Source organism: uncultured Martelella sp., assembly GCF_963677965.2.
GTDB lineage: Bacteria > Pseudomonadota > Alphaproteobacteria > Rhizobiales > Rhizobiaceae > Martelella > Martelella mangrovi.
Genome location: NZ_CAXXFM010000001.1, coordinates 2,420,001 through 2,535,343, shown reverse-complemented (window position 1 = coordinate 2,535,343; position 115,343 = coordinate 2,420,001). Strand labels below are relative to the sequence as shown.

Below are 115,343 nucleotides of genomic sequence, written 5' to 3'. Positions count from 1 at the left end.
GAGCCATAGACCAGAAGATAGCAGAGACCGGCAACGATGGGCGAAATCGAAAACGGCAGTTCGATGATGGTGACCAGCGCCCGGCGGCCGGGAAAGCGGAACCGGGTGACGGCCCATGCCGCGCAGATGCCGAAAACAATATTGACCGGCAGCGCGATCAGCGCGGTGATCACCGTCAGCATGATCGCATGAACGGTTTCCGGCTCGGAAATGCTGGCGACATAGACCCCGAGCCCTTCGGAAAAGGCGCGGACGAAAATCGCAAGGCTCGGCAACCCCATCACCAACGCCGCAAACGCCACGGCAATGATGACCAGGACGAAACGCCGGGCACGGCGGCGGCGCATCAGGGCGCGAACCTGCGGATGCATGGTGTTCTCCGCCATGGCTCAGCCTCCCCTCTTCAGGTGCCGGCCGGCGCGTCCGGTGGCGATATTGGCGGCGACCAGCACGATGAGCGCCAGCAGAAGCAGCGTTCCGGCAATCGCGCTTGCGGCCGGAAAGTCATATTCATCGAGGCGGATCATGATCAGCAGCGAGGCAATCTCGGTCTTGTAGGGCATGTTGCCGGCAATGAAGATCACCGCGCCGAATTCCCCCAGCGAACGGGCAAAGGCCAGCGACGCGCCCATGATGAAGCTTGGCCAGATCTGCGGAAAGACGATGTGGCGAAACACCTGAATGTCACGCGCGCCCAGCGTCTGCGCGGCTTCCTCAAGATCGGTGCGCAAGCTTTCCATCACCGGCTGCACGGTCCTGACCCCGAAAGGCACGGAGGTAAAGGTCATGGCGATCGCGATGCCCCACCAGGTATAGGCAACCTTGATGTTCATCTCGGAAAGCAGCATGCCCATCCAGCCATTGCGGTCGTAAAGGGCGACAAGCGCGATACCGGCAACAGCTGTCGGCAGCGCGAACGGCAGGTCGATCAGCGCATCGAGCAGGCGCTTGCCGGGAAACTTGTAGCGCACGATGACCCAGGCCAGCAGCAGGCCGAAACAGGCATTGAACACCGTTGCCATCAGCGCGGCCGAAATCGTCACCCGGAAGGCTGCAAGCGTGCGGTCGGACGAGATGATCCGCCAGTAATCGGCAAACCCGAGCTGTCCGAGCTGGAAGAACAGGGCGCTGAGCGGCAGCAGGATGATCAGGCAGGTAAACAGCAGCGTCACGCCGAGTGTCAGGCCGAAACCGGGGATAACCCGGCGGGCGGCCCGTCGCGGACGGCTGGCTTGTGGAAGCGAAATCGACATGGTGGCCCTGCTTGATGTGAAGGCTCGATGCAACACATCGGCGGCGAAAAGGCAAGAGGCCCGCGTCAAAGCGCAGGCCCCGGATTGTCAGCAGATCAGGCTCAGTTGCCGGACTGGATCTGGTCCAGCACGCCGCCATCGCTGAAGTGGGTTTCGTTGGCCTGTTCCCAGCCGCCGAAGACGTCTTCGACCGTCACCAGCTTCACTTCCGGGAACTTGTCGGCATATTCGGCCTTCACTTCCGGGTTGTGAACGCGGTTGTTGAACGAGGCAACGATTTCCTGGCCTTCCTTGGTATAGAGGAATTCCAGATAGGCCTTGGAAACATCAAGCGTGCCACGCTGTTCGGCAACCTTCTCGACGACGGCGACCGGGAATTCGGCCAGAAGCGAGATCGAGGGAACCACGCGGGTATATTCATCCTCGCCATACTGGGCGCGGATATTTTCCACCTCTGCCTCGAAGGTGATCAACACATCGCCGATACCGCGTTCGACAAAGGTCGTGGTCGCGCCGCGGCCACCGGTATCGAAGACAGCAACATTGCCGAGAATATCGCCGACGAATTCACGCGCCTGGGCGTCATCGCCATCGAACTTTTCAAGCGCATAGGCATAGGCCGCCAGATAGGTGTAGCGGGCATTGCCGGAGGTCTTCGGGTTGGGGAAGACGAGCTGCACATCGTCGCGGGCGAGATCGTCCCAGTCCTTGATGTCCTTCGGATTGCCCTCGCGCACCAGGAAGGCGGGCAGCGAGTAATAGGGCGACGCATTGTTCGGCAGGGCCTGCTGCCAGTCCTCGGCGACAAAACCATTGTCGGCCAGCACCTGCACGTCGAGTACCTGGTTGAAGGTCACGAGGTCGGCCTTCAGCCCCTGCAGGATCGCACGGGCCTGCTTGGAAGAGCCGGCATGGGACTGCTTGATGGTGACATCCTGTCCGCTTTCGTTCTTCCAGTATTCGGCGAAAGCCGGGTTGATCGTCGCGTAGAGTTCGCGCGCGATATCATAGGACACGTTCAGGATTTCCACCTGATCGTCGGCCCTTGCCGGGGCGCCGGCGGTCAGAAGGAGAGCGGCGCCGAGCGCGGCGAAAAGTGTCTTTTTCATCGGGAAACCATTTTTTCGTGTTTCGAACTGTGGCGAAATTTAGAAAAGTTGATCGCTCAATCCAAGAAAACCGTTCGCCGTAACCGGCCACCGTTAGAAAATTAAATTCAATCTTTGTGGGTTTGACGCCGTTTGGTTCCGTTGCCGGAAGGACAGGCACTGATAGACCGGTGCGCAAGCGCTAGCGGCGACCGGTCTTTTCTTTCCAGTGCTTGCGGCAATAGGAGACGTAACGCTCATTGCCGCCGACTTCGATCTGGGGGCCGTCCAGCAGAACATTGCCCGCACCGTCGAGACGCACGACCATCGTCGCCTTGCGGCCGCAATGACATATGGTGCGCACTTCGCGAAGCTCGTCGGCCAGCACGAACAGTTCTCTGGACGCGGGAAACAGCTCGCCGCGAAAATCCGACCGCAAACCATAGGCCATGACCGGCAGGCCCAGTTCGTCCACGACCCGGGCCAGCTGCCACATATGTTCTGCGGTGGCGAAATGGGCTTCGTCGACAAACAGACAGTCCATGCTGCATTCGTCGTTCAGCCGGGCCGTCAGTTCGAACAGATCGGTTTCGGGGCCGAACGTCACCGCCTCCGCCTTCAACCCGATGCGCGATGACACGACGCCTTTGCCGGCCCGGTCATCAAGCTCGGCCAGCAGGATCACCGCATGCATGCCCCGCTCGCGGTAATTATAGGCGGCCTGCAGCAGCAGGGTCGATTTTCCCGCATTCATCGTTGCGTAATAGAAGTGAAGTTTTGCCATTGTCCCGATCCTTACGACCTCCTTTTGCCGTCAGGCGCAGGCGATAATAAAGTGCAAAAAGCGGCAAACCACAGGAAACACGCTGCATTCTCTTCGCCCGCGAGACAAAAGGGCATGACTTGCCGTACCGGCCGGTTTGTGAAAAACATCTCCCCGGTCAGGCATGCGCCCTTCCGGTTCACAAACACCCAATATCCGTGATCTGCTTCGAAAGTTCTTCCATGAACAAGGCTGTGGAGCTCCACAATATCGACATCGTTTTTGGCAGGCGCCCCCGCCGGGCCCTGCCGTTGATTGACGCCGGGCTTTCGCGCGACGATATACAGCGCAGGACCGGCAATATCGTCGGCGTCAGTGATGCGTCGCTCACCATCGGCGAAGGCGAGATCGTCGTGCTGATGGGCCTTTCCGGCTCCGGCAAATCGACCCTGCTGCGCGCTGTAAACGGTCTGGCGCCGGTCACCCGCGGTAACGTGATCGTGCACACCGACAGCGGGCCGGTCGCGCCATACAAGGACGGGAACCGCGCCCTGCAGGCGCTCAGAAGCCGTTCCGTATCGATGGTCTTCCAGCAATTCGCCCTGCTGCCCTGGCGCAGCGTGGCCGAAAATGTCGGCTTCGGGCTTGAGCTTGCCGGCATCAGCGGCAGACAAAGGCGCGAGCGGGTTGAAGAACAGCTGGCGCTCGTCGGCCTTTCCGACTGGGCCGACCAGCCGATCCATTCGCTTTCCGGCGGCATGCAGCAGCGCGTCGGGCTGGCGCGCGCGCTGGCGACCGGCGCTCCGGTTTTGCTCATGGATGAACCGTTTTCCGCACTCGATCCCCTGATCCGCGCCCATCTTCAGGACGGACTGCTTTCGCTGCAGCAACGGCTGAAGAAAACCATCCTGTTCGTCAGCCACGATCTCGACGAGGCAATCAAGCTCGGCAACCGGATTGCGATCATGCAGGCCGGCAAGATTGTTCAGACAGGAACGCCGCGTGACATCATCAGGGCGCCGGCAAACGATTATATTGCCCAGTTCGTTGCCCGCACCAACCAGTTTGCCGTCCTGACGGCGGAGGATATCATGCAGCCCGTGACCGACCGTTCCCGGCTTGAGACCCGGGTTTCGGCAACGGTCAAGCCGCAGACATCCATCGCTTTGCTGCTGCGCGCGTTTGCCGAACGGCCGGGCGTGATCGCGGTGATCGACCGCGGCCGGATTACCGGAACAATCACCGAGAGCGATGTGATGACCCATCTCGGCGGACACCGGCCGGGCCCGGACCCGAACGAGGTTTCCCGATGAACCAGAACGTCCTGCGCGAAACCGATGATGCGGCACGAACCCTTGCCCGGAAGCTCATTCGCGAAGCGCCTTTTGCCGCTTTGGCCGTGAACGAACCGGAGACCGGTTTTCCCCTGGCAAGCCGCGTGCTGCTGGCAACGGACATTGACGGCACACCGGTGATTCTCGTTTCCCGCCTTTCTGTCCACACGCAGGCGATGGAACGCGACCCGCGGGTATCGCTCCTGACGGGCGAGCCCGGCAAAGGCGATCCGCTCGCCCATCCCCGCCTGACCACGCGCTGCCATGTAAGCCCCGTCATACGGGAAAGCGACCACCATGAAAGGCTGCGTCAGCGTTTTCTCGACCTCCATAAGAAAGCAAAAAATTACATTGACTTCCCCGATTTCAACCTGCTCCGCCTGGAGCCGGTATCGGCCAATCTCAATGGCGGCTTCGGGAAGGCCTACTTTCTGGAGGGGACAGATATCGTCAGGCAGAATGCATTGGCGGCATATCAATGGTTTGACCTCACTTATGCAAAAAAGCATGCAGAAGTCATATTCGAAAAAGCCAAAAAGAAAGAATACACGCTCACAACCATCGATCCTGAGGGTATCTATATTAAAAAAGGAGGCGCAACAGAAAGATCAGAATTTGCTAAAACTGCCGAAAACCATGATGATGTTTTTACATTTGTCCGTGATATAGTCGAAAAAATACCCTAAATTTCGCATTACTTTTCAATACACACTTGTGTAAGTTTTTCAGCGGATACAGAAATTACTTGGCGCCGAAATCAACAAAGGAAACATCATCGTGACCGCAGATACACAAATGGACAAAACCGCCATTGCAGCAGGCCTGCTTTCGGCAATGGCCAATCCGAAACGGCTTCAGATTTTGTGCGTATTGATCGAGAACGAGATGCCCGTAGGTGCGCTTGCCAACCGTGTCGGCCTCAGCCAGTCGGCCTTGTCCCAGCACCTCTCAAAGTTGCGCTCGCAAAACCTCGTGGAAACCCGGCGGGAAGCGCAGACCATTTACTACAGCACCCATGCCGAACCTGTGCGCAAGCTGCTCGAGACCCTCGACGACATTTATGATGATCAACCGAACTGGCGCGACACCCTGACGGGATGAGACGACACCGAGCCGGAAGCGACTTTGAAAAAACGGGCCGCCACAAGGCCCCGTGCGCGCCGCCTTACTGCTTGACGGCGCTTCATCCGCTGATAACGTGCTCCGCGACAATTTAAAAAACAGCTGGCCCGGCAAAACGGGTCACTTTCTTTTGTGGAGCAGCTCATGTCGGATCGTAGCGCCGTCGTACCCAACAATCTTGAAGCCTTCTGGATGCCGTTTACCGCAAACCGGCAGTTCAAACAGGCGCCACGCATGTTCGCCTCGGCGAAGGACATGTATTACACCACCGTCGACGGCCGCACGGTGCTGGATGGCACGGCGGGCCTGTGGTGCGTCAATGCCGGGCATTGCCGGCCGAAGATCACCGAGGCGATCCGCCCCCAGGCCGGAGAGCTGGACTATGCCCCGGCCTTTCAGCTCGGCCACCCCAAGGCCTTCGAGCTGGCCAACCGGCTTGTCGAACTGGCGCCGGAAGGCATGGGCCATGTCTTCTATACCAATTCCGGTTCCGAATCCGTCGATACGGCCCTGAAGATGGCGCTTGCCTATCACCGGGTGAAGGGCCAGGGCGAGCGTTTCCGCCTGATCGGCCGCGAACGCGGTTACCACGGCATCAATTTCGGCGGCACGTCGGTCGGCGGCATTGTTTCGAACCGCAAGATGTTCGGCACGCTTTTGACCGGTGTCGATCACATCCCCCACACCCACCTGCCGGACGCCAATGCCTTCACCAAGGGCGAGCCCGAGCACGGCGCCGATCTCGCCGATGCGCTGGAGCGGATCGTTGCCCTGCATGACCCGTCCACGGTTGCTGCCGTCATCGTCGAGCCTGTGGCCGGCTCCACCGGCGTTCTCATTCCGCCGAAGGGCTATCTCCAGCGCCTGCGCAACATCTGCGACAAACACGGCATCCTGCTGATCTTCGATGAAGTGATCACCGGTTTCGGTCGTGTCGGCGCACCGTTTGCGGCCGAATATTTCGGCGTGACGCCGGACATCATGACCACCGCCAAGGGGCTCACCAACGGTGTTATCCCCATGGGGGCCGTGTTCGTCAGGGACGAAATTCACGACGCCTTCATGAACGGCCCCGAGCACATGATCGAGTTCATGCACGGCTATACCTATTCGGGCAATCCGATCGCATCGGCCGCGGGGCTTGCCACGCTGGAAACCTATCAGGAGGAAGGGCTGCTGACCCGCGCGCAGGAGCTTGCGCCTTACTGGGAAGAGCAGCTTCACAGCCTGAAGGACTGCCCGCATGTCATCGACATCCGCAATCTCGGCCTGATCGGCGCCATCGAACTGGAGCCGATTGCCGGCGAACCGACCAAGCGCGCCTTTTCCGCCTTCCTCAAGGCCTATGAGGACGGCCTCCTGATCCGCACCACGGGCGACATCATCGCGCTGTCGCCGCCGCTGATCATCTCGAAGGGCGAGATCGACGAACTGTTCGACAAGCTCCGCACCGTGCTGATGAACAATATCTGACCGCAATGCGGCGGGGCCTGCCAGGCATTCCGCCGCAATACTTCACCCCGCGACGCCCCCCACGGCACAAACGGCACAAAACGAGGTCCCCGTCATGACAGACGCCATCCGCATTGCAAACGACGCACTGACCGTCACCGTCTCGCCGCTTGGCGCCGAGACACAATCGATTGCGACCGCAGACGGGCGGCAATGGCTCTGGAACGGCGACCCGGAATTCTGGACCGGACGCGCGCCGATCCTGTTTCCGATTGTCGGCAAGGCGCCCGATGACCGGGTCGAAATCGGCGGCGAAAGCTTCGTCATGAAACAGCACGGCTTCGCGCGGCGCAGCATGTTTAAACTTGCCGAAAGCAGCGAAACACGCTGCCGTTTCGTCCTGACGGATTCAGCGGAAACACGAACCACCTATCCCTTCGCCTTCCGGCTTTCGGTCGAGCATGTCCTCGAGGGCAAGACGCTTACCGTCTCTGCAAGTGTTGAAAACACCGATGACAAGCCGATGCCCTTCGGTTTCGGCTTTCATCCGGCCTTCTGCTGGCCGATGCCGGGCATGACCAAGGGCCATGTCCATCACATCACGCTGGCAAACCGCGCCGAACCGGCAATGGTCCGTCTGCGCGGCGGGCTTATCGACCTGACGCCACTGCCCTCCCCCTTTTCAAAGGGCATCCTTGCCCTCGACCATGACTATTTCGAAGACGATGCGATGATCTTTCCGGACGGCGCCGGCGACCGCCTGACCTTCAGCGCGGAAGATGGCCCCGACCTGCAGTTCGCATTCGAAGGCCTGCCCAATCTGGCGCTGTGGACCAAGCCCGGCGCGCCTTACATCTGCGTCGAACCCTGGCATGGCATGGCCGCCGCCCATGGCAAGGGGGCGGCCCTCGAGGACCGCCCGTCGACCAAAATTCTGGCGCCCGGAGAAAGCGCGCGTTTTGCCTACAGCGTCACCATAGACGCCTGACGCCCCTCAAAGCTTCGCGCAAAAGCCGTCGAACGCCCCGAGGTCGACATGGGCCTCGTTCAGCACGCCGGTCATGCCCGGCAGGTCGAGGGTATCGACATGTTCAAGCGCGATCTGCAGCGGCACGGATTGCGGCGTGTCGGCGAAATTGTAGACGAACAGCAGCGTCTTTCCGTTCTTTTCGCGCGTAAACATCAGCACGTCTTCATTGTCGCTGTCGATGAAGGTGATATCGCCGTCGAACAGAACATCGTGCTCGGCCCTGAAGGACAGCACCGCGCGATAGTGATTGTAGACCGTATCCGGTTCCGGCGCCTGCTCGAACACCGAAAGCGGCAGATGCTCCGGCGGCACCGGCAGCCAGGGTTTGTCGGCGGTGGTGAAGCCGGCATGCGGGGCGACATTGCTCCACGGCATCGGCGTACGGCAGCCGTCACGTCCCTTGAAGGACGGCCAGAAGCGGATGCCGTAAGGGTCACGCAGATCTTCAAAGGCGATCTCGGCCTGCGGCAGCCCCAGCTCCTCGCCCTGATAGAGGCAGACGGAACCGCGCAGCGTGGCCAGTACGGAGATCGCCAGCCGCGCCACCGGCTCCCGTTCCGCTTCGGTTTTGGCAAAGCGCGAGACGTGGCGGTCGACATCGTGGTTGGAAAACGCCCAGCACACCCAGCCATCCTTCACCGTGGCAAAGTAATTCTCGACGCATTCGCGAATATGCGCGGGCGAGAAATTCGGTCCGAGAAAATCGAAGGTATAGCACATGTGCAGCTTGTCATTGCCGGAGGTATAGGCGGCAACGGTCTTCAGCGAACGCGCGCCGTCGCCCACCTCGCCCACCGATGTGCGCTGGTCATATTCATCCAGCAGCGCACGGAAGCGCTGGAGGAAGCCGATATTTTCCGGTCGCGTCTTGTCATAGATATGCTGCTGGAAACCATAGGGGTTCACATCCGGCGCATCGAGCCCGACCGGGCCGAGCTTGCCGTCGACCGCCGGATTGTCGCGCAGTTTTTCATCGCAGAAATAATAGTTCACCGTGTCCAGACGGAAGCCATCGACGCCCAGTTCCAGCCAGAAGCGCACGGTTTCCAGCAGCGCATCCTGCACGGCTTCGCAATGGAAGTTGAGGTCCGGCTGGCTGGCGAGGAAATTGTGCATGTAATACTGCTTGCGCGTGCCGTCCCATTCCCACGCCGGGCCGCCGAATATCGACAGCCAGTTGTTCGGCGCGGTTCCGTCCGGTTTGGCATCGGCCCAGACGAACCAGTCGGCCTTGTCATTGTCCTTGCTCCTGCGGCTTTCCTTGAACCAGTCATGCTGGTCGGAGGTGTGGGAGAGCACCTGATCGATGATGACCTTCAGCCCCAGCCGGTGGGCTTCCGCCACCAGCGCCCTGAAATCATCCAGCGTACCGAACATCGGATCGACATCGCGGTAATCGGAGACATCATAACCCATGTCGGCCATCGGCGACTTGAAGAAGGGCGACAGCCAGATGGCATCGACGCCCAGCTCGGCGACATAGCCGAGCCGCCGCGTGATACCGGGAAGATCGCCGATCCCGTCGCCGGTGGTATCCTGAAAGGAGCGCGGGTAGATCTGATAGATGACGCCGCCGCGCCACCAGTCGGCCGTTTCGTTTTTCTCGCCGGTCATGGAAAAGTCCCTGTTCGAAATTGCTGACCATCAGCCTATCGCCGGGATAGCGCGCGGTAAATGCGCAAAGGCGCATTATCCGCAAGAGGGCATTCTGCTACGATTGCAGTGTAATAAGGCTGTAACATCCCTTGGATAACAGGGCTGAACCGCTTTTGCGCAACCCTTGAGAATCGGACGGCGAACGTGGACGCACACACGACGAAACGATTGACCCTGATTTCCGATGCCTGGCATCCACAGGTCAACGGCGTCGTCCGCTCGATCGAAAATACCAATCGCGAACTGGAGAAGATGGGCGTTGCGGTCACCATGATCACGCCCGACCTGTTCCGCTCGATGCCGATGCCGACCTACCCCGAAATCCGGCTGGCGCTTGCCGCCTACGGCCAGGTCGCCCGCAAGATCACAGAAAGCGCCCCGGACTACGTCCATATCGCCACGGAAGGGCCGCTCGGCTTCAAGGCGCGGCGCTATTGCCTGAAACACGGCATCCGGTTTACGACCAGCTATCACACCCGCTTTCCCGAATATGTCGCAGCCCGCCTGCCGATTTCCAAAGACATGCTCTACGGCATCGTCCGCCGGTTCCACAATTCCGGCAATGGCTGCATGGTGGCGACCGACAGTCTCGCCCACGAACTGGAAGAACGCGGCATCCACAACCTGATGCGCTGGAGCCGCGGTATCGACAATGCGCTGTTTCATCCCCGGGCGAAATCGGAGGCGCCATTCGGCGGCCTCAAACGGCCGATCTTTCTGACGGTCGCCCGCGTTGCGGTGGAAAAGAACCTGCCCGCCCTGCTCGAACTCGACCTTCCCGGCAGCATTGTGGTGGTCGGCGACGGGCCGGCGCGCAAGGCGCTGGAGGAAAAGTTTCCCAACGTCCACTTCACCGGCGTCTTGCAGGGGGAGGCTCTGGCTGAAGCTTATGCCGAAGCCGATGTCTTCGTATTCACCTCGAAGACCGACACGTTCGGCAACACCATCATCGAGGCGCTGTCGAGCGGCGTGCCCGTGGCGGCTTATCCGGTAACCGGCCCGAGCGACATCCTCGAGGGCCATGAAGGCGCCGGCGCACTGGACGAGGATCTGAAGACAGCCTGCATGAAGGCGCTTGCCGGTTCACCGGAAAAGGCGCGGGAACTGGCGCTCACATACACCTGGGAAGCGGCCGCCGGACAATTCTACGACAATATGCGCACCGCCCATGATGGCTGATCAGCGCTTTTTCTTGCGCTTGTGCTCGAACGGATTGTCACCGGCGCGGAAATGGATGCGGATCGGCACGCCCGGCATCTCGAAATCGGCGCGCAGGCCATTCGTCAGATAGCGGATATAGCTTTCCGGCACCGCATCGGGCCTGGTGCAGGAAATCATGAAGCCCGGCGGGCGGGTCTTCACCTGCGTCATGTATTTCATCCTGAGGCGCCGGCCGGAAACGGCGGGCGGCGGATGGCTGACGGTCTGGCTGTCGAGCCAGCGGTTGAGCCGCGCCGTCGAAATGCGGCGGTTCCAAACGCGGTCGGTGTCGACGACGGCCTGCATCAGCTTGTCGAGGCCGGTGCCCCGCTCGCCCGAAATCGGCACGGCGCGAATGCCGCGCGCCTGCGGCAGGAGCCGCTCCGTCTTTTCGCGCAGATCCGCCAGAACCTGCTGGCGGTCTTCGATCATGTCCCACTTGTTGAAGGCGATCACGGCCGCCCGGCCCTCGCGGATGACGAGATCGACGATCTGCAGGTCCTGTTTTTCAAACGGGATCGTGGCGTCAAACACGATCACCACGCATTCGGCAAAGCGGATGGCGCGCAGCGCATCGGAAACGGAAAGCTTTTCGAGCTTTTCCACCACCTTTGCCTTGCGGCGCATGCCGGCCGTATCGAACAGCTTGATCGGGCGATCGCGCCATTCCCACTCCACCGAAATGGAATCGCGGGTAATCCCCGCTTCCGGGCCGGTCAGCAGCCGTTCCTCGCCGAGATAGCGGTTGATCAGCGTCGACTTGCCGGCATTGGGACGGCCGACAATGGCGACCCTCAGTGGCTTGCTGTCGTCGTAGGGCGCGGCCTCTTCCGGGTTTTCCGCTTCCTCGCGCGTCAGCATAACATCGGTTTCAGCCTCCGCACCGTCGTCTTCGTCACCAAAGGCGCGATCCTCGCCGATTGCCGCGATGATCGCCTCGCGCAGATCGGTCAGGCCCTGACCATGTTCGGCGGAAATCGGGCAGGGTTCGCCGAGGCCCAACGTAAAGGCATCATAAAAGCCGGCGTCCGAACCACGGGCTTCCGACTTGTTGGCAACCAGCACCACCGGCTTGCCCCGGCGGCGCAGCAGTTCGGCAAGCGTGTTGTCGGCGGGCGTCAGCCCGGCTTTCGCGTCCACGAGAAAGAGCGAGAGGTCGGCCTCGTCAATGGCCGCTTCGGTCTGCGCGCGCATGCGTCCCGGCAGGGTATCGGCCGCCGCCTCTTCAAGCCCGGCCGTATCGATGATGGTGAAGCGCAGGTCATAAAGCCGCGCCTCGCCCGGCCTGCGGTCGCGCGTCACCCCCGGCGTGTCATCGACAAGCGCCAGCTTCTGCCCGACCAGACGGTTGAACAGCGTGGATTTGCCGACATTCGGCCTTCCGACGATTGCGACCTTGAAACTCATTATGTCCTCGCGGGCCGGCCTAGCCGGCATCCTGGATTTCGCCGTCGGCAGCCATGACCTCAAGCAGGATCTGTGCACGGTTCAACGCATTGCGCGGCGCTTCCGGGTCATTGGCAATTTCCTCGAACCATTCCTGCGCACGATCGTAATCCTGATGCCCGTAGGCCGAAAGACCGAGAATTTCACGCGCGGAAAAGCGGAACGGGTTGCCGTCATTGGCAAGCGTCTCGACTTCGGCAGAAACCTGCGCATAGGTGCCGGTATCGACCAGAAGCCAGCCGGCGCGCAGCTTCGCGGCATCGCGGATTGCTTCAGGCACGCTGCGGTCCTTGCCGATGGAGGAGAAGGCCGAAACGGCCGCGGCCGTATCGCCGGCTTCGGAAAGCAGGGTCGCCGAACGCAATTCCGCCAGAACCGGATAGGAACCGTGTCCTTCGGCTTCAAGCTGGGCCAGCGTCTCTTCGGCAGCATCGAGATTACCGGCATCGATCTGGTTCAGCGCGGTCAGGAACACGTCACCGGACTGGGCTGCCTCGCGCGCCTGCCAGTATTCATAGCCGCGCCAGCCCGCGGTTCCGACGACGAGCAGGACGGCAAGCGCGATGAGATAGCGTCCGAAACGCCGCCATGCGTCCTTCATCCTGTCGGAGCGCAGTTCCTCGTTCACCTCGCGGATAAAACTGTCGTCCTGATTTGCCATTCCGTCACTCCGGCGCGATTTTCCTTGGTCCAGTGCCGGGCCTTCTAACCGTTTTTTCCGTCCGTTGTAAGAGCAAAAGCCGCCCCGGCATGGCGATATTGCGCCGGATTAGCGATTTTCACATGCCAAGCGAAACCGGAACGCCGATCAGCCAGACATGAAGCTTCCAGATGAACAGGCCCCAAAGCGCAATCCCGAGCACAAAGGCATAGGCATCATAGCGCGCCGAGACGAACGGTTTGCGGCTGTAGTTGCCTGCCCGCTCCCTGCGCGCCAGCGAAATACGCAGGATCACCGCCCAGATGAGCAGGCCTGCAAACAGGATGACGGAGGCCGCCTCGCCATTGGCCAGCAGATGGGCAAAAGCCCAGATCTTCACCGACAGCACCATCGGGTGCTTGGCCATGGACGCAATACGCCCCGGCGGAAAGAAGCTCGCGGAAAGACAGATCATGGCGACCAGCATCAGCAAGACGGTGACATGCGCCATCCAGAACGGCGGCGTATAAAGAACAATGCCCTGCCGGCGGGCATGACCGAAGGCGAAGATCATGAAAACGAGCGCGGCAAGCGCTGCGACAGAGAAGACACCCCTCCAGGCGTTTTCCCCGAGACGATCAATCATTGCCCGGCGACAGTCCGGTGCAAAGGTGTGAACGAGATGAATGCCTGTGAAAATCAGTACGGCAATGATGAGCATGATCATGGCGCTATCCCCCTGAAGGCGCAAAAACCATGGTCACAATAAGCCTGAAACGCTGCGGTTTGAAGTCGCTTCAACCGCAGCATTCCCTGACGGTCAGTCGGTTTGCGTATCGGCCACCGTACCGCCCGGTTCCTGATAATCCTCGCGGTCGATCTCAGGCAGGTCCATGCCGAAGATTGCGGCTTCAAAGGCCTTCAGACGTTTGTAGATCGAAATCAGCTCGATAATCGTCGTCCAGGACAAAACCAGATACTGGAACGAACTCGAAACCTGGCCAAAGGCCGTCAGGATCTGCTGAACGATGCCGTAGGTGATTTTCCCTGCGACCATGGTCGGCACGAGAATGAAATAGGCGAAGATGTTGTCGGCCTGAAGGTAGAGACTGCGGAACAGATTGAAATAGGTGTAGTGCAGATAGAGCCGGAAATAGTTGCGCCGCACATTGGTGAAAAGTTCGCGGAGCGTGATCGGATCGGCCCTGTCCTCATGATCCTCGCCATAGACCAGTTCCTTACGATAGGCGGCCTCAACGCGCTGGTTGCGGAATTCGAGCCCCGGCAACTTGATGCCGACGACCGCAAGCAGCACCGTGCCGAACAGCGACCAGAAGATCGCCGCATTGAAAAGCGGCGCGGGAATTTCGCCGATGATCGGCAGATGCGTCACATAGCCCGAGAGAGAGAACAGCACCGGCAGAAACGCAATCAGCGTCATCACCGAATCGATGATGGAAACGCCCAACCCCTCCATGATCGAGGCAAAGCGCATCGTATCTTCCTGCACACGCTGCGAGGCGCCCTCGATGTGGCGGACCCGATCCCACATGCCGGTGTAGTAGTCATTCATCGCTGTGCGCCAGCGGAAGATATAGTGGCTGATGAAGAAGCGCGACACGATGAAGATGATGATGCTGAGCGAGGTGATCTGGAAGAAGACCAGCATCAGGGAATAGAAATCGCCCTCGGTAATGCCCTGATTGCCCTCAAGCGCCGCCTGCAGCGTATCCCCGAAAGGCCGCCGCCAGTTGTTGATCGCGACCGAAATCTGCACCGAGAAATAGGTGACAAAGATGATCAGCGACGAGCCCCAGACCGACCAGGCCTGCCATTTGTGATTATCGCCGAAAAACCACCAGAAAATACCGAAGATGACCGTGAAAACCGCGTAGTAGATATAAAACCAGAGGAAATCCGGCGCGACGAAATGGGCAAGCCCGATCGGCTGTTCGCCTTGCGGATAGGGCGCAAAGCCCATACTGACCCCGACCTCCCGCATGACCGTGTACCAGAGCAGGATCCCCAGGAGAGACCATAAGACAGCAGAGGCAAAAAACAGTTTGGGCTTTGGAAAAAACGACTGAAACAAGGAGCTGGCCTTCCGAAAAAGCGCGCTAAAAAAGGGTTTCTACGCCCATCTATGGCAAAAACCGTTCAAAAGAGAAATTAAACATTGTTCAGGTGGGCGGAAGCATTGTGCATCGCAACCTGTAAAAGATCATCGTTCGCCGTCGGGAAGCGTCAGCACAACCGGTCCGTTACGCGTTGCAACCAGCGTGTGTTCGAATTGCACCGTGAGCGCCTGCGGGATGGAGTAGAGCACCCAGTCCTGATCTTCCTCTTCCTCGGCAAACTCGCCGCCAAGCGACAGGAACGGCTCCACGGTGAAGACGTGGCCTTCTGCAATGCGGCGGCGTTCGCCGGGATCGGGCCAGGTGGAAATCTCGCCGGGCTCCTCGTGAAGCGAGCGGCCGATGCCGTGGCTTGCAAGATTGCGGATCAGCGAATAGCGGTTTTTCCTGGCAAAGGCGCCGACGGCATTGCCGATATCGGCAAATTCGCCGCCGGGTTTGACCTGGTTGATCCCCGTCCACATCGCCCGCCTGCCATCGCGGCACAGACGTTTGACCTTGCTGGAAACCGGCGGCACCGCGAAGGATGCGCCGGTATCGGAGAAAAACCCGTTCTTCTCGGCCGAAACGTCGATATTGACGAGGTCGCCGGCGGCAATCACCCGGTCGCCCGGAATCCCGTGGGCAACTTCCTCGTTGACCGAAATGCAGGTGGCGCCGGGAAACTGATAGGTGACTTCGGGCGCCGACTGTGCGCCATTGTCGTCAAGAAATTTGCGGCCGATCTGGTCGAGTTCGAGCGTGGTGATGCCGGGCTCCAGCGCCTTCGACATCACCTCGATTGCCGTCGCGCAGATGCGGCCGATTTCCTTCAGGGCCTGAAGTTCTTCTTCTGTTTTGACGATCATCGAGGCCCTTCCGCAGCTCTTGTTTTCTAAACCGGTTCACCATCGGCCAGCATTTCGCGCACCATCGGCGCGACTTTTGTGCCGAACAGCTCGATGGCATGCAACACTTCGCGTTGCGGCACAAGCCCGACAGCGAACTGAATCATGAACCGGTCGAGACCGAAGATACGCTGGTGCGCAACGATCTTCTTCGCCAGGTCCTCCGGTCCGCCGACAAACAGCGCGCCTTCCGGCCCCATCGAGGCATCGAACTGCGCCCGGCTTTGCGGCGCCCAGCCGCGTTCGCGCCCGAGCCTGTCCATGACGGCCTTTTGTGGCTCGAAAAAGATATCGGCGGCCTCTTCGGCCGTATCGGCCAGAAAACCGTGGACGGAAATGCCGCGCTTCAGCTTTGCCGGATCATGACCGGCCTGCTCGCCGGCCTGACGGTAGATATCGAACAGCGGCGCAAACCGGCGCGGCTGACCGCCAAGAATGGCGATGATCAGCGGCAGGCCGAGAAAACCGGCGCGTGCCATCGACTGCGGTGTGCCGCCGGCGGCAATCCACACCGGCAGCGGGTCCTGCACCGGGCGCGGATAAACGGCGAGGTCGTTCAGCGGCGCGCGGGTCCGGCCCGACCATGTCACCTTCTCGTTTTCGCGGATCTTCAACAGCAGGTCGAGTTTTTCGGAAAACAGTTCGTCATAGGCTTCCAGCGGATAGCCGAACAGCGGAAAGCTCTCGATGAACGAACCGCGCCCCGCCATGATCTCCGCCCGGCCGGAAGACAGCAGGTCGACGGAGGAAAACTGCTGGAACACGCGCACCGGATCATCGGAAGAAAGGATCGAGACCGCGCTCGTCAGCCGGATATTTTCCGTCACCGTCGCAGCGCCTGCCAGAACCGTGGCCGGCGAGGAGACCAGATAGTCGACGCGGTGATGTTCGCCGACACCGAACACATCGATCCCGACCGCATCAGCAAGCCGGATTTCTTCCATCAGGTCCTTCATGCGGCGTTCGGCTTCGCGGCCGCGATCAACGCCGTTTGCGGGATCGACATCGGCAAATGTGAATACGCCCAGTTCCATCAGATCGTCCTTTCGCGCCGGGTACGGTTTGCCCTGATATGGCGCATCGGGACATCCAAGTCACGGGATCGTGCGTTGCCGCTTTTGAAACGCTGTGTTCACACCCGCCGACAAGCCGCAACACCATTCGCCGCAATCGGTGCATTTCTTTGGCCTGCCGCCGCATGCAGGCAATTGCATGGCTTCCGGTTTGCGCATACCCTTTCTCGAAAATCACAAACAACAACAAACGGGAATGGCAGGACAATCATGGCACGCACTGTAGTGGTGACCGGCTCGACAAGCGGCATCGGCCTCGGCATCGCCGAAGGCTTTGCCAAAGAGGGCGACAATCTCGTCATCAACGGTTTCGGAACGGAAGAAGCCATCAACCAGGCCGTCGAGCGCATCGGCAGCATCGGCGACGGCTCCGTGATCTATCACCCCGCCGACATGACCAAGCCGGACGAGATCGCAGACCTGATCGCCACCGCCGAACGCACTTTCGGCAGTCTCGACGTGCTGGTCAACAATGCCGGCGTCCAGCATGTCAGCGCAATCGAGGATTTTCCGCCGGAAAAGTGGGACCAGATTATCGCCATCAATCTGACAAGTTCCTACCACACAATCCATCATGCTGTTCCGCTGATGAAGAAGGCGGGCCATGGGCGGATCATCAATCTGGTTTCCGCTCACGGGCTGGTCGCCTCGCCGTTCAAATCCGCCTATGTGGCGGCGAAACACGGCATGATGGGGCTGACGAAAACGGTGGCGCTGGAGCTTGCCCGCGACAACATCACGGTCAACGCCATCTGTCCCGGCTATGTGCTCACCCCGCTGGTGGAAAAACAGATCCCGGATACCGCAAAGGCACGCGGCCTGACGGAAGAACAGGTGAAGACCGATGTTCTGCTCGCCGCCCAGCCGACCAAGCAATTCGTGACCGTCGAGCAGATTGCCGCCGCAGCGCTTTATCTTGCCAGCGATGCCGCCTGCCAGGTCACCGGCACCCATATTTCGATTGACGGCGGCTGGACCGCGCAATAACGCCGGCCTCCGGATATTTCTGAAGGAATCTCGATGACGATACGGTTCATCCTGAATGACAGGGAAGTGATGCGCGACAGGTTCTCGCCGTCGGAAACCCTGCTTGACTATCTGCGCCTGGAGCGACGCCTGACCGGCTCCAAGGAAGGCTGTGCGGAGGGCGATTGCGGCGCCTGCACGGTGCTTGTCGGCAGGCTGACGCGCGGCCGGCTGGTCTATGAGACGGTCAATTCCTGCATCCGCTTCACCGCCTCACTCAATGCCACCCATGTCGTCACGGTCGAGCATCTGGCGGCAAAGGACGGTGCACTGCACCCCGTCCAGCAGGCCATGGTGGACATGAACGGCTCACAATGCGGCTTCTGCACGCCGGGCATCGTGATGTCGCTTTATGCGCTGTGGATGGAAAACGACAAGCCCTCGCGGCGGGCGATTGAAAAAGCGCTACAGGGCAATCTCTGTCGCTGCACCGGTTACGAGCCGATCATCAAGGCGGCGGAGACGGCTTCCGCCACCCGCCCCGATGCCGCCTTCGATGCCATTGCGCGCGAACGCGACAGCGTCATGACTGAGCTTGCGGCGATGAAGAGCGATGAGACCATCACGGTCGGCGATGCGACATCGCGCGCCATCATTCCGGGCTCGGCCGCTGCCCTTGCCGATGTGCTTGCCGAATATCGCGATGCCACCATCGTTGCCGGCTCGACCGATGTCGGATTGTGGGTCACCAAGCAGATGCGCGCCCTCAACCCGATGGTGTTCATCAACCATCTGGAAGAACTGCAGACGATCACCGAAACGGAGAAAAGCATCATCATCGGCGCGGGCGTGACCTATACCGAGGCGTTTCCGGCCCTTGCAAAAGCAATCCCCGCCTTTGCCCGGCTGATCGACCGGATCGGCGGCGAGCAGGTGCGCAATATGGGCACCATCGGCGGCAATGTCGCCAACGGTTCGCCGATCGGCGACACCCCGCCCGCCCTGATCGCGCTCAACGCCACGCTGACGCTGCAATCTCAGAATGGCACGCGCTCGATCGCGCTTGAGGACTATTTCCTCGACTACGGCAAGCAGGACCGGCGGCCGGGCGAATTCGTGCTCAGCCTCACCGTTCCGAAGCCTGCCTTAGATGCGCATTACGCCGTCTACAAGGTCTCCAAGCGCCGCGAGGAGGATATTTCCGCGCTTTGCGGGGCGTTCTGTCTTCAGCTGACTGCCGACGGCACGGTTGAGAAAATCCGCATCGCCTATGGCGGCATGGCCGGCACGCCCAAGCGCGCGCCCCATGTGGAAGCAGCCCTTGCCGGCAAGCCATGGACTAGCGAAACCGTTGAAGCGGCGCGCCCCGCTTTTGAAAGCGATTACCAGCCGATGACGGATATGCGCGCGACCGCCGCCTACCGCATGCTGGCGGCGAAAAACCTGCTCTCCCGCCTGCTGCTGGAAACCGGCGGAAGCCCGCAGGAACTCATCCGTTTCGAGCGGGAGGAGGCGTAATATGGACAAGCAGACCAATGACGCGCTTTCGCCGAAGGCCGGGATTTCAGGCGGCATGCACGAGGCGCGCGTGCACGATTCCGCCCACAAGCATGTGGCCGGCACCGCTGAATATATCGATGACATTCCCGAACCCGCCGGCCTGCTGCATGTCGGCCTTGGCCTTTCCGATCGACCCCATGCGCGGATCACCGCCATGGACCTTTCCGCCGTGGAAAAAGCCCCCGGCGTGGTGACGGTGCTTTCGGCACGGGATGTGCCGGGCATCAACGACATTTCCTCGGGCGGTAATCACGACGAGCCGCTGTTTGCCAATGCGGAAGTCGAATATCACGGGCAGATCATGTTCGCGGTGATTGCCGAGACCCGGCATCAGGCGCGTGCGGCAGCAGGGCTTGCCGACATCACCTATGAGGACCTGCCCTATTGGACCAATGTGCGCGATGCGCTGGCCAATGATGCGCCCAATGTCATCACGCCGATGACGCTCAAGCGCGGCGATGCGCAGGGCGCGCTCAAATCCGCGCCCCGGCGGATCACAGGCGAAATGGAGATCGGCGGGCAGGAGCATTTTTATCTGGAAAGCCAGATCGCGCTCGCCATTCCCGGCGAGGACGACGAGGTTGCCGTCTGGTCCTCGACCCAGCATCCAAGCGAAATCCAGCATATTGTCGGCCATGTGCTCGATATCCCGTCCAATGCCGTCACCGTCTATCAGCGACGCATGGGCGGCGGCTTCGGCGGTAAGGAAACCCAGGGCAACGGCTTTGCCGCGATTGCGGCACTGGCCGCGAAAAAGCTGAACCGCGCGATCAAGGTGCGGCCCGACCGCGACGAAGACATGATGATCACCGGCAAGCGCCACGATTTCGTGGCGTTCTACGATGTCGGCTTCGACGATGACGGCGTTATCGAAGCCGTCGACGCGACCTTTGCGGCGCGCTGCGGCTTTTCCTCAGACCTTTCCGGCCCGGTGACCGATCGCACGCTGTTTCACGCCGACAGCTCGTATTATTTTCCCAACGTCCACATGGTCTCGCGCCCGCTGAAGACGCATACCTGTTCGAATACCGCCTATCGCGGTTTCGGCGGGCCGCAGGGCATGCTTGCGGGTGAGCGGATCGTCGAGGAAATCGCCTATGCGCTGGGCAAGGACCCACTCGATATCCGCAAGGCGAACTTTTATGGACCCAACGGCTCCGGCCGGGATGTGACGCCCTATCACCAGACAGTGGAGGACAATATCATCCTGCGCGTGGTCGAGGAGCTGGAGGCCTCGTCCGATTATCGCGCCCGCCGTCAGGCCATCATCGACTTCAACAAGACCAGCCCGGTGATCAAGAAGGGCATCGCCCTGACGCCGGTGAAATTCGGCATTTCCTTCACCATGACCGCCTTCAACCAGGCCGGCGCCCTCGTCCATGTCTATCAGGACGGCTCGGTGCAGCTCAATCACGGCGGCACGGAGATGGGCCAGGGGCTTTACATCAAGGTCGCGCAGGTCGTCGCCGACGTGTTCCAGATCGATCTCGAACGGGTGAAAATCACCGCGACGACGACCGGCAAGGTGCCGAACACGTCGGCCACCGCCGCCTCCTCAGGCTCCGACCTCAACGGCATGGCCGCTTACAATGGCGCGATGCAGATCCGCGACCGGCTGGTCGCCTTTGCGGCGGAGAACTGGAAGGTTGCGCCGGAGGAGATCGAATTCCTGCCGAACCGGGTGCGTATCGGAAAGGAAAAAATTCCTTTCCCGGACCTGATCAAGGCCGCCTATTTCGCCCGTATCCAGCTTTCAGCCGCCGGTTTCTACAAGACCCCGAAAATCCACTGGGACCGGGCAGCGGGCAAAGGCCGGCCGTTTTACTATTTCGCCTATGGCGCGGCCTGCACCGAGGTTTCCATCGACACGCTGACCGGCGAATATCTGTTCGACCGCACCGATATCCTCCACGATGCAGGCCGTTCACTGAACCCTGCCATCGACATCGGCCAGATCGAGGGCGGCTTCGTGCAGGGGCTTGGCTGGCTGACGACCGAGGAGTTGTGGTGGGACGACAAGGGGCGGCTGCGCACCCATGCGCCGTCGACCTACAAGATCCCGCTCGCCTCTGACCGGCCGAAAATCTTCAATGTGAAACTGACCGATTTTTCGGATAATATCGAACCGACCATCGGCCGCTCCAAGGCCGTTGGCGAACCGCCCTTCATGCTGGCGATTTCGGCACTCGAGGCAATCTCCATGGCCGTTGCCAGCATTGCCGACTACCGTGTGTGCCCGAGGCTCGACGCCCCGGCCACCCCCGAGCGCGTGCTGATGGCGGTGGAGCGGATGAAGAAGGCGTGAGTCCGATGAACGAGACCGCGACATTCCGGCGTTTTTTTCAAGAGCACCCAGCCTCCGTCATCGTCACGGTGGCTGAGGCCAAGGGCTCGACGCCGCGCGAGGAAGGCGCGGTGATGATCGTATCGAAGGACGCGATCTGCGGGACAATCGGCGGCGGCCAGCTTGAATATATCGCGATCGATCATGCCCGCCGCCTGCTGAGCGGACGTGATGCGCCGGACCGGCTGGATATTCCGCTCGGACCGGATATCGGCCAGTGCTGCGGCGGACGCACGGTTTTGTCCTTCGAGGCAGCCGATGCGCGAACCGTCGAAGCGCTGTTGTCTTCGCTCACCGCAAAGGCGCAATCGGCACCGTCGGTCTATGTCTTCGGCGGCGGCCATGTCGGCGTCGCACTCGCGCAGGCACTGGCCCCGCTGCCGTTCAATACCACAGTGATCGAGACGCGGCCCGACATGGCCGGGCCGTTGCCAGAGAGTGTGGCGTTGCGGCTTTCGCCAATGCCGGAAGCGGAGATTGCCCGCATGCCCGCCGGCAGCGCTGTCGTCATCCTCACCCACGATCACGCTCTTGATTTCCTGATCGCCACGGAAGCATTGAAACGCGATGATCTCGCCTATTGCGGCATGATCGGCTCGAAGACAAAGCGGGCAACGTTCATGCGTTACGCGCGCAAGGAGGGTCTGCGTGACGCTGCACTTTCCAGGCTGACCATGCCGATCGGCGTCGGTGTTGCCGACAAGCGCCCGGCGGTGATTGCCGCACTGGTTGCATCGGAACTTATCCACGACATTTGTGCCGCAAAAGCAGGCACGCTGCCCGCAGAACGGGCAAAGACCTGAAAAGGCTCGACGAATTTATCTTCTTTGCATTCCGGCACTTTTTTTTCGCACGGAAATTTCGCATCATTCCCGCATGTGATGATTGGGGGCACAATTTATGTTTGAACTGGCCATTTTCTGGGAATGGGCGCAATTTGCCGTGCGCTGGCTGCATGTCGTTACGGCGATTGCCTGGATCGGCTCGTCCTTCTACTTCATCGCGCTGGATCTGGGGCTGATCGCGCGTCCGGGCATGCCGGCAGGCGTAACCGGCGAGGAATGGCAGGTCCACGGCGGCGGTTTTTACAATATCCAGAAATATATGGTTGCGCCCGAGCGCATGCCGGAGCACCTGGTGTGGTTCAAGTGGGAATCCTACATGACCTGGGTTTCCGGCTTCCTGATGCTGGTGCTGGTCTATTACGGCGGCGCGGACCTGTTTCTGGTCAATCGCAGCGTCCTCGACGTCTCCGCGCCCGTCGCGATTCTGATCTCGCTCGCCTCGCTTTCGATCGGCTGGCTGTTCTACCACTATCTGTGCAAATCGCCGCTCGGCAAGCACACGGTCGGGCTGATGCTGCTGCTCTACGTGCTGCTGATCCTGATGGCCTGGGGCTATACCCATGTGTTTACCGGCCGCGCGGCCTTCCTGCATATGGGCGCATTCACCGCGACGATCATGACGGCGAACGTGTTCTTCGTGATCATTCCCAACCAGAAGATCGTGGTTGCCGACCTGAAGGCCGGACGCACGCCGGACCCGAAGCTCGGCAAGGAAGCCAAGCAGCGCTCGACGCATAACAACTACCTGACCCTGCCGGTCATCTTCTTCATGCTGTCGAACCACTATCCGCTGGCGTTTGCCACCACCTTCAACTGGGTGATTGCCGCGCTCGTCTTCCTGATGGGCGTCACGATCCGGCATTATTTCAACACCATGCATGCCAGAAAGGGCCAGCCCAACTGGACATGGCTGCTGACAGCGATCATCTTCATCCTGATGATGTGGCTTTCCACATCGCCGAAACTGTTCAAGGCCGAGGACCCGAACATGGCGGTCGCGCCCGCCTTCGAGAAATTCGCCGAGGATCCGCATTTCGCCTCGGTAAAACAGGTCGTTTCGACGCGCTGTTCCATGTGCCATGCGGCTGAACCCGTCTGGGAGGGTATCCATCGCCCGCCCTTCAATGTCCGTTTCGAGACGGATGCCGAGATTGCCGCCCGGGCCGGACAGATTTACCTGCAGGCCGGACGCAGCCATGCTATGCCGCCCGGTAACGTCACCAGCATGACGGATGAGGAGCGGCAAAAACTGGTCGCCTGGTATCAATCCAGCGTCAGCGGAAAGAAGGCTGAATGACACCACCACGCATATTGAGAGGCCGGCTTTTGAGCTTCAACCGCCGGCCTCTGTCCATCGCGGACACCGAGAGCTATGAGTACGAAGATGATGGCGGCCTGCTGATTTCAGAGGGCCGCATTTTAGCGTTCGGGCCATTTGAAACCGTCCTGCTGGATGCGCCGGACGGCACGGAGATCGTCGATCATCGCCCGAACCTGATCCTGCCGGGCCTGATCGACACCCATCTGCATTTCCCGCAGATGCAGGTGATCGGCTCCTATGCCGCCAATCTTCTGGAATGGCTGAACACCTACACCTTCGTCGAGGAACAGCGTTTCGCCGATCCTGCCCATGGCGCCGGTATTGCCGTCGCCTTCTTCGACGAGATGATCCGCCAGGGCACAACCACGGCCGTTGCCTATTGCTCCGTGCACAAGGCCTCCGCCGACGCCTATTTTACAGAGGCGACGCGGCGCAACATGCTGATGCTCGGCGGCAAGGTGCTGATGGACTGCAACGCACCGGAGGCGCTGACCGACACGCCGCAAACGGCCTATGACGACACAAAGGCCGTGATTGCCGACTGGCACGGCAAGGCGCGCAATCATGTGGTCATCTCGCCGCGCTTCGCGCTGACCTCTTCGCATGAACAGATGGACGTGACCGGGGCCTTGGCGCGGGAGTTTCCCGACCTCCATATCCAGACGCATCTTTCCGAAAACACCGCCGAGATCGCCCGCGCGCTGGAACTCTACCCGGAAGCGCAGGACTATACGGATATCTATGCGCGTTACGACCTCTTGGGCGCAAAGACCCTGCTTGGTCACGCCATCCATCTGTCCGAACGTGAACGCGACGTGCTGCACGAGACCGGCGCCGTGGCTGTGCATTGCCCGACCTCGAACCTGTTCCTCGGCTCCGGCCTCTTTCCCTTCAAGGAATATGAGCGGCGCGACAACCCCGTGCGCATTGCCGTTGCCACCGATATCGGCGGCGGTACCAGCTATTCGATGCTGAAGACCATGGACGAGGCCTACAAGATCCAGCAATTGCGCGGCGAACGCCTCAATCCGCTGGAGAGTTTCTTCTACATGACCCGGGGCAATGCCGAAGCGCTGTCGCTTTCAGACCGGATCGGCACGCTTGCGCCCGGCAGCGATGCCGATATCGTGGTGCTCAATGCCCGCGCCACACCGGCCATGGCGCTGAAAATGGACGTGGTCACCACCCTTGCGGAAGAGCTTTTCCTGTTGCAGACATTGGGAGACGACAGAGCCATTGCGGAGACCTATGTGGCTGGCTGCCCGCTGAAATCCGGATTATGACACCGGACACGAAAGCCGGTTGGCAGACACTTACCCATATGTAATAAAACAATTCATATTTGATGCGGGAGGAGCTCATGTTTTCAGATCCGTTGACCATTGCCGACCTGAAGAAGCGCGCGAAATGGCGCGTGCCGAAGATGTTTTTCGACTATGCCGACAGCGGCGCGTGGACGGAAAGCACCTATCGCGCCAACGAGGCGGATTTTTCAAAGATCAACCTGCGTCAGCGCGTGCTCGTCGACATGACCGACCGTTCGCTCGAAACCACGATGATCGGCCGCAAGGTTTCCATGCCGGTTGCCCTTGCCCCGACCGGGCTTTGCGGCATGCAGCACGCCGATGGGGAGATTCTCGCGGCACAGGCGGCGGAACAGGCGGGCGTTCCCTTCACGCTTTCGACCATGAGCGTCTGCTCGATCGAGGATGTCGCGGAAAACACCAAGGACCCCTTCTGGTTTCAGCTCTATGTGATGAAGGATCGCGGTTTTGTCGGCGATCTGATCGGCCGCGCAAAGGCCGCGAACTGCAGCGCATTGGTGCTCACGCTTGACCTGCAGATCCTCGGCCAGCGCCACAAGGATCTCGTCAACGGGCTGTCGACGCCGCCGAAATTCACGCCCAAACATGTCTGGCAGGTCGGCACCCGCCCCTTCTGGGCGCTGGAAATGCTGCAGACCAAGCGGCGCACCTTCCGCAACATCGTCGGCCACGCGCCGGCATCTTCCGATTTGTCCTCGCTTGCGACCTGGACGGCGGAGCAGTTCGACCCGAAGCTTTCCTGGTCCGATGTCGAATGGATCAAGGAGCGCTGGGGCGGGCCGTTGATCCTCAAGGGTGTTCTCGACGCAGAAGACGCGAAAATGGCGGCAAAGACCGGCGCCGACGCGATCATCGTTTCCAATCACGGCGGTCGCCAGCTTGACGGCGCGCGGTCCTCGATCTCGGTCCTGCCCGAAATCGTCGATGCCGTGCAGGGCGACATCGAAATCCATATGGATGGCGGCATCCGCTCGGGCCAGGACATTTTGAAGGCACGCGCGCTCGGCGCTCAGGGCACCTATATCGGCCGGCCCTATCTCTACGGCCTCGGCGCCATGGGCAAAAAAGGCGTCACCCGCGCCCTCGATATCCTCCGCAAGGAACTCGATGTGACGATGGCGCTCTGCGGCAAGCGCAATATCGAGGATATCGACCGGGATATCATTGCGAAGATCGGTTTCTGATCGCGTCCTTTCAAAATATCCCGGAACAATAACGCTCCGTCTCCGTTCCATTCAAAGATGTGTGCCTTGCCAACGGCGCATGCGTTGAACGGACCGGGGGACGGCGCGGACGCATCTGCTTGTGATTTACATTTTCAATTTCGTCCCCATCCCCCGGAAACAAGCTCCAGTTTCGGGAGATTTTCATCATGATCGTGCTGACAACACTGATCTTCGCAGCCATCGGCCTGTTTTTAGGCGGTGGCGGCATCTGGCTGATCGTGCTCGGCGGCAGCTGGTTTTATCTGATTGCGGGCGTTGCCTTTCTGGCGACCGCCTTTCTCATTTTCACGCGCAATCCCCTCGCCTACTGGGTTTACGGGGCAACCATTCTGGTGACGCTTGCATGGGCGCTGCTTGAGGTCGGTTTCGACTGGTGGCAGCTTGGCGCGCGCGGCGGGCTGGTCGTGCTTCTCGGCCTGTGGATGTTCCTGCCCTGGGTTCGCCGGCCGATCCTGCGTGACCAGTATGGTTTCCCCGAACAAAACCCCACCGCCCGCGGTGGTCCCTGGCCGCTTGCAGGCGCCGTGGCCCTGTCGATCATCGTTGCGGCCATTTCACTTTTCACCGATCCCCATGCGATCAACGGTTCGCTTCCCGGCATTCGCAACGCCGATGCGTCGGCAAGCGAGCGCGTGCCCGCCGATGAATGGCATGCCTATGGCCGCTCAGAAAAAGGCCAGCGCTATTCGCCGCTCGACCAGATCACGCCGGACAATATCGGTGACCTGGAACTGGCCTGGCAAATCCAGACCGGCGACATGAAAGGCCCGAATGACGTTGTCGAGACGACCTATGAAAACACGCCGCTGATGATCGGTGATACGCTTTATGTGTGCACGCCGCACAGCTGGGCGATGGCGTTTGATGCCAGGACCGGCGACCAGAAATGGAAGTTTGACCCGGAAGTCCCGGTCGATGGCAACCGCCAGCACCAGACCTGCCGCGGTGTCACCTATTATGACGACCCGGACTTGGCCGAGGGCGAGCGCTGCAAGACCCGTGTCTACCTGCCGACCTCGGATGCCCGCCTGATCGCGCTCAATGCCGAAGACGGCACGATCTGCGAGGATTTTGCCGATAACGGCACGCTGCATCTTGAAACCAATATGCCTTACAAGACGCAGGGCTATTATTATTCGACCTCCGCGCCTCTTGCCATTGCCGGCAAGATTATCGTCGGCGGCGCGGTCAACGACAATTATTCCACCCAGAGCCCGTCCGGCGTCATCCGCGCCTATGATATCGATACCGGCGAACTGATCTGGAATTTCGACACCGGCAATCCGGACCGGACCGCGCCGATCGGCCCGGACGAGACCTATACCAGGAATTCGCCGAACAGCTGGTCGGTGATGTCCGGCGACAGCGATCTGGGCCTCGTCTATGTGCCCTTCGGCAACCGCGTGCCGGACCAGATCGGCCTCAACCGTTCGCCCTCGGAGGAAAAATATTCTTCCTCCGTGACCGCGCTCGATGTCGAGACCGGGGAACCGGCATGGGTTTTCCAGGGCGTGCATCACGACCTCTGGGACATGGACGTGCCGGCCCAGCCGCCGCTTCTCGATCTGACGATCGACGGCGAGACCGTGCCGGCCCTGGTGATGCCGACCAAACAGGGCGAGGTGTTCGTCCTGAACCGTGAAACCGGCGAGCCGATCCTGCCGGTCACCGAGGAACCCGCACCGCAGGATGGCGGCCTTGAGGGTGAAAACCTTTCGCCGACACAGCCGGTCTCCGCGCTTTCCTTCAAACCGCCGAAACTGACCGGCAGGGACATGTGGGGCGCCTCGCTGCTCGATCAGCTCGCCTGCCGGATCAAGCTGAAGCAGTATAACTACGAAGGCCGCTACACGCCGCCGTCAACCAACGGCACGATTGTCTATCCCGGCAATTTCGGCACGCTGAACTGGGGTTCGGTGGCCGTAGATCCGGAGCGCCAGGTGATGTTCGCCATGCCGGTTTACATGGCTTACACCTCCACGCTGGTGCCCAAGAGCAAGCCGGGCGCGCCGACGCAGGGCATCAACTCCAACAATGGCTCGCCCTATGCGGTGGCCTTCACCACCTTGCTCGGCCCGCTCGGCGTGCCCTGCCAGGCGCCGCCATGGGGTTATGTTGCAGGTGCCGACCTGACAACCGGCGAAATCGTCTGGAAGCACAAGAACGGCACGATCCAGGACATGAACCCGCTGGGCCTCAAGATCAGGATGGGCGTGCCCGGTATCGGCGGGCCGATCATCACCAAGGGTGGCGTCGCCTTCCTCGGTGCGGCCATGGACAACTACATCCGCGGCTATGACCTGACGTCCGGCGAACAGCTGTGGGAAGCCCGCCTGCCCGCCGGCGGTCAGGCAACGCCGATGACCTACGAGACCAGCGACGGCACCCAATACGTGCTGATCGTGGCCGGCGGTCACGGCTCCGTCGGCACCGAGACGGGCGACTATATTCTCGCCTACAAACTGCCCGACGGCACCTGAAAAAACAGCCGCGGCAACGGAACAAACCATCCGCTGCCGCGTCTTGCGTAAAGAAAAACAATCGAGGCTTGATCCCGCGTGACATACGGCGGAAAATGTCGGCACACGCCAACGAAGCGAAGATTATTCCGATGCGCCGCGCGATAGTTTTGATAATTTTCAGGTTGTCCTGAAGGCGTGGCATCACTATCTATCGCACAGAAAGATTTCAGCCTCAGGCTACAAAAAAGGAGTATTGAAGATGGCTTTTGAACTTCCTGAACTGCCTTACGCTTACGACGCGCTCGCCCCCTACATGTCGGCGGAGACGCTCGAGTTTCACCATGACAAGCACCACAACACCTATGTGACCACCGGCAACAAGCTGGCGGAAGAAGCGGGCCTCGGCAACCTTTCGGTCGAGGACGTCATGGTCAAGGCCTACGGTTCCAACCAGCCGCTCTTCAACAACGCCGCTCAGCACTTCAACCACACCCATTTCTGGAAATGGATGAAGAAGGATGGCGGCGGCACCAAGCTGCCGGGCGCGCTCGAAAGCGCGATTTCCTCCGATCTCGGCGGTTACGACAAGTTCAAGGCCGATTTCATCGCTGCCGGCGTCGGCCAGTTCGGCTCGGGCTGGGCATGGCTCACCGTCAAGGACGGCAAGCTTGAAATCATGAAGACACCGAACGGCGAAAACCCGGTCGTGCATGGCGCCAAGCCGATCCTCGGCGTCGACGTGTGGGAACACTCCTACTACATCGACTACCGCAACGCGCGCCCGAAATATCTGGAAGCTTTCGTCGACAGCCTGATCAACTGGGACTATGTCCTGGAGCTCTACGAAGGCGCCACGAAGTAAGGCTGAAGCCTTTTTGCAGTTTTCGAAAGCCCGGCCATGCGCCGGGCTTTTTTATTCAGCGGCCTTTTTCCGCCAGTCCCGGCATTACACGCGCCACCGTGCGCTCGATCACGTCGACCAGCACCATGGTCTGGTGGTCCACTTCGATGTTCAGCCGGTCGCCCGCCTTGTAGCGGGGAAATGTCGTCTGGCGCAGGGTCTCGGGAATGAGGTTGATGGTGAACAGGTTTTCCTCCACCTCGGCCACCGTCAGGCTGCAGCCATTGACCGCCAGAAAGCCGCGCGGAAAGATATATTTCGCCCAGTCCTCCGGCACGCGAAAGCGGATATAGGCGCCGTCATCGGCCACGCGGATCTCTTCCAGCGCAGCCGTTGTCGCCACATGGCCGGCAATCGGGTGCCCGCCGTTTTCGTCCGTCATTTTGGCCGAGCGTTCGACATTGACATTCTGCCCCGCTTCCAGCGCGCCCAGATTGGTGCGCTCCAGCGTCGCGTTCATCGCATCGAAGGTGACGTGATCGCCGGCAATGCCGGTGACCGAAAGGCAGGTGCCCTCGATATTGACGCTGGCGCCAAGTTTCAGGTCGGCGAGAAGCTGATCCGTGAACGTGACGGTGAAGGTCTTGCCGCCGGGATAAACACTGACATCAGCGAGCGGACGGACGGCCTGAACGATGCCGGTATACATGGGGTCTGCACTCCTTCGAAAGATTGGCGTCAGCGATGGCGGCAATATGGTCGGCGGGAACGGTGAAGACAAGCCTGCGGGCCCGCACACACGCTGTCCACCTCTGCCGTTTCACGCCTTCGGCGGCAGCGAGAAGGCGTTTTCCAGCGCGATCGAAACCCATTCATCAAATATCGGATCGGCGCAGTCATCGGCATCAAGATAGTAAAAGCCGCTCATCCTGCGCCCGCCATGGATCATCGGTTCCGGCTTGCCAAGGCGGGCGGCCGCCTCGGCATTGTTCTTGCCGACGCGGAACAGAAAACGCCCTTCGCCGGCCTTGCTGCGGCTGGCAGCGGCGACCATGTGGCCGTTGACCATGAAGCAGAGGCCGCCGAACATCTTTTTCTCGCTGACGCCCTCCAGCCCCTCGAGCCGATGGCGCAGGCGGGCGGCAAGCGCCTCATCGATCGCCATGATTTCAGTCTTTCAGATCTTTAGGCGTTCCCGAGAGGAAGTCGAGGAAGGCATGGTAATAATCCGGATGCCAGCGTGACAGCGGCGGACGGTTTTCGACGATGTCGCCCATGGCCCAGATCATCCGTTTTTCGTCGGTTTCCCGGTCCACTTCGCCATCGGGGCAGAGAATATAGAAATCGCCTGCCTCAAGGCTTTTCAGCATGAAATCGACGGTCTGTTCCGGCGTCCAGGCGCCTTCCGGCTTTTCCGTGCGTCCGCCCGCCGTCAGCGGGGTGAACACGAAGCCGGGGATCAGCAGATGCGCCTCGACCTTGCAGTTTTCCCGGTTTCTCAGATCATGCTGCAATGCTTCGGTGAATGCCTTCACGCCGGCTTTGGAAACATTATAGGCCGGGTTGCCGGGCGGCGTGGTGATGCCTTGTTTCGATCCAGTATTGATGATCAGCGCCGGTTCGCCGTGCTTGATCATGCCGGGCGTAAAAATCCGCGTACCGTAGATAACGCCAAGCAGATTGACGTCGATGATCCGGTCCCATGCTATCTGCTTGCCCAGAATGCCGGTTTCGGGCTGGATGCCGGCATTGTTCATCAGCACATTGACCTTGCCGAAGGCCTGGGTTGCCGCACATTCCAGCTCTTCCAGCGCCGAAAGGTCGGAGACGTCGGCTGCATGCGCCAGTGCCTTCACGCCCTTCTTCTCGGCCAAGGCCGCCAGTTCGGCGCCCGCCACCTTCAGCTTCTCGCTTTTCATGTCGGCAATCATCACATTCATGCCGAGAGCGATGAAAGCTTTCGCCGCGGCAAACCCGATGCCCGAAGCGCCACCGGTGATAACGGCGGAATTTCCCGCTTGCAGCGCAGGATGCGGCGCGTTTTTCTGGCTCATGGTCTTCCTCCCATTGCATTTTTGCGGCAGTTTTCATGACAATACCGCCGAATTGCGGCCGCAAACCAGCCATTCGATCTCATCTTCTCACGCACGGCCGATCCCGTCCGAAGCATCCGTGCACCCAGACAAGACTGTTTTCGAGTTGGCAGGTCCTGTCAATCGGCAAAATTGCCCGGCAGAGAGACGAAAGTCGCGCAGAACACGGGTTTTCCTTGCGTGACGCGGTAAAGCCGCTAAAACGGCACGAAACATGCCAAACAGCAGATGGACTTGAACAACACATGGCAACGCACAAAGACGTCAAGAAGGTCGTGCTCGCCTATTCCGGCGGCCTCGACACCTCGATTATCCTGAAATGGCTCCAGACCGAATTCGGCGCTGAAGTCGTCACCTTCACCGCAGACCTCGGTCAGGGCGAAGAGCTTGAGCCTGCGCGCCTGAAGGCCGAACAGGCCGGCGTGAAGGAGATCTTCATCGAGGATGTGCGCGAGGAATTCGTCCGCGATTTCGTCTTCCCGATGTTCCGCGCCAATGCCGTCTATGAGGGCGTTTACCTGCTCGGCACCTCGATTGCCCGTCCGCTGATTTCCAAGCGCCTCATCGAGATTGCAAAGGAAACCGGCGCCGACGCGATCGCCCATGGTGCCACCGGCAAGGGTAACGACCAGGTGCGTTTCGAGCTTTCGGCCTATGCGCTGAACCCGGACATCAAGATCATCGCGCCGTGGCGTGACTGGACCTTCAAGAGCCGGACCCAGCTTCTGGAATTCGCCGAAAGCCACCAGATCCAGATCGCCAAGAACAAGCGCGGCGAAGCACCCTTCTCCGTTGACGCCAACCTGCTGCACTCCTCCTCGGAAGGCCGTGTGCTGGAAGACCCGGCCATCGAGGCGCCGGAATATGTGCATATGCGCACCGTCTCGCCGGAAGCCGCCCCCGACAAGCCCACGATCATCAAGATCGGCTTTGAAAAGGGCGATGCCGTTTCCATCAACGGCGAGCGCCTGAGCCCGGCAACGCTTCTGGCGAAGCTGAACGACCTTGGCCGCGACAACGGCATCGGCCGTCTCGATCTGGTCGAAAACCGGTTCGTCGGCATGAAGTCGCGCGGCGTCTATGAAACGCCTGGCGGCACCATTCTGCTGGCCGCTCACCGCGCTATCGAATCCATCACGCTCGACCGGGGTGCCGCGCACCTGAAGGATGAGCTGATGCCGAAATATGCCGAGCTGATCTATTACGGCTTCTGGTTCTCGCCGGAGCGCTACATGCTGCAGGCCGCCATCGACAAGAGCCAGGAACATGTCGAAGGCGAAGTCACGCTGAAGCTCTACAAGGGCAATGTCATCGTCACCGGCCGGGAAAGCGACAAGTCGCTTTACTCCGAAGCCCTCGTTACCTTCGAGGACGACCACGGCGCTTACGACCAGAAGGACGCCGCGGGCTTCATCAAGCTGAACGCCCTGCGTCTCAGAACGCTGGCCAAGCGCGACCAGGGCTGATCGGCCTTCACGGTTTAGACTGCAGACAAGGCGGGGCCTTCGGGCTCCGCCTTTTTCTGTTCCGGGCCTCATATGCCTGTCGGAACAGAGCAACCTTACCGTGTCAAAACATGTCAGGCAACCGGATCGGACGGCACGCTTGCCTCACCGACCTGTTCATGGCCCGTGTCAAGCTCGGGCTTTTCGACAGTGCGCAGCCAGAAATAGCAGCAGACCGCGATTGCGCCCATGGACGGCACGATGAACTGAAGCGCCAGCACGGGTGAACCGATGGCCGCGGCGATGATGCCGGTGAGAAGGCCGGACCCCATCTGCATGAACCCCATCAACGCGGAGGCGGAACCGGCGATGGCGGGAAACGGCAACAGGGCCGCGTTCATCGTGTAGGGCATAACAAAGGCAATGCCGAAGGCGAAACTGCCGACCGGCAGCATCACGGAAAGATAGCTGATCGGCAGGAACTCGACGGAGACAGCGGTCGCCGCCGCACCCAGCGCGATGAACAGCAGACCGATGCGGACCAGCGAACGCGACGAGAACCGCCCGAGAGCAAAGCGGAAGACCACGGAGCCGGAAAAATAGAGCCCCGTCTGCATCAGCATGCCCACGCCGTATTGCGAAGGGGTGAGGCCTGCAACCTTGATCAGAACAAAGGGCAGGATGGAGGCCAGCGCATAAAGCGTCCCCACCGAAGAGGCAATCAACAGCGAGGCGGCCATGAAGCGCGCGCTCGTAACCAGTTGCCAATAGGCGGTCAGAAGCGGCAAGGGGCTGGCCTTGCGCCGGTCTGGCACAATGGTTTCGGCCATCATGGTGACGAGGATCACCGCAATGGTCGCGCCGAAGCCTGCCATCGTCAGAAAGATCGCCTTCCAGTCGAAAACAGCAAGAATGACGCCGCCAACCGTCGGCGCCACCGCCGGCCCGACAGCCAGAACAATGCCGATCATGTTCATGATCCGCGCCGCCGGCTCCCCGGTAAACTGATCGCGCACAATGGCGCGCCCGACGGTCAGCCCGGCCGAGGCCCCGATGCCCTGAACCAGCCGGCCCAGCAGAAGCGCGTTCACATCCCCGGCGAACACCGCCAGCAGGCTTCCCGCCATATAGATGCCGAGAAAGCCGATCGCGGTCTTGCGGCGGCCGAAGGCATCGGCCAGCGGACCGGCCACCAGCATGGCAAAGGCAAAACCGCCGAAAAACACCGAAAGCGAGAGTTTTATCGCGGCGTCGGTCGTATTGAAGGCAATCGCAAGCGCCGGCATGGCCGGTGTGTAGATCGAAAGCGAAAACGGCCCGAGCATGGTCATCATCGCACCGATAAGACTGGTGCGGCTTTCGCTCATCGGCGTTGTCGACAATGCGGTATTCCCGGACATGCTCATTCCTGCGAAAGTCTGATAAAATTGCCGCGCATGGTCTTCAGCGCACCGCGCAGCGTTTCCTTTTCCCGGCCGGAAAGCCCCTCTTCGACCTGCGCGACCAGTTCATCGGAGTGTTGCAGGATCGTCGCAAGAACAGCATCGGCCCGCCCGGTGGTGTGAATGCACTTTGCCCGGCCGTCGCGCGGGTCGGCTCGCCGCTCGATCAGTCCCGCCTTTTCCAGCCGGTCGAGATAGCGCGACAGCGTCATCGGCTCTATGCCGAGTTCCTCGGCAATTTCGCCTTGTCTTGCGCCGTTGCGGGCAGCTGTGCGCGCCAGCGTGCGCGCCTCTCCCGGCGTGACGCCGAGACCGGCCTGCCCGATCCGGCGCTCAAAGGCGGCGCGGAACAGCCGCGTCACATCGGTCAGCAGAAAGCCCAGCCGGTCGGTACTGATCTCGTTTTTCATTCAGAACCCGGACAATTGATATTTAATAAGCATTGCTTACTATCTTGGCTGGCGCTCATCAAGCCCCCCTTGCCATCAAGCCCCTTGCCATGCGTGTTTTGATGCCGCACACATCGAATGGCCGCAGTTTGCGGCCAAGAAGGCATGACAAGACAGGACTGACGGCAATGGCAGACACAAAAGACATCAATCCGGCACTGACGACATGGGACGGGGCACTGGGTCTGCCGCGGTTCGACAGTATTGCGGAGGATGATTTCGCACCGGCCTTCGAATGGGCCATGGCCGATCATCTTCGCGAAATCGACGCGATTGCCGGAAATGCCGCAAAGCCCGATTTTGCCAACACAATCGAGGCGCTGGAAGTCTCCGGCGATGCGCTGTCGCGGGTGGCCGCGGTTTTCTTCACCCGCGCCGGGGCTGATACCAACCCCGCCATTCAGGCGCTGGAGCGTGAAATCGCGCCGAAACTGTCGGCCCATTATTCCACGATTGGCGCCAACGCGGCGCTGTTCCGGCGGATCGATGCCCTCTGGCAGGAACGGCAATCTCTCGCACTGACCGAGGAACAGACGATCGTGCTTGAGCGGCACTGGAAAGGTCTTGTCCGCAGCGGTGCGCAGCTTGCCGCGGACAAGCAGGTCCGGCTTGCCGAAATCAACGGACGCCTGGCCGAACTCGGCACGAATTTCGGGCAGAATGTTCTCGCCGACGAGAGCGAATGGGCCATGTTCCTGACCGCCGAAGACGAGTTGCAGGGCCTTCCCGATTTCCTCATCGACGCGATGGCGGCAGCGGCCGCCGAACGCGGCCGGCCCGAGGCCTATGCCGTCACGCTTTCCCGCTCGATCGTGGAGCCGTTTCTCACGCTTTCGGCACGGCGCGACCTGCGCGAAAAGGCCTTTCGGGCATGGACAGCCCGCGGTCTTTCCGGCGGCGAACACGATAACCGGCCGGTGATGAAGGAAACGCTGCGCCTGCGTGCGGAAAAGGCGAACCTGCTGGGTTACGAAAACTTCGCGGCGATGAAGCTCGACAACACCATGGCGAAGACGGCCGATGCGGTGGACACGCTGCTGATGGATGTCTGGGAAAAGGCCGTGAAGGCCGCCGGAAACGACGAGAAGGAATTGCAGTCTCTGGTCGCCGAAGACGGCGCCAACCACGACATTGAAGCCTGGGACTGGCGCTATTACGCCGAAAAGCTCCGCGCCCGCAAATTCTCGTTTTCCGAAAGCGAAGTGAAACCCTACCTTCAGCTCGAGCGGATTCTGGAAGCCTGCTTTGCCGTTGCAGGCCGGCTGTTCGGCATTCAGGCCGTCGCGCGGCCCGATATCGTCGCCTATCATCCCGATGTCCGCGTCTATGAAATCCGCGACGAAAACGGCGAGGCCTTCGCCATCTTTCTGGGCGACTATTTCAACCGGGCGACAAAACGCTCCGGCGCATGGATGAATGCGCTGCAAAGCCAGCACAGGCTTCCCCTGCCGAACGGGCAGCAGGGCGAATTGCCGATCGTGATCAATGTCTGCAATTTCGCCAAACCGGCAGAAGGCAAGCCGGCCCTGCTTTCCCTTGACGATGCGCACACGCTGTTTCACGAATTCGGGCATGCCTTGCACGGCATGCTTTCCGACGTCACCTACCCTTCAGTTTCGGGAACCGGCGTCGACCGGGATTTCGTCGAGCTGCCGTCACAGCTTTACGAACACTGGCTGACGATTCCCGATATCCTGCGCAATTACGCCCTGCACTATAGCACCGGCGCGGCAATGCCCGACGCACTGATGGACAAGGTGCTCGAAGCGGCAAACTTCAACCAGGCTTTCTCGACCGTTGAATATACCGCCTCCGCCATCGTCGACATGCACCTGCATACGGCAACAACCCCGCCGGCCGATCCGGTTGCCTTCCAGGATGGCGTGCTGAACGCGATCGGCATGCCGAAGGCGATTGCCATGCGCCACGCAATACCGCATTTCCTGCATATATTCGCAGGCGACGGCTATGCCGCCGGCTATTATTCCTACATGTGGGCGGAGGTGCTTGATGCCGACGCGTTCGAGGCGTTCGAGGAAACCGGAAACGCCTTCGATCCTGAAACCGCCCGGCAACTGCTCGACAACATCCTGTCGAAGGGCGGATCGGTTCGTGCGGAAGCGGCCTACCGCGCATTCAGGGGCAAGATGCCCACGCCGGATGCAATGCTGCGCGGACGCGGGTTGCTGGATTAAAAAAATCGGGCGCGCAGTCAGCGTCGCCCGATTTTCCGAATTTGGTATTTGTTGGCGTGTCGAAGCGGACAGAAAAACCTCTGTCCGCTCCGGCCTTTTGCTCGATTACGGCTGTTTGCCGATATAGGCGAGGATGCCGCCATCGACATAAAGCACGTGGCCGTTGACGAAATCGGAGGCTGACGATGCGAGGAAGACGGCCGGGCCCTTCAGGTCCTCGGTCGTGCCCCAGCGGTTTGCCGGGGTCTTGGCGAGGATGAAGGAATTGAAGGGGTGGCCGGGTTCGCGCAGCGGTGCGGTCTGGGGCGTTTCGATATAGCCCGGGCCGATGCCGTTGCACTGGATGTTGTAGGAACCGTATTCCGACGCGATATTGCGCGTCAGCATCTTCAGGCCGCCCTTGGCGGAGGCATAGGCCGAAACCGTTTCGCGGCCGAGCTCGCTCATCATCGAGCAGATGTTGATGATCTTGCCGGAATTGCGTTCCATCATCGACGGCAGCACGGCCTTGGCCATGATGAACGGTGCGGTCAGGTCGATATCGATGACCTTGCGGAAATCCGCAGCTTCCATCTCGTGCATCGGCGTGCGGGCAATGATGCCCGCATTGTTGACGAGAATGTCGATCGGGCCGACGTCCTCGGTGATCTGCGCCACCATCTTCTGAACCGAAGGCTCATCGGTCACATCGCAGATATAGCCCTTGGCATCGATACCGGCTTCCTTGTAGGCGGCAACGCCCTTGGCCAGAAAATCTTCGTTGATGTCGTTGAAGACGATCGTCGCACCGGCCTCGGCCAGCGCCGAAGCGATGGAAAAGCCGATACCATAGGACGCGCCGGTGACCAGAGCGACCTTGCCGTCAAGTGAGAAATTGTCTGCAAAACTCATGGGTCGGATCTTTCTGTTTTTGAGAGACTGTCGGTTTAGGCGGACGTGGACCTGATCAGCGCAGTTCGTTGATCGGGATCACGTCCATGTCGTTGAAGGTCTGGTTCTCACCGCCCATCGCCCAGATGAAGGTGTAGTTGGTGGTGCCGCAGCCGGCGTGGATGCTCCAGGACGGGCTGATGACGGCCTGCTCGTTCTGTACCAGGATGTGACGCGTCTGCTTGCCTTCACCCATCATGTGGAAGACGGACTGATCTTCCGGCAGGTTGAAATAGGTGTAGATTTCCATGCGGCGCTCGTGGGTGTGGGCCGGCATGGTGTTCCAGACACTGCCCGGCTCCAGCTGGGTCAGGCCCATAGAAAGCTGGCAGGTTTCCAGAACGTCGGGATGGATGAACTGGTTGATGACGCGCTTGTTCGACGTGGCGGCATCGCCAAGCGGAACCTTCTTGGCATCGTCCATCTTCAGGAAGGTCGTCTTGCAGGCTTTGTGCGCCGGGGCCGAAACCATATAGAACTTGGCCGGCCTGGAAGCGTCATTGCTCTTGAAGGCGACGGACTTTGTGCCGCGGCTGATATAGAGGCAATCCTGGAAATCGAGATTGAAGGTCTCGCCGTCAGCCTCGATAGACCCGGCGCCACCGAGGTTGAAAACACCGATTTCACGGCGTTCGAGAACGTAGTTCGTTCCAAACGTGCCCATGCAATCGATGCCCTTGTCGAGCGGCACGGTTTCGGAAACCGGCATGCAGCCAAGCGTCACCATCCGGTCGATATGGGTGTAGACGGCCACGACCGTATCGGCGACATAAAGGTTTTCAATCAGAAACTCGTCGCGCACTTCCTCGGTGGTGTAGCGCTGGAAATCCCTCTGATTGACGGAATAGCGAATATCCATGGTTTTTCTCCTTCACTGGATCGAAGCGGCCGGATGCAGGCGGTTCCTGCATGCGTTCCAGCACGTCTCCATATTCAAATCCGAGCGTCTCGCTCGTCTGAGACCCGCGCGCAAAGCCTTTCTCAGACAATGCCCCGCGCGGTTTTCACATTCTGATTTTGACAACGACCTTGCGAACGGCCTCGCCCGTTTCGCCAACGGCACATCCGGGCCGGTGAACGTCCCAGGGGTAAAACACCGCGTAACTTCCGGCCGACAGGACGAGAGAGCTCTCGTCGCCCACCTGATCGTAGAACAGCAGGTCACGCTCCCCGGAAAGGTCTTCGGCCGCCGGCGGGGTCGTTGACAGAGGGGCGACGCCGATCATTTCCCTGCCGGAAACGATGTACTGGATATCCAGATAGCGGATGTGGGACTCCGGTCGCTTTTCCTCTTGCGGGCCGGTCGTGTAATCCTGAACCGATGCGAAAATCCGGTCCCCATCGATATCGATGCGTCCCTCAGATGCATTCGCCAGATCGGTTTCGTTCAGAAACTGCAGACCTTCCAGCACGGCGTCCGGCAGGGTCGCTTTCTCAAGGTCGACGTTATCAAGTCGTCCGAAAATCACGGTATGTACTCCTTGGTGGCCGGTCTTCGCGTCCGGCCGTGGTGCGTGGGGCAGCGCTTGTCGATGCTGTTCGTCACGCGCATTTCAATTGCTTCACCGGTTACCGCGCTTCGTTTCAAGGCCCGTCCGGCGATCCGGCTGCCCCGCCAGGGGCAACCAGCTGTCATGCGGCCTTCGCTACTGGATCAGTCCGGCTGCGCGCGGCAGCGCCAGCGAGAGTTCCGGTATGAAGGTCACGGCCATCAAGAGCGCCACGAGGATGACAAAGAAGCCCAGCAGCGGTTTGACGACATCTTCGATCTTCAGCTCCGCGATACGGCACCCGACGAACATGATCGGGCCGACCGGCGGGGTGATCGTTCCGATGCACAGATTGAAGACCATCAGGACGCCGAAATGGATCGGGTCGACACCGAGAGAGGTCGCAATCGGCAGGAAGATCGGTGCAAAGATAAGGATTGCCGGCGTCGGGTCCATGACAAAGCCCAAGAGCAGGATCACGATATTCATGATGATCATGATCAGGATCGGGTTGTCGGTGATCGACAGCAGCGACGAGGCGATGATGTTCGGGATCTGGGCATAGGCCATGATCCAGCCCATGATCGAGGAAACGCCGATCATGAAGATGATCATTGCCGTCGTCTTGACCGTTCCAAGCAGCAGCGTCGGGATCATCCGCAGTGACAGGGTTCTGTAGGCAAACGACAGGAGCGTCACGTAAACCACCGCAATGGCACTGGCTTCCGTCGGCGTGAAGATGCCCGAGATGATGCCGCCAACCACGATCACGATCATCAGCAGCGCCGGAATGGCTTCGATCGTCGTCCTCAGATTGGTCCGGAAATTGGCCAAACGCTCGGCCTTGTAACCGGCCTTGCGGGCGAAGAAGATCACCGGGATCATGCAGGCGATGCCCCAGAGAATGCCGGGCACATAGCCAGCCATGAACAGCGCTGCGACGGATGATCCACCGCTTGCCAGCGAGTAGATGATGAAGGTGTTGCTTGGAGGGATCAGCATGCCCGCTGGCGCCGATGCGATGTTTGCGGCAGCGGCGAATTTCGGGTCATAGCCTTCCGCCTTCTGCTGCGGCCCCATGGCCCCGCCGATGGCGGCGGCAGCAGCCACGCCGGAACCGGAGATGGCGCCAAACAGCATGTTGGCAACGATATTCGTCTGCACCAGCGCACCCGGCACGAAGCAGATCAGCGCCTTGGCAAAGTTGATCAGTCGTCGCGCGATCCCTCCTGACGTCATGATGTTACCGGCAAGGATGAAGAAAGGAATTGCCAGCAGAGAGAAGGAGTTGATGCCCGCAAAGATGCGCTGGGCAGAGGTGATCGCCATGCGATCAAACGTGAAGATGGTGGCCATTGCCAGCACGGACCCGATGCCCATGCTGACGCTGATCGGAACGCCGATCATCAGAAGGATCGGAATCGAGATGAGCAGGATCAGGCCGATATCGGCTGCATTTCCCATTTATTTGACCTCCCCTGGCGTGCCTTCCGCGCTTGGCGGACGGATGAACTGCAGGATGTCGTTCCAGATGTTGTAAAGGCAGTAGAAGGCCGAAAAGGCGCCGCAGATCGGCAGGGCCATATAGATCTGCCCGGTGCGCAGGAACGGAATTGCGGCATTGGTCTGGCGCATCGTCCGGTCAACGGCATCGAGGCCGCCGATCAGCAGAATTCCAACGACAAACAACAGGATCAGAACATCCGTCGCGATCTGAAAGACCGCTTTCCGGCGCGGCGACGAGAATGCGTCAACGACGATCCCGATATTCATGTGGCCCTTTTCGCCGAACAGGAGCGCTGCGCCCAGAAGAACCAGCCAGACAAACATGATTTTCGCCAGTTCTTCCGTCAATGCGCCGGCGCCGCTGAACACATAACGGTTCACCACCTGCCAGGTGACGACAAACGTCAAAAGGCCACACAAGGCGATGCAGATCGTTGCCAGAAAACGATCGACCCAAAGCTTGATCGTATGCATAGCAGTTTCTTTCTCATCCGGGCTGGCCCCGGAAACCGGGACCAGTCGAGATCATTGATGATTGGAGATCATTCGCTGGCAGGGTGCATCTGCGAATAAATCTTCTTGGTGACGTCCGAGGTGAGCTTTTCTTCCGTCAGCGGACGAACGGCGTCACGGAAGGGCTGAAGGTCAACATCGTTGAACTGGGCGCCGGCTTCTTCCGCCAGTGCACGGGACTTGGCTGCATCTTCGGCAAAGACTTCGAACTCATAGTCGGCAGCCTTCTGAAGCTCTTCCAGGAAGATCTGCTTCACATCGTCGGGCATGTCTTCGAAGTAATCGACATTCATCACCAGATAGTCGGGGATCATCAGGTGCTGGGTGTAGGAGAAGTACGGTGCGATTTCCGAATGCTTGAGCGACCAGTAGGTCACCTCGTTGTTTTCGCCACCGTCCAGAACACCGGTCTGGATTGCGGTGTAGACTTCACCCTGTCCCATGGCGATGCCGTTGCCGCCCATCATGTTCATCATGTCGATATTGGTCTGCGACTGCATCACGCGGATCTTCTGACCGGCCAGGTCTTCCGGTGTGTTGACCGGATGGTCCTTGAGGTAGACGTTGCGCGAACCGGCGGTGAAGGCGGCGACGACGACGATGCCCTGATCTGCGACGGAGTTGTAGAGATCACCGACGATTTCGGGATTGTTCACGACGCTCTTCTGGTGCTCGATGCTGTCGAAGACATAAGGCAGGTTGAAGACGACGAAATCGGGGTTCCAGCTTTCCAGCAGGCTGGCGGCAGCCAGCGACATGGCGATGGTGCCGGTCTGGGCCATTTCGACCGTTTCCTTCTGGGCACCAAGCAGCTCGTTCGGGAAGATCTTGACCGTGTATTCGCCGTTGGTGCGTTCGGCAAGCGCTTCGCCGAAGCGTTCCATGGCCTTGTACTGCGGATGCGATTCCGGCTGGTTGAACGCGATTTCGAAGACAGTTTCAGCGAGAGCCGAGGACGGGCCGAAAACGGCGCTCAGCGCAACAATGCTGACGCCGGCCAGACGGATCGTGTTTTTTACGTTTTTCATGATAGCCTCCCATGAGGATATTGGAGTTTGATTATATCGGTCCTGTTCTCGCTTAAGCGGGCCGATCTTCTGCTTGAGAGGCGGTGTTTCCATCGCCCCACTTCTCGTAGACATCGTTGATGTCTCCGATGAAATAATCAGGGTTGAGGTCACGGATGGGACGCAGGTCCTCCGCGCTCAGACCTTCAAGGTGGTGCGTCATCGCGGCAACGGCGCGGTCCGCATCCCTGTCAGCAAGCGCGTCCACGATCTCACCATGCTCGACGAGCACCCGCTCCATGCGGTTGATCTGTGGCAGCGTCAGACGCCTGTAGCGGTCGACCTGCAGCTTGACCTGCTCGATGATTTTCCAGATGCCGGGATAGCCGCCGGCAACCGCAATTGCGCGGTGCAGCGCTTCGTCGGCGGCGTGAAACTGATCGCTGTCACCGGCCTCCGTGCGCTCGCGCTGATACATCAGCAATGCGCGCATATTGGCGATTTCGCTGCCCTGCACCCGGCTGGCCGCGGCACGGACATTGACCTGTTCAAGCGCCGTGCGCGCCACCTGCGCCTCCAGCAGCGAAGCCACCGGAATGCGCGAAACCCGGGTTCCGGACTTGGGAACGATATCGATCAGCTGTTCTTCAGCCAGACGCAACAGCGCCTCACGGACAGGCGTGCGCGAAAGCCCGCTTTCGGCCGCGATTTCCTTTTCGCTGACCACCTCACCGGGCAGTCGCTTGAGGGAAACGATTTCGGCGCGGAGACGACGATGAACGATCTGCGTGGCCGTACCGGCCCGGCTGCCATCGCCATTCCCCGAAAGGTCAATCATGCCATCAGATGCGTAACTCATCTGCGTCTCCATGGTCTGTTGTATATCTTATATATCATATATATCAGTTATACAAGACCTCCTTCATCAACGACGAAATAAAAATCGACGACTTTGGACGCAGGGCTGAAACCACCGGGAGGGCGCACTTCGCACCGGAGCTCTCATGGTCGCATCGCGCTTTTTCTGAAAGGGTTGAACCGGCCTTCCCGACATGGCTCTGGACGGGACGGTAGCCGTTGCCATTCATTCGGGGAATGTTGACGTGACAGGTGAAGCGATCGAGCGGTGCGTCGGTCAGGTCTCCCGCCCTCTGGGTTTCCATCCCTTCGGCAAAGAGTGGGTTACTGGAAATCGTGACGGCGCCCTGCCCCTTGGCGCGGAGAGATCAGCTCGAATTGAATAGCACCGCAAATTTCGACACCTCCCTACCCCCCAAAAAAACAGAAAGGCGGTCATGACCTTGAGAGTAGCTTTGGCCTTGAACCCGGCCGCATCACGTTTCCGTTTTATCATTGGACGACGCTTCCCCACCAACCGCCACAACCCGGCACCCGGATCGAAATCCCGTGACCATGCCTGACGGCACACGCCACCGGCATCGCTGTCACCGCTTGCTGAAGCGCACCGGAGCGGTGATTGTCTTTTTTGCGCCTGGCGGCGGGGCGGGAACCGGCGATGCGCGGCGCACGAGAGAGAGCACTTCGTTATCGAGCGCGGCATGGCCGGAGGAGCGGGCGATGGAGGCGGAAAGAACATTGCCGTTACCGTCAATGCTGAAACGGACGTAGACGATGCCGCGTTCGCCGCGCTGGCGCGCCTCTGCCGGATAACGCTTGCGTCGCTCCAGATGCGCCATCAGCCGGGATTGCCAGCGCGCCTGCCGGGCTTTGGAAACGCCGGACGACGCCTCGCGGGCCGCATTCCTGTCGCTTTTTTGCACCTGCGCCTGCGCCTTGCGGGTCGCCTGCGATGCGGCTTGTTGCTGCTGCGGTGGCGGCTTCTTCGCCTGTTTGCGGACCGGTTTTTTCTTCGGTTCCGCTTTTTTTACCACCTCACGTTCCAGCTCCTTCGGGCGCGGGGTCGGGATGGGAATTGCAACCGCATCGGAAAGGCGGACGATATCCTCCTCCACAGGCTCGGCCTCTTCCATGGGATCGGCCACCTCGGTTTCGACAGGGTCCGGCTGATCCTCGGTTTCCGCCGCCTCGGGCTCGACTGGCTCGGGTTCTTCAGGCACATCTTCGACCGGCGCGTCGGTCTCCTCGACAGGCTCCGCCACATCCTCGATAGGTGGCTCTACCGGAGACTCGACCTGTTGGGAGGGCGCGCTCGCATCGGCGTCCTCGGTATTTTCGGAGATTTCAAGTTCTTCCGTCTGAATGGCTTCCGGGGCCGCGGCGAGTTCGATCATGATGGCGGCGGGCGGAGCACCGTCGGCGACAACCACCGGCTTTTCCCGCAGCATCCACGCGGCAACGCCGGCATAGGCCGCCATGACGAAAGCGACGGCCCCCAGCCAGAGAGCCGCCTGTGCGATGCCCGCGCTCGCGCCGTTATGCCAGGCCGGCCTGTTCACTGCGCCACCTTGTCAGGCGCACCATCGGCTTTTTCGCCGTCGGGCGACCCTTGCGCCTGCTCCAGTCCGACCAGCGCGATCTTGAGATAACCCGCATCGCGCAGGATATTCATCACGCCCATGAACTCGCCGTATTCGACGCCCCGGTCGGCGCGCAGAAAGATGCGGGTTTCCCGGTCTCCTTGCGTCAGGGCGTTGATGGCCTCTCCCAGCCCCTCCCGCGCCACGGGGTCTTCGCCGACATGCAGCGTCAGATCCTCCTGCAAGGTCAGATAGAGCGGTTCGTCCGGCCGGTCCTGCGGTTTCGCCGTCGAGGCGGGCAGATCGACATCGACATCGACCGTGGCAAGGGGAGCCGCCACCATGAAGATGATCAGCAGCACCAGCATGATGTCGATGAAGGGCACGATGTTGATTTCGCTGTTTTCCTCGGGCAGCGCCCCCGCATCCCTGCGTATGCCTCCGGCCATGACGTCTACTCCGCCGCCGCCAGATCGGACAGATCCGCCTCGCCTTTTTCGGCGGTCCCCGGCCCGTCGGGCGGTATCCTGCCGAGGTCGAGTGCAAGGCTGACAAGCTGTTCCACGCCCGAGCCCGCATCCGCCAGCAACTGGCCGTAACCGGCAATCGCGCGGGCGAACACGTTATAGATGATGACGGCGGGAATGGCGGCGACCAGGCCCATGGCGGTCGCCAGAAGCGCCTCGGCAATGCCGGGCGCGACCACGGCGAGATTGGTCGTCTGCGCTTCCGAAATGCCGATGAAGGCGTTCATGATGCCCCATACCGTGCCGAACAGGCCGATGAACGGCGCGGTCGACCCGACCGTCGCCAGCAGCCCGGTTCCGCGCGACAACCGTCGCGTCGCCTGCGCCTCGATGCGGGCAAGCCGCGCGCCGAGACGCTCCTTCACGCCCTCATTGCCGGCGTATTCGGGGGCCTGCCCGGAACGGCGCAACTCGTCTTCGGCCGACCGCGCCATGAAGGCGGCCGGTCCGCCCCGGCCGGAAAGCGCCCGAACCGCCTCATCGAGCGTGGCCGCCGCGGAAATGGTCTTCGCCGCCCGCCCGGCCCGCGCCCTGGCGCAAGCCAGTTCGATGGATTTGGCCACCAGAACGGTCCAGACCGCGAAGGAGGCCAGCATCAGTCCGAGCATAACCGCCTTCACCACGCGGTCGGCAGCCATGAACATGCCCCATGGCGACAGATCGTGCGGCAGGTTCGGATCGCGCTCCGCGTTCAGCAATTGCGATAGCGCACCGGCCGGGTCTTCCATGAAAGAGGGTGCGGGTTCGCCGGCTTGCGGCGTTTCACCATTGGCAATCGCGGGCACGGTAGTCCTGGCATCGGCCGACGCGGCGGGTGGCTCGCCGCTTGTTTCCACGTTTGCCGGCGGGGGAACTGGCTCCGCGATATCATCGCCCGACTGTATCTCGTCGACCGTTGCCGGGGCATGCTGCTGAGCGACCTCCGGAGAAGCTGTATTTTCCTGCGCCAGCGCTGTTGTGGACATGGCGGGCACGGCGATGAGGAAAGCGGCAACCAGAACGGCCGAAAAGCCGGCTCTTGCCGGCTTCGACCGACCTGCCGGGGCCGGAAAAAAGGAAATCATGTTCTGCCTGTCTCTTTTCCCTGAGGGGCCGCCGGAAACGGCGGCCATTATCGAAAGAAGGTGTGCGGGCGGGTTCGCCGGCCCGGTCAAAACCGCGCAGTCAGGTTCGCCCTGATCGTCCGCCCGGGCGCGGGAACCCAGCCATCAATGGAATCGACATAGTAGCGGTCGAACAGGTTTTGCGCCTGAACGTTGAGCGAGAGGTTGTCGCTGATTTCATAGTCCACGAACGCATCCACCGTTGTGTAGGGCACCCACATCGGCGTGCGCTGGCGGTCCGACTGGGTGAGTTCCAGAAGCCGCTTGCCGCTGTGGTTGACGCGTCCGCCAATCGTCAGCTTTTCATCGAACAGACGAACACCTGCCGTCAGCGTGAGAGCGATTTCCGGCGGGACATGCGCAACAGCATAGTCCTGCGAGACGGGGGCATCGCTGCAAGCTGAAGTCTCGCAGAACTCGAACTCCGTATAGTAGTTGAGCGAGCCTTCGGTGAAGAAACCGCCGGCATCATAGGCACCGGAAAGCTCGATGCCCCTGCTTTTCACCTTGTTCAGGTTGGCGAAAGTGAACATCGGTTCTCCCGGTTTGGGAACTGCCGTAACGCGCGAGATATAGTCCTTATGGTCGTTGTGGAAATAGGCCAGCTTCAGCCGCCCGACATCGCCCCCGGTAAAGAGGTCGTAGCCGAGATAGTTGATCCCCGCCTCCCAGCTTTTGGTCGTTTCGGGAAGCAGATCGGGGTTCGGTGTGGCGTTGCCGTCGCTGAACATCGTCTCGCGCATCGTCGGCGGACGAATGCCCTCGGCATAGCGCGTGAACAGCTGAACGCCCTCGAAGGGAGAGACCGTCACGCCGATCGACGGGCTGAGACTTCCACCATCCCTGTTCCTGTCTTCGGGGGGCGTGTCCACCGTGTTGCGATCCTCAAGCCGCCACATATCGTAGCGCAGCCCGCCATCCAGCGTCAGCCAGTCGTTGATTTCCCATTCCGCCGTGGAAAAGACGCTGCCGACGGAACGATTGCCCACGCTCGGTTGCATCCAGACGCAGGGCGTCGTCGTCATCGGCCGGCTGCAATACTCGTCGCCATCCATGTCCTCGTAGGTATAGGCGCCGCCGTAATCCACCGAGATCGTGCCGGCATCGGTGTAGAATACGCTCGTATTGGTGATATCGCCGCCATATGTGTGGGTCTCGGCGTAACGCGGCTCGTCTGCCGGTATGATCCCCCAGTCCAAAAGGTCCGGGAAGGACGCAACAGCCCGCGTCGTGCCGGAAACATCGGCCGCCCAGATATTCGCCCTCAGATCGATGAGTTCATTGTCGTCCGGCGTCCAGCGATAGCGCGCGGTATAGGTATTCGTCTTGATGTCGGAAAGCTGAACCTGACGGAAACCGTCATCCTGCTGGAACAGCAGCGATCCCATCGATTCCCCGAACTCGCTCTGGAAATGCACGTAGCCGAGCTGAAGGCTCTGCCCGTTTCCCCAGCGGAAGGTCGCCTTGGCCAGTCCGGATGTGGTGTCTTCCGAGGTGTTGAACACCTCCTCGCCGGGCTTGGTGAAGGAAAGGGGATAGTCCCGATCATTATATTCATAGGTCGTGTCGCCGTTTTTTCCGGCGAAGTAGTTTCCGGTCTTGCGGCGCGAGAAGGCCGCGATGAAATCGAAATCTTCCCGCGCCCATGCCGCAGCGATGCTGCCGGACCCGTTGTTGAAGTCGAAAAGCGAGGGGGCATCGGTGCGCTGGTGATATTCCGGCGGCGTCGGCGGGGCGATCGCGTTGTCGCTGATACCGCCGCGCAGGCGTACGCCGAAAGTCTCGTCTCCCTCAAGAATATCCTGGACGCCGATGGTGCGGATTTCCACGACGCCGCCATTGGCGCCGGCTCCCTGGGCACCGCCCGACGGCCCCTTCGAAATATCGACGCCGCCGATCATATCCGGATCGATATAGACGCGTTCGTCAACGCCCTGATAGCCGCGCCACGTCGTCGTCGACTGTTGCGTGCCGTCAATGGCGACCTTGACGCGGCCCTGGCCCTGCATGCCGCGAATATTGACGTCCAGCTTGGCGCCGTTGTTCTTGCCGGCGGCGGTGACGCCCGGCGTGCCGACGAATATGTCGCCCGGCGCGTTGCCCCGCAGCCGCTGTATCCGCTCCGACGAGATGTAAGCGCCCGATCCCGGCGTCTGGTAGGGAATGTCGGCAGGCGCGCCGCCGACGACATTGACGTCGATCGTGTCCAGAAGGATGCTTTCGCCGAGCGTGTCCAGCGGTATTTCCTCACCCGTCGGGCGGAAAATCACGGCCGTCCGGTTGCCGGTGAAACGGTAGGCATAGCCCGATGACCGCAGAAGCGTTCTCAGGGCGGTGTCCGCCGTCAGATTGCCGCTGACGGCATCCGAGCGTCCGGTTATCGCCTCATCGCCCTGCCGGATGACCTGGATATCCGTCGCCGCGGTAAAATCGGCAAGCGCGGCCAGCATCGCCTGCGCCGGGATATTGAACTGATGGGTCTGCAAGGCCCCTTGCAACGCCCCTGGCACGGCCTGATCTGATGCTGCCGATTGCGCCGACGCCGTTTGTAGGCCGCCTGCGGCAAACACCGCCAAAGCCGCCGCGCCACACAATAGTCTTTTGTTTATTTTGAGCATTCTGTTTCCGGTCCTGCGAGGATTAAAAACCATCTTCTGACTGCAGGACGGGCCAGGAATTAAAACCCGTAAAAAATACTCAAGTTTTTTACGACGCCGAACCGATTGCCCGGATAACGGCATTTTCAGCCGTAGATGAGGGTGACGAAACCGGGCGTCGAAAGCACTTTCAGACCGAGACCGGTGCGCATGGCCTCCAGAACCGCGTCGGCATCGTCGACCTGGAAGACGCCGGACAAACGTAGTTGCCGCAGCGATTGATCGGCGATGACCACACGCCCGGCAGACATCCTTTCAAGTTCGTCAACGACGACGCCGAGCGGCGCCCTGTCCAGAATGATCAGTCCGCGCCGCCAGGAAAGCGCAAGCTCCGGATCGACGGTTTCCACCGCTCCCGGGCCGGTGACCGTCACCGCCACGGCCTGACCGGCGCGGAGCCTTCTTGAAGAGCCGCCCTCGGCAACGGAGACAAGCCCGCGTGCGACCGTAACCTCGACATTATCCTTGTTCTGCTCGACGGCAAAGGCGGTTCCGAGCACGCGAGTCTCAACCGTTCCCGAATGCACCAGGAAGGGCCGCGTTTCATCATGCGTCACATCGAAATAGGCCCGGCCGCGAAGAAGGCGGATATCGCGCGCCTGCCCGGTCATCGAGACATCCACGGCGCTGCCGCCATCAAGGAACAGGGTCGAGCCGTCGGCCAGCTCGATCTCGCGCGTCTGGCCGGGCGGGGTCGCATAATCAGCGAATGCACGGTCCGGCAGGCCGGGGTCGCGCCACAACATTGTCACCACGACAATGGCAAGCATTGCCGCTGCCATCGCCGCGAACCGGATTGCGGGCCAGCGATAGGCGTGTTGCCTTGTTGGCACGCGATACCAGCCGCCCGCGCCCAGCCGCTCCGCCGGCTCGCGCAGATCATCCCACAGCAACCGGACGCGTTCATAGGCCTGGCCGTTGCCGCTATCGGCCCGCAGCCATTCGTCAAAGGCCCGACAGTCCGAACGGCTCGGCTTTCGATCGTTCAGGCGAACAAACCAGGCCGTGGCCTCGCGCTCGGCTTGTTCGGCTGCGATCTTTTCATTGGCACGACCGGTCGTCCTCACAGATCGCCCTCCCGGAAAACGAATTGCGGCTCTATTCCCAACAAGACGTTTGAGCGCGAAAAATCCTCAATCATCATTGCGTTCCTCCCGCCAGCGCTGGCAAAATTCCAGCGCGCTGCGCAATTCCTTTTCCACCGTGCTGACCGATATGCCGAGTTGCCGGGCGATTTCCGCATGTCGCATGCCATCCAGCCGGTTCAACAGAAAGATCTGCTGCCTGCGGCGGGGAAGCTGCTGCAATGCGGTAAAGAGATCCTCCAGCTCCTGCCGTGCGGTCACGATCCGGTCTGGAGAGGGCGCGTCGTATTCCTCAACCGCCTGTGCGCGCTGCGCATGGGTCCGACGGATGTCAGCGGCGCGCAGCCGGTCGATCGCCAGATTGCGGATTGTTCTGACAAAAATGCCTGGACCATCCGGTTCGACATTACTTTTTTGCAGCTTCGCGAACGCCTCCTGCGTGACATCCTCGGCATCCTCCCAGTTGCCCAGAATTCTGTTGGCGAGGCGATTGAGACGCATGCGCTCGGCAAGATAGATATCGGTGAGGCGGCCAAACTTCTTCATAAGCGATATGTGTTCCGCAAATGCCACGCAGCCGCATGGCAGCACGATGCGCTGAAACGTTCCGTTTTTCGCCGTATCCTGTCCGTCATCAAACCAAAGCGAGATCAATTTTGATGAGAAGGTTGGCTCCTTAGCCACCCCATGTCGCAATGCCAAATCCATATGTCATGGGGCGTATATAAAATATGATAAATACAATCAACTTTATAGTTGCGAAATTCTAAGAGGCGCTACGGCGAAATCGACAAGGTAGCCGCAATCGTCGCCTTTCTGCTCTCGAATGGTGCCGGTAATATTGCCGGCCAGCATTTCACGTCCGCACACACATGCCCTCGCACGGAAGCGCGATGATCGCTTCCATGCCATGGTCCGTCATCACAAAAGTGATGTCGCCGCCATGCTGCTGGGCGATGGCGCGGGCGATTGATAGACCGAGGCCGATGCCGCCGGTCTGCCGGTTGCGCGAGGTTTCCAGCCGAAAATAGGGCGAGAAAACCTTGCTGTGCATGTCCTCGGGGATGCCCGGGCCGCGATCCGCGATCACGATATCGACGGTGGTTTCATTCATCCTCAGAAACACGTTCGCCTCGCCGCCATAGCGAACCGCGTTTTCGATGAGATTGCGGATGGCGCGGCGTAGCGAATCCGGTCGACAGCGATAGACCGTCTTCTCGCTCTCGAGATAGGTCACCGGATGGTCGATATCCGCGTGATCCTCGCAGATGCTGCCGACCAGGGCATCGAGATCGATCGCGCGCGTCTTTTCATCGACCGACTGGCCGCGCGCAAACTCAATCGCGGCCTCGGTCATGCCCTGCAACTCATCGATGGTCGCCAGCATTTTCCGGCGTGTCGCGGCATTCTCAACGAGTTCGGTGCGCAAACGGAGCGAGGTCAACGGCGTGCGCAGGTCATGGCCGATCGCCGCCAGCATCTTGGTCCGGTCTTCCACGAAACGCCTGAGGCGCGCCTGCATCCGGTTGAAGGCTTCGGCGGTTCGCCTGACTTCCTCGGGGCCGCTTTCGGCAAGCGGCGGCAGGTTTTCGCCGCGGCCAAGCGCCTCCGCCGAGCGCGCGAGATCGCGGAGCGGCCGGGAGATGCGATGCGAGATCAGAGCGCCAATCAGCGCCAGAAGCAGAGCCGCAAGCCCGACGGAGGTCAGCGACCTTGAATTCCACCAGCGGCCGCTATCTGCCTGATAGGAGGCGAAATTCAGCCATTGCCCGTCGCCTAGTTCGACCATGATGCCAAGGCCCTTGCGCCTGTCGAAATGGATAAACCTGGCAATTTGCGGCAGCGACCAGACGGCCGGTGGTGGCGAAACCCATCCTTCATCGGCGTTTTCCGAAGCGACCTCGCTGCGCTCCGGCAGCTTCGGCTTTGCCGGTGCGGCCCAGTGATACTGGTCCGACAGGTCGATGAAATTGTCGAGCGGACGGGAAAGCTGATCCAGCGCCTCAAGCCGCCAGGCGCGCGCCTCGCCGGGACCGCTGTCGGTCAGCCAGAACCGCGAATAGGTCGTCTCGCTGGCATGCAGCGCCTGTTCACGCGAGGCCGGCGGAATCGACTGCAGCAAGCCGGTCATGGAAACGGCGCGGCTGTAGAACTCGCTCTTGGCCGCGGCCCTGAGCGCGGAGGTGCGCTCGTCCCACGAGATCAGGAACGCAATCGTTTGCGAGACGATCAGCGCGGCAAGCATGAAGCCGATGAACTGCGCCGCGAGACTCTTTCTCCAAAGACGCCTCATCCTCGCCTCGCCCCGGCAAAAAGATTGTCAACACCACTCCGATACACTGCACATCCGGCCAATCTGTTCGGTTTCCTGGATTCCCTCTCAGAGGTACTCGCAGAAAAACCGAACAGAAAAAACAAAAAAATTGTATCAATATTTCACAAGATCTGCCGGCCTGCATTATTCTTCATTTATCGCTTTCGGACGCGCCGGAATAACATGTTTTTACTGTATTTTCCGCCTGCCTGCCGCAGCGATGGCTTACGGCCGTGTGCCGCCATAGTCGGCCTGCTTGTCGCGCCAGAGCGCGTGCGGGTGCGGTTGTTCGGTGCTGAAGGGAGGGTCCATATAGAACTCGATCCAGACCGAAGGACCGTCTATCCGGACATAGTCGCCGGTGGCCGAAAGCGACGGAGAGCCTGAAAAGCCGATATACGTCCGTTCGATTTCTCTGCGGTATTTTTCCATGAACGCGGCCGCCGAGACGTCATCGGCGTCGCCGACAAAGGTTTCCATCGCGGCAAACAGCAGGGCGCGTTGCTCTCGGTCAAGGCCAGCGACGGCAAGCCCTTGGGAGCGTTCGGGGAAATCCCAGTTGCGCCCTGCCATCATAAGGTTTCCGCGCCGGGAAAGACGGGCCTGTTCACGCTGCGTGTCGTCAAGCGACGCCAGCAGGGCGACGAAGGCTTGGTGTTCCTGAAGCTGGGGCGCGAAATTACCGCCATCGTATTCGACCGGGGTCAGCGGCTCCATGCCGCGAAAGGATGGCGTTGCACCGATCAGCAGGCCATCGCGATAGGTGTTGGCAACGGCCAGATGATGGCCGCCGAACTGCAGTTCCCAAAGACCGGTGGGCGACGGTTCGCCCAGAAAGGCGAGCTTGAATTCGCCTCGGCCATAATCGCTGCGGGCGCCGCCGCGACGAAGGTAATCGTCAATGCTCAAATGCTGGCGCACCTCGTCGGCGCCTTCATCCGGCGCGCTGCCCAGGGCCGCGTCAAGCAGAGCGTAAACGGCGCCCCACTGGTCTTCCGAGAGGCCCTCCAGCTGCAGTCCCAGCCGGTTTCGCCGGCTGCCGAGCGTCGCGTCGGGATAGGTGTGCCAGCGCGTGGCATTGGCGAAACTGTAATCGAGCGCAAGCGCGTCGCGCTGCGCGGGTGACAATGTTTCCATGAGGTCTTGCGCCGCCGTCAAAACGCGCTGGTAGGAGGCATGGGCGGCGTCCGTGGCGACAACGGGCCCGGCAAGCGTGGCGTCTGCCTGCTGTGCCGGAACCGGGGCGCATCCCATCACCAGAAGCCCGGCGCCCAGCGCGAAAGGCGCGGCGCGGCCCCGCAACGTCGAAAGCCGTGCCAAACCCCGTCCGGCAAGGGATGGTGTCGTGTTTCTCTGCGGTGCTTTGAACATGGCGTTATCCTTGTGTGGGGTGGTCTGAAGGTGGCGATTGGCGTTTCAGGACGCATGATCCTCAAAAAATATGATCGATAGATCGCATTTTCTAATCGCATTCGTCGTCGTGGATTGCCGGACATTCAAACGTCTGAAAAATATTCATTTTTCCGAATTTAGACACGTGTCTTCGATACAGGAAGACGCTTCCGCAACGACCTTGCTCAGGTTTTAAGGTTGTATTTTTGAACACCCTCAACTTTCAAGCCGAAGCTTGACGACATCGGCCCGAGAAGATAGGCAGAAGGTGCAGGCGCTTCGTTCGCACTGCCGTAGGCGTTACCGTTATCCAACGCATCCTTTGTCGAGGGGACCCCAGCAGGGAAATCTCGGCCGAAAGGTGCCACGGTATGCCATTTTGCCTCCCGACAGCAGTTCTGTACCCGTTCGGATTCCGTTTGTTCCGGCGATCCATACGGTTTTCATGCGCTGCTTTGCGTCAGGTCCGCAGCTTGCCGTGGCCTTCCCCCTGAAGGAGCAGCAAAGATATGAAAACGACAGGCAACACGATCTTCATCACCGGCGGCACCAGCGGCATCGGCCGCGCGCTGGCCGAAGCGTTTCACGACCGCGGCAACCGCGTCATCATCGCCGGACGGCGGCAGGACAGGCTCGACGCCATCACGCACACCCGGCCCGGAATGACCGGGCTGAAACTCGACGTCAACGATCCCGCATCGCTGGACGCTGTTGCGGCGCAAGTGCGCGCCGATTACCCCGACCTCAATGTGCTGATCGCCAATGCCGGCGTCTCGCGCCCTGAAGATCTCACCGCAGACGGCTGGGAGAGCGCGACGGCAGAGATGATCGTCGAGACCAATATTGTCGGCGTTGTCCGCACGGTGGCCGCATTCCTGCCGCTGCTGAAGGCACAGCCCAATGCCACGATTATGGCGACCAGTTCCGCCCTCGCCTTCGTGCCGCGCACTGCTTTTCCGGCCTATTGCGCCAGCAAGGCGTTTCTGCACTCCTGGCTGACATCGCTCCGGCATCAGCTTCGCAACATCCCGGTCGAGGTTCTGGAACTGTCGCCGCCCTATGTGCAGACCGAACTGACAGGCGCCGGGCAGGCAACCGACCCGAGAGCGATGCCGCTTGGCGCGTATATTGCCGACGTGATGCAAATGCTGGATGCGGAAAACCATCCGCGCGGCGAAGTGCTGCTGGAACGCGACTTCGCCAGACGATGGGCCGAACGCGACGGCAGATATGACGACATATTCGCGATGATGAATCCCGCCTGAGACATCAGTCCGAAGACGGATGCGGCCCGACCACCGGGCCGCATTCCGAGCGCCTTGCCGATGGCATGATTTCGCGAATATGATGGATCAGTCGCATTTCCGCCTGAAGGATGTCTCTTGTCCATGACCGATGCCCGCAAACCTGACATTTCCCTGCGCAAAAGCCCCAAACAGGCGCGCTCGGCCGATCTTGTCGCGACGATTCTCGATGCGGCCGTTCAGGTTCTGGAAAAGGAAGGCGTGCAGCGGTTCACCACGGCGCGGGTGGCAGAAAGAGCCGGCGTCAGCATCGGCTCGCTCTACCAGTATTTCCCCAACAAGGCGGCGATCCTGTTCCGGCTTCAAAGCGAGGAATGGCGCGAGACGACGGACCTTCTAGGCCGGATTATCGAGGACAGTTCCCGGCCGCCGCTGGAGCGGCTGAGGGCGCTGGTCCATGCCTTCATCCTTTCCGAATGCGAAGAGGCGGAGGTGCGCGGCGCGCTGGACGACGCCGCGCCGCTTTACCGCGACGCCCCGGAGGCGAAGGCGGAAAAGGCCAAGGGCGGCGAGACCTTTCAGCGTTTCATGAGCGAGGTGCTTTCGGGCACGCCGGCCCCTATGCGCGATCTGGCTGGAGAGCTGATCATGACGACGCTGACGACAGCGGGAAAAGACTTTTCCGAAACGCCGCATTCGGCCGCCGAGATCGAAGCCTTTGCCGGAGCGATGGCCGACATGTTCTCGGCCTATATCGCCAGCCTTCAGGCGCAACAGAGCCAGACAGAAGCGCCCTAAAGGGTCAGCACTTTCCCACCGATCTGCCCGAAGCGTTCAAAATAGGCGGCGGGGTCCAGCAACTGATAGGGAAAATAGAGGCCGGCGGCGAGAGCCGGACCGCCATCAAGGCCGGTCGCCCTCTCAAGGGCCATGGCAACGCCAAGCCCCGTCAACGGAAACTGCCCTTCAGGGTGCATGACGGCGTGGCGGGTGCCAAGCGGCCGGCCTTCATGATCCGCGCCGGCAAGGTCGATGATGATTTCGGTCGACATCGGCTCGCCCTTGCGGCGCGACGAGCTGACGCCCGTTGCAAGGTTGAATTCCACATTCGGCGCGTCCGTGGCCATGGCAAGCGCCACCACATCGTTCGGCGACAAGGCCGTTGCCGCCATCTCCGTTCCATCGATGGCGCGGATGACAGCTTCGGCGTCGTCGCCGGTGCGCCAGACGAACCGGCCGTCACGCCGGGCAAGGGCTGCCGGCGCCGTTCGCGTCACCCGTTCCAGATCGACCGTCTGCGCGGGACCGCCGGTATCCTCGTCATCCAGGAGCGCGGCAATCGAAATGCTGTCCAGCCGGCCAAATCTTTTGGCGAAAGCAAGCGCCGGAACGGTGGTGGCGCCGACCAGCCATTCCGTGCCGAGAATGACGGGAGCGGCTGCGGGGCTGTGAATATAGCTGCCGACCTCGGGGCCGATTTCCTGCAGAAGCGGCGATATGCTGATATGCGGCACGTCGCGCGCGCGGGCAAAACGCAGGCCGGCCAGCTGCTCGTCGGCAAACAGAACCGCAACCGCGCCGACCGGCCGATCTCCAAGGCCGAGATCGTCCGCGGAAAGATCGACCCTGGCGGCTTCCGCCTTTCCAAGCCCTTGCGCCACCGCCTCCGCTCTGTCGCGATCGCGCCCCGCGATCAGCAAGGGCGCGTCAGGGTGCGCATCGCGCAGATAGCGGGCAGCATGACGGCCGACTATGCCGGAGCCGCCGATGAGAAGAATGGGATGTGGTGACATTGCGGTGCTTTCCCTGTCCTGTTACGAAACCTACTAAAAGTAGGTTACCGGATATAAGTTACCAATAGTAGGTTACGCAAGAGGCGTAGCTTCAGGGAGTGCAATTTCAGAATGAAGAGTGATGCAGGGAACCCGCAGGCCCGCAGGCTTTCCAAGCCAGAGCGGCGGCGCCAGTTACTGGAAAAGGCGCTTGAAATTATTCGCAAGGAAGGCGCCGACAGGCTGACCCTCGGTCATCTCGCCGCATGTGCCGGCGTTTCAAAGCCGGTCGCCTATGACCATTTCGAAACGCGCTCGGGCCTGCTGATCGCACTTTACAGGATGATCGACGCGGAGCGGGTCGAGGCCTTCCGCGCTGCCATGGCCGACGGCGAACACGACACCGGCGAAACGGCCGATCTGCTGGCCGCCGCCTATATCCGCTGCGCCGGCAACATGACCGACGAATTTCACGCCGTCGGCACCGCGCTTGGGGGAAGCCCGGAAAAGGCGGCCGTGTTTCAGGAATTGCTGGACAATAATGTGGAGATGTTCGCTGCAGTGTTGAGACCGCACACCAGCCTGTCGCAGGACGAACTCACCCAACGCTGTGTCGGCATGGTTGGCGCGGGCGAGGCGCTTTCCGCGCATATGGTGCGCGGCCTTTGCAGCGAGGCCGAAGCCATTGCCGCGCTCGCCGCGCTGATCAGCGGCGGTCTGCAGCCGGCATCCCGAAAGGACGGGGACCAGAACCGGGATGCCGGCCGGACCTCTCATACTGACTAAACGCGAGAGGTCAGGCGTTTTCCGCACCTGTCGATGGCGCGGACTTCTCCCGCATCGCATCGATGCTGAGCGAACCGGGACCGGCGGCGCAGATATACAGAAATACGAAGCAATAGAGCATGGCGGCCTCACCGTGGTTCAGCACCGGGAAGAACCCTTCGGGCGCATGAACCATGAAATAGGCAACCGCCATGGAGCCGGACAGAAGAAACGCCACCGGGCGCGAAAACAGCCCGACAATCAGCAGCAGGCCGCCGAAGACTTCCAGCACGCCGGCGAGATAAAGCATCGCATTCACCGGAAACTCGAATGGCGCGGGCCATGAAAACAGCTTCATCGTGCCATGGGTGAAGAAAGACCCGGCCGCCATGATGCGCATGATACTGAGCAATTCCGATGCCCATCGCTGGATAAATTGCATTTGCACTTGTTGTCCCTCCGGTTGTGACGGTGCGTGCTGAACGGTGAAGTGGTTCGCCCGATCTCCAGAGACGAACACTGCGCCGCTCTACCGGATATTCATCCCGGGAATGTGCCGGAAGTTTTTGAAAGTGTGGGAAAGTATGCCAGCGGGGAAACGGCCGTATTTGCCCGCAGCCGCAGACCGGGCATGATCGGGACAAGCAAAAAGACTTGATAATTCAGGGCTGTGCAGAGAACCGAAGCATCGAAAGTCCGGACGGTTCAATGCTCATCTCCCGAGATGGATGAGCGGCGGAGGAGCCCGCCGTTCATATAATGTAACGCACCGGGACACCTTGCGACAATTCCGCCAAACCAGGGCATACGGTCGTGAAAACTCCACTCTAGTCTGCCGCCTGCAATCTTCCTGCACACAGGCCTCGAACCGCGGGGCACTTGCGCACTCAAAGAAGGAAAGGCGACAGCCGTGGATAAAGAAACCGACCCCGACTGCAATAACGACGCCGCATTTACCGTCAAAAGACGCACCGTGCTTGGCGTTGGCGCCAGCGCGACGGCCGCAGGCCTGCTTCCGGTGCGCCTGGAGGCCCAGGAACAGCCGGTCGCTGCCGCGCCGGAAAACGGAACGCCGACCCACATCTCCTTTCAGGTCAATGGCGAACAGATTGCCATGGATGTCGATGCCCGCGCTTCGCTTCTCGATCTCCTGCGCGAGCGGCTGGCGCTGACCGGCACCAAGAAGGGCTGCGACCACGGCCAGTGCGGCGCCTGCACCGTGCATCTGGATGGCCGCCCCGTATCGTCCTGTCTGACCCTGGCCGCCAAGGTTGACGGTCGCGAGGTCACCACCATCGAGGGGCTGGCCAGGGGCGGCGAACTGCATCCCATGCAGCAGGCCTTCATCGACAATGATGCGCTTCAGTGCGGCTATTGCACGCCGGGGCAGATCATGTCGGCCGTTGCCTGTGTCACGCAGGGGCACGCGACCGATCCCGATGCCATCCGAGAATTCATGAGCGGCAATATCTGTCGCTGCGGCGCTTATGTCGGCATTCTTGCCGCCGTCCTTCAGGCGGCCGAAACGATGGAGGGCTGACGATGCGGGACCTCAACTATACCGTTGCGGAAACAGCCGATGCGGCAATCGCCCAGTTTGCCGAGGCCGGCGGAACGGCCCGTTATATTGCCGGCGGCACCAATATCTATGACCTGATGAAACTCGGCATCGAACGCCCGGCCCGTCTGATCGACGTCAGCCGCATCGAAGGGTTGAACGCGATTGAAACGGAGGGCGATGTGCTGCGCTTCGGCGCCAACGCGCTGATGGCGGATGTGGCGGAAACGGATGTCGTGCGCGATCAATACCCGGTTCTCGCCGAAAGCCTGCTGAAGGCCGCCTCGCATCAGTTGCGCAACATGGCGACCGTCGGCGGCAACCTGCTGCAGCGAACCCGCTGCATGTATTTCCGCAACGGTGCGGGTTCGCTGTCCACGGTCGGCGTTTACCCCTGCAACAAGCGCGAGCCGGGATCGGGCTGTTCCGCCATCGGCGGGCTGGACCGCACGCAGGCGGTCCTTGGCACCAGCGATGCCTGCACGGCGGTCGCGCCGGGCGACTGGCCGGTGGCGCTGACGGCGCTTGATGCCGCAATCGAGATTGCCGGGCCCGACGGCACGCGCACCGTGCCGATTGCGGATTTCTACAGGCTGCCGGGTGACGCCCCGCACAGGGAATTCAACATCAACCCCGGCGAACTGGTCACGGCCATTATCGTGCGCAAGACCCCGGCCGGGCGGTTATCGACCTACCACAAGATCCGCGACCGGGAGAGCTATGCCTTCGCCCTGGCATCCGCCGCAGTCGCCCTTGACATGGAGGGAGACGCCGTGCGCGGCGCGCGCATCGCGCTCGGCGGCGTTGCCACCACGCCATGGCGCGCCGGGGCTGCCGAAAACATCGTCGCGGGTAGGCAGTTGACGCCTGAACTGGCGCTGGAAGCCGGTGAAGCCGCATTCACCGATGCCCGTCCCGGCGCACAGAACGCATTCAAGATCGAACTCGGCGCCAGGGTCATCGCGGATGCCCTGATGATCGCCGCACAAAGGAGAGCGTAATGCCTGCTGACGTATTTTCCGAAATCGCCCGCATCGACGCCGGAGGCAAGGTGCGCGGCCAGACCCGGTATGGCGCCGATACCCAATTGCCGGGCATGCTTTATGCGATGCTGGTTCCGGCCACGATTGCCAAGGGCAGGATCACCCATATCGACGTCGACCAGGCCCGCGGCACCGATGGCGTGGTCGATGTGCTCTCCATCGGCGATTTCCCGACGCTGACGCCGCAAATCGATTATCTCGGCTATCCCATCGCCATGGTCGTCGCCGAAACGCTCGAGGCTGCCATCGAAGGGGCCGAGGCGGTCACCGCAACCTATGAGACGACATCCTTCATTCCGCTGATGGACAGCCCAGGCGCCACGGTCGTTCCCTCCGAAGGGTTCGACACCGGCGATGTCGAGGCGGCGTTTCAAAATGCCGCCGAGGTGGTCGAAGGCATCTTCGAAACCCCGGTCCAGCACCACAATGCAATGGAACTGTTCGGCACCGTTGCCTATTGGGCCGACGGCCGGCTGACGGTCTACGAAGGCTGCCAGAATTCCGACCAGGCAAGAAACGCGCTTGCCGAAGCGCTGGGCATTTCCGCCGACACGATCACGATCCGGTCCGATTATGTCGGCGGCGGCTTCGGGCAGAAATCGCCGCCCAAGCTGCAGACCGCCCTTGTCGCCGAAGCCGCCCGGCTGACCCGGCGGCCGGTCAAGCTGGTCACCCCGCGCGGGCAGATCTTCCACATCGCCAACTATCGGCCGCGCAGCATCCACAATATGCGCATCGCCGCTGACAGCGAAGGTCGCCTTACCGCCATCGATTACGATGTCGTACAGGAAAACTGGCCGAATGGCCGGTTCCGTTCAAATGGCTATTATGGCGACATCGCCCGGCTTTATGCCATCGACAGGCTGAAGGCGACGGCGGGCGATGTCTATATCGACCGCAACATGCCACGCCACACGCGCGGCACCCATCCGTTTCCCGCCGGCTTTGCCTATGAAAGCGTGATCGACGAGATGGCCTACAGGCTGGGCAAGGACCCGGTGGAACTGCGCCTCGAACATGAGGCCACCACCGATATCGTCGTCGGGCAGCCGCTCTCGCCGCACTTCCTGAACGACTGTCTGAGGGAAGGCGCGCGCCGCTTCGACTGGAGCCGCCGGAGCCCGGAGCCCGGTTCGATGACGCTGGAGGACGGCACGCTGGTCGGCCTCGGCGTTGCCTGCGGCATTTTCGGCGCTTCGGGTTCGGCGGCGGAAACCACTCTCAGGGTGCGCGCCGACGGCACGACCCGGATCGTCAGTTCGGGCCATGAAATGGGTCAGGGCATCCGCACCGCCGTTGCCAGCGCCATCCTTCAAGGGCTCGACGTCAACCCGGACCGGATCGAGATCCTGATGGGCGACACCTCCGTGGGACCGCAGATGGCGACCGTCGGCGAACGCGGCACCGCGAGCATCATTCCGGCAACGGTCAAGGTCGTGGAAGCGCTGAAGGCCCGTTTCGCCGAACTTGCGGGCGCCAACCCGCCGGCAGGCAACCTGCATCAACAGCTCGCCCGCCTCAAACGCCCCTATATCGAGGTGACGGCATCGGAACTTGCCCCCGGACAGGACGCCGCCGCGCTGGAAGCCTTCAGGACCGGACAGCGCGCCGGTGCGGGATCGGAATATCCCGGCTTCACTTCGATGAGCTACATCGCGCAGTTCGTGGAAATCCATATCGAACCGCGCACGCGGCGCATCCGCATGCCGCGCGCCGTCAGCATCGCCGATATCGGGAGGGTGGTCAGCCCGCGCACCGCCGAAGGGCAGATGTATGGCGGCGTGGTCTGGGGTTTCAGCACCGCGCTTCGCGAACAGAGCGATGTCGATCCGCGCTTTGCCGGATATCTCAATGACGATCTCGCCGACTACGTCATGGCCGTCAACGCCGATATCGGCGCGGTGGAAGTCGGCCTGATCGACAAGCCGGACACGATGGTCAACTCCGCCGGCGTCAAGGGCATGGGCGAACTGGTGATGCTCGGAACGGCGCCCGCAATCGCCAACGCGATCTATCACGCCACCGGCAATCGCATCCGCAAACTCCCCATCCGCATTGAAGACGTTCTTTGACGGGCTGCCACCGGAAATACATAGAAAACAGAAGGTTCTGCCCCAGTGCCCTATTACACAGATGATACTTTCCGTCGGGCACTGGAGCAACCGCTGCCGCCGGTTTCCGGGCATCTTCCACCAACGTCGGAAACCGCCCCGTTTCGCTGGCTTTTGCGGGAATTTTCCGAGGGGCGGCGGGGCGCGTTGCTGACCGTCACCGAGGTCAATGGCGGCGCTCCGCGGCCGGTGGGCTCGCACATGGCCGTTGTCTCGGGGGAGCGGTTTCACGGATATCTGTCCGGCGGCTGCGTCGAGCCCGCCATCGCCCATGAGGTCGAGGCGGTGATCGCCGGGGGGCAGGATCGCGTGCTCCGCTTCGGCAGGGGATCGCCCTTTTTCGATATCCGCTTTCCCTGCGGCGGCGGCATTGATGTTCTGGTCCATACCGGACTGACCGCACCGCTGATCGAAGACGCGCTCGACCGATTTGCCCGTCGCAACCCCTTCAGCCTCGCATTCACGCCCGGGGAAAGCCGCTCCGCCATTGTCGAACCGTCGGTTCCGACCGGCTGGCACGGAGACGCCTTTCACCGGCGCTACCTGCCGGTCACGCGCCTGATCCTTGCGGGCAGAGGGCCGGAGCTTGAAACAACGGCCAGGCTCGGGGTTGCGGCCGGCTACGAGATCGTCGTGATGACGCCGGACGCGGAAACCGGCCACCGTCTTTCGGACCTTCGCATCGATCTCCGCATTCTCGCCAGCCCCCGCGATATTCCGCAATGGCCGGCCGATGCGTGGACGGCGACCGTGCTACTGTTTCACGAACGCGAATGGGAAGACCCGATCCTGTTAGCCGTCCTTTCCGGCCCTGGTTTTTATGTCGGCGCCCTGGGCAGCGAACGCACCCATGCCGCACGCCGCGACCGCCTTCTGGAGGCCGGTCACGATGCCGAAACAGTGGACCGGATCTCCGGCCCGATCGGCATCATACCGCATGCGCGCGAACCGCAGACGCTGGCGCTCTCCGTGCTGGGCGAAATCGTGATCCGCCGCCGGGAATTTGACGCAACAGCCCCTGCCCCATGAACAGACCGGGCCAATCGGACGGCGTCCCATCGCTTCGGATGTTCGACGTCATCGTGCTGGCCGCTGGCTCCTCCCGGCGTTTTCCGGCGGGAAACAAGCTGGTCACGCCCTATCGGGGCATACCGCTGATCCGGCATATTCTTCGCACCGTCGCCGGTCTCGATTTCCGCCAACGCATCATCGTCACCGGACCTCCGTATCGCGATGATATCCTTGCGGAACTCAAACACCACGCAGGTTGGCGCGAAGGCTTCAATGCCCGGGCGGGCGAAGGCATGGGCGGGTCCATTGCCGTCGGCGCGTCCATGCTGCGGCAAGGCTGCGAAGGCGTCTTCATCTGCCCGGCGGACATGCCCGGGATCACGGCTGCGGATTTCCATGCGGTGGCGGCATGCTTCGCCGGTCCGCAGAGCATATGCCGGCCGGTTTTCAACGGTCAGCCCGGCCATCCGGTGCTTTTCGGGCGGGCCTATCATGGCCGTCTCGGCACGCTGGCAGGCGACCGCGGAGCGGCCGGCCTCATTGCCGATCATATGTCCCGCGTCGCGGTTTATGCCTCCGACAACCCCGGCACCGTCTTCGACTGCGATACGCCGGATCGTTTTCTGTAACCGCATGCGCCACGCGACGGCCTGCAGAAGCGGCCGCGCAGGTTCATTCGAATTCGACCTCTGTGCAGAGACTGTAGCCGCCGCCCCAGTGGGTCTTGATGATCGACGGTTTCTTCGGGTTTTCCTCGATCTTCTTGCGCAGCCGACTCACCTGATTGTCGATGCTGCGGTCGAAAACATCGGCCGTCATGCCGACCGTCAGGTCGAGAAGCTGCTCCCGGCTGAGGATGATGCCGGGCTGTTCGATAAAGACCTTGAGCAGACGGAACTCCGCCGTGCTGAGCGCGATGCCGACGCCATCCTCTCCTAAAATTTCCTGCCGCCCTAGATCGACCTTCCAGGGGCCGATGCGGACGGTTCTGCGATCGAGAATCGACCGCGCCGAGGCGGGATTTGCGGCGCGCCGAAGCACGGCCCGGATGCGGGCAAGAAGCTCACGCGGATTGAACGGTTTGACGAGATAATCATCCGCGCCGAGTTCGAGGCCGACGATACGATCCGTATCCTCGGCCATCGCCGTCAGAAAGATAATCGGGATATCAGCCGAAGCCCGGACCTGCCGGCAAAGCGTGATGCCATCCTCACCCGGCATCATCACATCAAGAACGATCAGGTCAACCGTCTGCCGCTCGAGAATCCGCCGCAGGCTCGTCCCGCCATCGGCCGCACTGACCCTGTAGCCCTGATGTTCGAGATACTCTCGAACCGAATCCCGGACATCATCATGATCGTCGACGACGACAACATGCTTGGTTTCCTGCATTCCCTCAGCTCTCCCGGCGCTTCGGCCAGGGGTGAACTGCCCCCGGCCAAAGCAACGCTTTGATTTTGCGATATCATACCGTTTATGCCATGTGCCCTGAGCGGTTTCTGGCGCGGCAAGGGTCACAATCCCGTGTACCCCCGCTCCGAAATCGCTCGCGTGAAAACGGACGGCTGTCCGATAGCCGATCACCCCTTCGGGACACAGGCCCAGTCAGGCCGTTTTCCGCGCCTCCCGGTCGCGTTTGTTCAGGGTCGACACGGCTTCGGCAAACCTGTGTTCGGCCTCGGCATTTCTCTGGAACCGGGCGCGCTCGACAATGATTTCCGCCGGTGTCGGCTGCCCCTGAAACAGGGTCATCACCTCATCGATAAAATCGCCAAGCGGCTGCGGGCCTGTCCGCGTGGATTGTCCGGGCGTCAGTTCCGTCTGGACCAGCGGCGGAACCAGCTCGATGACCTCGACCTGCCCCTCAAGTGCGGCGCGCATTGCCACGGTGTAGCTATGAACCGCCGCCTTCGTCGCGCAATAGGTCGGCGCGGCCGTGATCGGCACGAAGGCCAGGCCCGAGCTGACATTCACAATCGCGGCGTCATCGCACACGGACAGGTGCTCGACCAACGCATTGGTCAGGCGAATGCAGCCGAGAAGGTTTGTGTCGACCATGGCCTCGGCATCCGCAAGCGCGCGGGAACGGTCGAGCGTTTCAAAGCGCATGATGCCGGCATTGTTCACGAGCACGTTGAGCTGCGGATGGGCTTCCAGCAGCCGCGCGGCAAAATCGGCAATGCTGTCCGGATTTTCGATATCGACGGTCATCGCATGCATGCGCGGGCGCTCGCCGATCGCCTCTTCCAGCGCCGGCATCCGGCGCCCGGCAATGATCACCGTGTTGCCGAGATCGTGAAAGCGGTGCGCCAGCGCCCGGCCGATGCCGGAGCCGCCGCCGGTGATCAGAATGGTGTTGCCTTCCATTTTCATGAATTTATTCCTTTCCGTCTTGCCTGAACGCAATTTACGAACCAAACTCCCCATAAGGAAGAAGGCACCTGAAAGACTTATACGCACCAAAAGGAGAGTGACTGATGCAGCGCGCCGCGGCCGATCCCGAGATCGAGGCAAAACGCCGGGACCCGATCCCCGAAGACGTCGATCCGGCAATCGAGGCACTGGTCGAGGAGATTATCGGCAAGGTCGCCGACAAATGGACGATGCTGATCATCGAGGCGCTGCACGAACACGGAACGCTGCGCTATACGCAGCTGCGGAAAATCGTCGGCGGGATCAGCCAGAAAATGCTGACGCAGACGGTCCGCCGCCTGGAGGAAGACGGGCTGGTGCTGCGGACCGTCCACCCCGTCATACCGCCGCATGTTGACTATACGCTGACGCCACTGGGCGACAGTCTCAGCAAGGCGTTCTGCGGTGTCTGGATCTGGGCGGAAAAGCATTATGACGAGGTTCAGGCCGCCCGTTCGGCCTTTGCGGCGCGCGAGCGGTAAACGCATCTTGCGGATTTCGCGCCGTGCCACACATCCGGGACAGACTGACATCACTGCGGCACACCCTTAAGACAAAGCTGCCGTAGTCGTATCCGCTCAACGCCAGAGTGGAGATACAACCATGAAACGCCGGATTTTTGCAGGATATGCCGCCCCGAACGCCCCGGAAGAAAGCCTGCGCACGACGCACCGGGCAGCCGGGCTCACGCGCGGGGTGACAACCACCATTGCCATCACCGCGATCAGTTCCCTCGCTGCTGTCTTTTCCTCCGCCGTCCATGCCCAGTCCCCCGCCCCGGCAACGGCGCTGATACCGGATGGCACGCCCGTCGAGATCGTCTCGGGACTGCGCATTCCGTGGTCGGCGGTCACCATCGGGCAGGATGGGCTTGTCAGCCAGCGCGGTTCCGCCGAAATCCTCCGCTTCCGGCCGGGAGACACACCGCAATCCGCCGGCACCGTGCCGGATGTCGTCGCCCGGGGCGATGGCGGGATGCTGGGGCTTGCCACGAGAACAGAGGGCGGAAACGTCTGGCTTTACGCCTATCACAGCACGAGCGCGGGCAATCGCATCGTGCGAATGCCTTATGCGGAGGGAACGCTCGGCGATGCCGAAATCATCCTCGACGGACTGCCCGGCGGGCGCGCCCACAACGGCGGCCGGATCGCCTTCGGCCCGGACGGCATGCTCTACGCCACGGTCGGCGAAACCCGCAATCCCGACCTGTCACAGGATCTGCAATCGCTTGCCGGCAAGATCCTGCGCATGACGCCGGAAGGCGATATTCCCGACGACAATCCTTTCGACGGTTCCTATGTCTATTCCTTCGGACACCGCAATCCGCAGGGGATCACATGGGATGAGACGGGACAGATGTGGGCAACCGAATTCGGTAATGATCGTTGGGACGAGTTCAACCGCATCGTGCCGGGCGGAAATTACGGCTGGCCCGTTGTCGAGGGACAGGGCGACAACCCGGACTATATCGATCCGGTCCTCCAATGGCCGACAGACCAGATGGGCCCGAGCGGACTGACCTATATCGACGGCACCTTCTTTATCGCCGGCCTGACCGGCCAACGGCTGTGGACGGTCAACATCGCCGCCGACGGCACGCCGGAGGCAACGGACTATTACCCCGGCGAATACGGACGCATCCGCGATGTGCTTCCCGGCAGCGACGGCAATCTGTGGTTCCTGACCAACACGCGTGGTGGCGGAGACAACGGCATCATGTCGGTTCCGCTCGCCCCATCGCCTACACCGTGAGGCCGTTCTGGCTGTGCCGCGTCTGCGATACATCGCAAACCATCGCTTTCTTTCCACGGTCCCGGAGTGCTAGAAAAAAGCCACTCCCCTGACGAAAGCGATCAACCGCCATGACTCAAACCAGGACTTTGCCTGCTTCCCGACCGATATATCCGCAGGCTGCGGACATGCCGGCATGACAGAGGCGGGCCGCGTAAACCCGGTTCGCAGCTCTGGAACCGGGCTGGAAAACTACCTTCCCGGCAGAAAGATCGTGCAGGGAAACGGCGAAGCCTGGAACGGTCTTGATGCCCAGATCTTTTCCCGTCCCGCACAGGAGGACGACATTCTGGTCCCCGCGGTCGCCGAACCGCTTGTGGTTTTCATCCTGTCTGGCGAGGCCTTCGTTGAGGAACGCGAGATGGATGGCGACTGGCGCGGCTCCCAAGTGCGGGAGAGCGCCTTTTATCTGACCCATGCCGATGAGCCCTATCATATGCGCTGGCACACGGCGGATGACCGGCCGTTTGAAGTGTTTCAGCTTTATCCGGGCCACGCGCTGATGGAGGCTGCCGCCGCCTCGCTCGGGCTGAAGTTTTCGGCAACGCGGCTGCGGGATATCTCGGCGGGAGACGATCCGCTTGTCGCCGCCATTCTTGCAGCGCTGGCCGACGAACTGCGCGGCAACCCGGACGGCAATGCCTGTTTCGTGCAAGGTCTGGCAAAGGGGCTTTGCGTCCATCTGCTGCGCCAATTTTCCGACCGGGAAACGGCACGGCCGCTGCCCGAGGCCAGGCTGCCCGCCTGGCTGTTGCGCCGTGTGCTGGCCTACATGGATGCGCATCTTGCGGAAACCTTCGACCTCGACACTCTGGCAGAGATCTGCGCAATGAGCCGGTTCCATTTCAGCCGTGCGTTTCGCAACACCACCGGCCAGCCCCCTTCGCGCTGGTTCATGGCGCGCCGGATGGAGCGGGCAAAAACGCTGCTTCGCGAAACGGAGCAGTCCATAATCGAGATATCCATGGCTGTCGGTTATGACAGCCCCGGCCATTTCGCCCAGGTCTTTCGCAGACATACCGGCCTGAGCCCGACGGCATATCGCGCCAGTTAAGATTTCCCGCAAAATCACGACAGTTGCCGCAAGGGCGCAAACGCGCGGCGTGGCCAAAATAGTTACTGCTTTTCTCGTCACTTACACCCCGCCAGGGGCAAAGACGGAGAAAAGAAATGGATATCAGAAACAAGGTCGCCCTCGTTACCGGCGCTTCCAGCGGCATCGGCGCGGCAACCGCACGCAAGCTGGCAGCAGAAGGCGTCATTGTCGGGCTCGCTGCACGCCGGCGCGACAGGCTCGATGCGCTCGCCACGAAAATCGAAGGAAACGGCGGCAGGGCCATCGCGCTTGAAACCGATGTGACAGACATGGCCTCGTGCAAAAAGGCAGCCGACACGCTGATCGCGGCCCATGGGCGGATCGACGTGCTGGTCAACAATGCCGGACTGATGCCCTTGTCGGACATCGACAGTTTCAAGACAAACGAATGGCAGCGCATGGTCGACGTGAACATCACCGGCGTGCTCAATGTCTCGGCGGCTGTGCTGCCGCAGATGATCGCGCAGAAATCGGGCCATGTGTTCAACCTGTCCTCGATTGCTGGGCGCAAGGTGTTTGCCGGCCTGTCTGTCTATTGCGCGACCAAGGCGGCGGTTGCGGCCCTGTCGGATGGCATGCGCATGGAGCTTGCGCCCAAGCACAACATCCGCGTCACCAGCATCCAGCCCGGTGCGGTCAAGTCCGAGCTTTACGAGCAGATCAGCGATCCAGGATACCGCAAACAGATGGACGATCTCGCCGCCAGCATGACCTATCTGGAAGGTGAAGACATCGCCAGTTCCATCCTGTTCGCGCTGAAAGCGCCCGAGCGCATGGACATGTCGGAAATGTTCATCATGCCCACCGAACAGGGCTGGTGAGCCCTTGCCGCCGCCGGCCCCGGCCAGCGGCGGCGTGTTTTAAAGGACATGCACAGCCATCGCGGGCACGCCAATTTCCGGCACAATTAGGTGAAGATCACCGACCAGGAGCGCCTGCGGGACGTTTTGCGGCTTCGAGATACGCCCGGCACATCAACGCCAGTTCATCACCGAGACGGTTTGCTATTGCCGGTGAAATCTCACGCGTAAACAGGCTTCGGACGGTTCCGAAAAGCATGTTAAGAAGCGAATGGTTTACCAGTACGAGATCGTCGAATTCCGCATCGGGAGCGCTGGCGAACATCGCGGCTGTCGCCGCTTCGATACGCTGGATGCAGCCCTCGGTCAGAGCGGCCGTATCCACCTCCATGGCGACGAGATAAAGCGCCCGCGTTGCATTGCGTTTCAGGGTTTTCGCATCCCAGTACGCCTTCACCAGAACATCGCTCATTTCAGTGAGCGGCGCACCATGACTGGCGCGGCAGGCTTTTTCGACAGCTTCGGCAATCGCATCCAGATAACGGCCGGTGACCGCATAAAGCAGCGCTTCCTTGTGCGGATAATATTGATACATCGTACCCACCGACACGCCCGCCCGCGCCGCAACGCGCGTGGTCGTCAGCCGCGTTGGCCCCTCGCTCAGCAAAACCTGAATCGTTGCCTCGAATATCGCCTCTACAGTCGCGAGCGCACGCGCCTGACGCGGTGATTTACGGGCGCTGAGGTGTTGTGGCGGCACGGTGGTCAAAAGCGAATTCCAAAGCTGAATTATCATTCATATATTGAATAACACCCTTAAAGCCAAGCCCAACAAGGATTTCTCATGACGAACAACCGTATCGCGCTCGTCACCGGCGCGAACAAAGGCATTGGATTTGAAATCGCTCGGCAACTTGCCGAAACCGGAGCGAAAGTGCTTCTCGGGGCGCGCGATCCCGGCCGCGGCCAAAACGCGGCATCGATACTAACGGTCGATGGCCTCGATGTTTCCTATCTGTCGCTCGACACATTGGACGAAAACAGCATCCATACCGCCGCCGCGCGGATCGAAGCGGAGTACGGCCGCCTCGATATCCTGGTCAACAATGTCGGCATCTGGGACTTCCGCGACGGCGTACCGGGCGGCGCATCACTGGACGCCGTTCGAACGACGATGGAAACGAATTTCATCGGCACGCTTGCTGTAACGCAGGCCCTGTTGCCGCTGCTGCACAAATCCGAAGCCGGCCGGATCGTGAACCTTTCCAGCACTCTGGGCTCGCTTGCCTGCAACGGCGACCCGTCATCACCCTACTATTCCGCGCAAAACATCGGTTACAACGCCTCCAAGGCCGCAGTGAACATGCTGACCGTCGAGCTTGCGGAAGAATTGCGCGACAGCAGCATTGTCGTGAATTCGGTCTGCCCCGGTTTTGTCAAAACAGATCTGAGCGGGCAGACAGGCACGACATTGCCCGCACAAGCAGCGAAAATGCCGGTACGCTGCGCATTGCTTGGCAGCCAGGACGCGTTTTCCGGCCGGTTCGTTGATGCCGCTGGCGAAATACCGTGGTGACAGCCCCGCCAGTCGCCTCATGACAAAAACAGCCAGCACCCGACCGGCTCGGACCGATCGGGGGAGCCGGGGCATGCACAGTGTCAAACGTCCTGCTCCCCGGTGCGGGCAGACAAGACCATCCACAGTCCGAGCGTCGCCGCAAGACCGCCGACAAGGAACACCGATGCGTAACCGGTGCGGTCGGCAAGCGCGCCGACTACGGGGGCGGTAGCGCCATAGGCAAGGTCCTGAAAGGCGGCAAATCCGCCGATGGCCGTGCCGCGCAGTTGCGGCGGCACCCGTTTCATGACCTCGGCTCCCATGGCGGGAAACACCATCGAGCAGCCGAAACCGGTCAACAGCGCGCCGGCCAGCGCCGCATAGGGCCCGGGCGCCAGCCAGAGCAGATATTGCCCGCAGGCTTCGACCACCAGCGAGATGGCGGCAACGCGCGTGCCGCCGATCCGGTCGGGCAGATGGCCGCAAAACAGCCGGACCACGACAAAGCCGACGCCGAAGCATGTCAGGCCGAGACCGGCATGCGGCCAGCCGCGGCTGAAGAAATAAAGCGAGAAAAACGCGCCCAGCGCGGCAAAGCCGACACCCTGCATGAAGACAGCCGTGCCCGGACGCCAGATGCGCCCGATAATCCGCCAGAAAGATTCCCGCGGACCGGGATGAGGCGCCACCGCCGGAAGCCAGTGGATCATGACCAGCCCGGCCAGCGGCAGCGCCGTGCAGGCAAGCATCAGCCCTGAAAAACCGAACCGCTCCATCAGCGAAAGGCCCAACGGCCCGCCCGCGGCGAAAGCGCCATACATGCCGATGCCGACAAGGGCGATCACGCGGCCGGAACGGGCGTGGCCCATCAGGCCGATTGCCCAGCCCAGCATGCCGACCATCGCCACGCTCTCCCCAAGCCCGAGCAGCAGTCGCCCTGCCAGAAGCACGCCATAACCGGCAGCCGCCGACAGGCCGGACCAGTTTGAAACCAGGCAGACCAGCCCCGCCGCCGCATAGATGAGCAGACCGCGCTGCATCGTCAGCTTGCCGCCGATCCGGTCCGACCAGGCGCCGGCGCGGCCGCGCGTCAGGATTGTCGACAGAAAGGCGATCCCGACCGCCAGTCCGCCATAGGCATTTCCCAGTCCCCGCGTCTGCACGACATAGACAGGAACGGCCGGCAGCGACATGGCGACCGTGAGATAGGATAAAAACAGCGCCGCCGTGAGAATAACGACGCGGCGGAAGGCCGGATCGGGCCGTTGAACATCGGACATGATAATGCTTTCCGGGTTTTCCGGATGTCGGGCACGCAAAGTGGCGCGGGCGCGGAAACTCCGCGCGCCTGACATGACTTCGGGAATGGAAGACTGATGATTGCAGAGCGGAAACACGTTTCCGCTCCATCTGCTTGTATTGTCGCGACGTCAGGACATTTCGCCTGTCTGTACGCCCTTACTCTGCGTAGTAGACCGCCTGGTCGATATCGGAAAGCAAATCCGGCCCCTCTGGCTCCCACCCGAGAACAGAACGGGTGCGCGCGCTGGACACCGACATATCGGCGCCCGCCATCATTGCAAACCAGCCGAAATGGTCGCGGTCCCGCGTTTCGACCGGCAGGCCGAGACGCCGGCCGATCACGGCGGCGATCTCCCGGAAGGGAACGACTTCGTCGGCAACAGCATGATAGACCGGTTCGGTTACACCCTGCTCAAGCGCAAGCCGGTAGACTTTCGCCGCGTCCAGCCGGTGGACGCCGGACCAGCAATTTTCGCCTTCGCCGATATAGGCGGACACGCCCGTTTCCCGCGCACGACGGATCACCAGCGGCACGAAACCATGGTCACCATTGCCATGCACCGATGGCGCAAGGCGCACCGTCGCGGCACGCACGCCGCGTTCCGCCAGAGTGCGAGCGGCAGTTTCCGATTTTCGCGGACCGGCATCATGCAGAACGTCGGCTTCGGTGGCGCCACGGGGCAGGCCCGCCAGACCGGCCGTGACCAGCATGGGCCGATCCGAACCTTCCAGTGCTGCACCAAGCGCCTCGATTGCGCGCCGGTCCTGTTCGGCATTTTCGGCGAATTTCGAAAAATCGTGATTGAACGCGGTGTGGATGACGGCATCGGCCTGCGATGCGGTAGCGCGCAGCACATCGAGATCGTCGAGCGTGCCTGAAACGGCATTTGCCCCTTTTGCCGCAAGTTCGGCGGCCTTGGCGTCCGTCCGCGCAAGCCCGGTGACCCGGTGACCGGCGTTCAGAAGTTCATCGGTAACGGCCGATCCGACCCAGCCGGTGGCCCCTGTTACGAAGACATGCATGGTTTTCTCCTGAGATATTCCAAGTGGAAGGTGAGCGCGATCGGGTTGAAGCATGATGACAATGACCGGCCATCGCCTTCAGCCCGCGCGCATGGAAAGCTCGATATCCTCCGCAAACGGCACGGACATGTATCCGCTGCCGGGTGCGCGAACATACGCCTGATAATCCGGGCAGAAATCGACATTGTCGGCGATAATCAGCGCGCCGGGCCGCAATCGATCCTCGACCATGCCCAGAATGTCGCGGTAGAGCGGTTTTGCACCGTCGAGCAGCAGCAGATCGATCCTGTCCGGCAGGTCGGAACGCAACGTCTCGAGCGCATCGCCCGCGCGAATTTCGACAAGGTCGGCGAGACCGCCTTCGGCCAGATGCGCGCGCGCCCGCGCTACCTTGGACGGCTCGAATTCACAGCTGACGAGCCGCCCGCCGCCATTGTCGCGAAGCGCTGCCGCAAGATGGAGAGTGGAAATCCCAAAGGACGTGCCGAACTCGACGATATCGCGGGCGCCAATGCTACGGGCCAGCATGTAGAGCAAGGCCCCCGTCTCCCGCGAGACCGGAAGCCACAGATCCTTCAGCAACCCGTAAAGATGGAGATATTCGGTTCTGCTGTGCATCAGCCGGTTCCGCTGCTCCCGGGAAAGAGCGGCCATGGCCGGACTGGTTGCCGCCTCCGCTTCGGCAAACAGGCGATCGAGCAAAGATGCGAGGGGTGAATTGGTGAGCGTGTTCATCGATGGATACCGTTGAAAAAAGTCAATTTGTCTGGCGTCCGAAAAATACGATCAATCCATCGCATTTTCTAATCGCATTCATGCCTTCGCCGCTAAACAGACACACAATAAACTGTTTTTATTATACAAAATACGTTTTCGGCCATTCCCCCTCCTTGCCGGTAACGACCTTTTCAAAGGCAGGCATTCAGGTTTTCACGGCAGTGATATCGGTGAATTTCGGTCTTCCCTCTCGGGTTTTCCGTTGCATGCCCGGTCGCCGGTTTCATGAGAAATCTACACCGCATTTGTCCCACAAGTGTGCCAGCCGGCTTCAGATTGTGTCAGCCGACCGTAAACACCGCCGGGCGGAATACACCTACGGCCGGCCCTTTTTTCCTTGCAGGGCAGCGCCGCATGCAGCACCTGAGCGCGGTCTCCTTGCAACGTTCCGGTGGCAACAAGGCCTTCCTGCTCCTCGGCCCCCAGCCCCCTGTCGGGACACTTTGCGACAAACAGTAAAATTCCCGGCATATCCGTGCAACACCTGCCCCCTACTCTCCTCCGGCGCAGCCCGCGCGACCGGCTCGACATTCCCCGCGAGCACGGCGCGCAAGGCCGAAGAGAAAGGCAATCATGATGCACCAGACGTACCGCAAGGGCAGAACGTCCGATAGCAATCCGCGCGAGATCTCCGGCACGGCTGTGGCGGTTTACGACCTCACGTCCTCTCGGCCCGGAATAAAGAAGCGGCTGCCCGCAAACCGGCATGGCGAGGTTTGAAAACGATGCGCAGTATCAAGGCAATGACCGGTATTATTCTGATCGCGGGAGCAGGTTTTGCGGGGTTTGAGCTGACCGGCACGATGCTTGCTCCACGGTCCGCTCCGGCGCAAACCGCGCCATCGGCGGAAACAGCGCTCGAAGTATCCACCGTCCCTGTCCGGCAGATGGCGTTTTCCGAAACGATCGCCGCCGTGGGCACCACCCGCGCCATCCGGGCCATAGAACTGCATCCCGAAGCGGCCGGACGCATTGTCGAACTGTCCATCTCACCCGGCTCGACGGTCTCCGAAGGCGATTTGCTTTTGCGCCTCGACGATACGGCGGCCCGCGCAAGTCTGGAATTCGCCAATGCCACCCTTGCCGAAGCGCGCGCGGCCATAGAGCGCCACGACCGGTTGCGCGAAAGCGGGACGATTTCCGAGGCCGCGTATGAGGCCGCCCAGGCAGCCCTCCTGCGTGCGGAAGCCGAACGCGATCTGGCACGCGAAGCGCTTGAGGACCGCAGCCTTTATGCGCCTTTCACAGGGGTCGTCGGTCTGAGCGACCTGACGGCCGGGGAACACGTTGATACGAACACCATCGTCGCTTCGCTCGACGACCTGTCGGTCATCGAGGTGGGCTTCCGGGTCCCGGAACAGGCTTATCCAAGGCTCGATACGGGCATTGATGTTGAATTGCACTCGGCGTCCTGGCCCGATCGCATCTTCCGCGGTGCGATCAGCGCCATAGACACACGGATCGACTCCGGCAGCCGTTCACTGGCGCTGCGCGCGCGGGTCGACAACGCCGATGGCGATCTGAAGGCCGGCATGTTCATGCAGGTCGCCATCGTGATCGAAAACCGGCAACAGCTTGCAGTCCCCGAACGGGCCCTGTCCGTCTCGGGCGCGCAAACAACCCTCTTTGTCGTCGATGCCGGTATCGCAAGACAGGTTGAAATCGAAACGGGGCAGAACCGCGATGGGCTGGTCGAGGTCCGCGCAGGTCTGGAAAACGGCGATGCGGTGATCGTCAACAATCTGCACCGCCTGTCGGACGGCATGGCGGTCACGCCGCGCCCGGCAACGGCAACCACTGCGGCTGCGGAGGCCTCCCTGCTGTGACACTTCCCGATTTTTCCCTTAGCCGCCCGGTCTTCGCCACGGTCATCAATCTGTTCATCATTCTGGTTGGCGCGGTTGCGCTCATGGCGCTTCCGGTGCGTGAGCTGCCGCAGGTGGATACCGCCGAGGTTACGATCAACACCGACTATTTCGGGGCCGCTCCCGATGTGGTGGACGCGCAGGTGACATCCATCATCGAAGGCGCCGTTGCCGGTATTTCCGGCCTGCAGAGCATGTATTCCGAATCCGAACGCGGCGGAATGCGCACGGTTTTGACGTTCGATCCGTCCCGCGACATCGATTCCGCCGCCAATGACGTGCGGGCTGCGGTCGATCGCGTTGCCGAAGACCTGCCTGAGGAAGCGGCACGGCCGGAGGTCGAGAAAAATGACGACGAGGGCGATCCGGTGGTCAGGCTCAGCCTCACCAGCCCGGCGATGACACCGCTTGAACTGTCGGATTATGCCGACCGCTATATCGTCGACAGGCTGGCCCGGCTTCCCGGCGTGGCCAATGCATCCATCTTCGGCGAGCGGGCACCGGCGATGCGGATCTGGCTGGAGCCGGAGCGAATGGCGGGCCTTGGCGTCACCACCGGCGACATCGTTGCAGCGCTCGAAGAGAACAATATCGAGCTGCCGGCCGGCGAGATCGAGACGGCAGCCAGACAGCTTCAGCTGACGGCAAACACCCGTTTCACATCGGCCGGCGAGTTCGAACAGATCGTCATCCGCGACGATGGCAGCCGCCCGCTGCGCCTCGGCGATGTCGCCCGGGTGGAAGTCGGCGCGGAGCGCACGGAAAGCTACTTCCGCTCTGACAGCCAGACCGCGCTCGGCATCGGCGTCCAGCCTCAGGCCCAGGCCAATTCGGTTTCCATTTCGCGACAGGTGCGCGCAGAGCTGGAACGATTGCGCCCGCAATTGCCGGAAGGCATGAATATTCAGGTCACGACGGACGAGGCCGTATTCATCGAAAGCTCGATCCGTCAGGTTCTGCGCGTCTTCACCGAAGCCGTGCTGCTGGTCACCGCCGTGATCTTCCTGTTTCTGGGGTCAGGACGGCTGTCCCTGATTCCGGTGGTAACGATCCCCGTTTCCGTGCTCGGTGCGATCATTGCCCTCTGGCTGCTCGGCTTCTCGATCAATATCCTGACGCTCTTTGCGCTCATTCTCGCCATCGGGCTGGTGGTCGACGATGCCATCGTCGTGCTGGAAAACACCCAGCGTCATCGCGCCATGGGCCTGACGCGGCTGGAAGCCGCGCGAAAGGGCGCAAACCAGGTGAATTTTGCCGTCGTGGCCTCCACCGCCGTGCTGATCGCCGTGTTCCTGCCCATTTCTTTCATGGAAGGAGAGATCGGTCAGCTTTTCGGCGAATTCGGCATTACTCTGGCCGTTGCGGTTGCCGTTTCGGGACTTGTGGCGCTGACGCTCTCACCGGTGCTTGCGGCCCGGTTGATGCCGCGCGAAGACAGGCCCGGCATGATGCTGCGCACTGTCAATGCGATCATCCGACGGATCGAAACCGGTTACCGCAAAAGCCTTGGCTGGGCCCTGTCGCGTCCCGCGCCCGTGCTGGCGATTGCCGCTTTCGCCATTGCGGCGGCCTGCGGGCTCTGGCGTGAACTGCCCCAGGAGCTGACGCCGGACGAAGACCGTGGCCAGTTCCGCATTTTCGTCGTGGCCCCGCAGGGCGCCAATCTTGATTATACCGATGCGGCGGTACGCGATATTGAAGCGTTGCTCGAACCGTTCCGCTCCGACGGAACCGTTTCAAACGTCACCTCGATCGTCGGCGTCTGGGGCGAATTGCGCCGGGCGATGATTTTCGTGAATCTGGCGCCATGGGAGGAACGCGACGTCACCCTTCAGGACGTTATTTCGACGCTGAGGCCGCAGCTCAATCAGAACGGGGATGTGGCGACAGGTATCCGTCCATCCGGGGGCCTGGGTATCGGCGGCGGGCGCGGCGGCATACAATTCATGCTCGGCGGCCCCGATATCGAACGGGCGGCGGAATGGTCGGAAACACTCACTGCTGGACTGGAAAATGATCCCGGTCTGGATGGAGTGCAGGCCGGCTACGCCGCCAACCAGCCCGGCGCCATGCTTTCAATCGACCGCGAACGGGCCCGCGATCTGGGCCTCGACGCCCGAATGATCGCCGAAACCCTTCAGACGCTTTATGCCTCCCGGTCCGTGGGCGAGTTCACCGCCGACGGGCGGCAATACCCGGTAATGCTGCAGGCCGCCGCCGAAGATCGCAACAACCTCGCCGACATCTTGAACCTGATGGTGCGCAACACAAGCGGCGACCTCGTGTCATTGTCCGGTTTCGCCTCGGTCGTGCCCACGGCCACCGCGCCGGCCATTGCCCGCTTCGACCGGGTTCACTCGGTGGAGATTGAAGCGGATCTTGTCGAAGGGACGGATCTGGCCGAAGCCATGGCGCGGATCGAGACCGCCGTCTCCAGCCTGCCGGCGGGGGCAACGCTCTCCTGGGACGGACAGGCAGCGGACTATCTGAGAGCATCCGGCGATGTGGCCATGGTCTTCGGCTTGGCGCTCGCCATCGTCTTTCTTGTCCTGGCCGCGCAGTTCGAAAGCTTCCGCACCCCTTTCGTGGTCATGCTGACCGTGCCGTTGGGGCTTGCCGGCGCCATACTGTCGCTCTGGCTCGGGGGGCAATCGGTCAATATCTACAGTCAGGTCGGCCTTGTGCTGCTGGTCGGCCTGATGGCCAAGAACGGTATCCTGATGGTCGAATTCACCAATCAGCTGCGCGAACGCGGCAGCACCCTGCGTGATGCGGTGATCGAGGGCGCAGTAACAAGGCTGCGCCCGATCATGATGACGACGATTGCGACCGTCTTCGGCGCGCTGCCGCTTGCCACCGCGACCGGCGCCGGTGCGGAAAGCCGCGTCGCCATCGGTCTTGTCATCGTCGGCGGCCTCAGCTTCACCTTCGTGCTGACGCTTTTCATAACGCCGCTCGCCTATTTTCTGATCGAGGGTTTCACAAGCCCACGGACAGATAAGGAAGCAGTCCCCGCCCCCGCCGAATGACCGTCGCAAATCCGCTGTTTTTGCCAAACACGATCTGCGGTCGGGGGGCGGTTCATCCCCTGTACATACCGGTTTGCCACGATACCGACGGGGTTGACTGAACGAAAATGACGGGCGTCGTAGGGACTGGTGAAGCTTCCTGTCTGCCTTTTCGATGGCGGCTGCGTTCAGTATTGCCGACATGGTAAACCATTACTCACATTCTCCTCCTTGCTTTTATGGCGCCGGATCGGGCAGTCTGGCCGTTCGCAGAGGGACGACCAATATCAGGGGAGATCGAATGCAGGCTGCACCGCCCGGCACACAGGCAAGTTATACCGGCGGCATTGTGCTGATGTGCGCCGGCGTTGCCTGCCTGAGTGCGAATGACGCCGTGGCCAAGGCACTGACCGCGCATTATTCTCCGCTTCAGATCCTGTTTATGCGCAACCTGATCGCCCTGCCCTTCACCGTGGCCATTGCTCTCGTCATGGGCGGACGGACGGCGCTGAAGACATACCGGCCTGCGGCACACCTGCTGCGCGGAGCGCTCTGGGTCGTCGCAGCAATGATGTTTTTCACGAGCTTTATCTATCTCGGCCTTGCGGAGGCCACCGCACTGATTTTCGTGGCGCCCTTCTTCATCACCGTTATTTCGGCGCTGTTTTTGGGAGAGAAAGTCCATATAAGGCGCTGGCTGGCCGTTCTTTTCGGCTTCATCGGCGTTCTCGTGGTCATCCGCCCGGGCGGCGCGACCTTTCAGGCCGCGTCACTGCTGCCCGTCGCCACGGCGCTTGTCTACGCATTGCTGATGCTGAGTGCCCGCTGGGTCGATGCGCGCGAAACCGTGTGGACGCTTCTGGTCTATCTGACGGGCACGGCAGCGCTGATCAGCGCCTTCATCGTGCCCTTCGTCTGGGTGCCGGTGCGTCTTGAAGACCTCTGGCTTTTTGCGGCCATCGCCCTGTTCGGAACGGCAGGCATGACGATGATGACGCAAGCCTTCCGTCTGACGCCTGCCGTTATCGTCGCGCCGCTGGATTATACCGGCATCATCTGGGCGACGCTGTTCGGATGGCTGTTCTGGCGGGAAAGTCCGGACACCATGACCTTCTTCGGCGCCGCAATCATTATTGCCAGCGGCGTGTTCACGATCTTCCGGCAAAAGGGAAAAGCCGCATGAGCGCGTCGAGATGTAGCGCCAAGACGGTGGAGGAGGGAAACGGGAAATGGATCCAGATCGACCGGCGCTCGGCATTCCCGCGCCGGCTTCACCGAGGTCGCCCGCCGGTCCGATACGCGGCCGATCATGAGAAATCAGTTGAACAACGATGGAGAGGATTGAGATGATCAAGGGCAGATGCGAATGCGGCGCGGTCGCTTTCGAGGCGGACGCGGTGCGCGATACCGTCACGGTCTGCCATTGCAGCCAGTGCAGACGAACGAGCGGTCATCTGTGGGCATCGACCCACGCACCATTCGACAAGCTGACCTTTGTAAATGATGCAGGACTAAGATGGTACGCATCGTCCGACCAGGCAAAACGTGGCTTCTGCGCGCATTGTGGATCCAGCCTGTTTTATCGCATGAATGGCGAGGCCGGCATCGGCATCGCCGCCGGTTGCCTGGAGGATACCTCCGCTTTGCGCATCGGCAAGCACATCTTCGTTGCCGACAAGGGCGACTATTATCCGGCGCCTGACGATGCCGAAGAAACACGGCAGTCCGATAATGGCCGGCTCATATGCTGATGAGCTCAGGATCGAAGATCAGCGAGCGATGGGCGGCGCTTCCGGCCATCACGCCGGCTGCCGCCGCAAGGGTCGCGTTCGGCATCGGGCTTGCGAGATCGCCAGCGGCGAAGACGCCGGGAACCGTTGTCGCCTGCATCTGGTCGACCACAATATAAGGCCCGGTCGGTCCGTCCTGCATTTCGCAGCCCAGTTGCGCCGCAATGTCGCTGAATGGCGCGGTCTGCGGTGCGAGGAACAGGCCCGCAAGCGCAATTATCCGCCCATCTTCAAGTCGCACTGCTTCAAGCGCCGGAGCGGTTCCGATCAGTTCCGCCACCGGCGTTTCCTCAATCTGAACCTCACGGGTTTTCAGCGATTGCATCTGCTCCGCCGTCGGGCGGAATGCCGTTCCGGTAAACAGCGTCGTCGGCCCCCAGTCGGGCAGCATCATGGCCTGATGAAAGGCCTTCTCGTCGCGCGCCAGCACGCCGAGCGGCTGCCGGTTGAGCTCATAGCCATGGCAATAGGGGCAATGCAGCACGCTTGCGCCCCAGCGCTCGGCAAGGCCGGGCAGATCCGGCAGGCTGTCGCGCACGCCATAGGCAAGGACGATCCGCCGTGCGGAGACGTCGCTGCCATCAGCAAGGGAAACGCGGAATCCGCTGCCCTCACGCCGGGCGGACAGGGCCGCGCCATCGTGAAAACGAACGGTCGGATAGGCGCTTAATTCTTCGCGCAGCCGCGCCTTGATATCAGCCGGGCTTTGCCCTTCCTGCCCCGGAAATCCGTGCGATGTCACCGCAAAGCGGTTTCTGGGCATGCCGGTATCCAGCACCAGCACCGCCTTTCGCGCCCGGGCCAACTGCATGGCGGCGGACATGCCGGCGAAGCTGCCGCCGATAATGAGAACATCGTGATCCATGGTCTGATCCTGTGTTTATGGTTTAATGTATTTTTATGAGTTACATGAAATCGCCAGGCGTGACAAGACAAGAAACTTTCATTGTTGCGTGATGCCTGCTAGATAGAAGTCAGCGAAAAACAAGGAGCCCATTTCATGCCGCGCGATCTTCGCCTGTCACGTATGCTGCATGTGCTGATCCATCTCGATCGGCACGTCGAGCGCGCGACCTCGGATCAGATCGCCCGGATGATTTCGACAAACCCGGTCGTGGTGCGGCGCATGATGGCGGGCCTCAGGGAAAAGAATATTCTAATCTCGGAGAAGGGCCATGGCGGCGGCTGGCAGCTGGCGCGGCCCCTGAGCGCAATATCGCTGCGGGATGTCTACGAGGCGATCGGCAGCCCGCCGCTGTTCAACATCGGCCCCGGCGCGGACCCCGCCGATTGTCTGGTGGAAAAGGCCGTCGACGCCCGGCTTGACCTTGCGATGCAGGAGGCCGAACGCCGGCTGCTGGAACAGTTCTCCGAGATATCAGTGGAAGATCTGGCGCAGGATTTCGAGCAGCGATTTGCCGCCCTTCAGGCCGACGCGAACGATAACCCGACAACGGCCTTTTCGCATATCAAAAGCTGACTTGAAGGCTATGCGCTGCTTGAAGCAATCGAGTCTTTCCACAGGTCGCCGGTCATGGTGCTGATGCAAGACGCTGCGTTCAAGCGGGGACGTTGAAACGATTTTCAGCAGCCGGAAGAAAAACGGTTGCCTTTGAAATCGTGCTTCTATAATCGTAACGTTATTACATCACGTAACCCCTTCCTGATTATGCGTGAGCATATTCTTCATGGCCGAGGCCAGCCGGTCCTTCAGTGATCGGCCGCATGGCAGAAAGTGGATCAGGACCAACCCCAGGAAAACGGCTGACATCAAAAACGGGCAAGGAAAAGCCGGCCTAAAAATGTAACGTTATACCATACAAGGAGAAGCAAATATGAAACAATGGATACTGGGTGTATCCGCACTCGCGGTTTCGATCGGCGCGCCGGCGGCCTTCGCCGAAGATCATGAGGACAGCGTCACTCTTTATCGCGTTTTCGTCGGCGACCACACTGACGCGAAAATCACGGCGTTCGACCTCGACCAACCGGACAACCGCTGGTCCTTCGAAACGACGGGCCAGAACAAACTCTTTGCCGTCAACGGGGGCGCGGCCATTGTCGCCGTCCAGTCGGACAGCGATGCGGTGCATTTCATCGACAGCGGCATTTCGCTGCATTCCCATGGCGGCCATTCCGATATCGATATCGACGACCCGGTTGCCATCGAGGGCGCGCTTACCGGCCCGCGCCCGTTCCACATCATCGATCATGACGGCAAGGTGGTCATCAATTTCGACAAGGGCGGCTATGCCGCAATCGTCGATGCGCATGCGCTTTCCCAGGGCGCGCTTGAAACCAGCCAGCTGAAGCAGGACCGCGCCCATCACGGCTTTGCAGCCCCCATCGGCGATTTCTGGGTCACGAGCGTTGCAACCGACACGCCGGTCGATGGCACCCGCATCGGCCTGCGCGCCGTTGAGGCCGATGGCACGCCGACCGGCGATGTTGCGACCTGCACCGGCATTCACGGCGAAGCCTTTTCCGGCGCCTACCTTGCAGCAGGTTGCCAGGAAGGCGTGCTGACCGTGACACCCGGCGAGGACGGCCCCGTCTTCGAAATGCTGGCCTACCCGGATGACCTGCCGGAGGGCCAGACCACGGGAACCCTGCTCGGCGTCAAAAGCATGCAGGCGTTTCTCGGCAATTACGGTGCCGATGGCCTTGTCGTCATCGACCCGGCCGATGAACCGCATTTCAGTTATATCGAACTGCCCTTCCGTCGCGTCGACTTCGCGCTTGATCCGGCCGATGCCCGCTTCGGCTATGTGCTGACCGAAGACGGCAGCCTGCACCAGGTCGACATTCTGGGCAGCAGCCTGACGACCAGCGCCAAAGTCACCGAGCCCTATTCGATGAACGGCCACTGGAATGACCCGCGACCGCGCATCGCCATGGCCGGTGACGAGATCGTCATGAGCGACCCGAAGGCCGGCCTCGTTCGCCGCATCGCCAAGGACGACCTCAGGCAGGTCGGCGCCATCGACGTCGGCGGCATGCCCTACAACATCGCCGTTGCCGGCGGCAGCGGCATGGTGCATGAAGGCGAACATGCTCACGCGCACAGCCACGGCGACGCGCAAATCGCCAAGGGCTATTTCGAAGACAGCCAGGTTGCCGAGCGCGCGCTTTCCGACTGGGCCGGCGACTGGCAGTCGGTCTATCCCTATCTTCAGGACGGAACGCTCGATCCAGTGATGGAACATAAGGCCGAAACCGGCAGCATGAACGCTGCTGAATACAAGGCCTATTACCAGACCGGCTACAAGACCGATGTCGAGCGGATCACCATTAACGGCAATACCGTTACCTTCTACGAGAACGGCCAGCCCGTTGCCGCCGAATATGCAAGCGACGGCTACGAAATCCTGACCTACCCCAAGGGCAACAGGGGCGTCCGGTTCATCTTTGAAAAGAGCGACGGCGACGAAGCCGCACCGCAGTTCATCCAATTCTCCGACCACATCATCGCACCGGCCAAGGCCTATCACTTCCATCTCTACTGGGGTGATGACCGCGCGGCGCTGCTGGAAGAACTCGAAAACTGGCCGACTTACTACCCGTCATCGCTCAACGCCGACGAAGTCGTCGACGAGATGCTGGCGCACTGAGCCGACGCAGCCATGCAGAAAACGAGCGCCCGGCTTTTGAGAGCCGGGCGTCATCGAGACGACCCGCAAGAGCAAGGGTTGAACGCCGCCCTCAATTCGCTTGCGTCAAATTGACAACTTGCAATAACGTGCGATTTCCATGCTTGTCTTGCCGAAATGGCGCGGGTTCGCGCTTTGGCGAAACAACGGAATGCAGGGGAGGTTCAAGGCTTGCGGGGACTGAAGGCGGCAATGCGGGAGCTGGCGGCGGCATTGGCCGTGATCGCCGTCCTTGCGCTGGCCTTTGTCTATCAGCCCTTCATGCCGGCTTTGACACACCATGATGCCGGTTCGCTTCTGGCATCATCGCAGAGCGTTCTCTGCGGCGGCGGCCCAGCCGATGACGCGACCGCAAGTCACGGTCCCTGCCATGCCTGCCGCCAGAACGCCGCCATTCTGCCGCCGCCGCCGGATGAGGCCGTGCCGGCCTATACCTGCCTTGTGGCGCATGATCTTGCGTTTGAGGACGAGACGCCGTCCCGCGCCTTCTACACCAAGCATTACAATCCGCGCGCACCGCCGTTTGCTGTCTGATTCCGCAACGCGGACCTGTCAGAGTCCGTGAAATCACGACAATTGCAAACGGAGTATTTTCCATGACCATGTTCATGAACCGTCTCGCCTGGGCCGGCGCAATCAGCCTTGCCAGCCTCTCCGCCGCCAATGCCCATGTGACGCTTGAAACCGCCGAAGCGGCGGCCGGCAGCAGCTACAAGGCCGTTATCCGCGTGCCCCATGGCTGCAACGGCGCGACAACCACCGAAATCCGGGTCAAGGTGCCGGAGGGTTTTTATAGCGCAAAGCCGATGCCGCATGCCGGCTGGCAGCTCGAAACCGTCACCGGCGCCTATGCCGATACCTATATGCACCACGGCACGCCGGTCAGCGACGGCGTGACCGCGGTGATCTGGAAAGGCGGCGAACTGCCGGACGCCCATTATGATGAATTCGTGATGCGCGGTTCGCTTTCCTCCGACATTGCCCCCGGAACGGAACTCTATTTCCCCGTTGAACAGCTCTGCGCCGATGGCAGCGCCAGTCACTGGACCGGCATGGGCGAAACCGGCGAAGGCGAGCCCGCGCCGAAACTGACCGTCACCGCCGCCGGGACAGCACACGGCCATCACCAGAACGCTCCCGAAGCCATGACGCCCGGGCCCGTCACGCTTGGCGATCTGGAAATTGATGGCGCCTTTGCCCGCGCCACCCTGCCCGGCGCGCCGGTTGGCGGCGGCTTTCTGTCGATCACCAATAATGGCGATACCGACGACCGCCTTGTTGCCGCATCCTCCGACGTTGCCGGCGAGCTGCAGCTTCACAACATGCGCATGGATGGCGACGTGATGAAGATGCACCAGATGCCCGACGGCATTCCCGTTCCCGCGCATGAAACCGTGACGCTGAAGCCCGGCGGCATGCACATCATGTTCATGGATCTTAACGGCCCGCTCGTCGAAGACACGGTCATCGATGTCGAACTGATATTCGAGGAGGCCGGCACGGTCGTAGTGCCCTTTCCGGTGGGAAGCATCGCCGCAAAGGACGCCAGCCACGACATGCCCGGAATGGACCATGGCGACATGAAGGCGCACTGAGCCTTCGCGCCTGTTTCTGCTGCATCAGAATGGATGCATGGCGCTCCAGGCTATTCCAAATGCCACCTCGCACCGGCGTCCTGTCCGGTGCGAGGTGGCGGTTTACAGAAGCCGCTTCGCGCCATGACAGACAGGAGTAAACGCAGGGGCGATGCGTTTCCAGCGAAAAATGTAAAGGTCGCTTGACACGCCGCCGATCTCTCCCCTATTTGTAAAGGAGACTTTACTTTACAGGGTAACCACCATGCGCCAACTGTTTTACATGATCGCCGGGCTGGCCGCTTATGCGGCGCTGCTGATCTTCTCCCAGCATCTCCTCGGCAATGGCTTGGAAGGCAACACGTTGCGCCTGTCGATCGCGCTCCTTCCAATGCTTCCCGCCCTGTTCATCTGCGTTGTCGTGGTCCGCTGCATTCGCCAGCTGGATGAGCTGCAGCGCAGGGTGCAGCTCGAAGCGCTCGCGGTCGCCTTTGCCGGAACCGCCCTGATTACCTTCAGCTATGGTTTCCTCGAAGGCATCGGCTTCCCCAGACTCTCGATGTTCATGGTGTGGCCGCTCATGGCGGCAATCTGGTTCGTCGGCGTCATCATCGGAAAGTTTCGCTTCAGATGAACAACCGGATCCAGGAACTGCGCCGGCAAAGGCAGTGGTCGCAGGCCGATCTTGCCACGCGCCTGAAGGTCTCGCGGCAAACGGTCAACGCACTTGAACGCGGACGCTATGACCCGAGCCTGCCGCTGGCCTTTACGATTGCACGGCTCTTCGAGCTGCCGATCGAACAGGTATTCCTGCCGGATTCCGACCAGCCGTAAACCGTCGGAAGCAGGCTCGAGGCAAACACGTTCCGAAAGGAACAGGCATCAATCGCCGTTGCCCCGGGCAGATTTGCATTTGCCTGTCACGCGGTCCGTTGCTGGCGCATCCGAAAACCGGCCGCAAGGATGAGGACCGCACCAAGCAGGGCCGCCGCGCAGGTGAAGACCAGCACGCCCACCGGCCCGTAAGCCGAAACGGCGATGCCGCCCAGCCCCGCCCCGAGTGCGATGGCGACCTGGAAGCTGGTCGCCTGAAGCGCGCCGACGGCTTCGGCATGATCGGACGCCGCCTCGGCATTCCAGGTCGCGATTGCCACCGAAAACACGCCGAAGGCAAAACCCCAGATCGCGGTTGCGGCGCTGGCGGCAACAGGCGTCGGGTCCACAAACATGAGAGAGCCTGCGGCAAGCATGAGCCCGACAGCCGAGCCACTGGCCGTCAGAGCAGCGCTGCGCGATGCCCAGATGCCGCCGATCATGCTGCCGATAACGCCGCCGGCACCGAACAGGAGCAGCGCAAACGAGATCGCGTTGATTTCGAGCGCCGCGACCTGTTCGAAGAAGGGGCGAATATAGGTGAAGCCGGCATAGTGGCCGGACAGGACGAGGAAAACCGTCGCCATTCCCGCCAGCACCGCGCCGCGGGTCAGCGTGATCCGGAACGATGCCAGCCCGGGCGCTGCTGCGGGCGGCAGCTTCGGCAGCGTGGCGAGGAGGCCCGCAACCGCGATCACGCCCAGCACGGCGGCAACGATGAACGTGCCGCGCCAGTTCCAGACCTCGCCGAGATAAGCGCCCACAGGCGGTGCAACAACGCTTGCGGCGGAAACGCCCGTGAGAATAATCGACATGGCGCGCGCGACCTTTTGCGGCGGCACCAGCCGCAGCGCCAGCGCCGTGACCATGGCCCAGGTGCCGCCAAGCGCAACGCCCAGCAAAAAGCGCGCCACAAGCAGCACCCAGAGGCTGCTCGCGACAGCCGAAAGCAGGCCCGAAACGGCAAGAACGACGGCAAGGCCGAGAACCAGCGGACGCCGGTCAAAACGGCCAACGCCGAGAACGAAGAGCGGGCTTGAAATAGCGGCGGTGATCGCCGTCAGCGTCACCGCCTGCCCTGCGGCCCCGACCGCAACATCAAGATCGGCGGCGACGGGCGAAAGCAGGCTGATGGGCAGAAGCTCCGCCGACACGAGTGCGAACATCGCAAAGGACACGGCAAACACCGCCGGCCAGTTTGCCTCGAACTTTTCGGAAGCGTCGGTTGCATCCATGGGGGATATCCTTCTCTGAAGACGCTGCCTGGCGCCGATCATTAATATTCCAAATCGATTCTTGGAATATTATTCAGAGATACGCATCGCAGCGCATGTGTCAAGCAACGGCTCCGATTTCGACCTGCTCGTCCCTCCTCCCCGGCGCGCGTTTTTTCCCGGAAACAGATCGCAAAGAAACTTGTCGGAAGCTTTCAGCGGTGGGTCAGAGCGTGGTGAAAACACCCCACAATCACACCGTTCCGGAAGGAACATTCAACCCAATACGCTCGGCGGTCCGGCCCTGGAACGTTGGCCGTAGGATAGCCCCACTGCACGCGCTTATATTGACAGGACGTTTGACGGAAACGCCGAAAATGGCACGGCCCTCCCGGAGTGTCGCGCGCACCGGATAGTCAGCAGATCCAGCTGAAGCGGTCGCGGACGGTCACCGGCACGATCGTCAACCGGTGCGCGCGCCCTTGAGCATGGCGCGGTAGCGGCCGAGACTGCCCTCGAGGTGGTCCTTCATTGCCTCTTCCGCAGCTTCGGGATCGCCGTCGATGATCGCATCGACGATACGTTCGTGCTCTTCCACCATTTTCGGGTTCGGCACATAGGTCCGTGGCGTGCCGTCATGGGCTTCAAGTTCGACACGCGGGACGATGCCGGGGCGGATCAGCGACAGGAATTCGGGAAAACGCTTGTTCTGCGAGGCCTGCGCGATCGCGTAGTGAAAGGCGAAGTCCGCCGCTCTGGTCGATTCCCCCGTGCTAAAACAGTTGGCGATGTCGTCATTCGCCTTCACGATTGCATCGATCTGCGCTGCAGAACGGCGACCGGCGGCAAGTGCGGCGGCGCGGATTTCAAACGCGCTGCGCAGTTCGAACAATTCGATCACACCGGAAAGCCGCTCGGTATCGAGATCGGAAAACGGATGCCGCCGCCGGGCGCTGACCGGGTCCAGGGCAAAAACCCCGGAGCCCTTGCGCGCTTCGGCCAGCCCCTCGGAGCGCAGCAGGCTGATGGCTTCGCGGACCACCGTGCGGCTGACGCCGTGCAGGCGGGTCAGTTCCGACTCGCTCGGCAGCCGGTCTCCGGGCTTGAAACGGCCGCTCTCGATATCGCTGCGCAGACCTTCCGCGATCAGGCTGACGCGTGTGCGCGGGGCTTCCGGCGCGTTTCTCGTCTCGATGATATCCGTCATTCTCTCCGCTCCGGCCCCTCTCTGCGCTGTGCCTGTGTAATAACCTATCTATTACACCGCCTTCCCCCAAAACGAAAATTACCGCCACGGACCGTTCGTTCAAGTGGCTTTCGGCTGAATAACATCGCTTTTGCGGTTGACGTGTCGAAAATATATGTCATACAAAGCTGTAATACAAATTAATAATGCGCAGCACCGCCACCAGCCAGGGACCGTGAGCGCTGCATTCAGGGAGGAAGAACGACCTTGCTTATTTCGGATGTCTCGGCCTGCACCTTCAGGCACAAGACGCGGCGGCACAGCGACAGCGCCGGACACGGCCATCCCGGTCCGGAGCACGACGTCCAGCAGGCCATGCTCACCATCACCACGGAAGACGGCGACAAGGGATACACCTTCTGCCCGCCTGAAGTGGTGCGCCCGCACGTTCTCGACAAATTCGTTCGCAAAGTCCTTATCGGTCAGGACTATCGCGACCGCGAACGCCTCTGGCAGGAACTGGCACACTGGCAGCGCGGCTCGGCGGCACAGCTGACGGACCGGACGCTGGCGGCCGTCGACTGCGCGCTGTGGGATCTCGCCGGCCGGGCATCGGGCCAACCTGTCTACAAGTTGATCGGCGGCTATCGTGACAAGGTTCTGGCCTATGGTTCGATCATGTGCGGCGATGAGCTGGAAGGCGGCCTCTCCACGCCGGAGGATTATGGCCGTTTTGCCGAAAAACTGGTGGCGCGCGGCTACAAGGGCATCAAGCTGCACACATGGATGCCGCCCGTCAGTTGGGCGCCGGATGTGAAGATGGACCTGAAGGCGTGTGCTGCCGTCAGGGAGGCCGTCGGGCCGGATATCGAGTTGATGATCGATGCCTTTCACTGGTATTCGCGGGTCGAGGCGCTGGAACTCGGGCGCGGGCTGGAAAAGCTGGGCTTCGCGTGGATCGAGGAACCGATGGATGAACAGTCGATGTCATCCTATCGCTGGCTTGCGGAAAATCTCGACATACCCGTCGTCGGCCCGGAAAGCGCTGCCGGCAAGCACTGGCACCGCGCCGAATGGATCACGTCCGGGGCCTGCGACATCCTGCGCACAGGCGTCAACGATGTCGGCGGCATCACGCCGGCGCTCAAGACCATGCATCTGGCCGAAAGCTTCGGCATGACCTGCGAAGTGCATGGCAATACCGCGATGAACCTGCATGTGGTTGCTGCGACCAAGGCCTGCAAATGGTATGAGCGCGGTCTGCTGCACCCCTTCCTCGAATATGATGACGGCTTCGACTACCTCAATTCGCTTTCCGACCCGATGGATGCGGACGGCTACGTTCACGTGCCGGATCGCCCGGGCCTTGGCGAGGATATCAATTTCGAACTGATCGAAAACAACCGCGTGTCTTGAACGGCGCGCCTTTGCCCCGGCCTGAATGACAGGCCGGACACCAGCAACGATGTCAAAGAACCTTTGGGAGGAGACATGAGACATCTTCTGACAGGCACTGCACTGGCAGTGCTTCTTGCAACATCCGCCCCGGCATTTGCCGAAACGCCGGACAATCAGCTGATCGCGGCCTTCAACATGACCAATGTGTTGACCATGGACCCGGCGGCGATCACCGGCGGCGAGGCCGTGCAGATCCTCAACAATTTTTATGATGCGCTGGTCGAACTCGACCCCAAGACCAAGGCGCTGGAACCGCGTCTCGCCGAAAGCTGGGACATTGCCGACGACAACATGTCGGTCACCTTCCACCTGAAGCCGGACGTTGTCTTCGCCTCGGGCAATCCGCTGACAGCGCATGACGTAAAATTCAGCTTTGACCGCAATCTCAAGCTCAATCTGGCGCAATCTTCGGGCCTGAAGAGCCGCGGGTTCACCGCAGAAGACGTGGACAAGGAATTTGTCGTTGAAGACGATCTGACGTTTACGCTCAACCTGCCGCAAAAGGACGACCCGAAGCTGATCCTCATGTATCTGGCGCAGGCCGGGGTCGGCTCGATCCTGGATTCCAAGCTGGTGCAGGAGAACGAAAAAGACGGAGACATGGGCCGCGCCTGGCTGACCAACAATTCGGCGGGCTCGGGCGCCTTCACGCTCGGCCAGTGGCGGGCCAATGAATATGTGATCCTGACCCGCAACGACGAATTCTGGGGCGGCGCACCGCAAATGGCGCGTGTGCTGATGCGTCATCTGCCTGAATCGCAGACCCAGCGTCTGGGCCTTGAACAGGGCGATTTCGATGTCGGATTTTCCCTGTCGGCCTCCGACCTCAAGGCGCTTTCGGAAGAAGAAAGTCTGACCGTCGAGACCGAACCCAGCGCCGGTTTCTATTATCTGGCCGTATCGATGAAGGACGAGCATTTCGGCAATCAGAAAGTGCGTGAAGCGCTTCGTTACCTGATCGACTACAAGGGCATCAATGGCGCGATCATGCCGTATTTCGGTGTCGAACGGCAGCGTCCGGTCAACACCTCGGCGTTCGGCGCCCTTGACGATCCGGGCTATGAACTGAACATCGAAAAGGCCAAGGAGCTGCTGGCCGAGGCCGGCTATCCGGATGGTTTCGACACCTCGATCCGGGTGATCTCGACCCAGCAGTTTCTCGACAGCGCAACGGCCATTCAGGGCACGCTCGCACAGGCCGGCATCAACGCCGAAATCATTACCGGTGACGGCGGCCAGATCTACGGCGCGATGCGGGAGCGGGAGTTTGCCCTCCTGGTCGGACGCGGCGGCGGCGGCCAGCAGCCCCACCCCGACTCCAACCTGCGCGCCCTGATCTACAACCCTGACAACAGCCAGGAAGCCGGGCTGACGAACTATCAGGGCTGGCGCACCAGCTATCAGGACGATGAGCTGAATGCGATGATCGAGGCCGCGCTGGTTGAACGCGATCAGGAAAAGCAGGTCGCCATGTATGAGGATATCCAGCGCCTGATCGACGAAAAGGTAACGTCCATCCAGCCGTTTTCCGAACGCGTGGTCACGGCGGCTTACCAGAATGATGTCGATGGTCTCATCATCGATCCCTGGGTGTCCAGATTTGAGGATGTGGTGAAGAACCACTGAGCCTAGAAACACTTTCAAAAAGCAGGCGCGGACATTTGATTTCCGCGCCTGCAGATGCCGGTTCAGGCAATGACGGGCATGGAATCTGTTATTGGCACGGGCATTCTGTATAACAGATTAGCCAACATGTGACACAGAACCGCCCAAACGGGCGTTCTTTCAAAACTCTGGGAGGAGTTGACATGCAAAATGAGTCAGGTCGCGCCGGCGGCCTGGTGGAACGGGTCGGGTCTATCCTTGTCACGCTCTTCGGTTTGCTGGTTCTGACTTTCGTGATCGGCCGCGTCATGCCGGTCGACCCGGTTCGCGCCATTGTCGGCGAGGATGCGACAAAGGAAGTCTATGAAAACGTCTACCATCAGCTCGGTCTCGACAGGCCGATGTGGCAGCAGTTCTTCTTCTATATACGCGATGTGTTCACCGGCGATTTCGGGACCTCCATTCGCACCGGCCAGCCCGTTATCCAGGATATCCTGCACGTTCTTCCCGCCACGATAGAACTGGCGACCTTCGCCATTCTCGTCGGCGCCGGGCTCGGCATTCCGCTGGGTGTTCTGGCAGCTGTCAAGAAGGATCGCTGGCCCGATCACGCAATCCGCGTTTTCAGCCTGCTGGGGCATTCCATGCCGATCTTCTGGACCGGCATGATCGGCCTGCTGATATTCTATGCCAATCTCGGCTGGGTCGGCGGCTCCGGCAGAATGAGCCAGTTCTATATCGGCATGGTGCCGGAACGCACGAACTTCCTTCTCATCGACAGCGCGCTTGCCGGCGACTGGGAGGTTTTCAGAAGCGCGATCCACCACATCATCCTCCCCGCTTCGCTGCTCGGCTATTCTTCCGCCGCCTATATCACCCGCATGACCCGTTCCTTCATGCTCGACCAGATCAATCAGGAATATGTCACCACGGCACGGGTGAAAGGATTGAGCCAGAGACAGACGATCTGGCTGCACGTCTTCATCAATATCCGGGTTCAGCTCGTCACCATCGTGGCGCTCGCCTATGGCGCGCTGCTCGAGGGCGCCGTTCTGATCGAAACCGTTTTCGCCTGGCCGGGATTTGGCCAGTACCTCACATCAAACCTGCGTATCGGAGACATGAACGCGGTGATGACCTGCGTTCTCCTCGTCGGGCTGATCTTCATCTGCCTCAACATCCTGTCCGATGTTCTCTATCGCGTATTTGACCCAAGGACACGCTGACCATGTCCGATATCACCAAACCGCTCGCCGCAAAGAAAAGTGCTGTGCCGCTGCAATCGCTGGGGACGTTGAAGAACATTCTCGTGTTCCTGGTGAAGTCTCCGACCTCCGCCTTCGGCCTTCTCGTGCTGGCCATACTGCTGTTGTGCGCATTGTTTGCGCCGCTTCTGGCGACCAGCGATCCTTATGTCCAGAACCTGCAGGCAACACTTCAGCCGCCAAGCGCCGAACATTTCTTCGGCACGGATGAGCTGGGACGCGATATCTACAGCCGTCTTCTCTATGGCTCGCGGATCACGCTCAGGATCATCTTTCTGGTGACCATCGTCGTCGGGCCGATCGGCCTGTTCATCGGCACCGTTGCCGGATATTTCGGCGGACGGATCGACAACGCCCTGATGCGGCTGACGGATATCTTCCTGTCCTTTCCGTCCCTGATCCTCTCGCTGGCCTTTGTCGCCGCCCTGGGCCCGAGCCTCAACAACGCCATCATCGCGATTTCGCTGACGGCCTGGCCGCCGATTGCCCGCCTTGCACGCGCGGAGACGCTGACCTTCCGCCGTGCCGACTATATCTCGGCCGCGCGGTTGCAGGGCGCATCCTCGGCGCGCATCATCTGGCGCTCGATCGTGCCCATGTGCCTGCCCTCCGTCGTCATCCGCCTGACGCTGAACATGGCCACCGTCATTCTGACGGCCGCCGGCCTCGGCTTCCTCGGTCTTGGCGCACAGCCGCCATTGCCGGAATGGGGCGCGATGATCGCCACCGGACGGCGCTACATGATCGACAGCTGGTGGCTGGTGACATTTCCGGGCATCGCCATTCTCTGCGTCAGCCTCGCCTTCAACCTTTTAGGCGACGGGTTGCGTGACGCGCTCGATCCCAAACAGATGAACCGGAGGTAAGGACATGTCCGAACACCCCATCCTTGATGTCCGGGATCTGTCGATCCACTATCGCGGAACGCCCGCACCTGCCGTGCGCAATGTCAGCTTCACCCTCGGGCGCGAGCGGCTCGGTATTGTCGGCGAAAGCGGATCGGGAAAATCAACCGTCGGCAGGGCCCTGCTGAAACTGCTGCCAACAGCCGATATCACGGCGCAGTCGATGCGCTTTGCGGATATCGACCTGATGAAGGCCAGCGAGCGGGATATGCTGAAGATCCGCGGCGCACGCATGTCGATGATCCTTCAGGATCCGAAATTCTCGCTGAACCCGATCCAGCGCTGCGGCGCGCAGGTTGCCGAAGCCTACCAGACACATCTCAGATGCTCCCGTGCGGAGGCCAGAAAGCGCGCCATCGACATGCTGGAAGCCGTGCAGATCCGCGACCCGGAACGGGTCTACGATCTCTATCCGCACGAGGTTTCCGGCGGCATGGGCCAGCGCATCATGATTGCCATGATGCTGCTCACCAATCCCGATCTGGTGATCGCCGACGAGCCCACCTCCGCGCTTGATGTCACGGTGCGACTGCAGGTGCTGAAAATCCTCGACGATCTCGTGCGTGAAAAGGGCATTGGGCTGATCATGATCTCGCACGACCTCAACCTCGTCCGCAATTTCTGCGACCGGGTGCTGATCATGTATGCGGGCCGGGTTGTTGAAGCGCGCGCCGCCAGCGAGCTCGACCATGCCGAACATCCCTATACGCGCGGCCTCCTTGCCGCCCAGCCGCATATCGGCGGCCCGCGCACGCCATTGCCTGTTCTTCAGCGCCAGCAATCCTGGGAAAATCCCGAAGGAGCGATATGATGAAATCGGTCAGTGTGGAAAAGCTGTCCATCAGCTTCGGCGCCATAAAAGTGCTCAACGACGTCGACTTCTCGGTCGAGAAAGGCGAATGCTTCGGCCTGGTGGGCGAAAGCGGATCGGGGAAATCCACGGTTTTGCGCTGCGCCTCGCTGCTCTTCGACAACTGGAAGGGCGAGATCAAATTCGGCGACCGGTCCGTCAACGAGATGACGCTGGAAGAACGCTGCCGCACCATGCAGATGGTGTTTCAGGACCCCTATGGCTCACTGCATCCGCGCCATTCCATCCGCACCGTTTTGAGCGAACCTCTGAAAATCCACGGCATCGCCGACCGCGAGGAACGCATGGAGCGCGCGCTTGTCGAAGTCGGCCTGCCGGCAGGTTTTCTGGATCGCTACCCGCATCAGCTTTCCGGCGGGCAGCGCCAGCGTGTCGCCATTGCCCGGGCGCTGATTCTGGAACCGGACGTCCTGCTGCTGGATGAACCGACATCCGCGCTCGATGTTTCGGTACAGGCGGAAATCATCAACCTGCTGGTGCGTCTGCGCGAGGAAAAAGGCTTCACCTATCTGATGGTCAGTCACGACCTCGCCGTCATCGACCATATGTGTGACCGCTTTGCCGTGATGCAGGCCGGCCGCATCACGGAGGTTCTGCCGCGCGAAGCCATATTGGGCAATCAGGCGACGGACCCCTATGCCCGCGAACTGATCGGCGCAAGCCTGGCCTATGAGCATGCGATGTAGAACAGGGGCGCCGTTTTTCCGGGGCGAACTTCGCAAACCACCTACAGGGACAGGCCGGGCGACGCGACAATACCGCCGCCGCCACACATCATCACAGCGGCAGCGGCGACACCTTGCTGCCTGCCGACACATTGGAAGGAAAAGGACCAGCCATGTCGGACGTCACACCCTATCGGGGCATTCCGAACCAGTTCCGCCAAAACATACTGAAGCGCAAGGTACAGATCGGCTGTTGGTCGGCGCTTGCAAGCCCGATTACAGCAGAAGTCCTGGGGTACGCCGGTTTTGACTGGCTGCTTCTCGACAGCGAGCACGCGCCAAATGATGTCCTGAGCCTGATACCGCAGCTCATGGCGCTGAAAGACAGTGCCTCGGCGCCTGTCGTGCGCCCGCAATGGAACGACACCGTCATTATCAAACGACTGCTCGACAGTGGTTTTTATAATTTTCTCATCCCGTTCGTTCAGTCGGCGGCTGAAGCAAAAGCGGCGGTTGCCGCCACCCGCTATCCGCCTGAGGGCGTGCGTGGCGTTTCGGTGTCGCAACGCTCGAACCATTACGGGACGGTGCCCGACTACATGAAGCTGGTCAACGAGAACATCACGGTTCTCGTGCAGATCGAAAGCCCTCAGGCCGTTGAAGCGGCAGATGAAATCGCCGCAGTCGATGGCGTTGACGGGTTGTTCGTCGGCCCTTCCGATCTCGCCGCAGGCTTCGGCCATCTCGGCAATCCCTCACAACCCGATGTCCAGAAGGCCATCCGCCATGTATTCTCGGTCGCCGAAAGCCATGGCAAGACGGCTGGCATTCTGGCGCCTGTAGAGGCCGATGCGCGCCGCTATCTGGAAATGGGCGCCAATCTTGTCGCCGTTGGTTCCGACCTCGGCGTCTTCCGCAACGCCACCCAGGCGCTCTGCGACAAATTCATATCTTCGCAGGCGTAAGGCCTGCCGACATCCACACGACACTTAAAGGGAGATAAGCGATGACGAAAATCGGTTTTGTCGGTCTCGGGATCATGGGGACCCAGATGGCCGGACGGCTTGCAGACGCAGGGCATGAACTGTTCGCCTATGATCGCAAACAGCTTGCAGACAGCCTCGCCGCAAAAGGCATCACCGCCTGCGCCTCGTCAAAAGAGGTCGCGGAAAAATGCGAAGTCTTCATTTCCATCGTGCCCGACACGCCCGATGTCGGCGCGGTGCTCTTCGGCGAAAACGGCGCGGCAGAAGGCCTGAGCGCCGGCAAGATCGTCATCGACATGAGCTCGATTTCGCCCGTCGAAACCAAGGAATATGCCGCCAAGATCGAGGCGCTTGGCTGCGAATATGTTGACGCACCGGTTTCCGGCGGCGAGGTCGGCGCGCGCGACGGCACGCTGTCCATCATGGTCGGTGCCAAGGATGAGGTCTTCGAAAAGGTCAAACCGCTTTTCGAAATCATGGGCAAGAACGTGACACTGGTGGGCGCGGTCGGCGCCGGGCAGACCGCCAAGGTCGCCAACCAGATGATTGTCGCCATGAATATCGAAGCCGTCGGCGAGGCACTGCTGTTTGCCGCACGCGCCGGCGTTGATCCGGAGCGCGTTCGCCAGGCGATTTCCGGCGGCTTCGCTTCATCGAAAATCCTGGAACTGCACGGTGAACGGATGATCAAGCGGACATTCGATCCCGGCTTCCGCATCAACCTGCACCAGAAAGACCTCAATTTGGCACTCACCGCCGGCCGCCAGATGGGCCTGTCGCTCCCCAATACAGCAACCTGCCAGGAACTGTTCAACGCCTGCGCAGCACACGGCGGCAGCGCTTGGGACCATTCCGGCATGGTCAAGGCACTCGAGCTTCTGGCCGATTTCGAAATCGGCCAGGACTAAGCCAAAACATCCAGACGGGGCCGGCTTCCGGCCTCGTCACTGACGACTGAGCTGCCCCTTTCAGCTTTCAGGACGCCGACATGAAATTCTTATGCTCATGTGTCACTGTCGCCTAATTGTTGCATTTACAAAAATTGCATAAGCGACTAAAATAGTCTCTGGAAATTGGGGGAGCCTGGCATGTGTCCGATGTCACACCCCGGCCAAAGGAGATGTTTGAAGTGCCGTATGAATTCACCGATTCGATACCCTATCTGCTCAATCGGGTTGGTGTGAGACTGGGGGAGCGTTTCTCAAGCCAGTTGCTCGAACACGACGTGACGCTTTCGATGTATCGCGTTCTGGCGGTGCTTAGGCAGCGGGGCGAGAAAACGCTGAGCGAGCTTGCCGAGCTTGTTTCGGTGGAAGTGTCGACGCTGTCGCGCCTGGTGGGACAGCTTGTCCGGCGCGGTCTGGTCTCCCGCGTTCGCCCGGTGACGAATGGCAGGATCGTGCAGATCAACCTGACGGAAAAGGGCACTCATCTGGCCGACCGGCTGATGCCCGTGGCGGCGATGTATGAGGAAACGGCGGTCGACGGTCTCGATCCCGAGACCGTGGTGGCGCTGAAACGCACGCTGCGCCATATCAACCGGAATATCTCGAAGCTCTGAGCGGCTGACAAAGCTCACTTTGCACGGGTGTCATTCTTATGCTTGACCCACAGGTGTCCGAGGTTAGCTATCGGCCATCAATCCGGCGCTTCAGTTGGCCACAGCCCTCCCGCCCTCTCCGGCGTCATCCTCGTGCTTGACACGAGGATCCAGCGTCGTTTGTCGCAAACAATGAACGGCGCTGGTCCCAATATCATAACGGTCGGAACCAACTGCTCACGCTTGTTGTGCGGAGAGGTACATGGATCCTCGTGTCAAGCACGAGGATGACACCTGAGAGAGTGGGCCGGTTTTGTCAGAAAAAACTGGAGGCCGTCGTCTCATCCGACTCCCGCCGCTTTACCCCACCGGCACCAGCACGAAGTCGAAATCGGAGCGCCAGACCGTGTCTTCGTCGTCAGACCGCACGAACGGCGCGATCAGGCTTTTCTTGACGCCGAAAACGGCATCGCTTTCCAGGTATTTGTCACCGCCCGCAAATGTGTGGGTAACCAGTTTCTGGAAGCCATCGGCGGTGACCAGAAAATGCATGTGCGCCGGGCGGTAGGGGTGGCGGCCCATATGGCCCAACATCTGGCCGACCGGACCGTCGTCGGGGATCGGATAGCTCACCGGCTTGATGCCGACGAACTGATAGGCGCCGTCCGGACCGGTGAAGAACCGTCCGCGATTGTTCCATTTGGGCTGGATATCCGGCTGCTGGACATCGTAGAAACTGTCGGCATTGTCCGACCAGACATCGATGCAGGCATTTTCGACCGGGTTTCCGTCAAGGTCCGTCACCTTGCCGATATAGCGGCAGAGTTCGCCCTTGCCGTCGAGCGATATACAGTCGCCCATCTGTCGGATCGGGGCGTTGGCGACATGGAAGGGGCCGAAAACGGTGTTCTCCGTCGCCCCTTCCGGACGCCGGTTGTTGATCGCATCCACCAACATCGAAAAGCCCAGAACATCGGACAGCAGGATGAATTCCTGCCGCTCCTCGGAGCAGATCTGGCCGGTGCGGGTGAGGAAATCAATGGCGATATCCCATTCATCCTGCGTGAGGTTGATCTCCTTGGCGAAGGCGTGAAGATGGCTGACAAGCGATGTCATCACTTCGCGCAGGCGCGGGGAAGCCTCGCTTCCCATGCGTTCATTGACGGTTTCGACCGATGCCTCTTCCGTAAAATAGCGGGTCATTGGTTTTCTCCTCTCCAATCAATCCGGGCGCTTTCCGGCCCATGCGCGCTGAAGCAGGCCTCGGATGCTCTTTCGGTCGAGCGGACGGGGGCTCCAGTAGGGATTGGCGGTGGCCAGTTCCGCCATGCGGTCCAGTTGCGTTTCGGTGACGCCGAGATCGGCAAGCCGCAGCGGCGCGCCGAGCGAACGGGCAAAATCGTAAAGCCCCGCACCGGCCCGGCCGCCGAACAGGCCCGCCACTGATGCCAGCGCTTCCGGCGCCGTCTCCTCGATAAAGGCAATCGTGTGGGGCAGCAGAATTGCATGCGTATCGGCATGCGGCAGGTCCAGACTGCCGCCCAGCGTGTGGCAGAGCTTGTGGTGGACCGACATGCCGACGCCGCCAAGCACCGTGCCGCACAACCATGCGCCATAGACTGCGCCGTCGCGCCCCTCGGCATTGTCCGGGTCGTCGACGATGGCAGGCAGCGCATCGCGGAACGCCCGCAGCCCCTCAAGGGCCATCAGCGTATAGACCGGGCTTCCGTCGCGCGCGTAAACGCCCTCGGCGGCGTGGGCCATGGCGTTCAGGCCGCTGGTGACGGCGAGATGGCGCGGCAGCGATGTGGTCAGGTCCGGGTCGTAGATCACCGTTTCCGGCAGGATCTCCGGTCCACGGCGCGTGGTCTTCACCCCGTTTTCGGTTTCGCCGAGGATCGGCGTCGCCTCCGAGCCGGCATAGGTCGTCGGGATGACCAGCTGCGGCGCGCCGTTGCGCGCGGCAATCGCCTTGCCAAGGCCGGTTGTCGACCCGCCGCCGATGGCGACGATGCAGTCGGCCCCGGCCTTTTCGAAGACTGCCACGGCGCGCAGGGTGACCTCGACCGGCGTATGCATGGTCGCGCTGTCGAAAAGCCCGGCGGAAAGAGGCCCGAGGCTGGCGGCCAGGGTTTCGGCCTGCCCGCGCTGCTGCGGCGTGGACAGGACGAGCGCCCGCGATGCGCCGAGACGGCGCACCTCGTCGGCCGCGCTTTCAAGTGTTCCCCGCCCGAAGACGATCCGCGCGGGGGAAGCCGTATGTGTGAAAGCCTGCATGGTAACCTACTCCAGTTTGAACAGCCGGCTGGCATTGGTCCGGCCGATCTTGATCCGGTCCGCCTCCGAAACCGAGGCGGCATCGAACCAGTCTGCGGCATGGTCGACATTTTCGAAAGGCCAGTCGGTCGAGAACATGATGCGGTCGGCGCCGAGTTCGAGAATGGCGTCGATCAACGTCTGGGTGCGGAAATTGCCGGATGTGGTGATGTGGAAATTCTCGTTGAAATAATCGGCGAATTTCCGCTTTGCCGGATGTTTCGGCGGCAACTTGACCCAGGCGTTGCGATGGTCGATCCGCCAGATCATGTAGGGAATGCCCTCGCCCATATGGCCGAGAACGATCTGCAGCGAGGGGTGTTCGTCGAACAGGCCCGAGCCCATCAGGCGCAGGGCATGGACGGCCGTTTCCTGGGCAAAGGCCCATGTCGGGCCGAGCAGCCACGGATGGCCTTCATAGATGCGGGCGTCCTGCGGCAGCGGGTTGCGCGGATGCAGATAGAAGGGCACATCCAGCTTTGCGACCTCACCCCAGAACGGGCGGTATTGCGGCAGGTCGTAATAAAGCGGGGTCTCGCCATCGCCCTGCAGGCTGTCCTGCGAGAAGCCGTTGACCAGCGCGCCGACGAAACCCAGCTCCTTGACGCAGCGATCCAGTTCGCGCGCGGCGGCATCCGGGTCCTGCATCGGCAAAGCCGCAAAGGCCCGGAAACGGTCGGGACGTCTGGCGCATTCCTCGGCCAGCGTGTCATTGGCGCGCCGGGCAATGTCGATAGCCGTTTCGCGGTCGGTGATGGCCTGGACGGCGGGCGCGTTCAGCGACAGGATCATGAGGTCGATCCCGTGGGCATCCATGAGTTTCAGCCGTGTGTCATGAATGTCGAGCAGACGGTGCTGGAGCTCGTCCCAGTAGGCGCCCGGCACGAAGCCGGCCGAATCCTGAAGCGTGTCGGGAATGGCGAAATGTTCTTCGAGGGCGATCTTGCCTTGCATTGACTATCCTCCTGATGGAAATCGTTTGATCTGTTTGCGCGCGTCAGCGCGGGCCGAGCGCGGACAAGAGGCCGCCCAACAGCGTTGAAAGTTCGCCCGGCGTCTTGGCGAGGCCGTAGACATAGCTGTCGGGACGGACGATGGCGGCAACCGCGCCGGTCTCGCTGAACCAGCGGCCATATACGCCGTTGGTGTCCCAGATATCGCCGCCGCCGAACATCTGCGTGAGGGCGAAGACCGCTTCGGAGCCGCCCATGGCCTTCCAGCTCTCAAGGTCGTTTTCGCTGATTTCCGAGAGTGCGGGTCGGTCGGCGGCGACGATCAGCCAGCCCGTACCGGCAATTTCGTCGAACAGCGCCGTCCTGGCCGGCGTCGAGACCAGCCCCTGCGGCAGAAGCGCGCCGTCATTGTCGATCAGGCCGCCCTTCAGCGGCGGATAGACGAGCTTGTCCGGCTTGTGATTGGCCTTGCGCGCGGCAATCATGCGGGCATCGCGTTCCCTGGCCTTTTCGGGATCGCGCATGGTCTGGGCGCGGCCGAGCTCGATGGCCTTGTCGGTGATGTAGCGCACATGCGGCTCGCGCTCTTTCTGGTAGGTGTCGAGAAGCCCGTCGTCGTAACCGGACAGCACCATGTCGAGCTTCCACGCCAGATTGCGGGCGTCGCGAATGCCCGAAACCATGCCCTGCGCCAGGAAGGGCGGCATCTGGTGGGCGGCATCGCCGGCCAGCATAATCCGGCCCTTGCGCCAGCTTTCGGTCACACAGGACAGGAAGGTGTAGTTCGCCACGCGAATGAGGTCTGCATCATCCGGGGAGAGATAGGCGGCGACGCGCGGCCAGACGTTTTCCGGTTTCACCAATTCGTCGCGATCCGCATCCGCTTCCAGCCGGAAGGAGAAACGGTGGTGATTGGGGCCGATATTGACGATCGATATCGACTGGGCCGGATTGCAGACCTGCTGAAAGGACGGAAGCCCCGGCACATTGCGGCGCATTTCGAAGTCGCAGACCAGCCAGTTCTCGAAAAAGGCGAGGTCTTCGAGCTTGCCGTCTAGATGCCTGCGGACAAAGCCGTTGCCGCCGTCGCAGCCGACGACATAGCGGGCGCGCACGGTCTGCTCCGTGCCGTTTTCGTCCCGGGCGGTCACCGTCACGCCCTCGCCGTCATCGGCAAGCGCGGTGACCGTCTGGCCGCTGCGAATTTCGACGCCGGGCGTGCTCCTGACAAGCGTGTCCATCGTGTCTTCGAGATGCGGCTGGTACATCATGTACTGGGACGGCCAGCCGCAGCGGCCGGGATTGTCGTACTCGATATCGAGCAGAACCTCGTCATTGCCGTTTATCCAGACATAGCCGCGCTGGATATTGGTGCCCGGCAGAACCTTTTCCGAAATGCCGAGCTTCTGGAACGTCCGCATGGTTTCATCGTCGAAAGCGGCGGCTCGGGGCAGATTGTAGAGACCCTGATAGCGCTCGAGCACGATGACGCTGCGGCCTTGCTGACCGAGAAGCGCGGCCAGCGCCATTCCTGTCGGGCCATAGCCCACGATTGCGACATCACAATCCATTGTTTCTCCTCCATCGGATACAGTTGATATTACAATTCTTGTATTTGCAAATAATAAGGCGCAAAAAGCCTCATTTTACGCCCGGCCGGTGTTATTTTCCGATCAGGATAGCCACACCGGCATTCGAGATTTCAGGGACATAGGTGATCAGCAGCAGTGCCACGAGATAGATCAGGGCAAAGGGAAGGATGCCCCGGTAGATGGTGCGCAACGGCATGCCGGAGACCACCTGCATGACGAAGATATTGATCCCGAACGGCGGCGTGAACAGGCCGATCGCGAGGTTCACGGTCATGATGATGCCGAAATGAACCGGATCGATGCCGACCGCCGTGATGATCGGCAGCAACAGCGGCGTCAAAAGCAGGATGGCCGACAGCGGATCGATCAGACAGCCGACAATCAAAAGCAGGATATTGAGCGCAATGAGCAGGACCCATGTGGGCAGCGCCATCTGCTGGATCAGCGCGACCAGCTGGCCCGACACCTGATTGACGGTGATCAGCCAGGAGAACACGCCGGCACAGGCAATCACGATCATGATCTGCGACGTGAAGGAAACGGTCACCCGCGCTGCGGCCAGAAGATCGGCCAGCGTCAACTCCCGCATCACCAGACAGCTCACCGCAAAAGCATAGAGACAGGCGACGCCGGCGGCTTCCGTCGGCGAAAACACGCCGCCATAGATGCCGCCGATGATGACCAGCGGAACGCCGGCCGCCCAGACGCCGCGTTTCAGAGCATGCAGGAAGTGGCCGAGCGACAGGGCATCCTCGCTGCCGCTTCGCGTCCTGCGCCCGACCCACAAGGCGTGCAGCGCCAGCAGGCCGACAATGAGCAGGCCCGGCACGATGCCGGCGGCATAAAGGCGCGGAATGGACTGGTCCGCCGCCGCGGCATAAACGATCATCGGGATCGACGGCGGCAGGATCACGCCGACCGCGCCGACGGAAACCAGCAGCCCGGCGGAATAGGCGTCGTCATATTTGTCCTCGCGCAGCGACGGCAGCATCACCTTGCTGACGGTCGCGACCGAGGCCGCGCCGACGCCGGTGATCGCGCCGAAGACCGCGCCGCCGGAAATCGCCGTCAGCGGCACCTTGCCCGGCACGCGACCCATGCTGGCGCGCATCAGGTCCATGAGGCGGCTGGCGATGCCGCCGCGGTCCATCAGTTCACCGGCGAAGATGAAGAAGGGCAGCGCCAGCAGCGTATAGGCATTGACGGAGGAAAACAGATATTGCTGCAGCGCCAGCAGCGGCAGATGCATCGTCAGCGCCATGGTGGCAGCGGATGCCGCCAGGAGCACCAGGAAGATAGGATATCCCAACAGCATCAGCACGACGGGAAGAACGACGAGTGTCCAGATCATCTCATTCACTCCCGCGCAGCGATTCGAACAGCCGGAAAACGGCGATCAGCGCCATGCCAACGAGGCCGACAAGAACGGTGCCCTGCACCAGCCAAAGCGGCACCTCAGCCATGTTGCTGAGCGTTCCACGCGCAAACAGACGGCTGATGGCGCTGTAGGAATACCAGGCGACGTAAAGACAGACCCCGGCGGTGGCCAGATGTTCGACCGGCCCCAGAAAACGCCTGAGTGGTTTGGAGAAACTGTCGGACAGCAGCGACATCCGCAGATGCTGGTTTTTCTGCGACACGCCGATGGCGCCGATGAAGACAATCCCGACCATGCTGAAGACGAGCGATTCATCCAACCACAGCAGGGTGACGCCCCAGATATAGCGCAACGCGACCCCGAGACAGATCATCAGGACCATGAGGATGAGCAGAAGGGCAAGCGCGGTCATCAACCAGCGCGAAATCGTATCGAGCGCGTGTTTCATTAAACGTGTTCCCGAGGGCGCGGCGCCGAGACGTCCGCGCCCTTATATCCGTATGACTGTTATTGGGCCGAGAGCCGCTTCACGGCGTCCTGCATGAAGGTGATTTCATCGGCCAGATCGGGGTTGTCGGCTTCCGCTTTCGGCATGATCCCGGCCACGGCGTCCAGATAGGCCTTCTGGTCCTCCGGCGAGAGGGTGAGGATCTTGCCGCCGTTTTTCTCCCAGATCGACTTGACCTGTTCGACTGCGTCGAGATTCCAGGTGTTGGCCTCGGTCAGCGCCTCGCGTGCGGCAGCCCGCACATCATCGGCCAGTTCCGGACCGATCATGTCCAGAAACGACTGGCTCGCCACCGCCGTCACCACCATGTAGCTTTCCGGCAGCACGGTCAGCCCCTTGGCGACATCGTAGTAATGGCCGGTGGTAAAGACCGGCAGGCCGGCGATCAGACCGTCGACGACGCCGTTCTGCATGGCGGGGAGAACCTCGCCAAGCGGCATAGAGATCGGCGAGGCGCCGAGCGCCTCCAGAGGGCCGGTCGCCAGAGCCGATGGCCCCGCCACACGGATCTTCTGCCCCTTCAGCGCAGCGATCGTGTCGATGGGTTTGACGCTGAGAATGCCGAGCGGACCATGGGGAAAGGCGGCGATGGTTTCCATGCCCTGATCGGCGGCGTAAGCCGACAGATGATCCTCGACGTCCGGGTCGGCCAGAACCTTCTGCGCCTCGGCCAGATCGCCGAACAGGCCGGGAACGTCCAGCACCTCGAACTTCTTGTCATACTGGACGAAGAAGGACGATGCCGGCGCCGTCACCTCGATCGTTCCCATGGCAACGCCTTCAACCGTTGCCGGGATCTGACCGAGTTGATTGGCCGGGAAAAGCTGGACCTCGATCGCGCCGTCCGTCTTCGCCTCGACGCCCTTCTTGAAACCCTCCATCCATTTCAAAATGACATCGCTGTTCGTCGGCGATGAAACTTTCAGCGTATAATCGGCGGCCATGACGGGCGCTGCCGAAAGCGCGGACAACGCCACAAAGGCGGCCGCCTGCAGAAATCTGGACATTCACTCCTCCGTTGATTTCAGTCTCCTCTGAAAACGGAAGATAGAACAGAAAATTTGCATTTGCAAATTTATCAGATGCATTTTTTTCTGATGCAAAAGATAGGAACGGGATATTGAGACCCAAAAACGATGAATGGGTCGCGCCAGCTCATCACCGCCGTCAATGGCGATAGCCCCGATGACGATACTCTCGTAACCACCTTGGCCTATCGCTCCGGGGCGGCAACACGGTTGTGGAACTGACCTCTAGGGGACTCCTTTTCGTCAGAGGTCATTCGAAAATCGGCTGATAATTCGAGATAACCATTGGAAGCAGGCGAGGAAAAACCCGCCAAACGACTAAGTTGCCCGTTTTTTTGCGTGTTTTTGGTTGCAGTGGCAGGATTTGGAGACTGTCTTATCCAGCGGAGGTCTCCACCAGGCGCGGGTGGTTGAACCTGCCCCGGTCAGCATCCGGGCCAAAACCAGCTGCTCAACCTTTGTCGAGACGCCGATGACAAAGCCTTATTTCGAGAATCCGGAATTTCGCCAAGTGGTTCGACGGGCTTACAGCCGTTGCGGCCTGTCTGACATCGGATGCCTTGGCGCTGATGACAGGAAGCGCCGTTAAAAGCTGGACGGCGGCTCAACGGCGCTTGTCCGCGTCAGGCAGAGGGGCCAAACGCTATTGCAGGAAAACCCGGAAACGGCGCAGCGCGATGGCGAACAGCGCAAGGCCGATCGCCGTCAGCCAGACAAGTTGCGGCCAGACGACATCGAGGCCCGCGCCGCGAAACAGTACGGCCTGCGACAGCGTTACGTAATGGGTGTTGGGCGCCAGCAGCATGATGTCCTGAATGAACTGCGGCATGCTTTCGCGCGGCGTCAGCCCGCCGGAAAGCACCTGCAGCGGCAGCAGCACCAGCATCAGCAAAAGACCGAATTGCGGCATCGAGCCGGCAACCGTCGCAAGGAAGATGCCGAGCGAGCACATGGCAAACAGCATCAGCGCGCTGCCGAACAGAAACAGCGTCATGGAGCCGTTGACCGGCACTTTGAGAACGCCCTGGACGACGAACACCAGGGACAGGGCGGCGGCTACGAGAACAACCAGCCCGATCGACCAGATCTTGCTGACCATGATTTCGAAGGCGGTGACCGGCATGACCAGCAGGTGTTCGATGGTGCCGTGCTCGCGCTCGCGGATCAGCGCCGCGCCGGACAGGATCATCGACAGCATGGTGATGCTGGTGATGATGTTGATGATCGAGCCGAACCACATCTGGCTGAGCTGCGGATTGTAGCGGGCGCGGATATCGAGCGAGACCGGAATGTCACTGCCGCCGGGAAAGCGGTTCAGATATTCGGCGATGGTCCGGTCGATGATCTGCTGGATATAGGTGTTGCCGGTAAACGCCTGGGTCATCCGCGTCGCGTCGATATTGAGCTGGAGTTCCGGTTGCCGGCCGGCCAGAACGTCCCTTTCGAAATTCGCCGGAATGTCGAGCACGAAGGTCGACGTGCCGGCATCCAGCCGCGCGTCCATCTCGGCGGTTGTGACAGTCTCCGGCGTGATGAAGTAAGGCGGGTAGAAGGCATCGAGAATACGCTGCGACAGCGCCGAACGGTCCTCATCGACGACGGAGATAGCCGCGCGGTTGAGCGTCTCCGGCAGGGCGACCGATGCTGTGTAGACCGAAAGTGAAAACGCATAGATGATCAGAATGACCATCAGCGTATCACGACCGAGGCCGCGCAGTTCCTTGATGCCGAGCTGGAGGATATTGTAAAATCGCATGACCTACCTCGCCTGCTTGCCGAGCAGCAGCGTGCCGGCGGCGACCAGAATCGGAATGGCGATGATCAGCGGCACGAAGGCCGTCTGAAGATCGCCGAAATCGAGCGCCTTGGTGAAGGTGCCGCGCGATATCGTCACGAAATAGGTTGCCGGGTAGATTTTGCCGATAAAGGCGCCCGCGCCCTCCAGCGCACTGACCGGATCGATCAGACCCGAATACTGGATGGCCGGAATGAGCGTCAGGAGCGCTGTGGCGAAAAGGGCCGCGATCTGACTGTTGGTCAGGGTCGACACCACAAGGCCAAGCCCCGTGGAGATGATAACGTAAAGCAGCGCCGCCAGCGTTAGGGTCAGGATGCTGCCGGTGAAGGGTACCCGGAACACCAGAAGCGAGGTGACCAGCAGCAGCGCGAAATTGAACATGGCGAGAACGACATAGGGCGTCTGCTTACCGAGCAGGAATTCAAGCCGCGTGGTCGGCGTGACATAGAAATTGACGATCGAGCCCAGTTCCTTTTCCCGCACGACCGAAAGCGTTGCCAGAATGGCGGGAATCAGCATCAAAAGCAGCGGAATGACTGCCGGCGCCATGGCCACGAGGCTTCGGATATCAGGATTATAGCGGTAGCGCGCGGCCACCGAATAGGCGGGCGCGACCGCCTGCGGTCCATAGACCTCCGCGATTTTCCGGCTGAGCCAGGCTGCGTAGACGCCTTCGATATAGCCCTGCGCCGTCGACGCGCGCATCGGCATGGAGCCGTCAAGCCAGACGCCGATCTCGACATTGCGGCCGCGCGCCAGATCAGCGGCGAAATTCGGCGGAATTTCGATGGCGAAGCTGATCTCGCCGTCGCGCATCCGCCGGTCCAGATCGTCATAATCGGCAAGCGGCGGCTTTTCGTCGAAATAGCGCGAGCCTGAAATGTCGAGCGTCAAATCACGGCTGACCGTGGTCTGGTCCCGGTCGAGCGCGGCATAGCTCAGGTTCTGGATATCGAGATTGATGCCATAGCCGATCACCAGAAGCAGGATCACGCTGCCGATGATCGCCATGGTGGCGCGGATCGGGTCGCGGCGCAGTTCCAGCGCCTCGCGCCATGAATAGCTCAACATCCGACGAAAATCGAAATTGCGCCTCAGAGCCCGTTCGGCGCGCGCATCCGAGGCGGCATCGTCCTTGGCCACAACCGGGGTGGCCTCTTCGTCCGCACTGTCCGTTACCGCTTCCAGATGGCTGATGAACGCTTCTTCCAGCGTCTCGCGGCCGCTTGCCGCGATAATGGCGTCAGGCCGGTCGCTTGTCAGCACCTTGCCGGCATGCATTAGCGAAATCCGGTCGCAACGCGCCGCCTCGTTCATGAAATGGGTGGAGATGAAGATCGTGACATTGTCATTGCGCGAGAGCGCGACCAGCATCCGCCAGAAATCATCGCGCGCCACCGGGTCGACGCCGGAGGTCGGCTCGTCGAGGATGAGGATGTCCGGCCCGTGGATCATCGCCACGGCCAGTGACAGGCGCTGGCGGATGCCGAGCGGCAGGGCGTCGGGCAGGCTGTCGGCGACTTCGGCAAGGTCGAAACGCGCAATCATCTCGGCAACGCGCGCACCGATCGTCTCTGCCGGCAGGCGGTAAAGCCGGGCATGCAGTTCAAGGTTCTGGCGCACGGTGAGCTCGGTGTAGAGCGAAAAGGCCTGCGACATGTAGCCAACCCGCCGGCGCACATCGATATTGCCGGGATCGACCGGTTTGCCAAACAGCTTGGCCGTGCCGTCGCTGGCCTCCAGAAGCCCGGTCAGCATTTTCATCGTCGTGGTCTTGCCGCAGCCATTGGAGCCGAGAAAGCCAAAAATCTCGCCCCGGTGGATGCGGAAACTGACATCGTCGACGGCGGTGAAATTGCCGAAACGCTTGCTCAGATGCTCCGCCTCGATGGCATAATCGCCGCTATCGTCCTCGGCGCGAGGCGTGATTTCCAGCGGCACGCTGTCGCTGCGGTCGGTTTCCGGCAACAACGCTACGAAAGCGGAATCGAGATCCTCGGTCGCCGTCTTTTCAAGAAGCTCGGCGGGACTTCCCGTGGCAAGAACCTTGCCGTCATTCATCGCCGCCAGCCAGTCGAAACGGGCGGCCTCCTCCATATAGGCGGTGGCGACGATGACGCTCATGCCGGGGCGGGCGGCGCGGATGCCGTCGATCAGGTTCCAGAACTGCTGTCTGGACAGCGGGTCGACGCCGGTTGTCGGCTCGTCGAGCACCAGAAGGTCGGGATCGTGAATGAGCGCACAGCACAGGCCAAGCTTCTGCTTCATGCCGCCGGAAAGCTTGCCCGCCGGCCGGTCGGCAAAGGGAGAAAGTCCGGTGCCCTTCAAAAGGGTCTCGATGCGCCGGATGCGCTCGGCCTTTGCGTGGCCGAAGAGCCGGCCGAAAAAGTCGATATTCTCGTAAACCGAGAGCGTGGCGTAGAGATTGCGCCCGAGCCCCTGCGGCATATAGGCGATGCGCGGACACACTGCGCGGCGGTGCTTGTCATCGGCGATATCGCCGCCCAGCACTGTGACCGTGCCGGTCTGCACCACGCGCGCACCGGCAATCAGCGACAGCAGGCTCGACTTGCCGACGCCGTCAGGGCCGATGAGGCCGGCCATACAGCCGGCGGGTATCGCGAGCGTGATGTCGTCGAGCGCCCTCGTCTTTCGGTAATGCAGGCTGACATGCTCGATATGGGCGACCGGCGCGGCACCGGCCGACTGTCCCGGCGTGGTCATTTGGCAAGATTTCCGTCAAGCATCTGCGGCCAGGGCGTGGCGGCATCGTAGCGCACATAGGCCATACCCGGCAGGCCGGTCTTGACGAGGTCGATATGCTCTGCCAGCAGCTCCGGCGCGATGCGGGCTTTCACCCTGAACATCAGTTTCTGGCGCTCGATTTCCGTTTCCACCGCCTTCGGCGTGAACTGCGCGACATCGGAAACATAGGAAATGCTGGCGGGAATGATGAGTTGCGGCGCGGCGTCGAGCACCAGCCGCGCTTCCGCGCCTATCGCGGTGAGCCCTGCCTGTTCCGTCGGCAGGAAGAAATTCATGTAGACATCGGTCAGGTCGACAATGTTGAGAACCCGGCCGCCCGCAGCAACAACCTCACCCGGCTGGGCAACGAGGTATTGCACCCGGCCGGGACGCGGCGCCGTCAGCACACTGTCATCGATGATGGTCTGGATATAATCAATGCTGGCCTGTGCCGCATCGATGGCCGCTTCCGCCTTTGCTAGCTGCGACTGGGCGGTGCTGATGGCCGCGCTTGCGGCAGCCGAAGAGGCTTGAGCGGCCGCCAGACCAGCTTTTGCCTGCAGCGCCGTGGCCTCGGCATTTTCCAGCGCCTGTCTGGAGGTGACGTTGGTCTGCACCAACCTTTGCGCCCGTTCATAAGTGGCTTGGGCGGAGTTGAGAGCAGCCTGCCGCTGCTCGACGATCGCTTCGGCGGCCCGCTTTTCGGCTTTTGCCTGTTCTATCGTGGCATTTGCTGTATCCAGGCCGGTTTTGGCGCTGCGCAGGCTGGCCTCGGCCTCGCGCTTCTGCGCTTCCAGTTGCCTTGTGTCCATTTGCACCAGTTTCTCGCCGGCGGTGATGAAATCGCCCTCGTTGACGAAAATTTCGCTGATGCGTCCGGCGGTCTTGGCGGCGATATCGATTTCGGTCGCCTCGATACGGCCATTGCCGCCGGCAATGCCTTCGGGAAGGCCTTCACCGTTCAAGTTACGCCAAGCAGCGTAACCGCCCGCCGCAACCGCGACAACGACAATAGTTGCGACCCATGCGCCAAGTTTTTTCGCCATTTTCATCTCCAAACGTCCCTGTGCAGGACGATCATCCGTGTGATACTCACCACCGTGCCTTCGCCGGCTTGAAACATCACCTGGACATCATAGTGGTCCGGACGACGAACACAATCCGCCACACCTGGTACCGAATGTCTCATGCGTATTTGAGATGCTCTCCGCGCTGACCTGCCGCTGCAGGGGCCTGCGTTTCAATTTGGTCGGCGTGGACGGATTACCGCAGCTTGGAAAAGTGGGATTCCCCATATTAACTTTGCCTGGTTCCTGGGATGTCGACTTGCTGGAGGTCGGCATGAGCACGAAGATGATAGAAGATGACTGGCGTGTCGCGCTTGAGTTTTTCCAGGCGTCACTGCCCCGCCGTGGCGCCAAAGGCCGAGAGGACCGGCTTTTTCTGGAGGCCTTTCATTATTTACGGTTCACAATATCACCTGTGACCTGCTCCCAGTTCTGTCCGCGTCTATAAATTAGGCCTGTTCACGTTGTGGTCCATAGCGTACCGGGTTGCAAATTCATTCGGGATGAGCCCGTCGAGGCTCGTGTGCGGCCGATGTAGTCAGGACATTGGTCGAGGACATCGTGCTGACGCCGGTGGATGGCAAGGTGGAGATCGATGTGCACGGCGATCTTGCCGAAATCCTTACGCTTTCGGTCCAAACGAAAAACCCCGCCTTGGGGGCGGGGTCATCGCAAGTAAAGATGGTTGCGGGGGCAGGATTTGAACCTGCGGCCTTCAGGTTATGAGCCTGACGAGCTACCGGGCTGCTCCACCCCGCGTTATGCTTGTGTATTCCGGCAACAAAAAAGCCGCCTTATCGGCGGCTTGGTATCGGCAGTCGCCGTTTGATTGTTTTGAGAAGATATTCTTTGCTCAGCGCGACTGCGCGTCGCCGACAGTTCGGCGCGCCGTGTGCAGCGTGGCCGCAGGCCACATTGGCGTGAACACATAAACGATGTTGCATTTGGCAGACCTGGCAGCGACTTACTCTCCCGTGCCTTAAGACAAAGTACCATCAGCGCTGGGGCATTTCACGGCCGTGTTCGGAATGGGAACGGGTGTTAAGGACCCCGCCATAACCACCAGGTCAGCCAAATGCAGCATGTTTTCGAGAAGCTGGAAGAGTTGTTTTGTCCTCAGATTTGTTTGCGCTCACGGGCGTACCGGCCCTTTCAGGGCCTGCCCTGCGCGGGCGCCTCGCATAAGCTCGGACGCGCAGTCGCGCTTGCGAAGCCTTTGGGCTTCGGTCCTTTTCCCTTGCTCTGCAAGAGTATGGAACGAACAAGGTCGTGAGGTCTGTTGTTGTATTGGCGCTTCGTCAGTCAGCAGTCACAATGCCTGTCGAGGGACGACCCTCAGCAGCTTGCCTGCGTCGCGAAGCGGCCCGTCCGGAGCGCAGCGGCCAAAGGCCGCGACAGCGTCAGGACATAAAGTTGATCGTGAAGCCGAAGGCTTCGCGATAAACATAAACAATGAGAACGATCAAGCCGATCGAGCGATTAGTACCGGTAAGCTTCACACATTGCTGCGCTTCCACACCCGGCCTATCAACGTTGTCGTCTACAACGGCTCTGATAGGGAACACTCGTTTTCAGGTTGGTTTCCCGCTTAGATGCCTTCAGCGGTTATCCATTCCGTATATAGCTACCCTGCTATGCGGCTGGCGCCACAACAGGTCCACCAGAGATACGTCCATCCCGGTCCTCTCGTACTAGGGACAGATCCTGTCAATATTCCTACACCCACGGCAGATAGGGACCGAACTGTCTCACGACGTTCTGAACCCAGCTCACGTACCGCTTTAATTGGCGAACAGCCAAACCCTTGGGACCTGCTCCAGCCCCAGGATGCGATGAGCCGACATCGAGGTGCCAAACAACCCCGTCGATATGGACTCTTGGGGGTCATCAGCCTGTTATCCCCGGCGTACCTTTTATCCGTTGAGCGATGGCCCTTCCACGCGGGACCACCGGATCACTATGACCGACTTTCGTCTCTGCTCGACTTGTCAGTCTCGCAGTCAGGCGGGCTTATGCCATTGCACTCAGCGAACGATTTCCGACCGTTCTGAGCCCACCATCGCGCGCCTCCGTTACTCTTTAGGAGGCGACCGCCCCAGTCAAACTACCCACCATACACTGTCCCGGATCCGGATAACGGATCGCGGTTAGACATCCACGAAGATAAGGGTGGTATTTCAAGGATGGCTCCACGCAAACTGGCGTCCGCGCTTCAAAGCCTACCACCTATCCTACACATGTCTTGGTAAATGCCAGTGTAAAGCTATAGTAAAGGTGCACGGGGTCTTTCCGTCTGACCGCAGGAACCCCGCATCTTCACGGGGAATTCAATTTCACTGAGTCTGCGTTGGAGACAGCGGGGAAGTCGTTACGCCATTCGTGCAGGTCGGAACTTACCCGACAAGGAATTTCGCTACCTTAGGACCGTTATAGTTACGGCCGCCGTTTACTGGGGCTTCGATTCAATGCTTGCACATCTCCTCTTAACCTTCCAGCACCGGGCAGGCGTCAGACCCTATACGTCGTCTTAAAGACTTCGCAGAGCCCTGTGTTTTTGATAAACAGTCGCTACCCCCTGGTCTGTGCCACCTCTCAATACTTGCGTACAAAGAGGTCACGCTTCTTCCGAAGTTACGCGTGCAATTTGCCGAGTTCCTTCAACGCAGTTCTCTCAAGCGCCTTGGT

Annotated in this window: 102 protein-coding genes, 1 tRNA gene and 2 rRNA genes (2 of these 105 cut by a window edge); 50 read left to right on the top strand and 55 right to left on the bottom strand. The window is 61.0% G+C overall.

Going from position 1 to position 115,343, the window contains the following annotated elements; genetic code table 11:
• From cysW to ACHZCU_RS11845, 4 genes are all read right to left on the bottom strand, one after another.
• A protein-coding gene (cysW, locus tag ACHZCU_RS11860; protein WP_319519788.1) for a sulfate ABC transporter permease subunit CysW crosses the window boundary here: on the bottom strand, nt 1–371 show its 5' end (the start). It extends 463 nt beyond the left edge of the window; 371 of the gene's 834 nt are visible here — the first part of the coding sequence; it begins with the start codon at nt 369–371; the stop codon falls past the left edge of the window.
• A gap of 18 nt (nt 372–389) precedes the next feature.
• Nucleotides 390–1,253, bottom strand: a complete 864-nt coding sequence (gene cysT, locus ACHZCU_RS11855; protein WP_319518939.1) for a sulfate ABC transporter permease subunit CysT — start codon at nt 1,251–1,253, stop codon at nt 390–392.
• Nucleotides 1,254–1,354: 101 nt separating this feature from the next.
• The gene (cysP, locus tag ACHZCU_RS11850; RefSeq protein ID WP_106306457.1) at nt 1,355–2,362 is read right to left on the bottom strand and encodes a thiosulfate ABC transporter substrate-binding protein CysP; all 1,008 of its coding nucleotides are present in this window, start codon (nt 2,360–2,362) and stop codon (nt 1,355–1,357) included.
• Nucleotides 2,363–2,543: 181 nt separating this feature from the next.
• Nucleotides 2,544–3,125, bottom strand: a complete 582-nt coding sequence (locus ACHZCU_RS11845; protein WP_319518938.1) for a thymidine kinase — start codon at nt 3,123–3,125, stop codon at nt 2,544–2,546.
• A gap of 221 nt (nt 3,126–3,346) precedes the next feature.
• Here ACHZCU_RS11845 and ACHZCU_RS11840 point away from each other — a divergent pair, with 221 nt between their 5' ends.
• The 5 genes from ACHZCU_RS11840 to ACHZCU_RS11820 all read left to right on the top strand — a co-directional run bounded on the left by ACHZCU_RS11840 (nt 3,347) and on the right by ACHZCU_RS11820 (nt 8,000).
• The gene (locus ACHZCU_RS11840; protein ID WP_319518937.1) at nt 3,347–4,417 is read left to right on the top strand and encodes an ATP-binding cassette domain-containing protein; all 1,071 of its coding nucleotides are present in this window, start codon (nt 3,347–3,349) and stop codon (nt 4,415–4,417) included.
• Complete coding sequence (locus tag ACHZCU_RS11835) at nt 4,414–5,124, top strand: pyridoxamine 5'-phosphate oxidase family protein (protein ID WP_319518936.1); 711 nt, start codon at nt 4,414–4,416, stop codon at nt 5,122–5,124. The genes ACHZCU_RS11840 and ACHZCU_RS11835 overlap by 4 nt, the downstream gene beginning before the upstream one ends.
• A gap of 109 nt (nt 5,125–5,233) precedes the next feature.
• Nucleotides 5,234–5,539 (top strand): metalloregulator ArsR/SmtB family transcription factor, encoded by a 306-nt coding sequence (locus ACHZCU_RS11830; protein ID WP_106306445.1) that lies wholly within the window; start codon nt 5,234–5,236, stop codon nt 5,537–5,539.
• A 165-nt stretch (nt 5,540–5,704) separates the two neighbouring features.
• The gene (locus ACHZCU_RS11825) at nt 5,705–7,033 is read left to right on the top strand and encodes an aspartate aminotransferase family protein (RefSeq protein WP_319518935.1); all 1,329 of its coding nucleotides are present in this window, start codon (nt 5,705–5,707) and stop codon (nt 7,031–7,033) included.
• A 94-nt stretch (nt 7,034–7,127) separates the two neighbouring features.
• Nucleotides 7,128–8,000 (top strand): aldose 1-epimerase family protein, encoded by an 873-nt coding sequence (locus ACHZCU_RS11820; protein WP_319518934.1) that lies wholly within the window; start codon nt 7,128–7,130, stop codon nt 7,998–8,000.
• A gap of 6 nt (nt 8,001–8,006) precedes the next feature.
• Here ACHZCU_RS11820 and ACHZCU_RS11815 read toward each other — a convergent pair whose 3' ends face one another.
• A complete protein-coding gene (locus tag ACHZCU_RS11815) occupies nt 8,007–9,656 on the bottom strand; it encodes an alpha-glucosidase family protein (RefSeq protein ID WP_319518933.1) in 1,650 nt (549 codons plus the stop codon).
• Between the two features lie 186 nt (nt 9,657–9,842).
• On the opposite strand from ACHZCU_RS11815, the gene ACHZCU_RS11810 reads away from it, so the two are divergent.
• Entirely contained in the window at nt 9,843–10,877 is a 1,035-nt protein-coding gene (locus tag ACHZCU_RS11810) for a glycosyltransferase family 1 protein (RefSeq protein WP_319518932.1), read from the top strand.
• Here ACHZCU_RS11810 and der read toward each other — a convergent pair whose 3' ends face one another.
• The 6 genes from der to ACHZCU_RS11780 all read right to left on the bottom strand — a co-directional run bounded on the left by der (nt 10,878) and on the right by ACHZCU_RS11780 (nt 17,040).
• Nucleotides 10,878–12,305 (bottom strand): ribosome biogenesis GTPase Der, encoded by a 1,428-nt coding sequence (gene der, locus ACHZCU_RS11805; RefSeq protein WP_319518931.1) that lies wholly within the window; start codon nt 12,303–12,305, stop codon nt 10,878–10,880. It lies immediately after the preceding gene.
• 19 nt (nt 12,306–12,324) lie between these two features.
• The gene (locus ACHZCU_RS11800; RefSeq protein ID WP_319518930.1) at nt 12,325–13,005 is read right to left on the bottom strand and encodes a tetratricopeptide repeat protein; all 681 of its coding nucleotides are present in this window, start codon (nt 13,003–13,005) and stop codon (nt 12,325–12,327) included.
• 118 nt (nt 13,006–13,123) lie between these two features.
• Nucleotides 13,124–13,711: an NnrU family protein gene (locus ACHZCU_RS11795; RefSeq protein WP_319518929.1), complete on the bottom strand. Its 588-nt coding sequence runs from the start codon at nt 13,709–13,711 to the stop codon at nt 13,124–13,126.
• A gap of 93 nt (nt 13,712–13,804) precedes the next feature.
• A complete protein-coding gene (gene sbmA / locus ACHZCU_RS11790) occupies nt 13,805–15,076 on the bottom strand; it encodes a peptide antibiotic transporter SbmA (protein ID WP_319518928.1) in 1,272 nt (423 codons plus the stop codon).
• Between the two features lie 129 nt (nt 15,077–15,205).
• Nucleotides 15,206–15,967 (bottom strand): type I methionyl aminopeptidase, encoded by a 762-nt coding sequence (gene map / locus ACHZCU_RS11785; protein WP_319518927.1) that lies wholly within the window; start codon nt 15,965–15,967, stop codon nt 15,206–15,208.
• Between the two features lie 26 nt (nt 15,968–15,993).
• Nucleotides 15,994–17,040, bottom strand: coding sequence for an LLM class flavin-dependent oxidoreductase (locus tag ACHZCU_RS11780; protein WP_106306419.1), 1,047 nt, complete (start codon nt 17,038–17,040; stop codon nt 15,994–15,996).
• A 249-nt stretch (nt 17,041–17,289) separates the two neighbouring features.
• Here ACHZCU_RS11780 and ACHZCU_RS11775 point away from each other — a divergent pair, with 249 nt between their 5' ends.
• The 9 genes from ACHZCU_RS11775 to ACHZCU_RS11735 all read left to right on the top strand — a co-directional run bounded on the left by ACHZCU_RS11775 (nt 17,290) and on the right by ACHZCU_RS11735 (nt 29,990).
• Nucleotides 17,290–18,066, top strand: a complete 777-nt coding sequence (locus tag ACHZCU_RS11775; protein ID WP_106306416.1) for a 3-hydroxybutyrate dehydrogenase — start codon at nt 17,290–17,292, stop codon at nt 18,064–18,066.
• Between the two features lie 33 nt (nt 18,067–18,099).
• A complete protein-coding gene (gene xdhA / locus ACHZCU_RS11770) occupies nt 18,100–19,563 on the top strand; it encodes a xanthine dehydrogenase small subunit (protein ID WP_319518926.1) in 1,464 nt (487 codons plus the stop codon).
• 1 nt (nt 19,564) lies between these two features.
• Nucleotides 19,565–21,910, top strand: coding sequence for a xanthine dehydrogenase molybdopterin binding subunit (xdhB, locus tag ACHZCU_RS11765; RefSeq protein ID WP_319518925.1), 2,346 nt, complete (start codon nt 19,565–19,567; stop codon nt 21,908–21,910).
• A 5-nt stretch (nt 21,911–21,915) separates the two neighbouring features.
• Nucleotides 21,916–22,752 (top strand): xanthine dehydrogenase accessory protein XdhC, encoded by an 837-nt coding sequence (gene xdhC / locus ACHZCU_RS11760; RefSeq protein WP_319518924.1) that lies wholly within the window; start codon nt 21,916–21,918, stop codon nt 22,750–22,752.
• Nucleotides 22,753–22,849: 97 nt separating this feature from the next.
• Nucleotides 22,850–24,091 carry a urate hydroxylase PuuD gene (locus ACHZCU_RS11755; RefSeq protein WP_319518923.1) on the top strand — a complete coding sequence of 414 codons (1,242 nt, stop codon included), beginning with the start codon at nt 22,850–22,852 and terminating at the stop codon, nt 24,089–24,091.
• Nucleotides 24,088–25,398: a guanine deaminase gene (gene guaD / locus ACHZCU_RS11750; RefSeq protein WP_319518922.1), complete on the top strand. Its 1,311-nt coding sequence runs from the start codon at nt 24,088–24,090 to the stop codon at nt 25,396–25,398. The genes ACHZCU_RS11755 and guaD overlap by 4 nt, the downstream gene beginning before the upstream one ends.
• Nucleotides 25,399–25,475: 77 nt before the next feature.
• On the top strand, nt 25,476–26,624 hold the full coding sequence (locus ACHZCU_RS11745) for an alpha-hydroxy acid oxidase (protein ID WP_319518921.1): 1,149 nt from the start codon (nt 25,476–25,478) through the stop codon (nt 26,622–26,624).
• A 185-nt stretch (nt 26,625–26,809) separates the two neighbouring features.
• Nucleotides 26,810–29,146, top strand: a complete 2,337-nt coding sequence (locus ACHZCU_RS11740; protein WP_319519787.1) for a glucose/quinate/shikimate family membrane-bound PQQ-dependent dehydrogenase — start codon at nt 26,810–26,812, stop codon at nt 29,144–29,146.
• 241 nt (nt 29,147–29,387) lie between these two features.
• Entirely contained in the window at nt 29,388–29,990 is a 603-nt protein-coding gene (locus ACHZCU_RS11735) for a superoxide dismutase (protein WP_106306395.1), read from the top strand.
• A gap of 55 nt (nt 29,991–30,045) precedes the next feature.
• Here the strand turns inward: ACHZCU_RS11735 and ACHZCU_RS11730 are convergent, their stop codons facing one another.
• From ACHZCU_RS11730 to ACHZCU_RS11720, 3 genes are all read right to left on the bottom strand, one after another.
• Complete coding sequence (locus ACHZCU_RS11730) at nt 30,046–30,678, bottom strand: riboflavin synthase subunit alpha (protein ID WP_319518920.1); 633 nt, start codon at nt 30,676–30,678, stop codon at nt 30,046–30,048.
• Between the two features lie 111 nt (nt 30,679–30,789).
• Nucleotides 30,790–31,134 carry a TfoX/Sxy family protein gene (locus ACHZCU_RS11725; RefSeq protein WP_106306389.1) on the bottom strand — a complete coding sequence of 115 codons (345 nt, stop codon included), beginning with the start codon at nt 31,132–31,134 and terminating at the stop codon, nt 30,790–30,792.
• A gap of 4 nt (nt 31,135–31,138) precedes the next feature.
• On the bottom strand, nt 31,139–32,023 hold the full coding sequence (locus tag ACHZCU_RS11720; RefSeq protein WP_106306386.1) for an SDR family oxidoreductase: 885 nt from the start codon (nt 32,021–32,023) through the stop codon (nt 31,139–31,141).
• 284 nt (nt 32,024–32,307) lie between these two features.
• Here ACHZCU_RS11720 and ACHZCU_RS11715 point away from each other — a divergent pair, with 284 nt between their 5' ends.
• Nucleotides 32,308–33,528, top strand: coding sequence for an argininosuccinate synthase (locus tag ACHZCU_RS11715; protein ID WP_319518919.1), 1,221 nt, complete (start codon nt 32,308–32,310; stop codon nt 33,526–33,528).
• 113 nt (nt 33,529–33,641) lie between these two features.
• Here ACHZCU_RS11715 and ACHZCU_RS11710 read toward each other — a convergent pair whose 3' ends face one another.
• Nucleotides 33,642–34,907: a multidrug effflux MFS transporter gene (locus tag ACHZCU_RS11710; protein ID WP_319518918.1), complete on the bottom strand. Its 1,266-nt coding sequence runs from the start codon at nt 34,905–34,907 to the stop codon at nt 33,642–33,644.
• Between the two features lie 2 nt (nt 34,908–34,909).
• The gene (locus ACHZCU_RS11705; protein ID WP_319518917.1) at nt 34,910–35,359 is read right to left on the bottom strand and encodes a MarR family transcriptional regulator; all 450 of its coding nucleotides are present in this window, start codon (nt 35,357–35,359) and stop codon (nt 34,910–34,912) included.
• Between the two features lie 167 nt (nt 35,360–35,526).
• On the opposite strand from ACHZCU_RS11705, the gene ACHZCU_RS11700 reads away from it, so the two are divergent.
• Nucleotides 35,527–37,593, top strand: a complete 2,067-nt coding sequence (locus ACHZCU_RS11700) for a M3 family metallopeptidase (protein ID WP_319518916.1) — start codon at nt 35,527–35,529, stop codon at nt 37,591–37,593.
• A gap of 105 nt (nt 37,594–37,698) precedes the next feature.
• Here the strand turns inward: ACHZCU_RS11700 and ACHZCU_RS11695 are convergent, their stop codons facing one another.
• From ACHZCU_RS11695 to ACHZCU_RS11625, 15 genes are all read right to left on the bottom strand, one after another.
• On the bottom strand, nt 37,699–38,484 hold the full coding sequence (locus ACHZCU_RS11695) for a gluconate 5-dehydrogenase (RefSeq protein ID WP_324292334.1): 786 nt from the start codon (nt 38,482–38,484) through the stop codon (nt 37,699–37,701).
• Between the two features lie 55 nt (nt 38,485–38,539).
• Nucleotides 38,540–39,382 carry a 5-dehydro-4-deoxy-D-glucuronate isomerase gene (kduI, locus tag ACHZCU_RS11690; protein WP_319518915.1) on the bottom strand — a complete coding sequence of 281 codons (843 nt, stop codon included), beginning with the start codon at nt 39,380–39,382 and terminating at the stop codon, nt 38,540–38,542.
• Between the two features lie 145 nt (nt 39,383–39,527).
• Complete coding sequence (locus tag ACHZCU_RS11685; RefSeq protein ID WP_319518914.1) at nt 39,528–39,992, bottom strand: YhcH/YjgK/YiaL family protein; 465 nt, start codon at nt 39,990–39,992, stop codon at nt 39,528–39,530.
• A gap of 177 nt (nt 39,993–40,169) precedes the next feature.
• A complete protein-coding gene (locus ACHZCU_RS11680; protein WP_106306360.1) occupies nt 40,170–41,477 on the bottom strand; it encodes a TRAP transporter large permease in 1,308 nt (435 codons plus the stop codon).
• The gene (locus ACHZCU_RS11675) at nt 41,478–41,993 is read right to left on the bottom strand and encodes a TRAP transporter small permease (RefSeq protein ID WP_106306357.1); all 516 of its coding nucleotides are present in this window, start codon (nt 41,991–41,993) and stop codon (nt 41,478–41,480) included.
• 68 nt (nt 41,994–42,061) lie between these two features.
• Complete coding sequence (locus ACHZCU_RS11670) at nt 42,062–43,060, bottom strand: TRAP transporter substrate-binding protein (RefSeq protein ID WP_106306354.1); 999 nt, start codon at nt 43,058–43,060, stop codon at nt 42,062–42,064.
• 52 nt (nt 43,061–43,112) lie between these two features.
• On the bottom strand, nt 43,113–43,898 hold the full coding sequence (locus tag ACHZCU_RS11665; protein ID WP_319518913.1) for a GntR family transcriptional regulator: 786 nt from the start codon (nt 43,896–43,898) through the stop codon (nt 43,113–43,115).
• 586 nt (nt 43,899–44,484) lie between these two features.
• The gene (locus ACHZCU_RS11660; protein WP_319518912.1) at nt 44,485–45,456 is read right to left on the bottom strand and encodes a TonB family protein; all 972 of its coding nucleotides are present in this window, start codon (nt 45,454–45,456) and stop codon (nt 44,485–44,487) included.
• The gene (gene exbD, locus ACHZCU_RS11655) at nt 45,453–45,926 is read right to left on the bottom strand and encodes a TonB system transport protein ExbD (RefSeq protein WP_319518911.1); all 474 of its coding nucleotides are present in this window, start codon (nt 45,924–45,926) and stop codon (nt 45,453–45,455) included. Before exbD ends, ACHZCU_RS11660 begins: the two co-directional genes overlap by 4 nt.
• A 5-nt stretch (nt 45,927–45,931) precedes the next feature.
• The gene (exbB, locus tag ACHZCU_RS11650; protein ID WP_319518910.1) at nt 45,932–47,068 is read right to left on the bottom strand and encodes a tonB-system energizer ExbB; all 1,137 of its coding nucleotides are present in this window, start codon (nt 47,066–47,068) and stop codon (nt 45,932–45,934) included.
• 86 nt (nt 47,069–47,154) lie between these two features.
• Entirely contained in the window at nt 47,155–49,593 is a 2,439-nt protein-coding gene (locus ACHZCU_RS11645) for a TonB-dependent receptor domain-containing protein (RefSeq protein WP_319518909.1), read from the bottom strand.
• 257 nt (nt 49,594–49,850) lie between these two features.
• A complete protein-coding gene (locus tag ACHZCU_RS11640; RefSeq protein WP_319518908.1) occupies nt 49,851–50,831 on the bottom strand; it encodes a FecR domain-containing protein in 981 nt (326 codons plus the stop codon).
• 66 nt (nt 50,832–50,897) lie between these two features.
• The gene (locus tag ACHZCU_RS11635; protein ID WP_319518907.1) at nt 50,898–51,557 is read right to left on the bottom strand and encodes a sigma-70 family RNA polymerase sigma factor; all 660 of its coding nucleotides are present in this window, start codon (nt 51,555–51,557) and stop codon (nt 50,898–50,900) included.
• Between the two features lie 148 nt (nt 51,558–51,705).
• Nucleotides 51,706–53,142 carry an ATP-binding protein gene (locus ACHZCU_RS11630; RefSeq protein ID WP_319518906.1) on the bottom strand — a complete coding sequence of 479 codons (1,437 nt, stop codon included), beginning with the start codon at nt 53,140–53,142 and terminating at the stop codon, nt 51,706–51,708.
• Between the two features lie 246 nt (nt 53,143–53,388).
• The gene (locus ACHZCU_RS11625) at nt 53,389–54,534 is read right to left on the bottom strand and encodes a DUF3500 domain-containing protein (protein WP_319518905.1); all 1,146 of its coding nucleotides are present in this window, start codon (nt 54,532–54,534) and stop codon (nt 53,389–53,391) included.
• A 530-nt stretch (nt 54,535–55,064) separates the two neighbouring features.
• Between ACHZCU_RS11625 and ACHZCU_RS11620 the strand changes: the two genes are divergently transcribed.
• Both ACHZCU_RS11620 and ACHZCU_RS11615 read left to right on the top strand, forming a co-directional pair.
• A complete protein-coding gene (locus ACHZCU_RS11620) occupies nt 55,065–55,820 on the top strand; it encodes an SDR family NAD(P)-dependent oxidoreductase (RefSeq protein WP_319518904.1) in 756 nt (251 codons plus the stop codon).
• 123 nt (nt 55,821–55,943) lie between these two features.
• Entirely contained in the window at nt 55,944–56,597 is a 654-nt protein-coding gene (locus ACHZCU_RS11615; protein WP_319518903.1) for a TetR family transcriptional regulator, read from the top strand.
• Here the strand turns inward: ACHZCU_RS11615 and ACHZCU_RS11610 are convergent.
• Nucleotides 56,594–57,592 (bottom strand): NAD(P)-dependent oxidoreductase, encoded by a 999-nt coding sequence (locus tag ACHZCU_RS11610; RefSeq protein WP_319518902.1) that lies wholly within the window; start codon nt 57,590–57,592, stop codon nt 56,594–56,596. The two genes, ACHZCU_RS11615 and ACHZCU_RS11610, sit on opposite strands and share 4 nt — an antisense overlap.
• 111 nt (nt 57,593–57,703) lie before the next feature.
• On the opposite strand from ACHZCU_RS11610, the gene ACHZCU_RS11605 reads away from it, so the two are divergent.
• A complete protein-coding gene (locus tag ACHZCU_RS11605) occupies nt 57,704–58,357 on the top strand; it encodes a TetR/AcrR family transcriptional regulator (protein ID WP_319518901.1) in 654 nt (217 codons plus the stop codon).
• Between the two features lie 10 nt (nt 58,358–58,367).
• On the opposite strand, the gene ACHZCU_RS11600 is transcribed toward ACHZCU_RS11605, so the two are convergent.
• Nucleotides 58,368–58,778 carry a DoxX family protein gene (locus ACHZCU_RS11600; RefSeq protein WP_319519785.1) on the bottom strand — a complete coding sequence of 137 codons (411 nt, stop codon included), beginning with the start codon at nt 58,776–58,778 and terminating at the stop codon, nt 58,368–58,370.
• 468 nt (nt 58,779–59,246) lie between these two features.
• Between ACHZCU_RS11600 and ACHZCU_RS11595 the strand changes: the two genes are divergently transcribed.
• The 5 genes from ACHZCU_RS11595 to ACHZCU_RS11575 are packed head-to-tail and all read left to right on the top strand — an operon-like array spanning nt 59,247 to nt 64,688.
• Nucleotides 59,247–59,876: a (2Fe-2S)-binding protein gene (locus tag ACHZCU_RS11595; protein WP_319518900.1), complete on the top strand. Its 630-nt coding sequence runs from the start codon at nt 59,247–59,249 to the stop codon at nt 59,874–59,876.
• A 2-nt stretch (nt 59,877–59,878) separates the two neighbouring features.
• Nucleotides 59,879–60,895 (top strand): xanthine dehydrogenase family protein subunit M, encoded by a 1,017-nt coding sequence (locus ACHZCU_RS11590; protein ID WP_319518899.1) that lies wholly within the window; start codon nt 59,879–59,881, stop codon nt 60,893–60,895.
• On the top strand, nt 60,895–63,009 hold the full coding sequence (locus ACHZCU_RS11585) for a xanthine dehydrogenase family protein molybdopterin-binding subunit (protein WP_319518898.1): 2,115 nt from the start codon (nt 60,895–60,897) through the stop codon (nt 63,007–63,009). Before ACHZCU_RS11590 ends, ACHZCU_RS11585 begins: the two co-directional genes overlap by 1 nt.
• A 45-nt stretch (nt 63,010–63,054) precedes the next feature.
• Nucleotides 63,055–64,077 (top strand): XdhC family protein, encoded by a 1,023-nt coding sequence (locus tag ACHZCU_RS11580; RefSeq protein ID WP_319518897.1) that lies wholly within the window; start codon nt 63,055–63,057, stop codon nt 64,075–64,077.
• Nucleotides 64,078–64,115: 38 nt separating this feature from the next.
• Nucleotides 64,116–64,688, top strand: coding sequence for a nucleotidyltransferase family protein (locus ACHZCU_RS11575; protein ID WP_319518896.1), 573 nt, complete (start codon nt 64,116–64,118; stop codon nt 64,686–64,688).
• Between the two features lie 43 nt (nt 64,689–64,731).
• Here the strand turns inward: ACHZCU_RS11575 and ACHZCU_RS11570 are convergent, their stop codons facing one another.
• Both ACHZCU_RS11570 and ACHZCU_RS11565 read right to left on the bottom strand, forming a co-directional pair.
• Nucleotides 64,732–65,451 carry a response regulator gene (locus ACHZCU_RS11570; protein ID WP_106306314.1) on the bottom strand — a complete coding sequence of 240 codons (720 nt, stop codon included), beginning with the start codon at nt 65,449–65,451 and terminating at the stop codon, nt 64,732–64,734.
• 213 nt (nt 65,452–65,664) lie between these two features.
• Nucleotides 65,665–66,432, bottom strand: a complete 768-nt coding sequence (locus ACHZCU_RS11565; protein WP_319518895.1) for an SDR family oxidoreductase — start codon at nt 66,430–66,432, stop codon at nt 65,665–65,667.
• Between the two features lie 104 nt (nt 66,433–66,536).
• Here ACHZCU_RS11565 and ACHZCU_RS11560 point away from each other — a divergent pair, with 104 nt between their 5' ends.
• The 4 genes from ACHZCU_RS11560 (at nt 66,537) to ACHZCU_RS11545 (ending at nt 70,179) form a co-directional block, all read left to right on the top strand.
• Complete coding sequence (locus ACHZCU_RS11560) at nt 66,537–66,953, top strand: helix-turn-helix domain-containing protein (protein WP_319518894.1); 417 nt, start codon at nt 66,537–66,539, stop codon at nt 66,951–66,953.
• A gap of 121 nt (nt 66,954–67,074) precedes the next feature.
• On the top strand, nt 67,075–68,223 hold the full coding sequence (locus ACHZCU_RS11555; RefSeq protein WP_319518893.1) for a PQQ-dependent sugar dehydrogenase: 1,149 nt from the start codon (nt 67,075–67,077) through the stop codon (nt 68,221–68,223).
• A gap of 175 nt (nt 68,224–68,398) precedes the next feature.
• Nucleotides 68,399–69,316 (top strand): AraC family transcriptional regulator, encoded by a 918-nt coding sequence (locus tag ACHZCU_RS11550; RefSeq protein ID WP_319518892.1) that lies wholly within the window; start codon nt 68,399–68,401, stop codon nt 69,314–69,316.
• 116 nt (nt 69,317–69,432) lie between these two features.
• On the top strand, nt 69,433–70,179 hold the full coding sequence (locus ACHZCU_RS11545; protein ID WP_319518891.1) for an SDR family oxidoreductase: 747 nt from the start codon (nt 69,433–69,435) through the stop codon (nt 70,177–70,179).
• 97 nt (nt 70,180–70,276) lie between these two features.
• Here the strand turns inward: ACHZCU_RS11545 and ACHZCU_RS11540 are convergent, their stop codons facing one another.
• Entirely contained in the window at nt 70,277–70,954 is a 678-nt protein-coding gene (locus ACHZCU_RS11540) for a TetR/AcrR family transcriptional regulator (RefSeq protein ID WP_106306300.1), read from the bottom strand.
• A gap of 48 nt (nt 70,955–71,002) precedes the next feature.
• On the opposite strand from ACHZCU_RS11540, the gene ACHZCU_RS11535 reads away from it, so the two are divergent.
• Nucleotides 71,003–71,734: an SDR family oxidoreductase gene (locus tag ACHZCU_RS11535; protein ID WP_319518890.1), complete on the top strand. Its 732-nt coding sequence runs from the start codon at nt 71,003–71,005 to the stop codon at nt 71,732–71,734.
• A gap of 83 nt (nt 71,735–71,817) precedes the next feature.
• Here ACHZCU_RS11535 and ACHZCU_RS11530 read toward each other — a convergent pair whose 3' ends face one another.
• The 3 genes from ACHZCU_RS11530 to ACHZCU_RS11520 all read right to left on the bottom strand — a co-directional run bounded on the left by ACHZCU_RS11530 (nt 71,818) and on the right by ACHZCU_RS11520 (nt 74,776).
• A complete protein-coding gene (locus ACHZCU_RS11530; protein ID WP_319518889.1) occupies nt 71,818–72,996 on the bottom strand; it encodes an MFS transporter in 1,179 nt (392 codons plus the stop codon).
• A gap of 178 nt (nt 72,997–73,174) precedes the next feature.
• On the bottom strand, nt 73,175–74,041 hold the full coding sequence (locus ACHZCU_RS11525) for an SDR family oxidoreductase (protein WP_319518888.1): 867 nt from the start codon (nt 74,039–74,041) through the stop codon (nt 73,175–73,177).
• A 78-nt stretch (nt 74,042–74,119) separates the two neighbouring features.
• Complete coding sequence (locus ACHZCU_RS11520; protein ID WP_319518887.1) at nt 74,120–74,776, bottom strand: O-methyltransferase; 657 nt, start codon at nt 74,774–74,776, stop codon at nt 74,120–74,122.
• 615 nt (nt 74,777–75,391) lie between these two features.
• On the opposite strand from ACHZCU_RS11520, the gene ACHZCU_RS11515 reads away from it, so the two are divergent.
• The 5 genes from ACHZCU_RS11515 to ACHZCU_RS11495 all read left to right on the top strand — a co-directional run bounded on the left by ACHZCU_RS11515 (nt 75,392) and on the right by ACHZCU_RS11495 (nt 81,442).
• Nucleotides 75,392–75,538: a hypothetical protein gene (locus ACHZCU_RS11515; protein WP_319518886.1), complete on the top strand. Its 147-nt coding sequence runs from the start codon at nt 75,392–75,394 to the stop codon at nt 75,536–75,538.
• A gap of 5 nt (nt 75,539–75,543) precedes the next feature.
• Complete coding sequence (locus tag ACHZCU_RS11510) at nt 75,544–76,644, top strand: efflux RND transporter periplasmic adaptor subunit (protein ID WP_319518885.1); 1,101 nt, start codon at nt 75,544–75,546, stop codon at nt 76,642–76,644.
• Nucleotides 76,641–79,712, top strand: coding sequence for an efflux RND transporter permease subunit (locus ACHZCU_RS11505; RefSeq protein ID WP_319518884.1), 3,072 nt, complete (start codon nt 76,641–76,643; stop codon nt 79,710–79,712). Before ACHZCU_RS11510 ends, ACHZCU_RS11505 begins: the two co-directional genes overlap by 4 nt.
• Before the next feature lie 280 nt (nt 79,713–79,992).
• Nucleotides 79,993–80,874 (top strand): DMT family transporter, encoded by an 882-nt coding sequence (locus ACHZCU_RS11500; protein ID WP_319518883.1) that lies wholly within the window; start codon nt 79,993–79,995, stop codon nt 80,872–80,874.
• Between the two features lie 163 nt (nt 80,875–81,037).
• Nucleotides 81,038–81,442, top strand: coding sequence for a GFA family protein (locus tag ACHZCU_RS11495; RefSeq protein WP_319518882.1), 405 nt, complete (start codon nt 81,038–81,040; stop codon nt 81,440–81,442).
• On the opposite strand, the gene ACHZCU_RS11490 is transcribed toward ACHZCU_RS11495, so the two are convergent.
• The gene (locus ACHZCU_RS11490; RefSeq protein ID WP_319518881.1) at nt 81,432–82,346 is read right to left on the bottom strand and encodes an NAD(P)/FAD-dependent oxidoreductase; all 915 of its coding nucleotides are present in this window, start codon (nt 82,344–82,346) and stop codon (nt 81,432–81,434) included. The two genes, ACHZCU_RS11495 and ACHZCU_RS11490, sit on opposite strands and share 11 nt — an antisense overlap.
• Before the next feature lie 135 nt (nt 82,347–82,481).
• On the opposite strand from ACHZCU_RS11490, the gene ACHZCU_RS11485 reads away from it, so the two are divergent.
• From ACHZCU_RS11485 to ACHZCU_RS11460, 6 genes are all read left to right on the top strand, one after another.
• Complete coding sequence (locus ACHZCU_RS11485) at nt 82,482–82,961, top strand: Rrf2 family transcriptional regulator (protein ID WP_319518880.1); 480 nt, start codon at nt 82,482–82,484, stop codon at nt 82,959–82,961.
• Nucleotides 82,962–84,429: 1,468 nt separating this feature from the next.
• The gene (locus ACHZCU_RS11480; RefSeq protein WP_394706110.1) at nt 84,430–85,092 is read left to right on the top strand and encodes a ZinT family metal-binding protein; all 663 of its coding nucleotides are present in this window, start codon (nt 84,430–84,432) and stop codon (nt 85,090–85,092) included.
• Between the two features lie 210 nt (nt 85,093–85,302).
• Entirely contained in the window at nt 85,303–85,665 is a 363-nt protein-coding gene (locus ACHZCU_RS11475) for a hypothetical protein (RefSeq protein WP_146132289.1), read from the top strand.
• 62 nt (nt 85,666–85,727) lie between these two features.
• Nucleotides 85,728–86,726, top strand: a complete 999-nt coding sequence (locus ACHZCU_RS11470) for a DUF1775 domain-containing protein (protein ID WP_319518879.1) — start codon at nt 85,728–85,730, stop codon at nt 86,724–86,726.
• A 244-nt stretch (nt 86,727–86,970) separates the two neighbouring features.
• A complete protein-coding gene (locus ACHZCU_RS11465; RefSeq protein WP_319518878.1) occupies nt 86,971–87,339 on the top strand; it encodes a hypothetical protein in 369 nt (122 codons plus the stop codon).
• On the top strand, nt 87,336–87,539 hold the full coding sequence (locus ACHZCU_RS11460) for a helix-turn-helix transcriptional regulator (RefSeq protein ID WP_319518877.1): 204 nt from the start codon (nt 87,336–87,338) through the stop codon (nt 87,537–87,539). Before ACHZCU_RS11465 ends, ACHZCU_RS11460 begins: the two co-directional genes overlap by 4 nt.
• A gap of 86 nt (nt 87,540–87,625) precedes the next feature.
• On the opposite strand, the gene ACHZCU_RS11455 is transcribed toward ACHZCU_RS11460, so the two are convergent.
• Together ACHZCU_RS11455 and ACHZCU_RS11450 are read right to left on the bottom strand one after the other, a co-directional pair.
• Nucleotides 87,626–88,813: an MFS transporter gene (locus ACHZCU_RS11455; protein WP_319518876.1), complete on the bottom strand. Its 1,188-nt coding sequence runs from the start codon at nt 88,811–88,813 to the stop codon at nt 87,626–87,628.
• Nucleotides 88,814–89,255: 442 nt separating this feature from the next.
• Nucleotides 89,256–89,999, bottom strand: coding sequence for a FadR/GntR family transcriptional regulator (locus ACHZCU_RS11450; protein WP_319518875.1), 744 nt, complete (start codon nt 89,997–89,999; stop codon nt 89,256–89,258).
• A gap of 246 nt (nt 90,000–90,245) precedes the next feature.
• Between ACHZCU_RS11450 and ACHZCU_RS11445 the strand changes: the two genes are divergently transcribed.
• The 9 genes from ACHZCU_RS11445 to ACHZCU_RS11405 all read left to right on the top strand — a co-directional run bounded on the left by ACHZCU_RS11445 (nt 90,246) and on the right by ACHZCU_RS11405 (nt 99,294).
• Nucleotides 90,246–91,394, top strand: a complete 1,149-nt coding sequence (locus ACHZCU_RS11445) for a mandelate racemase family protein (RefSeq protein WP_319518874.1) — start codon at nt 90,246–90,248, stop codon at nt 91,392–91,394.
• 75 nt (nt 91,395–91,469) lie between these two features.
• Nucleotides 91,470–93,062, top strand: a complete 1,593-nt coding sequence (locus tag ACHZCU_RS11440; RefSeq protein ID WP_319518873.1) for an ABC transporter substrate-binding protein — start codon at nt 91,470–91,472, stop codon at nt 93,060–93,062.
• Between the two features lie 182 nt (nt 93,063–93,244).
• The gene (locus tag ACHZCU_RS11435) at nt 93,245–94,267 is read left to right on the top strand and encodes an ABC transporter permease (RefSeq protein WP_106306246.1); all 1,023 of its coding nucleotides are present in this window, start codon (nt 93,245–93,247) and stop codon (nt 94,265–94,267) included.
• Between the two features lie 2 nt (nt 94,268–94,269).
• Nucleotides 94,270–95,172 (top strand): nickel transporter permease, encoded by a 903-nt coding sequence (gene nikC, locus ACHZCU_RS11430; protein ID WP_106306243.1) that lies wholly within the window; start codon nt 94,270–94,272, stop codon nt 95,170–95,172.
• 4 nt (nt 95,173–95,176) lie between these two features.
• Nucleotides 95,177–96,022 carry an ABC transporter ATP-binding protein gene (locus tag ACHZCU_RS11425; RefSeq protein WP_319518872.1) on the top strand — a complete coding sequence of 282 codons (846 nt, stop codon included), beginning with the start codon at nt 95,177–95,179 and terminating at the stop codon, nt 96,020–96,022.
• Nucleotides 96,019–96,768 carry an ABC transporter ATP-binding protein gene (locus ACHZCU_RS11420; RefSeq protein ID WP_394706050.1) on the top strand — a complete coding sequence of 250 codons (750 nt, stop codon included), beginning with the start codon at nt 96,019–96,021 and terminating at the stop codon, nt 96,766–96,768. Before ACHZCU_RS11425 ends, ACHZCU_RS11420 begins: the two co-directional genes overlap by 4 nt.
• Before the next feature lie 152 nt (nt 96,769–96,920).
• A complete protein-coding gene (gene garL / locus ACHZCU_RS11415) occupies nt 96,921–97,712 on the top strand; it encodes a 2-dehydro-3-deoxyglucarate aldolase (protein WP_319518871.1) in 792 nt (263 codons plus the stop codon).
• 41 nt (nt 97,713–97,753) lie between these two features.
• A complete protein-coding gene (locus tag ACHZCU_RS11410; RefSeq protein ID WP_319518870.1) occupies nt 97,754–98,641 on the top strand; it encodes a 2-hydroxy-3-oxopropionate reductase in 888 nt (295 codons plus the stop codon).
• A 212-nt stretch (nt 98,642–98,853) separates the two neighbouring features.
• Nucleotides 98,854–99,294 carry a MarR family transcriptional regulator gene (locus tag ACHZCU_RS11405; RefSeq protein WP_319518869.1) on the top strand — a complete coding sequence of 147 codons (441 nt, stop codon included), beginning with the start codon at nt 98,854–98,856 and terminating at the stop codon, nt 99,292–99,294.
• A 339-nt stretch (nt 99,295–99,633) separates the two neighbouring features.
• On the opposite strand, the gene ACHZCU_RS11400 is transcribed toward ACHZCU_RS11405, so the two are convergent.
• From ACHZCU_RS11400 to ACHZCU_RS11340, 13 genes are all read right to left on the bottom strand, one after another.
• On the bottom strand, nt 99,634–100,476 hold the full coding sequence (locus tag ACHZCU_RS11400) for an intradiol ring-cleavage dioxygenase (RefSeq protein WP_319518868.1): 843 nt from the start codon (nt 100,474–100,476) through the stop codon (nt 99,634–99,636).
• An 18-nt stretch (nt 100,477–100,494) separates the two neighbouring features.
• Nucleotides 100,495–101,550, bottom strand: a complete 1,056-nt coding sequence (locus tag ACHZCU_RS11395) for a maleylacetate reductase (protein ID WP_319518867.1) — start codon at nt 101,548–101,550, stop codon at nt 100,495–100,497.
• 6 nt (nt 101,551–101,556) lie between these two features.
• Complete coding sequence (tsdA, locus tag ACHZCU_RS11390; protein ID WP_319518866.1) at nt 101,557–102,543, bottom strand: gamma-resorcylate decarboxylase; 987 nt, start codon at nt 102,541–102,543, stop codon at nt 101,557–101,559.
• A gap of 43 nt (nt 102,544–102,586) precedes the next feature.
• Nucleotides 102,587–104,113 carry a bifunctional 3-(3-hydroxy-phenyl)propionate/3-hydroxycinnamic acid hydroxylase gene (locus ACHZCU_RS11385; protein WP_319518865.1) on the bottom strand — a complete coding sequence of 509 codons (1,527 nt, stop codon included), beginning with the start codon at nt 104,111–104,113 and terminating at the stop codon, nt 102,587–102,589.
• A 91-nt stretch (nt 104,114–104,204) separates the two neighbouring features.
• Entirely contained in the window at nt 104,205–105,485 is a 1,281-nt protein-coding gene (locus tag ACHZCU_RS11380) for a TRAP transporter large permease (RefSeq protein ID WP_319518864.1), read from the bottom strand.
• A 1-nt stretch (nt 105,486) separates the two neighbouring features.
• Nucleotides 105,487–105,960: a TRAP transporter small permease gene (locus ACHZCU_RS11375; protein WP_319518863.1), complete on the bottom strand. Its 474-nt coding sequence runs from the start codon at nt 105,958–105,960 to the stop codon at nt 105,487–105,489.
• A gap of 59 nt (nt 105,961–106,019) precedes the next feature.
• Nucleotides 106,020–107,027: a TRAP transporter substrate-binding protein gene (locus ACHZCU_RS11370; protein WP_319518862.1), complete on the bottom strand. Its 1,008-nt coding sequence runs from the start codon at nt 107,025–107,027 to the stop codon at nt 106,020–106,022.
• Between the two features lie 664 nt (nt 107,028–107,691).
• A complete protein-coding gene (locus ACHZCU_RS11365; protein ID WP_319518861.1) occupies nt 107,692–108,804 on the bottom strand; it encodes an ABC transporter permease in 1,113 nt (370 codons plus the stop codon).
• A gap of 3 nt (nt 108,805–108,807) precedes the next feature.
• A complete protein-coding gene (gene rbbA / locus ACHZCU_RS11360; protein ID WP_319518860.1) occupies nt 108,808–111,570 on the bottom strand; it encodes a ribosome-associated ATPase/putative transporter RbbA in 2,763 nt (920 codons plus the stop codon).
• Nucleotides 111,567–112,637: an HlyD family efflux transporter periplasmic adaptor subunit gene (locus ACHZCU_RS11355; protein WP_319518859.1), complete on the bottom strand. Its 1,071-nt coding sequence runs from the start codon at nt 112,635–112,637 to the stop codon at nt 111,567–111,569. The genes rbbA and ACHZCU_RS11355 overlap by 4 nt, the downstream gene beginning before the upstream one ends.
• Nucleotides 112,638–113,340: 703 nt before the next feature.
• Nucleotides 113,341–113,417 (bottom strand) — tRNA-Met (locus tag ACHZCU_RS11350).
• A 192-nt stretch (nt 113,418–113,609) separates the two neighbouring features.
• Nucleotides 113,610–113,725 (bottom strand): 5S ribosomal RNA (gene rrf / locus ACHZCU_RS11345).
• Nucleotides 113,726–114,116: 391 nt separating this feature from the next.
• A 23S ribosomal RNA gene (locus tag ACHZCU_RS11340) occupies nt 114,117–115,343 on the bottom strand (it continues 1,721 nt past the right edge of the window).

Coding starts and splice junctions, on each gene's coding strand:
- cysT (WP_319518939.1), bottom strand. CDS start 1,253: ATGTCGATTTCGCTTCCACAAGCCAGCCGTCCGCGACGGGCCGCCCGC.
- cysP (WP_106306457.1), bottom strand. CDS start 2,362: ATGAAAAAGACACTTTTCGCCGCGCTCGGCGCCGCTCTCCTTCTGACC.
- ACHZCU_RS11845 (WP_319518938.1), bottom strand. CDS start 3,125: ATGGCAAAACTTCACTTCTATTACGCAACGATGAATGCGGGAAAATCG.
- ACHZCU_RS11840 (WP_319518937.1), top strand. CDS start 3,347: ATGAACAAGGCTGTGGAGCTCCACAATATCGACATCGTTTTTGGCAGG.
- ACHZCU_RS11835 (WP_319518936.1), top strand. CDS start 4,414: ATGAACCAGAACGTCCTGCGCGAAACCGATGATGCGGCACGAACCCTT.
- ACHZCU_RS11830 (WP_106306445.1), top strand. CDS start 5,234: ATGGACAAAACCGCCATTGCAGCAGGCCTGCTTTCGGCAATGGCCAAT.
- ACHZCU_RS11825 (WP_319518935.1), top strand. CDS start 5,705: ATGTCGGATCGTAGCGCCGTCGTACCCAACAATCTTGAAGCCTTCTGG.
- ACHZCU_RS11820 (WP_319518934.1), top strand. CDS start 7,128: ATGACAGACGCCATCCGCATTGCAAACGACGCACTGACCGTCACCGTC.
- ACHZCU_RS11815 (WP_319518933.1), bottom strand. CDS start 9,656: ATGACCGGCGAGAAAAACGAAACGGCCGACTGGTGGCGCGGCGGCGTC.
- der (WP_319518931.1), bottom strand. CDS start 12,305: ATGAGTTTCAAGGTCGCAATCGTCGGAAGGCCGAATGTCGGCAAATCC.
- ACHZCU_RS11800 (WP_319518930.1), bottom strand. CDS start 13,005: ATGGCAAATCAGGACGACAGTTTTATCCGCGAGGTGAACGAGGAACTG.
- ACHZCU_RS11795 (WP_319518929.1), bottom strand. CDS start 13,711: ATGATCATGCTCATCATTGCCGTACTGATTTTCACAGGCATTCATCTC.
- map (WP_319518927.1), bottom strand. CDS start 15,967: ATGATCGTCAAAACAGAAGAAGAACTTCAGGCCCTGAAGGAAATCGGC.
- ACHZCU_RS11780 (WP_106306419.1), bottom strand. CDS start 17,040: ATGGAACTGGGCGTATTCACATTTGCCGATGTCGATCCCGCAAACGGC.
- ACHZCU_RS11775 (WP_106306416.1), top strand. CDS start 17,290: ATGGCACGCACTGTAGTGGTGACCGGCTCGACAAGCGGCATCGGCCTC.
- xdhA (WP_319518926.1), top strand. CDS start 18,100: ATGACGATACGGTTCATCCTGAATGACAGGGAAGTGATGCGCGACAGG.
- xdhB (WP_319518925.1), top strand. CDS start 19,565: ATGGACAAGCAGACCAATGACGCGCTTTCGCCGAAGGCCGGGATTTCA.
- xdhC (WP_319518924.1), top strand. CDS start 21,916: ATGAACGAGACCGCGACATTCCGGCGTTTTTTTCAAGAGCACCCAGCC.
- ACHZCU_RS11755 (WP_319518923.1), top strand. CDS start 22,850: ATGTTTGAACTGGCCATTTTCTGGGAATGGGCGCAATTTGCCGTGCGC.
- guaD (WP_319518922.1), top strand. CDS start 24,088: ATGACACCACCACGCATATTGAGAGGCCGGCTTTTGAGCTTCAACCGC.
- ACHZCU_RS11745 (WP_319518921.1), top strand. CDS start 25,476: ATGTTTTCAGATCCGTTGACCATTGCCGACCTGAAGAAGCGCGCGAAA.
- ACHZCU_RS11735 (WP_106306395.1), top strand. CDS start 29,388: ATGGCTTTTGAACTTCCTGAACTGCCTTACGCTTACGACGCGCTCGCC.
- ACHZCU_RS11730 (WP_319518920.1), bottom strand. CDS start 30,678: ATGTATACCGGCATCGTTCAGGCCGTCCGTCCGCTCGCTGATGTCAGT.
- ACHZCU_RS11725 (WP_106306389.1), bottom strand. CDS start 31,134: ATGGCGATCGATGAGGCGCTTGCCGCCCGCCTGCGCCATCGGCTCGAG.
- ACHZCU_RS11720 (WP_106306386.1), bottom strand. CDS start 32,023: ATGAGCCAGAAAAACGCGCCGCATCCTGCGCTGCAAGCGGGAAATTCC.
- ACHZCU_RS11715 (WP_319518919.1), top strand. CDS start 32,308: ATGGCAACGCACAAAGACGTCAAGAAGGTCGTGCTCGCCTATTCCGGC.
- ACHZCU_RS11710 (WP_319518918.1), bottom strand. CDS start 34,907: ATGTCCGGGAATACCGCATTGTCGACAACGCCGATGAGCGAAAGCCGC.
- ACHZCU_RS11705 (WP_319518917.1), bottom strand. CDS start 35,359: ATGAAAAACGAGATCAGTACCGACCGGCTGGGCTTTCTGCTGACCGAT.
- ACHZCU_RS11700 (WP_319518916.1), top strand. CDS start 35,527: ATGGCAGACACAAAAGACATCAATCCGGCACTGACGACATGGGACGGG.
- ACHZCU_RS11695 (WP_324292334.1), bottom strand. CDS start 38,484: ATGAGTTTTGCAGACAATTTCTCACTTGACGGCAAGGTCGCTCTGGTC.
- kduI (WP_319518915.1), bottom strand. CDS start 39,382: ATGGATATTCGCTATTCCGTCAATCAGAGGGATTTCCAGCGCTACACC.
- ACHZCU_RS11680 (WP_106306360.1), bottom strand. CDS start 41,477: ATGGGAAATGCAGCCGATATCGGCCTGATCCTGCTCATCTCGATTCCG.
- ACHZCU_RS11675 (WP_106306357.1), bottom strand. CDS start 41,993: ATGCATACGATCAAGCTTTGGGTCGATCGTTTTCTGGCAACGATCTGC.
- ACHZCU_RS11670 (WP_106306354.1), bottom strand. CDS start 43,060: ATGAAAAACGTAAAAAACACGATCCGTCTGGCCGGCGTCAGCATTGTT.
- ACHZCU_RS11665 (WP_319518913.1), bottom strand. CDS start 43,898: ATGAGTTACGCATCTGATGGCATGATTGACCTTTCGGGGAATGGCGAT.
- exbD (WP_319518911.1), bottom strand. CDS start 45,926: ATGGCCGGAGGCATACGCAGGGATGCGGGGGCGCTGCCCGAGGAAAAC.
- exbB (WP_319518910.1), bottom strand. CDS start 47,068: ATGATTTCCTTTTTTCCGGCCCCGGCAGGTCGGTCGAAGCCGGCAAGA.
- ACHZCU_RS11635 (WP_319518907.1), bottom strand. CDS start 51,557: ATGGATTTGGCATTGCGACATGGGGTGGCTAAGGAGCCAACCTTCTCA.
- ACHZCU_RS11630 (WP_319518906.1), bottom strand. CDS start 53,142: ATGAGGCGTCTTTGGAGAAAGAGTCTCGCGGCGCAGTTCATCGGCTTC.
- ACHZCU_RS11625 (WP_319518905.1), bottom strand. CDS start 54,534: ATGTTCAAAGCACCGCAGAGAAACACGACACCATCCCTTGCCGGACGG.
- ACHZCU_RS11620 (WP_319518904.1), top strand. CDS start 55,065: ATGAAAACGACAGGCAACACGATCTTCATCACCGGCGGCACCAGCGGC.
- ACHZCU_RS11615 (WP_319518903.1), top strand. CDS start 55,944: ATGACCGATGCCCGCAAACCTGACATTTCCCTGCGCAAAAGCCCCAAA.
- ACHZCU_RS11610 (WP_319518902.1), bottom strand. CDS start 57,592: ATGTCACCACATCCCATTCTTCTCATCGGCGGCTCCGGCATAGTCGGC.
- ACHZCU_RS11605 (WP_319518901.1), top strand. CDS start 57,704: ATGAAGAGTGATGCAGGGAACCCGCAGGCCCGCAGGCTTTCCAAGCCA.
- ACHZCU_RS11600 (WP_319519785.1), bottom strand. CDS start 58,778: ATGCAATTTATCCAGCGATGGGCATCGGAATTGCTCAGTATCATGCGC.
- ACHZCU_RS11590 (WP_319518899.1), top strand. CDS start 59,879: ATGCGGGACCTCAACTATACCGTTGCGGAAACAGCCGATGCGGCAATC.
- ACHZCU_RS11585 (WP_319518898.1), top strand. CDS start 60,895: ATGCCTGCTGACGTATTTTCCGAAATCGCCCGCATCGACGCCGGAGGC.
- ACHZCU_RS11575 (WP_319518896.1), top strand. CDS start 64,116: ATGTTCGACGTCATCGTGCTGGCCGCTGGCTCCTCCCGGCGTTTTCCG.
- ACHZCU_RS11570 (WP_106306314.1), bottom strand. CDS start 65,451: ATGCAGGAAACCAAGCATGTTGTCGTCGTCGACGATCATGATGATGTC.
- ACHZCU_RS11565 (WP_319518895.1), bottom strand. CDS start 66,432: ATGAAAATGGAAGGCAACACCATTCTGATCACCGGCGGCGGCTCCGGC.
- ACHZCU_RS11560 (WP_319518894.1), top strand. CDS start 66,537: ATGCAGCGCGCCGCGGCCGATCCCGAGATCGAGGCAAAACGCCGGGAC.
- ACHZCU_RS11555 (WP_319518893.1), top strand. CDS start 67,075: ATGAAACGCCGGATTTTTGCAGGATATGCCGCCCCGAACGCCCCGGAA.
- ACHZCU_RS11550 (WP_319518892.1), top strand. CDS start 68,399: ATGACAGAGGCGGGCCGCGTAAACCCGGTTCGCAGCTCTGGAACCGGG.
- ACHZCU_RS11545 (WP_319518891.1), top strand. CDS start 69,433: ATGGATATCAGAAACAAGGTCGCCCTCGTTACCGGCGCTTCCAGCGGC.
- ACHZCU_RS11540 (WP_106306300.1), bottom strand. CDS start 70,954: ATGATAATTCAGCTTTGGAATTCGCTTTTGACCACCGTGCCGCCACAA.
- ACHZCU_RS11535 (WP_319518890.1), top strand. CDS start 71,003: ATGACGAACAACCGTATCGCGCTCGTCACCGGCGCGAACAAAGGCATT.
- ACHZCU_RS11530 (WP_319518889.1), bottom strand. CDS start 72,996: ATGTCCGATGTTCAACGGCCCGATCCGGCCTTCCGCCGCGTCGTTATT.
- ACHZCU_RS11525 (WP_319518888.1), bottom strand. CDS start 74,041: ATGCATGTCTTCGTAACAGGGGCCACCGGCTGGGTCGGATCGGCCGTT.
- ACHZCU_RS11520 (WP_319518887.1), bottom strand. CDS start 74,776: ATGAACACGCTCACCAATTCACCCCTCGCATCTTTGCTCGATCGCCTG.
- ACHZCU_RS11515 (WP_319518886.1), top strand. CDS start 75,392: ATGATGCACCAGACGTACCGCAAGGGCAGAACGTCCGATAGCAATCCG.
- ACHZCU_RS11510 (WP_319518885.1), top strand. CDS start 75,544: ATGCGCAGTATCAAGGCAATGACCGGTATTATTCTGATCGCGGGAGCA.
- ACHZCU_RS11500 (WP_319518883.1), top strand. CDS start 79,993: ATGCAGGCTGCACCGCCCGGCACACAGGCAAGTTATACCGGCGGCATT.
- ACHZCU_RS11495 (WP_319518882.1), top strand. CDS start 81,038: ATGATCAAGGGCAGATGCGAATGCGGCGCGGTCGCTTTCGAGGCGGAC.
- ACHZCU_RS11490 (WP_319518881.1), bottom strand. CDS start 82,346: ATGGATCACGATGTTCTCATTATCGGCGGCAGCTTCGCCGGCATGTCC.
- ACHZCU_RS11485 (WP_319518880.1), top strand. CDS start 82,482: ATGCCGCGCGATCTTCGCCTGTCACGTATGCTGCATGTGCTGATCCAT.
- ACHZCU_RS11470 (WP_319518879.1), top strand. CDS start 85,728: ATGACCATGTTCATGAACCGTCTCGCCTGGGCCGGCGCAATCAGCCTT.
- ACHZCU_RS11465 (WP_319518878.1), top strand. CDS start 86,971: ATGCGCCAACTGTTTTACATGATCGCCGGGCTGGCCGCTTATGCGGCG.
- ACHZCU_RS11460 (WP_319518877.1), top strand. CDS start 87,336: ATGAACAACCGGATCCAGGAACTGCGCCGGCAAAGGCAGTGGTCGCAG.
- ACHZCU_RS11455 (WP_319518876.1), bottom strand. CDS start 88,813: ATGGATGCAACCGACGCTTCCGAAAAGTTCGAGGCAAACTGGCCGGCG.
- ACHZCU_RS11450 (WP_319518875.1), bottom strand. CDS start 89,999: ATGACGGATATCATCGAGACGAGAAACGCGCCGGAAGCCCCGCGCACA.
- ACHZCU_RS11440 (WP_319518873.1), top strand. CDS start 91,470: ATGAGACATCTTCTGACAGGCACTGCACTGGCAGTGCTTCTTGCAACA.
- ACHZCU_RS11435 (WP_106306246.1), top strand. CDS start 93,245: ATGCAAAATGAGTCAGGTCGCGCCGGCGGCCTGGTGGAACGGGTCGGG.
- nikC (WP_106306243.1), top strand. CDS start 94,270: ATGTCCGATATCACCAAACCGCTCGCCGCAAAGAAAAGTGCTGTGCCG.
- ACHZCU_RS11425 (WP_319518872.1), top strand. CDS start 95,177: ATGTCCGAACACCCCATCCTTGATGTCCGGGATCTGTCGATCCACTAT.
- ACHZCU_RS11420 (WP_394706050.1), top strand. CDS start 96,019: ATGATGAAATCGGTCAGTGTGGAAAAGCTGTCCATCAGCTTCGGCGCC.
- garL (WP_319518871.1), top strand. CDS start 96,921: ATGTCGGACGTCACACCCTATCGGGGCATTCCGAACCAGTTCCGCCAA.
- ACHZCU_RS11410 (WP_319518870.1), top strand. CDS start 97,754: ATGACGAAAATCGGTTTTGTCGGTCTCGGGATCATGGGGACCCAGATG.
- ACHZCU_RS11405 (WP_319518869.1), top strand. CDS start 98,854: ATGTTTGAAGTGCCGTATGAATTCACCGATTCGATACCCTATCTGCTC.
- ACHZCU_RS11400 (WP_319518868.1), bottom strand. CDS start 100,476: ATGACCCGCTATTTTACGGAAGAGGCATCGGTCGAAACCGTCAATGAA.
- ACHZCU_RS11395 (WP_319518867.1), bottom strand. CDS start 101,550: ATGCAGGCTTTCACACATACGGCTTCCCCCGCGCGGATCGTCTTCGGG.
- tsdA (WP_319518866.1), bottom strand. CDS start 102,543: ATGCAAGGCAAGATCGCCCTCGAAGAACATTTCGCCATTCCCGACACG.
- ACHZCU_RS11385 (WP_319518865.1), bottom strand. CDS start 104,113: ATGGATTGTGATGTCGCAATCGTGGGCTATGGCCCGACAGGAATGGCG.
- ACHZCU_RS11380 (WP_319518864.1), bottom strand. CDS start 105,485: ATGATCTGGACACTCGTCGTTCTTCCCGTCGTGCTGATGCTGTTGGGA.
- ACHZCU_RS11375 (WP_319518863.1), bottom strand. CDS start 105,960: ATGAAACACGCGCTCGATACGATTTCGCGCTGGTTGATGACCGCGCTT.
- ACHZCU_RS11370 (WP_319518862.1), bottom strand. CDS start 107,027: ATGTCCAGATTTCTGCAGGCGGCCGCCTTTGTGGCGTTGTCCGCGCTT.
- ACHZCU_RS11365 (WP_319518861.1), bottom strand. CDS start 108,804: ATGCGATTTTACAATATCCTCCAGCTCGGCATCAAGGAACTGCGCGGC.
- rbbA (WP_319518860.1), bottom strand. CDS start 111,570: ATGACCACGCCGGGACAGTCGGCCGGTGCCGCGCCGGTCGCCCATATC.
- ACHZCU_RS11355 (WP_319518859.1), bottom strand. CDS start 112,637: ATGGCGAAAAAACTTGGCGCATGGGTCGCAACTATTGTCGTTGTCGCG.